The organism is Frankia casuarinae, assembly GCF_000013345.1.
GTDB lineage: Bacteria > Actinomycetota > Actinomycetes > Frankiales > Frankiaceae > Frankia > Frankia casuarinae.
On record NC_007777.1, the window covers coordinates 3266472 to 3381814 of the forward strand.

A 115343-nucleotide genomic window follows, 5' to 3' on the forward strand; every position below is an offset into this window, starting at 1 on the left:
GGCCCTGGCCTCCCCCGCGTCGAGAAAGTACCCGACGAGGTCAACGTAGCTCGCCAACTCCCCGAGGTCCTCCTGGACGTGACGCAGCCCCGAGGCTCCGATCGCGTCGGCGAGCAGCGTGCCGACGGCGAGCAGGGTCCGCAGCCGTTCCTGGTAGCGGATGTGGCCGGCGGCCGCGCTCCAGGCGTTGATCCGTCCGAGTCCGACCCGGGCGAGGTTGCCGTCGCGCAGCAGGAACACCCGGTCCCACGGAACCAGCACGTCGTCGAAGAACAGCATGGCGTCCTGCTCGTCGAACCGGGACGCGAGCGCGTGGGCGTGCCCGTACGGCCGGGCCCCCAGCGGCTCCCGACAGAGGATCTTCACGCCTGGGGTAGCCAGCGGCAGGCCGAACCAGATCACGAACTGCTCGGCCTCGCGCTGCGCGAAGCTCGCCGAGAGGTACACGAGCACCTCGTGGGCCAGTGGGGCCAGCGTCGTGAGCTGCTTGGCGCCCCGGACGACGACGCCGTCGTCCCGCTCGGCGATGATGCGCAGCGCGAGATCGGGATCGTCCACGGGGCTGGTGGTCCGGTCGATCTGCGGGTCGCCCAAAGCGTGGCCGAGGACCAGGTCATTGGCCGCACAGTGCCGGTAGAAGGCCACCGCGTTGGCGCCGAAGCCGGCCTGGTTGCACTCCAGATGCTCCCGGAAGTCGAGCAGACCCACCGCCACGTTCGCCATGAACGACGGCGACCGGCCGTGCTGACCCCAGGACTCGCGCATCCACACGCCCGTGCTGCGCCGCCGGGCCCGCAGATCGTCCAGCGTGCGCGGCAGCTGGTAGGACCAGCCGACGCGGGTTCCCGCCTCGGGTTCGTGGACGGTGAGCACGTCGCGCAGATCCGGGTCGTGCTGCAGGTCGAACAGCCGGGCCAGCTCGTCAACGGCGCCCCGGAAGGCTGGATGCGTCGCCACGTTCGCGACCTTCTCCCCGTCGAGCCACACCTCGCGGCCGTCGTTGAGGCTCGCCCGGTACCGCTCCCCGGTCATCAGCCCCTGCGCGGCAGGCGGCGGGGTTCCCAGCGGCGAGTCGGCCGGGGGATCGGCCGTCGCACCGGCGGGGTGGTCACCGGCGGCTGGTCGGCCCGGATCGTCGATGGCGCCGGGATGACCGCTGTCGGTCACGAGGGTCATGGCCTGATCTCCGCTCTGTGGACAATGTCGGTGGTGCCGGTGGTGCCGGTGGTGCCGGTGGCGCCGGTGGTGCCGGTGGTGCCGGTGGCGCCGGTGGCGGTCCAGACGCAGCCACGGTCGACCTGCCCCGGTCCGGCGACCGACCCGGCCACGACGGCAGGCTGGCCGCCCGGAGCGGGCACGGCCACGCCGGCTGACGGGACCGAGGGGTCGTCATGCAGCAGGCGGAAGGCCGGTTCGTATCCCTTGGCCCGGATGTTCGCCGAGAGGGCAGTGGTGCAGAACGAACAGGGGGAGGCCAGGGTGAGGGGCACGCCCCGGGCGCGGGCCTGCTCGCGGTAGTCCCAGATGCCACAGTGCGAGATGATCAGGGTCGCTTGCATGGGCTCGTCGGTGTCGACCGCGTAACGGGAGGAGTAGAGATCCGCCTGGCGTGCGAGCCGGTGGACGACGTCGGCGGGCCGGCCGGTCGGCTCGGGCTCCACCTTGCCGAAGACCGAGGCATTGGCCCTCGCCCAGTCGACGAGCTCCGCCTCGCCCCAGCGCGACACGATGAACCGTTCGATCAGTGCCTGCGCGCGGAAGAACACCCGCTGCCAGGCCGTCGGATCACGATCGTCGGGCGTCGGGAAGTCGGCGAAGATCTCGGCCTGGGTATGCAGCCAGTCGAGTAGACGCAGATCGGCGTGGTGTTCCAGCAGGAACGTCGTCATCCCCGACTCCGCCTCGAGCAGGCGCTGCTGCCACAGGGCTACGCGGTCGTCTCCGGTCATGTCGAGGGCCGGAGCCGGGGTAGACGACCCGGACGCCGTCGCCCGCGGGGATGCGCCGGGCGGCTCAAGGTGGGCGTGGGGACGGGTGCCGAGGACCGCCATCGGCACCGACGCGGCCGAGGACATGGACATGGGTATGGCCATCGGCGTGGCAACGGCACGGGGCACGTGTGTGGGAGCCTCCACGGATCTCCTGTCCCTGGCGGCCCCGGCTAAGCGGGCCACCGCGACGACCGTTCCGGAGACCGGACGGTCAGGATGAATCACGACGGAAACGACGCTAAGTGCGCAGATGATGTAGAAATACCGACCTTTGGTGCATCTTCGTGCCACTTTCGGCGTCCGTCTCCTCACACGTTGTCGCCGTATGCATCGGCGCCGCACGGTTCGTCCGCCGCCGGCAACTCCGGCGGCCGTCGGCAACTCCGGCGGCCGTCGGCAACTCCGGCGGCCGTCGGCAACTCCGGCGGCCGTCGGCGACTTCGCGGCAAAGGTGTGGGCGGAATGCCGGGTGCGGTACTTGCGGTTCCGGCGAGGGCGCAGCGGATACGCTCGGTGCCTTAGCCCTCCATCGACTTACCCGGGGGTGGCTGCGGCAGCGGTCGCCTTCCCACCCACGTGATCAGTATCCGGGACGCGTGTATCTATCAGGACGCGAGCGCCCCTCCGATTCCCCTGACCCTTCAAGGCACCAGTCCCCCGGAGGTTCCTGATGGCGATGACGGATGATGCCGAGATGCCGTTGCTGCGCCGGCTGGTCGGGCAGGCGCTGCGCCGACGTCGCCTCGCTCAGGGCCGCACCCTGCGGGACGTGGCGGACGCGGCGCGGGTGTCGACGCCCTACCTCTCGGAGATCGAACGCGGCCTGAAGGAGGCGTCTTCGGAGATCCTCGCCGCGGTCTGCCGGGCGCTGCACATCCGGCTGTCCGATCTGCTGGACGAGGTGCGTCTGGAGCTCGCCCGGCTCGAACCCGAGGTCACCCCCGTGACATCGCCTGGGCCGCTGTCCGCCGTCCACGGGCAGGCGACACCACCGATCACGGCCCGCGTCATCTCCGCTGACCTGCACGCCGCCAGCGGCACCGCGGCCACCGCCAGCATCACGGGCTCGGCTGGCATCGAAACAACCGGTGTCGGCGCAACGGTCGGCGCGGCGTCGCCCTTCGGCGTGTCGCCGAACCTGGGACTCTCGCCGAGCTTCCGGGCCGCCGTCCATACCGGCCGGGTGGTGGTGCCCAGCCCGCGGCGAGCCGCCGTCGCTCCCGGTCCGCGGGGATCGGGGAGATCGGAGGGGCCGGGCAGGTGGTCCCGGCCCGCGGCCGCCTTCCGGCCGCAGCATAGTCGGCCGGAAGGCGGCCGCGGGCACGCTCGTCGACAGGTCGGCCTGTGGCCAGTCGACGTGTGGCAGGCCGACCGGAGCGGCCAACCGCCGGATCGCACCCGGTCAGGCGCTGCGTGCCGATAGAAGCCGGGCGGCCTTACGGCTCATGATGACCTCGTCGATGAGGCCGTACTCCTCGGCCTCATCGGCACTGAAGATCTTATCGCGTTCGGTGTCGCGACGGATCTCCGTCTCGGTACGACCGGTGTGGCGGGCGAGCATCGTCTCCTGCAGCGCCCGTACGCGCAGGATCTCCCGCGCCTGGATCTCGATGTCGCTCGACTGGCCCTCGCCCTGCGCCGACGGCTGGTGGATGAGGATCCGGCTGTTCTCCAGCGCGAACCGCTTCCCCGGCGTGCCCGCCGCCAGCAGCACCGCCGCCGCCGACGCCGCCTGACCCATGCAGATCGTCGAGATGTCCGGCCGCACGAACTGCATCGTGTCGTAGATCGCCGTCAACGACGTGAACGACCCACCCGGCGAGTTGATGTAGATCGAGATGTCCCGGTCGGGATCCTCGGACTCCAGGAACAGCAGCTGCGCCATCACGTCGTTCGCCGACACATCATCGATCTGCACACCGAGAAAGACGATCCGCTCCTTGAGCAGCTTCGAATACGGATCCATCGAGTACTCGCCGCGGGAGGTCCGTTCCACGATGTTCGGCAGGACGTGACGGGCCCTCGGCGCACCGCCACCCAGCATGATCCCGCTCGCGGCGGGAGGCCGCCCGGTCATCGCCCGCTCCCGCCGCCGGGGCCGAAACCGGTGCGGCCCGCCCGCCGCAAACCCATGCCCGCTCCACTGACCACACTGGGTACCTGATCCGCCCGGACAACCACATGATCGACGAGGCCGTACTCCTTGGCCTCCTCGGCCGTGAACCACCGGTCCCGGTCGGAGTCGGTCTCGATCTGCTCGACGGTCTGCCCGGTGTGGAAGGCGATTCGCTCCTGCAGCGTGCGCTTGGTGTACAGCATCTGCTCGGCCTGGATGGAGATGTCGGCAGCGGTGCCGCCGATGCCACCGTGCGGCTGGTGCATCATGATCCGGGCATGGGGCAGCGCATAGCGCTTACCCGCCGTGCCGGCGCAGAGCAGGAACTGCCCCATCGAACCGGCGAGGCCCAGCGCGACCGTCGCCACGTCGTTTCCGACGTACTGCATCGTGTCATAAATCGCCATGCCGGCGGACACCGAGCCACCCGGCGAATTGATGTAGAGGTAGATGTCGGCCGCGGGATCCTCGGCGGCGAGCAGCAGCAGCTTGGCGCTGATCGCGTTGGCCACCGCGTCCTCGACCACGGAACCAAGGAACACGATCCGGTTCTCGAGGAGCCGGCTGAACACCTGGTCGTCCGCGGAGCCGAGCCCGGATGCGGCGGCCTGCACGGTAGCCCGGCGCGGACTCCCCGGCCCGGCCTGCGTGAGGCGCGAAAAAGATTCGATCATGGTGCGTCCTCCCGCCGGCCGTCGGGAATGGGTGCGAGCACGATGGGCCGGCGTCACCAGCGTTGCCGAGAAATCCGCGCCCACGACGCTGATCTGCTGGCGGCATATCTGCTCACGGCAGACGCAACGTCCCGTGGAACGACTCCAGCGGCCTTCCGTTGCATAAGAGCGCCTGATAGCGGCGCTCATGCCGCCTCACCTTGCGGTGAAGCACTCCCGGTCCGACCGGCCCGAGCCGTGCCGGGTTCCCGTTTCCCAGCCGCCCGCCCCGCGGACGGGGTCCTACGGTCGGCTCCACGGGCGTTTACCGTCTCCGACCTACTGGCGGCGACGAGGTTGGACAGGTTGACCGCGGCGTTCAGGTCGCGGCCGCCTACCAGCCCGCAGGACTGGCAGGCGAAGATACGGTCCGACAGGGTGAGGCCTGGGTTTCGCCAGCCGCAGTCGGAACAGGTCTTCGAGCTTGGATACCAGCGGTCCGCGACCACGAGCGTCGATCCGTACCAGAGGGTCTTGTAGGCGAGCTGGCGGCGGACCTCGGCCATCCCGGTATCGGACACGGCACGGGCAAGACGGCGGTTACGGACCATCCCGGCCACGTGCAGGTCTTCCACCACGATCGTGTCGTGGGTCTTGGCCAGCCGGGCGGTGAGCTTGTGCAGCCCGTCGCGGCGCTGGTAGGCGACGCGGGCATGGAGGCGACCGAGGGTGGCGGCGTGTCTACGGCGACCGGCGCTGCCGGGCGTGGAGCGGGCGTAGGCCCGCGACGCGCGGCGCAGTTCGCGCAGCGACCGGGCCAGCGGCCTGGGGTTCTCGACGGTCTCGCCGGTCGACAGGACGGCGAGGTGCCTCACACCCAGGTCGACCCCGACCGGGCCGCCCCGGCGCTGCCGGGTAGACGGCTTGCCGGGGACATCACGGTCGGCCTCCACGGTGAACGCCACGAACCAGCGCCCCGCGGTCCGGGACACGGTCGCGCCCAGCAGGCGTGCGGACCCGTCGACGAGCCGGCCGGTCAGCGCACCCATCGGCTCATGCACCTTGACCCGGCCGACCCGGGGCAGCTTCACCTGCCGATCCCCAGCCGGACCGTAGGCGCCGGTGGTGTACCGGAACGAGTCACGGGCCCTCCCGCGCTTCTTGAACCGGGGAAACCGACCCGCCGGCCCTTCCGCTTCCCTTACCGGGAGTCGGTGAAGTTCTTCAACCCCCGGGCAAGCTGATCCAGGCCAGCGCGGAACGCCTCCTTCGAGCACCGCGCCCACCACGGGGCCAGCTTGTGTTTCGCAGCGTTCCAGGCCAGCCGCAACGCGGGCAGCGTCCACGACACCGGGGTGAGCAGATCACCGGTCAGCCCGTAGGACTGTTCGGCCTCGCGCTGCGCGAACGCGGCTTTCACCCGGACCAGACCCCAGTTGTAGGCGAACCGCTCTGCCCCGGCATGCCGGCGCAGAGCGGCAAGCCGGACGGTGTTTGGATCGAGAGCGAACCGGTACGCCTGGAAAGTCTTCATCCGTCCGTCTCCATGGCGGCGGCGACCGCGCGGGCGGCCCGGCTGGCTGCGGCGCGACGACCATACAGTCGGGCGCACAGCGACGTCAGGATCTCGGTGACGTCCCGGACAAGGTCGTCGTCCACCTCCGCGGAGTCGACAACGAGCAGGCGTCGGCCCTGCGCGGACAGTGCCGCCTCGACATACTCGGCGCCGACCCGGGCAAACCGGTCCCGGTGCTCCACGACGATCGTCGACACGTCCGGGTCCCGCAGCAGGCCGAGGAACTTCCGCCGGTGACCGTTGAGTACGGAACCGACCTCGGTAACGACCCGACCGACCGTGACACCGTTTTCGCCACACCACATCGCGACGCGGGCAACCTACCGGACAGGTCGAAGCGCTGGTCCGCTGACGACACCCGCGCGTACACCACCGCGGCAACCTGCCGGACAGGGGCGGCAGGCTCGTCGACGATCACCAGCCCGCCGACCTTACGGGCAGGGACCGGGAGGAAGCCGTCGCGGTACCAGCGGCGTGCCGTGGTGTACCCGACGCCGTTCGCAGCGGCCCACTCCTTAAGGTTCACACGGCCACTATACGGCGCCATCAGACGCCATCAGACGCCGATTCGACAACAGCTAACAACCCCAAGGGGATACGGACGACGACGCCTGCCCGACCGGTCCCGGATCCCGTGGCGCCCCCGCCGGATCGTCCGGTCCACCCAGGCGGCACCCGCCGACCCTCGACCCGTGTCGAGCCGACCGCCGGAGGGTGTCCCTGCCCGGGAAGGCCGCAGTTCGGTGACGAACCCCAGTCCCGGACCGTCACCGATCTCCAGCAGCGCGGCTCGACCACCGCCACGGGACATGAGGTCACGCCACCGCGGCCAGGCCGGTGGGGGCGCTGTGCCTCGTGATGCCGGGCCGGGTCAGTTCTCCTCGGGCCCGAAGGGATCATCGAGAAAATCGAGGAACGAGCTGTCCAGGCGACCGGGACCAAGATCGTCTTTATCGGCAACGTCCCGGTGATCCGGACTTTCCCGCAGCGACCGGGCGGTATCGTCCCGCAGTCCAATCATGAAGTCCTCGGCGAGACGCACCTGTTCCTGCAGGGATGCGAGCTTCTCCTCGGCCAGGGTAACCCAGGTTCTCAACCGTTCCCGCAGTTCCCTGCGATGATCCGGGGCAAGATCGGGCTGGCTGATCCGCTCACGCAATGTGATGAGAGAGCGCATCTCCTCGAGCGTGAACCCCAGCGGTTTCATCTTCTTGATGAGGAAAAACCGGTCGAGTGCGTCGTCGTCGTACAGCGGGAAACCACCCGAGGTGTGGCCTACCGGCGCGAGCAGGCCGGCATCCTCGTAGAAGCGGGCGGTACGCAGGGACAAGGTCACCAGGGTGGCAACGTCACCGATCCGGTAGCGGCCGTCACGGGCATCGGCGGAAGACCCGGCGCTGCTGGTTATGGACAATTCAACCCTTATCACGTGAGCATGGCGACTGGTATTCGAGTGTCAAGCGTCTCTAGTATCGGCCACTCGCAGCTACACAGGACCGGTAAAGATCTAGTAATCCACGGCCGACGCCGACCGTGACGTCGGTCACCAACGGACTCCGGTTGCTCCACAGGAGCCCGAGCGCCGGCCGCCACCCCGGATCGGTGACCATGGATTCACGAGTCCGTCATACCGTCCGATCCGCATCACCGTGCAGGCCGATGACGAAGTCCTCCGCGACTCCCGCCTGCTGCCGCAGGGTGGCCAGCTTCTCCTCAGCCAGCACGACCCAGGTATGCAGCCGCTCGCGCAGTTCGGTCCGCCGACTCTCGGAGATCGTCGAATCCGACAGCTCGTCGCGCACCGACAACAGCGACCGCATCTCCTCCAACGTGAACCCCAGCGACTTCATCTTCTTGATGACCAGCAGCCGATCGACGGCCTCGTCGTCGTACAGACGGAAGCCACCCGGCGTACGTCCGGCGGGAGTAAGCAGTCCGGCTTCCTCGTAGTACCGGACCGCGCGCAGCGAAAGCCCGACCCGCTCGGCAACCTCACCTATCTGACGGGTGTTTCCGCGGGCCGCGCGGAACGCGGAACGATCGCGACGCGTCGTGGACACCGTAACCCTTACGTTCGTGCCTCGAAGACTCGGGCTAAAATGGTTGACACTCGACTCTACGGCCTGTCCTGCGGAGACTCGAACAGAGTCCGCAACTAGGCCCCGAACCCCACACCGCCACACCGTGAGCACACTGGAAGAACAACGCCCACCCATGGCAACATCCACAACCACGCCGGCGGCGTGGACCCCTGGCGAGGCAGCGGGCAGGGTGGGGCCCAGCCCGGGTCGCCCACGTCACCCCACGTCCGCGGACTCCACTCACGTCACGGGGGCCGATCGGTCGACGCCGGGATCGTGAACCGGCAGGCTCAGTGCGGACCCCATCGCTTCGCGCCAGGGGCGGTGGGACATCGGCGGACAGGCCCCGATCGCGGGCCGGCAGAACGAGGAGACGGCTGTGCTGACCAGGATCGACCACGTCGGGATCGCGGTGGCTTCCCTCACCGAGGCCATCCCCCGCTATGAGGAGGCATTCGGTCTGGAGGTCGTGCACCAGGAGGAGAACGAGCGCCAAGGGGTGCGCGAAGCGATGCTGCTGGTCCACAGCGGCAAGACCGGGAACTCCTACGTCCAGCTGCTGGAACCGCTGCGCGAGGACAGCCCGATCGGGAAGTTCCTGGCCAAGCGGGGGCCGGGCATCCACCACATCGCCTACGGCGTCGCCGACATCGACAGCGCCCTGGCGACCCTGACCATGACCGGATTCGATCTGGTCAACAAGACTCCGGTGCACGGCACCGCCGGCAGCCGGATCGCGTTCATCCATCCCAAGGGCCTCGGAGGCGTGCTCACCGAACTCGTCGAGGCCGCCGAGGGGCACTGAGCCGGGCCGGACGACCCCGCGTCGCAGCCATCCCCTGACCGGCCCCTGTCCGGGCGGGGCAGCGAAGGCGCGGGGCGATGAATCCCCGGCGGCGCGCCCGGCGGCACCCGGCGACGGCCCCGGCCCATGGCGGATCATGGACCGGGGATCACCGGTCGCGGATCACCGGCGGCTTCTCGCGGCGGACACGTTCGCGGTCGGGACCGGATCGAGCGGGACCACCGATGAACCGTTCCACTGGTAACGCACGGTCGCACCACCCGCTGTCGGGCAGCACATCGGGTCGCTTGGCCGGTAGAGATCGTACTGGAGGGCGACGACCCGGTCGGTGGACCAGATCCAGCGGATCGTGGCGCTCGGCTGCGGCGAGTCGTAGCCGATGAACCGGCCACGATGGAAGAAGAACGCCCGCTGCGGATGCCCGTCCCCGGATGTCGACAGCAGTCCGACGATCACGCTGAGATCGTTGCTCCGGTCATAACCGCCGAGGACGATCGGCGTGTACCCCGCCGATCGGACCACCGCCGCGGCGTTGGCGATGCCCAGCGCCGGCGCGCCGGAGGTGGACGAGGCAGCGGAGGCTGTTCCGGCGATCCCGCCCATCAGGGTGAACGTACCGATCATCACTGAAACGGCAAGTCCGCGACGTAGCGCCATGAGACCTCCCAGGTTCCGTGCTGACCCGACTTCCGTGCCGACCCGGCCCAACCTAGATGCCCTCTTCGGTGGGCGCCGACCAGCTAGGGGGTATGGCCGGTATGTCGCCCGATTCGAACCGGTCAGTCCCCCGGCCGGCGGATCTGGCGGGCTCCACACCGGAACGGGCGGGAAGCCGTGCTGTCGGGGGCACTGTCGGGGGCACTAGTGTCGGTGGGTGGCGTACCCGCCCGAACCCTGGGAGCTGCGCGGTAGGATGGTCGTCTCCGTCTGGTTCGTGCCCCGCGCGGCGCTGGCCGGCGCCTTCCCCCGGGCGGTGACCGTTCTCGGCCGGGTCCCGGTGGCCACCGTCTGGGTTCGCTACGATCCGCGTGGCGTCCTCGCCTACCGTGAGGTCATGGCCGCCTTGCTGGTATGGCACAGGCGGCACCTGCGCGTGACGGTCCCGCATATCTGGGTGGACAGCCCGGCATCCCAGGTCGGCGGTCGCGCCCTGTGGGGGATTCCCAAGGAACTGGCCGTCTTCACCGAACGACCGGGCACGTCCACACGACCGGAAACGGCCGGGGACGCCGACGGCACCCACCTGCACGCCCGGGACGCCACCGGGACGATCGTCGCCGCGGCGGTAAGCCGGGGACGGCGGCTGCCGGGCAGGTGGCCGGTCCGCTTCCGCGTGGTGCAGGATCTCGACGGTCAGCCCCGGGTGAGCCCGGTGCGGCTGGCCGGGCGGCTCGCCCTGCACCGGTCACGATGGGACCCGGCGGCGGAGGGTCCGCTGGGTTTCCTCACCGGGCACCGGCCTCGGCTCACCGTCCGTCTGGACGACTTCCGGATGATTTTCGGAGCCGGAGCCGGCCGGGACGGAATCCCTCGTCCGACCCGACGTGCCCGCCGAGGGGCCTGTCGAGAGGCCCGGCCGCCCCGCCGACCGGCCTGACCCGCCCGGCCACCCGGCTGGCCCAGCCGGCCCAGCCGCCGCCGTGCCGGAGCCGCGCCGTCACCGCGGTGACGGCGAGCGCACCCGGCGTCCGGCGGAAGGTGGTCAGGGTCGCTCCCGGCACGTGCATCCGCAGGGTGGCGACCGAGCGGGGGCGGACGAACTCGCGCAGCCCCTCCGCGCCGTGCACCCGGCCGAACCCGCTTTCGCCGCTGCCCCCGAAGGGCAGGGCGGGCATCCCGGCAAACGCCAGCACCGCGTTGACGGACACCATCCCAGCGTCGAGCCGGCTGGCGATCTCGTCTCCCCGGGACCGGGAGAAAACCGTCGCACCGAGCGCGTACGGGGTGCCGTTGGCCAGCGTGACGGCCTCGTCAACGTCGGCGACGGTCCGGACGGTGGCGACCGGCCCGAACGTCTCCTCCTGCACGGCGGGGCTGCCCTCCGGCACGTCGACCAGCACGACCGGTTCGATGAAGGTGTCCCCCACCGACTCCGTCCCGCCGATCAGGGCGGTCGCGCCGCGGGCCAGCGCGTCAGCCACGTGGCGGCGCACGATCGCCGCCTGGCCGGGCATCGTCATCGGACCGTAGGATGCGTCCCGGTCGGCACCGGGACGAACCCCGTCGAGCTCGCGGCGCAGTGCGGCGAGGAAGGGCGCGGCGACCGCCTCGGTCACGTAGATCCGCTCAACCCCGGCACAGGTCTGGCCGCCATTGGACATCGCTCCCCAGGCCGCTGCCCGCGCGGCGGCGGCCACGTCAGCGTCGTCGGCGACGATCAGCGGGTCCTTGCCGCCGCATTCGATCACCACCGGGACGAGGGACGACGCGCAGGCCGCCATGACCAGGCGGCCGGTCGCGGGCGAACCGGTAAAGGCAATCTTGTCGACCCCGGCTGTACACAGGGCGGCACCGGTCGGACCGAAGCCGGTGACCATGGTCAGGACCCCGGCCGGCGCGTCCGGATTCGCCGCGGCGAACGCCGCGACCAGGTACGCGCCCACCGCCGGGGTGTACTCGCTGGGCTTGAAGACCACCGTGTTACCGGCTGCCAGGGCATACGCGATCGAACCGCTCGGGGTGAACAGCGGATAGTTCCACGGCCCGATCACCCCGACGACCCCGAACGGGCGGTACTCGATCCGTCCGGTGTGGTTCGCCAGGAACGGGCCGGGCGACACCCGGCGGGTCCGCAGCACGCGGGCGGCGTTGCGGGCCGCCCAGCGGATGTGTTCCAACGTCAGCAGCAGCTCGATGCGGGCATCGGCGGCGGTCTTGCCGTTCTCGGCGTGCAGGAGGTCGATCAGCTCGGTCTCGTGACGGACGAGGTGCGCCGCCCAGCGCAGCAGATGGTCGCGCCGCCGTGCCGCCGCGAGCCCCGCCCACCAGCCCGCCGCCGACCGGGCGGACGCCACGGCCGCCCGCACCTGGGTCGGCTCCATCACCGGGAAGCTCGCGACCACCGCGCCGGTGGCCGGATCCGTCGACAGGAGCGTCCCGATGCCGGCCGCCGGGTAGACCGCCGGACCGACCCCCTCAGTCACCCCGGTCTCCCGGTTCGCTACGGTCTGCGGGTTCTGCGGGTTCTGCGGGTTCTGCGGGGTCGGCCGCATGGGGAGCTCCTCGCCGCGGGTGGCGGAACGTCCTTCCCTTACCCGGCGAGGATATGACCGCCACCCACAGAGAAACGAGTCCCGTCATCCTCAGATCATCCTCAGAGGAACGAGTCGCGGTACGCGGCGAACCACTCCCGTTGCCGGCGCTGATCGGCCGTCTCCTCCGCGGCGACATGGTCGAGCATCGAGGAGGGGTCCGGCGGGTCGAGGGCGAGGGTGTCCCGACGCAGATCGGCCGCGGCGACGTCGGCCCGCCGGCGGACCTCGTCGAACCAGCCGGCCTCGACCTCGGCGGCGAGCAGCCGACGGAGGCGCTCGATGGGATCCCGGGCCTGCCAGGCGGTGATCTCGTCCGGCGGCTGGTACCGAGTCGCGTCGTCGGAGGTGGTGTGCGGGGCCATCCGGTAGGTGTTGGCCTCGATGAGCACCGGGCCGCGACCGCTGCGCGCACGGTCGAGCGCCCAAGTGGTCACCGCGTGCACCGCGAGCACGTCGTTACCATCGACGCGCAGGCCGGGGAAGCCGAACCCGTCGGCCCGGCGGGCCAACCGCACCGGGGACTGCCGTCGGCTCGGCGTGGAAATCGCCCACTGATTATTCTGGCAGAAGAAGACGACGGGCGCACCGAAACTCGCCGCCCACACGAATGCCTCGTTGGCATCACCCTGACTCATCGCACCGTCACCGAGATACACCATCACCGCCATGTCGGTATCGGTATCGGTGCCGCCGGTGCCGGTGCCGCCGGTACCGCCGGTGCCGGTGCCGGTGCCGGCTGCGCCGTCAAGGAGCACCCCCATCCCGAAACCGACGGCGTGCAGCGTCTGGGCCGCCAGAACAATCGTGTAATTAGCCATATTGTGACGGTGCGTGTCCCAGCCATCGTGACTCACTCCCCGCAGCAGCCGAATCACCTCGACCGCCGGGACACCGCGGTGCCAGGCGACCGCGTGTTCCCGGTAACTGGGGAACAGGTAATCCCGGGGACGCGCGGCCGCGGCGGATCCGACCTGCGCAGCCTCCTGCCCCCGCAGCGGGATCCACAGGACCAGCTCACCCTGACGTTGCAGGGCCGTGGCCTCCTCGTCCAGCCGGCGGGCCAGGACCATGGAGGTGTAGAATTCCATGCGCAGCTCGTGGTCGGCGAGCACCGAGAACCGAGAATCGGCGACCAGCGAACCATCGGGGGCGAGCAGTCGGATGCCGCCGTCGTTGAGTTCACCCGCCGCGGGTGAGGTGTTCTCCCCGAACGCGCCAGGAAAACGATGCGGAGCGAGACCGTCCACCGAATCCGGTTCGAGCCGCCGCATCGGCCCGCCGGTAATCAGTTCCGGATCCCGTACGACATTCATACCGAGCACCCCTCCCCACCCGAAGATCGCAGGACGTCCTACCATCGGAAACCATCGAAAAAGAGCGGTGTACCCATGCGACACTACGCGGTGCGGACGGGGTGAAAACACGGACGCGGTAACGACGAGATTCCGGCCACAGGATTCCGAGGCCGCAGAGCGATGCCGGAAGGATGACGATGCCGGGAGGATACTGACTATCGTGACGCACGTGGGCGTCGTCCGGTCCCTGCTGCTGTTCGTGGTGGCCGCGGTCACGGAGATCGGTGGTGCCTGGCTCGTGTGGCAGGGCGTGCGCGAGCACCGCGGGCCGGTCTGGGTGGGGCTCGGGATCGGGTTCCTGGCCGCCTACGGCTTCGTCGCGACCCTCCAACCGGACGCGCACTTCGGCCGGATCCTCGCCGCCTACGGCGGGGTCTTCGTCGCCGGTTCCCTGCTCTGGGGCGTGGCCGTCGACGGCTTCCGACCCGACCGCTACGACCTCGCCGGAGCCGCGATCTGCCTGCTCGGCGTCGCCGTCATCATGTACGCCCGGCGCGTGTGACGGCTGACGGCTGACGGCTGACGGCTGACGGCTGACGGCGCACAATATGGCTCATGGCGCGCACCGCGGAACGTGTACGGGTCGTGCTGGAGCGTTCCGGTGGGCTTCTCGGGCGCAGCGTGCGCCGCGGTCTGGACACGGTCGATCTCAGTGAGCAGGAGGCCGAGAACCTGCGCCGCCTGGCCCGCGAGGCGGTGCACCGCGGCGGTCTCGTGGCCACAACGGACGCCGCGGATGCCGGTCAGGTAGATTCCATCGAGGCTCGGGGTTCCACCGAGGCCCGGGAGCAGCGCGACGTCGGCGCGGACCGGTTCGTCTACACCCTGGAGATCGACCGGGCCGGGGAGCACGCGGTGCGGACGTTCTCCGAGCCGGTGCCCGACGAGGTCCGCCCGCTGCTGGCGCTGCTGCGCACCGCGCCGCTGCTGCCCGCGAGCCGTCCCTAGCGGTGTCGCTGACAGCGAGGTTGACCACCTCGCGCACCGCGGACCCAGTCGTCGACGACTGGCACCGCTTCGCCGGCCTGGACCGACCCGGCAACCACTGGGACCGTCCCAGCTGGACGCTCGGACGCCGCTGCTACCCCTGGATGCTGACGTTCGAGAACGCCACCGAACTGCACACCCTGGCCGCGCAATGCCAGGATCGACCACGCCTGCCCGTTCTCGACCCGGTACCGTCGGAAAGAACCGGACGTTCTCCCGCTTCGGCGTGATGGCTGGACAACTCGGGCGGCAGTAGATGCCGGTGGTGGTGACGGCGGAGAAGAACGCGCCATCGAAGCGCGCGTCCCGGCTACGCAGCGCCTCGTAGCGGCTCTGGTCCGTCATCACTCCACCCACTCTCGACGAGTCCCGCCTCGCATGCTGGCGGAAATCGGACGTCGTGCCCGCAGGCGCCTGGCAAGCGCGGCCATCCCCGGAGACCACACCTATCCGTCGTTGAGTCGTCACCTCTGGTTGCGAACGCCCTCGGATCCGACCTACGGTCACATGGGTAATCGGACCACTACCCGGAGATGATCTGGCTCGACCGTACCCGCGCCCAGGCCAGGTCTCCGCCGCACGGGCGGTGCGCTCCTCCGGACCGGCCCTCCACATCTCCCATGCGGACGGGGACCACCGGATCGGCCCATCAGCAAGAGGTATCCATCAGCAGGAGGTAATCGTGGGATGGGCAGTCGGAAGCGATCCCGGCCCGACCGTCCCGGTCACCCGGATCACCCACCCGGGCGGCGTCGAACCCGGTCTGGATCTTCTCGGACTGGACTCCTTCTGCCTGCTCACCCGGCTGGGTCCGGACATCGTCCGCCGGTTGGTCGCCCTCGGCCTGCTCGACGTGCGCGTCGACCGGGCAGGGCAGTGGTGGCTGCCGATCCGCGCGGTCGGGCGGGCGGTGCGTATCGAACGGCTGCGCCGCGACCTCGGCATTACCTATGCGGCCACCGGCGTCGTGCTGGACCTGCGCGACCGCATCGACGAGCTCGAACAGCGCGGCCGGGGCCATCGCGACGGCCCCGGCCGCGATGGCCCCGGCCGTGACGGCCCCGGCGAGGAGTACCGATGAAGTTGACCAAGCTGACCGAGGGCGCCCAGGACGCGCTGAAGGCGGCCCAGACCAGGGCGATGCGATTCGGCCACACCGAGGTCGACGGGGAACATCTGCTCGCCGCGCTTGTCGAGCAGCCGGACGGGCTGGTCCCGCGCCTCATGGTCGCATCGGGTGGTACCCCACCCGCCCTCACCGGTGCGGTGGAGACGGAGCTGGAGCGCAGACCGCGGGTGTCCGGACCGGGGGTCCGACCGGGGGTCCGACCGGGCGAGGTGTACATGACGCAGCGGCTGTCCAGGGCCCTCGACGCCGCCGAACGGGAGACACACCGCCTCGGCGACGAGTACATCTCGGTCGAACACCTGCTGCTGGCCCTGCTCGAGGAGGGACCCACGACACCGGCCGGCCGGATCCTGCACGAGCAGGGTCTGACCCGGGAACGGCTGCTCATCGCGCTGACCCGGGTGCGCGGAGACCGGCGCATCATCTCCGCCTCGCCGACGGCCACGGACGACGCGCTGGAGAAGTACGGACGCGACCTCGTCGTCGACGCCCGCAACGGCCGCCTCGACCCCCTGATCGGGCGGGACGCCGAGATCCGCCGAGTGATCCAGATCCTGTCCCGCCGGACGAAGAACAATCCCGTGCTGCTCGGCGACCCCGGAGTCGGCAAGACCGCGATCGTCGAGGGCCTCGCCGACCGGATCTTCCGCGGGGACGTTCCGGACAGCCTGCGGAACAGGAGGGTGTTCCAGCTCGACCTGGGCGCGCTGGCGGCCGGGACGGCGCACCGCGGTGCGTTCGAGGAACGACTCAAGGCGGTCATGGCCCAGGTCACGGCATCCGAAGGGCGGATCCTGCTGTTCGTCGACGAACTGCACGCCGTCCTGGGGGCGGGTGCCGCCGAAGGGAAGACGGATGCCGGCAACGTGCTCAAGCCGCTGCTGATCCGCGGCGACCTGCACCTGATCGGGACGACGACACTCGAGGAGTACCGCCGGCAGATCGAGTCCGACCCCGCGTTCGCACGCCGGTTCCAGACCGTCATAATCAACGAGCCATCGGTGGCGGACACCATCTCCATCCTGCGCGGGCTGCGAGGACGGTTGGAGATCTTCCACGGGGTTCGGATCGCCGACGCGGCCCTGGTCTCGGCGGCGGTGCTGTCCCATCGGTACATCAGCGACCGTTTCCTGCCGGACAAGGCGATCGACCTCGTCGACGAGGCGGGCGCCATGCTGCGCACCGACATCGACTCGATGCCGACCGGCCTCGACGAGATCACCCGTAGGGTGGTCCGGCTGGAGATCGAGGAGGCCGCACTCGCGCAGGAATCCGATCCGGCGAGCATCGCCCGACTGGACCAGCTCCGTGGGGAACTCGCCGACGTGCGGGCCGCGGCGAACACGATGCGCGCGCGGTGGGAGGCCGAACGCCAGGCCATTCGGCGGGTCCGGGGGCTGCGGGAGGAGATCGAACAGGCCCGGCGGCGGGCCGAGGATGCCGAACGGGCACACGACCTGGGGACCGCGGCGGAGCTGCGCCACACCCGCCTGCCCGAACTGGACCGGCGGCTCGCCGACGAGTCCGAACGGCTCACCCCCCAGCGGGGCGGCCACCGGTTGCTGCGCGAGATGGTGACCGCCGATGAGATCGCCGATCTGGTCTCCCGCTGGACGGGGATCCCGGTGGCCCGGCTCCTCGAGAGGGAACGGGAGAAGCTGCGACGCCTCGACCAGGTCCTGCGCGCCCGGGTCGTCGGACAGGACGAGGCGGTGCGGCTCGTCGCCGACACGGTGCTCCGGGCCCGCGCGGGCATCGGGAACCCGCGCCGCCCGATCGGGTCATTCCTCTTCCTCGGGCCGATGGGGATCGGGAAGACCGAGTTGGCCCGGGCCCTGGCGACGGCCCTGTTCGACTCCGAGGACAGTCTGATCCGCATCGACCTGGGCGAGTACCAGGAGCGGCACAGCGTCGGCCGGCTGCTGGGCGCCCCACCCGGCCAGACCGGGCTCGTCGAGGGCGGGCAGCTCACCGAGGCGGTACGACGCAAGCCCTACGCGGTGGTGCTGTTCGACGAGATCGAGAAGGCACACGCCGACGTCCTCAACATCCTGCTGCAGGTCCTGAGCGACGGTCGGCTCACCGACGCCCGGGGACGCACCGTCGACTTCCGTGGCACCGTCGTCATCCTGACCTCCGGTGTGGGGTCCGAACGGCTCACCGGCGGTCCGGACGCCGAGGGGACAGCCGGGCCCGAGGTCCGCGTTCGGATCACGGCCGACCTGCGCCGGGCGTTCCGGCCCGAGTTCCTCCACCAGCTCGACGAGGTCGTGCTGTTCTCCCCGCTGACCCTGCCCGAGATCGAGCGGATCGTCGACCTGCTGGTGGACGACCTGCGGGCCCGATTGGCGGATCGGCGCATCACCCTGGACATCACCGAGCCGGCCCGGATGTTCATCGCCCGTCAGGGCTACGACCCGGTCCATGGCGCCCGCCCGCTGCGCCGCTACCTGCAACGCGAGGTGGAGACCCGGATCGGGCGGGAAATGATCGCCGGTGAGGTCGACGACGGTTCCGCGGTGGTCGTCGACCTCGCCGGAGACACGCTGACGGTCCGGCACGGACGGTCCGGCACGCTCAGCGGTCGCTGAACCCCGGGCGGTCGCCGAACCTCTTGCGGAGGACGACGAAGTAGAGATCTGGTCGCAGCGGCCGGCCGAACCGTTCGTCGTCGTAGGGGAACGGGCTCGTTCTGGTGGTCAGGACGTATCCGCGCCGCTGATACCAGGCGATCAGCTCGGCCCGTTGGGCGATGACCAGCAGGTCCGTCCAGGCCGCGGAGCAGGCCGTCACGGCGTGCCGTTCGGCGAGCCGCAGCAGAGTGTCGCCGAGCCCGTTGCCCTGGCGGGTCGGGCTTACCGCGAACATGCCGAAGTAGGACCCGATCAACGGTGATACATCCGGGCCACACCGCTCCGCGTCAGCCTGCCCGTGGGTGGCATACCCCGACCGGGTCACCTCGGTCGCATCGGTCACCTCGGTCGCCGCGTGCTCCGACCGGGCCGGTGGCTCGACCCGTCGTTCCACGTGGCAGCAGCCGAGGAGGGCTCCGTCCGGGTCCTGCGCGAGCAGCACCACGCTGTCCAGCGCCGCCAGTGCCGCGCCGACCGCGGCGGCGTCGGTGCGCCGCCCGGCGAGCAGGTCGGCCTCGGTGGTCCACCCCGCGCGACTGGACTCCCCCCGGTACGCGGACTCGACGAGCTCAACGATCGCCGCGACGTCGGCCTCGGTCGCACGGCGGAACGTGAGGTCGCCCGGGTAGGCATGGGAAACCGATCGCATCCTCCCCATCCTCACAGCTCCCGGGGGTAGTCCCCCGGGAATGCGAGCGAGCGCATAGCGGGTAACGGGACGGGAGAACGGGCGGACGGGGGCGTCACGGCGGCGGCGAGACGGGGAAGCAGCAGGCCCAGAGGCGCGTCGACTCGGACGGCCGCGCGGCTGTCCCCCCGAGTCGGACCCTGGTTGACGATCGCGACCGGGATGTCGAGCTCCGCCGCACGGAGCACGAACCGGTAGCCGGACATCACCGTCAGCGACGACCCGAGGATCAGCAGCGCCCTGGCCCCCTCGACCAGCCGGAGCGCCTCCGCGACACGCGGCCGCGGCACGGTCGCACCGAAGAACACCACGTCCGGTTCCAGCTCGTCACCGCCACACCGGCGGCAGCCCACCATGACGAAGGCGGCGACCATGTCGTCGGGGAGCGTGACATCGCCGTCCGGGTTGGTCTGCGCGGCGCCGACATGGAATCCGGGATTGACCGCCCGCAGACGCTGGTCGAGCTCGAGGCGAGGGCTCACGTCGCCGCAGCCGCGACACAGCACGCGCGACAGCCTACCGTGCAAATCGATGACGCGCCGTGAGCCGGCGCGCTGGTGCAGGCCGTCAACGTTCTGCGTCACGACGCCGGTCACCAGGCCGTCCTGCTCCAACCGGGCCAGTGCCCGGTGGCCCGGGTTCGGCTCCGCCCGGGCCACCCGCCGCCACCCTGCATGGCTGCGGGCCCAGTAGCGGTGCCGGGCCGCGGGATCATCGGTGAACTCCTGGTACGTCATCGGGGTGTGACGGCGCAGTGCCCCGTTCGGACCCCGATAGTCCGGAATACCGGAGTCGGTGGAGATCCCCGCACCGGTCACCACCGCGACCCCGCCGGCCGCGACCAGCGAGCAGAGCCGGTCGAACGCCTCGCCCCCGCCACCCGCCGCCTGCTGTCGCGCACCGTCCCTCACACCGTCCATGCTGCCCGATCTACCCGTGCCCCGGATGCCCGTTCGGCGCCACCACTCCCTGCCCGTCCGGGGATGAAGCCTGCCCGTCCGGGGATGAAGCCTGCCCGTCCGGGGATGAAGCCGGGGGAAGACGTCCCGGCAGGTTGATGTTTCGGACACCGGCATCGATACGTCGTGTAGTCGTCGTAGCCGGGTGGTGTGATCAGGCTCTGAGTCGTACGGTTGCGGCGAAGCCAGCCTTCCCGAGGATGGTTACGACGATGGACGGCGAGAACGCACAGGTCGGCACCAGGCACGCCGAGTCGGGGGACGCCCGGCGCCACCCCTCCGGCTCAGTCGCTCATGGCAGGTCAACCGCGTCGACCACGACCAGGACCACCGTCAAAACCGTCGGCATGGCCGCCGGCACGAGCGCGGGCCGACCGGCCGCGATGGAGGCTGAGCTGGCCTCGGTCCATCCCGGTCCGGCCGCGCCGGTATGTGAGGCGGCCGGGCGCATCGCCCGGTCGGAGGAGACCATCGAGGCGGAGGTCATCCGCCTCTTGCCCGGAGCCCTCGCCGTCGTCCGCACTCCCGCCGGAACGGAGGAGGTGGGCATCGCCCTGGTTGACGCCCATCCCGGTGATGCCGTGCTGGTTCACGCCGGGGAGGCGATCGCCGTTCTCTAGCTCATCCGTTCGTCCGTCCGGGCCAGACCCATCCAGGGCAGGGGGATGCAATGACGGTTCGTTCGCCGTTCAACCAGACCGCGGCGATCGCGGACGCCGAGATCTACCGCGAGGAGCCCATCCGTCCCGACCGCGCCATCACACGCGGCTCGGACCGGCGGATCGGGGTGCTGACCCCACCGTGCTATGCCCTCGCCCACCCGGAGGAGCGTTCGCACGCCCACGCGGAGTGTCTCCTGGAGTGCGGCCCCGCCGCCATCCCCGACGTCACGCTGCGAGTCCGGGTGCGCTACCTGCAGATGACGGTCCGTTTCGTGGATCGTGGCCCCGGGGACGGGGGCCGCTTTCCACCAGGCGGCCGGCCTGCGGGAGATGCCGAGCCCCGCGGCTGGGACGAGTTCGTCCCGCGCCAGGTCGACGATGTGGTGACGGTCACGGACCTGTTGGCGGCGCCTCCCGGCAGCGCGGTACCGACCGCCGCGGGGCCGCGGCGGAACTGGCTGCCCCGCCTGAGCGCGCCACGGCCAAATCCATGGGAGCTGGCCGGTCCGGCGAGCGGTGGCGTCTCGGCGGGACTCGGACCACCCCACACCGTCCGGTTCAGCGCCCCCTCCGGTCGGCGGGTGGAGACCGTGAGCGGCCACGGCGAGGCGGAACCGACCCGCATCACCTGGGACAGCTGGGCCGTGCAGGGAGAGCTGCGGTTGAACGCCGGACTGCAGACCTGGGCACATCAGACCGGGGAGACCGGAGCACATCGCCTGGTCCGGCTCCGGGCGGAACTGGTGAACACCTCGGGCTGGCATCTTCCGGCCGAGGAAGCGATGGATCACGTCTCCCTTGAGGCGCGCCGCCGGCGGCACCGGGAACAGGCAATGCGGCACTCCCTGATCGGCGCGCACCTGCTCCTCGCGACGACCGAGGGCCGATTCGTGTCCCTGGCCTCTCCCCCGGCCCGGGCCAGCGAATTCGCGAAGAACTGCGTCAACGACGGCCTCTGGCCCGCGCTCGTGACCACCGCGGACGGCCATGACACCGTGCTCGTCGCGCCGATCGTCCTTCCCGATCATCCACGGCCGGCTCCGGTGGACCACGACAGCGGCAGCTGACCGCCGGCCCGCCACCGGCCTCGGCCGATGAGCCGAGGCCGGTCGTCAGCAGCAACGGCAGCGAAAACAGTGAGCGGAACATACGCGTCGCGGGAGGACGTCAACATTGTTGATTATCTTGGATCGGACGCGGTGGCCACGTTTCTACGGCGCGTAGAATCTGCTGGGTGCGACCAGAGGCGAGGCCGACTGAGAGACGGCGCACGGCAGTCCCGGGGAGGGGCGGCACCCGGTTCGCCGACCTCACCGGTGCCGCCCACGCCACCGGTGGTACGGGCGGCACGGGGCCCACCAGCCTTGCCGCTGCGATCAGCCTGGTTGTGACGCTTGGCCTCGCAGCGGCGCTCGTCCCGGCGCTCCTGCTCGGACTGGCCACCCCCGCATCGGCGCATTCACGTCTGGTCACCACCACCCCGGTGGCGGACAGCACTCTCACCGCCCCGCCACATGAGATCATCCTGACATTCAACGAGCCGGTGTCCCCGCGCTACACGAACGTCGCCGTCACGGCGGCCGACGGCGCCGGCGTGACCGCCGGTGCCACCCGCGTCGAGGGCGGCACCGTCCACCAGGGCCTCACCGCTCTCCGCGACGGTCGCTACACGGTGGCCTATCGGGTCGTGTCCGAGGACGGTCATCCGGTCGGCGGCGAGTTCGCCTTCACCGTTGCCGGCAGCACGGCGTCCGCGGGCCAGGAGGGATCCCCGCCCCCGTCTCCGGTCACCACGACGCCGACCCCGGCAGCCACCGCGAGTCCGACCACGGGTGCCGCGCCGGCCCCGTCCGCGGCCGTCACGGCCGTCACGGCCGTCACGGCCGATACGGGACCCGCGGACGGCGGGGGCGGGAGCAGTGGCGGTGGCGGTGGCGGTGGCTGGATACTCCCTGTCGTGATCGCCGGTATCCTCACGCTCGGTGGCGGTACCTTGTTCGCCCTGCGGCGACGTCACTCCGGAGCGCGCTGACCCCATGGACACCCCCGCCGCCAGGAAAAACCCCGCCATAACGAACAACCCCACCACGCCCGCAGACCCCACCACGCCCACGGCTCCGGCCGCTCCTCCGCATGCCGCCGCTCTCACCAGGACCATCCCCGCCAGCCGCTCCCCCTCGGCTGGCGGACGGACGGCGGCGGTCGGACGGATGGCGCCCGTCGCCGTCGCGGCCGGATGCGTGGCACTGGCCCTGGTCGTCGGTTTCGGGCCAGGCCCCCTGCGGCTGCCCGGTCTGCCTTCGTCCGGCACGCTCACCTACTGGGCACTGCCGTTCGCCCATCTGGTCGGCAGGATCGCCGCCGTGGGGACGATCGGGTGGCTTCTCACGGCCGCCGTCCTTCTTCCGGCGAAACACGGTGCGGCCGGCAACGGGTCCCGGGTGGGCATCCTGTCGCCCACGGCCCGGCGGTGCGGCCGGTACGCGGCGAACGCCGCGGCTCTGTGGATGCTGGCCACCCTCGTGGAGCTGCTGTTCACCCTGTCCGAGATCTCCGCGCGCCCGGCCGGCGACGTCCTGGATGTCTCCTCGCTGCGCTCCTTCGTCTCCACCACCTCCCAGGGCCGGGCGCTACTCGTCGTGGCGGCCCTGGCTGCCGTCATCGCGGTGATCGGCCGTACAGTCACGACGACGACCGCGACCGGGGCCCTGCTCGCTGTCGCGGTCGCCGGCATCGTGCCGCCGATCCTGGTTGGCCACGCCGCTACGTCCGGCGATCATGCGATCGCCGTGGTGGCCCTCGGCGTGCACGTATTGGCGGCCACGGCATGGGTGGGTGGTCTACTCGGCCTGCTCACCGCGGTGCGGCTGCCGGCGAGCTTGTTCGGCCCGGCGCTGCGCCGGTACAGCCGGTTCGCGGCCGGGGCGGCGGCCGTCACGGCAATCAGCGGGATCGCCGGTGCGGCCCTGCGGCTCGGCGGCTTCACCCCGTTGTGGGACACCCGCTACGGCCTGCTGGTCCTGCTCAAGGCCGCGGGCCTGCTGGCCGCCGTCACGCTCGGTGGTCTGGTGCGCCGCCGGGTCGTCGCCGGGCTCACGGTGACGACGCCCACCGACCAGACCGGCACCACCGACCAGACCGGCACCACCGACCAGACCGGCACCACCGACCAGACCGGCACCGACAGGACTACCGCGGTCGCTCGTTTCCTGCGCATCGCCGGCGTGGAGCTCACCGTTCTCACGGCCACGGTCGGGTTGGCCGTCGGACTGTCACGCACGGCGCCGCCGGTGAACGACGCACTCGTTCCCGACGATCCGACCCAGACGCTGCTCGGATACCCGATGCCCCCACCGGTCACCGCCGCGCGGCTCGCCACCGACTGGCACATCGACTGGGTCTTCCTCGCCGGCGCGGTCACCGCCGCCCTGCTCTACCTCGCCGGCCTACGCCGGCTACGGGCACGCGGCGCCCACTGGCCGCTTGGGCGCACCATTGCCTGGCTCGCCGGCTTGCTCGTCGTCGTGGTCGCCACGTCAAGCGGACTCGGGCTGTACGGGCCGGTCCTGCTCAGCGTGCACATGAGCCAGCACATGCTGCTCAGCATGCTGGCCCCGCTCCCGCTGGTGCTCGGCGCGCCGGTGACTCTGGCGCTGCGGGCGATGCGGCCCGCGACGGCTCCGCACCGCACCGGACCACGCGAATGGCTGCTGAGGACGCTGCGGTCCTGGCCGGTACGCATCCTGACCCATCCGCTGCTCGTGACGGCGAACTTTGCCGGCAGCCTCTACGTGCTCTACCTCAGCTCGCTGCTGTCGACTCTCATGCACAACCATCTCGGCCACCTGTACATGAACGTGCACTTCCTGGCGGTCGGCGTGCTGTTCTTCGAGCTGCTGATCGGGACCGACCCGCTCCCCCGCCGGCTGCCGCATCCCGGCCGCGTCCTGATGCTGCTGGCGGTCGTCCCGTTCCACGCCTTCCTCGGCCTGACCATCATGAGCACGTCGGCCCTGCTCGGCTCGGGCTGGTACGACCGCCTGGTCCGGCCCTGGGGCGTCTCACCGCTCAGCGACCAGCGGACCGCCGGGGGCATCGCCTGGTCGTTCGGCGAGATTCCCACCTTCGTCGTGCTGATCGTGCTGGCCATCCAGTGGTCCCGGCTGGACGAGCGGCAGGCGCGGACCCGGGAGCGGCGCATCGCCGCCGCTGGTGACGTCGACGCCGAACTCGACGCGTACAACGCCTACCTCGCCCAGCTCGCCGCCGGCCCAGCCCGGCGCACGCCGTCCGCGGCCACCACCACCTCGACAGCCACCACCACCTCGACAGCCACCACCACCTCGACAGCCACCACCTCACGCACGACCTCGCCCACCCCCGGAGACGAGACCAACGCTGAGGCCGAAACCTCCGGATAAGCAGGCCGGGGAGAAACCCCGGCTACGGCGTCGGCCGCGGGCCGTCGGGACCGGATGCCGCGGCCCTCCCGCCCGGACGGACGACCGCCCCCGGACGGACGACCGCCGCGGACCGCGGGCCGTCGGCAGGCGCACCCTCGGCACGCACCGCGGGCAGGGTCCGCACGTTGCTCTGCGGAACCGACGGGCGGCGCGCCGTTTCCAGGTCCACCCGCGCGGCCACCGCCGTCAGTTGACGGCGGGTGATCACCCACACGAGTTCGAGCAGGACCGCCGCCGCCACGGCGATGCCGACCGCCGTCCACGGCCCGGTCGTCCCCACCAGGGAGAGCTGGAAGAACTCCTGGCCGGAGGGGATAGCCAGGACCAGCGCGAACGCGACCGCCATGGTCAGCACGAGCGCGATGCGCCACCAGGTGTACGGACGGGCGACGATCGCCAGTGCCCACAGCGCGACTCCGAACAGCGTCAGCGTCGCCATCGAGGTTTCGGCCTCCAGGTCATGACCATAGAAATGCGACCGGGCCAGCAGGTAGGACGTCATCGTCGCCGCGGCGGCGAGCAACCCGGTGGGAAGGGCGAAGCGCAGCACCCGACCGACGAAGTCCGGCTGCGCCCGCTCGGTGTTCGGTGCCAGCGCCAGGAAGAACGACGGGATGCCGATCGTCAGCGACCCGACAAGCGTGAGATGCCGAGGGAGGAACGGGTACGGCACCTGCGTGATCACAACCACGATCGCGAGCAGGACCGAGTAGACGGTCTTGGTCAGAAACAGGTTCGCGACCCGTTCGATGTTGCCGATGACCCTCCGTCCCTCGGAGACCACAGACGGCAACGTCGCGAAGCTGTTATTCAGCAGCACGATCTGGGCGACCGCGCGGGTCGCCTGACTGCCGGATCCCATCGACACGCCGATGTCGGCGTCCTTGAGCGCCAGGACGTCGTTGACGCCGTCGCCGGTCATCGCGACGATGTGCCCCCGCGACTGCAACGCCGCGACCATCTCCCGCTTCTGCTGCGGGCTGACCCGCCCGAAGATCGAGTGGCTCTCCAGGGCGTCGGCGAGCGCGGCCCGGTCGGTCGGCAGCGTGCGGGCGTCAACGGGATCGTCGGCGCCGGGCAGCCCCAGCGTGCGGGCGACCGCGCCGACCGACAGCGCGTTGTCCCCCGAGAGAATCTTGGCGGCGACGTTCTGCTCGGCGAAGTACCGCAGGGTATCCGGGGCATCCGCCCGCAGCCGCTGGGCGATGACCACGAGCGCCACCGGGACGACGCCGGCCGGCACCGTCGCCGGGTCCGCCAGCGCGTCCGCCAGCGACGCGCCGAACCGGGCGAGCAGCAGCACCCGCAGGCCCTGCGCCCCGTACTCGTCCACGGTGGCGAGCACCCGGTCACCGGCCGCCAGCAGCACGTCGGGCGCGCCGAGCAGCCAGGTGCCCTCGGTCCCGCCCACGGCGGCGAGGGTCGCGCCGCTCCACTTGCGCGCCGAGGAGAACGGCGCGTCCGCCCGCACCTGCCAGCCCGGCGGGGCGGGATAGGCATCGATGATCGCCTGCATGCTCGGATTCGGCCGGCTGTCGGCCGCGCCGAGGGCGCCGAGCACGCTCGGCACGAGGGTGCCCGGCGCTGCGGCCACGCCTGCCCCAACGGCGGCGCCGGTGCCCGGCTCGACGATCCGCAGCTCCACGACGTCCATCGCAGCCTCGGTGAGGGTGCCGGTCTTGTCCAGACAGACGACGTCGACGCGGGCCAGCCCCTCGATCGCGGGCAGTTCCTGCACCAGGCACTGCCGCCGGCCCAGCCGTACCACGCCGACCGCGAAGGCGACCGACGTAAGCAACACCAAGCCCTCCGGCACCATCGGCACGAGTCCGGCGACCATCCGGCGGATGGCCTCGGGCAGGTCGTCGTCGTTAACGACCACCTGGCTGACGATCAGCGCGATGCCGGCCGGAATAATCATCCAGGTGACGACCCTCAGAATGGTGCTGATGCCGCCCCGCAGCTCGGAGCGCACCAGGGTGAACCGGCTCGCCTCCTCGGCGAGCCGGGCCGCGTAGGCTTCGCGGCCAACCCGGGTCGCCCGGAACGCCCCCGACCCCGCGACGACGAAGCTGCCCGACATGACGATGTCACCGGGCTGCTTGTGCACCGGATCCGCCTCGCCGGTGAGCAGCGACTCGTCGACCTCCAGGTGATCGGCCGTCAGGACCAGACCATCGACGGGAATCTTGTCGCCGGCGCCGAGCTCAATCACGTCGTCCAGCACGATCTCGGCGGCGGGGAGCTCGCGGGTGACACCGTCACGCCGCACGACGGGCCGGGACTCCCCCACCACGGCGAGCCGGTCCAGGGTGCGCTTCGCCCGCAGCTCCTGGAACAGGCCGACCAGGGTGTTCACGATGATCACGCCGCCGAACAGGGCGTCCTGGAATGGACCGACGATGGCGACGAAGACCAGTAGAACACCGATGATCGCGTTGATCCGGGTGAGGACGTTCGCACGGATGATGTCGCGCAGCGAGCGACTGGAGCGGACCGGCACGTCGTTGACGCGGCCGTCCGCGAGGCGTTCGGCGACCTCGGCGGCGGTCAACCCAGCGGCGGATCGACCGATCGCGATGGGTCCGGACCCGGCCCCGGCGGCGGACGCGGAATCGCTGGGAGGCGCCGGGTTCCGGTCGTCGAGCCGTCCCGGAGACAGCCGCGCTCCCGCGGCCCCTCGCCGAACCATGGTGTCCCTCCACGCTCCGTCGCGGCCGCTGCCGGAGGCTTGGCAGCGGAATCGTTATCGGTTTCCCGACCGACCTCGGGCGGGTCTCGGACTCGTTTGGATATGTCCCGTAGATGCCTCCACCGTCTGCACACGCGGACCGCCGACCCTCACCGTAGTTGACGGCCGTAGGCGCGTGGGTCGCGCCTGGGGGCTCCCCGCCCGTTCAGCCCGGGGGGGCACCGGCGTCGGGGCTGAGGGCACCCCCGACCAGCAGGGAGAACAGCAGCAGCCCCAGCCCCACGCGATACAGCACGAAGGGCGCGAAACTGCGCGTCGAGATGTACCGCAGGAACCATGCGATCGCGGCGTAGCCGGTGACGAACGCCACGAATGTGGCGAGGATCGTCGGGCCCCAGGCGACGTCGGCATCCTTCCCACCGATGGAACGCAGCTCGAAGACCCCGGACGCCAGCACCGCCGGCATCGCCAGCAGGAAGGAGTACCGGGCCGCAGCCTCGCGAGTATAGCCGAGAAGCAGGCCCCCGCTGATCGTCGCACCGGACCGGGAGACGCCGGGGATCAGCGCGGCAGACTGAGCGAGACCATAGAGGAGCCCGTCACGCACCGACAAGTCCTCAAGCACCTTGCGCGGGCGGAGCGGCGAATGACGACCCTGCGGCCGCCCCTTCGAGGCGTACCAGTCCGCGCCGCCCAGGATCAGGCCGAGCACGATCAGCGTCGTGGCAATCAGCCGCAGGTCGCGGAACGGACCCTCGATGGCGTCCTGCAGCGTCACCCCGAGCAGGCCGATCGGAAGGGTGCCGAGGATGACCAGCCAGCCCGTCCGGGCGTCGGGGTCCTTACGCATCTCCCGGCGGGTGAGCGAGCGCGCCCACGCCGCCACGATGCGGGCGATGTCCCTGCGGAAGTAGATCAGCACGGCGGTCTCGGTGCCGATCTGGGTCACGGCGGTGAACGCGGCGCCCGGGTCCTCCCAGCCGGCGAGCGCGGCAGCGATGCGCAGGTGGGCGCTGGACGAGACCGGGAGAAACTCGGTGAGCCCCTGAACGAGACCGAGGACCGTTCCCTCGAAGAAGTTCATCGACGCGCCGACCTGGCCCACGAGCCAGACGAGTCCGGTTCATCCGGTCCATCCGGTCCGTTCAGCCCGTCCGGCGAGGCCGCCGGGTCCGGAGGCCACGCCGAACGACGATTGGTCTGCCGGCTCCGCGCCCGGCCTGTTCGCGTCATCCACGCATACCCGACCACGGCTTCACCGTAGCGAAGGGTGAAATGCGGGCGGATGCTGGGTGACGGCGTCCCCGCCTTCTCCGATCCTCCGACCTGGTCCGATCGACCTGGTCCGATCGACCTGGTCCGATCGGGGTTCGGCCGGATCGGGCCGAGTCCACCCCGCAGCAGGCCCCCACATGGGCTGACCTGGCGGTTCGTCGGACAGTCACGGACCGCGACAAACGAGCGGGTTCACGCTCTGGCCATACAACCGAACGGAATCGCTCACTTTCTGTTCATCTGCGACCCGCACCGTGTCACCCGGAAGTACAGACCGCCCGCCTCGTGGCGGTCTGGCGCGCCCCGACCAGGGTCGGGGCGCGACACGGTACGCCTGGGAGGTTACACGATGAGTCACCTGCTCGCGAATGTGATCATTGAAGTGGTCGGAACGGCCGTGATCCTGCTTCTGACCGGTCTGGTGCGACGCTGGCTGGGCCAACCGGCCGCTCGCCCCGCCTGATCCGACCCAACCCGACCTGATCCAAACCGACCCAACCCGACCTGATCCGACCCGACCTGCCCCGCCGCCGGTCCGGCCCGTCCTGGACATCCGGGACCAGTGCCGGCCGGACGGACGACACGATCAGTCATGCGGCCTGGAGGTCCGGGACGCGGTTCTGGAGGGCTGCGTACCACCGTCCGGATTGTCCCGAAAATCGGGATCTCCCACGTGGGCGAACGGTAAGGCGACCGAATCACGGTAACAAGTCGGCGTCGCACCATACAGCCGTTTGAATTCTCGACAGAAGTGACTCGTGTCCGCAAAACCCCAACGGCTGGCGATCGCCTGAATGGAGCATGATCCCTCGATCAGGTCCAGGGTGACCCGCAAAGTCATTGATGCAGGTCAGCGGGGTTGTCGAGAGTGAGGATGGCCAGGAGCAGGGCGTTGTCGTGTCGGATTCTGCGGATGGTCGGGGCGATGCGGTTATGGCCAGCGAGGCGAATCAGCCCGATGATCAGGTTACGGAGTGTGGTCATGATGCGGGGCAGTGGGCCGGTCCGAACCCGCGAGGCATCCTCACGGAACGTCACATCGCGCACCCAGTGGACCTTGTTCTCGATCGTCCAATGCCCTCGGGCGTAGCCCGCGAGATCAGCGGGTGTGACCGCGTCGAGGGTGAGGCTCGTCAGGACGTGGACCGTGACAGTGCTCGGGATCGTCCGGGTGACCCGGGCCCGGCCCGTGCCGGTGGTCACGGTCCGCCGGACATGACGGCGGATCCGCGCCACGGTGCGGGCATGGGGATAGCGGGCACGGATCGCCTCGCTGGCCTGGGCCAGCTGGATGGTGCGTCGTTCGAACCGTCCATGGGCCCTGCCCTCGGCGCTGTGCCCGATCGGGATCTTCGTCCAGTCGGTCGCCTGGTGGCAGTCGACCGACAACGCCGGGGTGTTCGCCTTCACCGTGAACACGAAGTGCGCTCCCAGCTCGGTGACGATCAGGTCGGCGTGGGCGCGGGTCGTGTGCAACGCATCAGCGGTCACCACCACCCCATCCAGCGGATCATGGGAATGCAGTTCGCGGAGCAGCGGTGCGAACGCGGTGACCTCGTTCGTCTTCGCGCCGACCTCATGCTCGGCGAGCACCACACCCGTGCCGTGTTCGGCGACCGCGAGCAGGTGCGGTGCCCGCCCCTCAGGCCCAGCCGCGCCACGCAGGGTCTTCCCGTCGACCGCGACCACCCGCCGCCCACCACCACGGGCCTGGCGGGCGCGGGCCGCGGCGAACATCCCGACCGCCCTCGCCAGCGCCGAGCTGTCCACCGCGGACAGGACCCGGATCATCGTGTCCACCGACGGTGCCTGCGGCTGCCCGGTCACCGGATGGACCCGCGCCCCGAGAGCGGTCAGGACCTGCGTCGGGGCGTGCGCAGCCCAGGCCGCGATCTCCTCCACCGACTTCTCCCCCGCGGCGACCGCTGCGGCGGACAGTCCCAGGATCACCGGGAGCCGGTGACGTATCCCTCGCGGGTCCCGCGGGTCAGGCACCCCGGCGAGTACGTCGGCGAGCCCCTGCACCTCACCGCCGTGCGCCCCCAGGACCCGCAGCGACCGCCGCATCCGGACCAGCTGCCCCGACCCGGCCTGTCCGAGATCGGTGGGAGTGACGGGCATGCGAGACTGGACCGGCAACGGGGCTCCCTACGGCTGGTGATCTAGGCAATCCCCGTCCTACCGGGACCCCGTTGCCTCACCGCAGCCACCCTCACCGTGGTGGCCCGCCGTTGTTCCCCCGGACCCCACGGCCCCACCGCCCCACCCACCCCACCGGCTGTCACAGAACGTCATCGGTGGCGTTTCCGCCGGCGCCGGAACCCACCCTCACACGCGCTACTCACAGCGACGAAACAGCAGCCGGGCCCGGATCCTCACACCACCACCGGCCCCAGCCCCCCGCACCCCGTCTCACACCGTCTACCTGCACAAACAGACTTTGCGGGTCACCCTGCGATCAGGTCCCGGCGGGCTCGTGCGAGTCGCTGGGAGCGGACGACGGCGCTGTAGCTGTTTCCTGTCGCGGCGAAGCTGCGCTGCAGCGTGCGGACAGACACACACTGCGCAGCGGCCGCCGCGGCGGCGCTGACGTCGCGGTGGCCAAGGTTTCGAGCTATCCAGCGTTCCACTGCGAGCCGCAGCGCTTCCCCAGTGATCGCACTCGTGAACGTGGCCTCGGGGCGCACCGCCGCGGCCACCAGCTCCAATGCCGCGTTGCGGGCCGCCGTTATGGTGGGGGCGGGAACCTCGTGCGGGAGGCCGGCAAGTGATGCGACATAGCTGCGCAACAACCTAATCGCGGGAGCGTTCACATCCACCACGAGGTCGGCTTCCAACCACGGGCTCTCCAAGACCTCTTCCAGCGCCACTCTCGGGATTACCAGGGTAATTTTGCGGAAGTGCTCGACAACTTCGAACCGCACCTTTTGCATGCTGTTCCAGATGACGAAGCTTCCTGGAGTGACAACAATCTTCTTGTCCTCGATGGCAAGCCGTTCAGTCCCAGCGGTAGCGAAGAATATCGCGATATTGTCCTCGCTGGTCCGGCTGATCAGATTTCGACTACGTTCACCCCTGCACGGATCACATGCGATATCCAGCAGCGCGATGTCATCGAACCAGCGACGCTCAATCGAGGCACGGTAGGGTAATCGCCCTGGAGGAACATCAGTGTGGAATGGCGTCACCGCGCTGCCCAGGATCTCCTCCCAGCGTCCAGGACGGTCGCGATGGGGTACATCGACGAGGTCGTACGTCTCGTAGATTCGCATGATGGCCTCCTACCGGGAACCTGGGCCGCCGCGCCCGCAAGCATAAGCAGTGGGAAGACGTGGGGGAAGCCCAGGTAAGTCGCGATAGCGGAATCCACGCTCGTGGTGTACGAATAGCGACCGGCTGGCGACTCGTCGAAGGCGAGGGTCGCACAAGGCTCACCAGGGTGGCCAGGGTGGCCGGTGGGACTCGCAAGGCTTACTGGTGGGACCAGCGTGATCACCGGCCCCACCAACCGACTGGCTACGAGAGGGCGAAGCTGGTCAGGTCAACCGGTATGATCCCGTGCTTCCTGCAGTACTCGTTGTATCGTTCGGCGAACGTATGGGCCTGCTCGATGCCTATGATCTCGTCGCTTGGGCCGAGGAAAGCAATAGCTCCTTCAACCGAGATGAACACCTCGATGCCCTCGTCAGGCTCCACAATGAACGTGTGCCTGCTGTTGGCGACCTCGTACACGAAGTCACCCGGCCCCGACACCCAGGCGTGCTCCGCGTACCGCCATTTCCCTCGAACGGTGTAGACAAGCACGCGGCCATAATGGTCGTGCACACCCAGCGAAGCTCCCCCCGGCGCCCGCAGAAGCATTTGCGTCTCGCTCTTGATCAGATCCACATGAAGGATCTTTAATTCCACCTCGTTCGTGTAAGGCGTGAACGGAACCCAGGGAAGATCATCGACTCCCGTGTACGTTGGAGCGAAATGTTGGAGGGGATTGACCAGTGTCGTCATCTGCATCTCCTCGGGTGGCTGTCGTCGATCCCTGCCTTCGGAATCGTCTGGATCCGGCGGGGAACAGCCGGCTAGGCGAGCGGTAGGGTTTGATTCTGGACCCACCAAAAGATCCGAGATAGAACAGCGGTGACAGATCCCTGAACATACGCGACAAGCGCGGGTGCCACGCGCGCCATTGGGGCGCGGACCGGGGTGCCGATGACACCGCCGGGCAGGATAATCCCCTGATGATGCGGATGTCCGACGACCGTGTGCGAGAACTCACCGCTGCGCTGGAACACGACGAGGGACTGGTGGATCCCACGATCAAGCGTGTCCGGCGCGAGATCCCGGCCTATGAGGTGGTCCCGACCGAGGCGCTGGTGACGAGCATCCACCGCAACGTCGTGCTGGCGTGCCGCACCCTGCGGGCGGGCGTCGTGCCGCCGAGCTCGGAGATCTGGCAGGCCGAGCGCACAACGCTGGAACGGCTCCGGCAGGGCGTGCCGATCGAGGACATCATGGGCGGCTTCCGCATCTGCATAGCGAGTATCCAGGACCGGCTGGTGGATCGCGCCCAGGAGTTCGGGGTCGACCACCCCGAGTCGCTCACTCTCACCTCGCTGCTGTGGAAGCTGAGTGACGTGTTCTCCGCTCGTGCGGCGAGCGCCTACCGTGAGTACGGCCTGTCGCATGCGGTGGCGGACCGAAGGCGCAGGGACGAATGGCTCGCCGGGCTGCTCGCCGGCACCCTGTCTCCGACGCAGATTGAGCAGGGGTGCATCCGCTACCACGTGCGGCGCGACACACGCCTGCGGGCGGTGTGCACTGCCACCCTGTCGGAAGCGGAGCTGGACCAGGCCCTCAACCTGATCAACCAGGGGTGCCGGCGCAGCAACATGGTCCTGCTCCTGGTGCCCTCCCAAGGCCGGCTCGTGGGGATCGTGTCGGGGCCGCCACCCGCGGTCCCGGGGCTGCTGGTCGCCGCCGGGCCCGAGGGGCCGCTGGGCCGGGTCGCGGCGTCCTTCTCGGTGGCCAACGACGTATTGGCCGCGGCCCGACTGCGCCACGACGAGGGCGTGCACACCCTCGAGAGCCTCGGCTGGCGGGTGGCCGTGCCGCGTGCGGCGGACGTGACCGCACTGATGCGGGCCCGCTACCTCCAGCCGCTCCGGGACACCGGTGCGTTCGGGGAGGAAGTCGTCGAGTCGCTCCGCTGCTACCTGGCCAATGGCCGTAACATCCCGCGGACCGCCGAGGCGCTGCATGTACACGTCAACACGCTGCGCTACCGACTAGCCCGGTTCGAGGAGCTGACCGGGCGGTCCCTGGACGACACCGACACCCTGGTGGAACTGTCCTGGGCCTTCCATGCGGAGACGGCAGCCCCGCCGGTTTCGTAGCCGCGTACGAAGCGAAGGGCGCCGCGTTGGCATCCCGCCCGTAGCCTTCGATGTGTCGCACGCCACATCCTGTTGGAAATTCGTACCCGTTACCGGGCCCATCAGAGCTCGACGTTCCGAGCTGGTGGTCTCGGCCCCGCCCAACAGGGGAGCAACCCATGACCGCTTCGATGACAGCAACAACCGGCCTCCGGGAGCGGACCAACCACTATCGGCAGCTCCTGGCCGCCTCCGTCGGCAACGCCGTCGAATGGTTCGACTGGTACATCTACTCGATGCTTGCGGTGTACTTCTCCACGCAGTTCTTCCCGGCCAGCCCGGGAGGCAGCCTGGTGCCGCTGATGTCGACCTTAGCGATCTTCGCCGTCGGATTCTTCGCCCGCCCGGTCGGAGCGCTGATCCTCGGGATTCTCGCCGACCGGATCGGCCGCCGCAGGACGCTCAGCACCACGATTATGGGCATGGGCCTGGGCAGTCTCATCATCGGGCTTGCCCCCACCTACAAGCAGGTCGGGGTCGCCGCCCCGGCACTGCTCCTGCTGGCCCGGCTGATCCAGGGTGCCTCCGCGGGGGGCGAGTATGCCGCGGGAAGCGCGTTTCTCATCGAGTCCGCGCCGGCTGGCCGTCGGGGACTGTACTCGAGCTTCTTCTACATCAGTGCGACCTCGGCCAACCTGGCGGCGATCGGGATCAGCGCCTTACTCGCCAGCACGCTGGACTCGCAGAACATGACCAGCTGGGGCTGGAGGATCCCCTTCCTGCTCGGCTCGGTCGCGGCCATGGTCGGCATGTGGATCCGGACGCACGCCAAGGAGACCCTCACCCAGACGGCGGACGAGCCGGCCGGTGCCCGTCGTGCCGACATGTTCGAGTTCCTCCGCCGGCACCCCAGGGAATCCCTCCAGGTGTTCGGGCTGACCGCGGCCCCGGCCCTGGTGTTCTATGTATGGACCGCCTATCTGCCGACGTACGCGAACATCACGGTGGGCTCCAACCTCAAGCACGGCCTGCTCTCCGGTGTCGTCGCGCTGACCATCTTCCTCGCCCTGCAGCCGGTCTTCGGAGCGATCTCGGACCGCGTCGGCAGGCGGCCGATGCTGCTCATCTTCGGCACCTTCTTCGTGGTCGGCACGGTTCCGATGCTGGCCCTACTGGACGGCTCGACCACCAGACTGCTCCTGGTTCAGATCATGGGGCTGGTGTTCCTCGCCTGCTGGTCGTGCATCTCGAGCGCGGTGGTCGCCGAGCTGTTCCCGGCGCGCCTGCGCAGCTCCGGTATCGGGTTCCCCTATGCGCTCTCCGTCGCCCTCTTCGGCGGCACCGGCCCCTACGTCGCCACCTACCTCGTGGACATCGGCCACGCCGCCTCCTTCGGCTGGTACGTCACCGCCGTCGCCCTGGTCAGCACCGTGGTCTTCAGCCGGCTCCCCGAGACCGCGCACCGGCCCCTGCACTGACCGACAGGAGACATCGCCCGCGAGTCCGAGCGTCCGAGCGTCCGAGCGTCCGAGCGTCCGGATCACGCTGGCAGGGAACGGTGGTGGCTTCCACCGCGGTGGCTTCCACCGCGGTGGAGGGGCTGTCGCATCCCTACAGCCGTCGAAGCGGCCAGAACGGTCACCGCCAGAACGGTCACCGTCAGGAGGCCGCCTGGCCGTCGGCCAGACCCGCGATGGCCGCGCTGACGGCGAGAATCCGGCGCGCGTTGTCGACGTGCAGGTTCTCGATCAGCCGGCCGTCGACGGTCGCCACTCCGCGGCCCTCGCGTAGCGCCTCCTCCCAGACCCGCACGATCTCCGCGGCCTGCGCGACCTGGGCCTCAGTGGGTGAGAACGTGCGGTTACACGTCTCGATCTGGTTGGGGTGGATAAGCGTCTTACCGTCGAAGCCCATCTCGCGGCCCTGGCGGCATTCCGCCGCGAAGCCGTCGGCGTCGCGGATGTCGTTGTAGACACCGTCGAGGATCACGGTTCCACTCGCGCGCGCGGCCAGCAGACACAGCCCCAGGCCGGTCAGCAGCGGGGCGCGGCCGGGCACGAATTCGGCACGCAGCTCGTTGGCCAGGTCGTTGGTGCCCATCACGAGGACGGTGAGCCGCGGCGACGCCTGGGCGATCTCCTGGGCGCGCAGGATGGCACCAGGTGTCTCCACCATCGCCCATATCATGGTGCGGTCCGGCGCGCCGGCCGCTTCGAGCCCTTTTTCGATCGCGTGGACGTCCGACGGCGACTCGACCTTCGGCACCACGACGGCGTCCGGGCCCACCCGTCCCGCGGCGCGCAGGTCGTCGGCATGCCAGGAGCTGCCGCGGGCGTTGACGCGAACCGTGACCTCCCGGTGGCCGTAGGCGGCATCGGCCACCGCCGCGCAGACCTGCTCCCGGGCGCGCTCCTTGGCGACGGGCGCCACCGCGTCCTCGAGGTCCAGGATGAGCGCGTCGGCCGGCAGATTCCTGGCCTTCTCCATGGCGCGCTCGTTGGCCCCGGGCATGTAGAGGACGGAACGCCGCGGACGGTACGCGGCGGGTGGGCGGCCCGCGGACGGGGAACCCGGGGAACCCGCGGCCGCGGTGCCGGTCATCGTGCCTCCGGCGCGGGTAGTCCGTAGGCCGCCGCGAGCTGCGCGTCCCGGGCGGCGAGGCGAGTGGCGAGAGTGAGGATGACCCGGCACTGCTTCACCGAGGCGTCGTCCTGCATCGTACCGTCCACCATCACGGCACCCGTTCCGTCGCCCATGGCCGCGACGACGCGCTTTGCCCACTCGACATCCGCGGGCTCGGGGCTGAAGACCTTCTTCGCGATGTCGATCTGAACGGGATGCAGTGACCACGCCCCGACACACCCGAGCAGGAACGCGTTGCGGAACTGGTCCTCGCAGGCGAGGACGTCGGCGATGTCACCGAACGGCCCGTAGTACGGCATGATCCCGTTCGCCGCGCAGGCGTCTACCATCCGGGCGAGCGTGTAGTGCCAGGGATCCTGCTGGAACGTGGCTCGGACAGCCGCCGGGTCGTCCGGCCGCGGATCCTGGCGTACCAGGTAGCCGGGGTGCCCACCGCCGACACGGGTTGTCTTCATCCGCCGGTCCGCCGCCAGGTCCGCCGGGCCGAGGGACAGACCCTGCATGCGGGGACTTGCCGCGCAGATCTCCTCGACGTTCGCGACCCCTCGCGCGGTCTCCAGAATCGCGTGGACAAGCACCGGCCGGGACAGGCCGGCCTTCGCCTCCAACTGGGCGAGGAGGCGGTCCACATAGTGGATGTCCTCCGCCCCCTGGACCTTGGGCACCATCACCACGTCGAGATTCTCGCCGATGGCGGGCACGAGCGTGAGCAGGTCGTCGAGCCCCCAGGGTGAGTCGAGGCTGTTCAGGCGGATCCAGAACTGCGTCTCACCGAAGTCCGCGCCGTCGACGATCTTTATCAGGTTCTCCCTGGCAACGATCTTGTTGTCCGCTCGGACCCCGTCCTCGAGGTTCCCGAGCAGCACGTCGACCCGGGGGATGATCTGCGGCAGCTTCGCCGCCATCTTCTCGTTGCTCGGGTCGAAGAAGTGAATCATCCGGGACGGCCGCCACGGGATCTCGCGAGGCGGGGGTGGCGCCCCCACGGCGAGGGGAGCGAAGAAATCCTTGGCGCTGCGCATGTGAAATCTCCCGGGAAGGAACCCTGGCCGGTGCCGGGTGACCGGCTCCCGGCGACCAGCGCGACACTCAGCGTCGACGACGCCCGACTCCGCCGGACTGTATCAGTTTGATGTCCGACACGCTCCCCTGATCATCTCCCGCCCGATCGCGACCGTCGAGGTCATGGTCCAGTCGGCAGGCATTCTCTGCGATCCGGGCGCTCTATTTCTGTTCCATGAGTTCCGCATAAACCACTGCGACAGGAGAATTCCCCGTCGCCATTCCGTCCAGGTCCGCAGTCTGGCTTTCTCCGTGCGGACGTCTTACCCACACCGTCGGCGTTCGGTGCCTGTTCACGAGCAGCCCCCTCAACCAGCCTCCCCTCAACCAGCCCGATCGGAGACATCGTCTGCGCCCGATACGAAGGGGCATGATGACCTCTGCCATCCCCGGTCCGGCCCGGGCGTCGGCGTTCGCGCTGTTCTCGTCGTCCGCGGGTGCCGGGCTGGCCGGCGGCCCGTCCTCGCCGGTGTCCTGCTCGACCACTTCTGGTGGGACTCGATATTCCTGGTGAACGTGCTGCTCGGCCTGCTCGGAGTCGCGGGCGGCCACGTAAACCGGCGCCGATGGCTATGATCGCCAGAAAGTCCAGGATGCGGGAAGCACAGTCCACAGGCTGGAACGCCGCTGTACGGCCGTCCCGGCGGTTGGCGGCGAGTGGTCGTGTACGTCGGGGAGAACCCGGAGAAGGAGTTCGAGGAGCCGCCATGACCAACGCCGCTCCACCCGCCGCTGCGGTGCCCGGTCTCGCCGCCCGAGCCGGCGCCGTGCGCACCTCGCCAGTGCGGGAGATCCTCGCGCTGACCGCCCACCCGGAGGTGATCTCCTTCGCCGGCGGTCTACCCGCTCCCGAGCTCTTCGACGCCGACGGAATCCGGCGCGCCTACGACCGGGTGCTCACCGAGGAGCCGCGGCGCGTGCTGCAGTACTCCGCCACGGAGGGCGACCCGGACCTGCGCCAGACGGTCGCGGAACGCCTGGCGCGCCGCGGCCTGCCCACCCGAGCGGACGACCTGCTGATCACGACGGGCTCGCAGCAGGCCCTGACGCTGCTGTCGGCGACGCTCGTGGAGCCGGGTGACGCGGTCCTCGTGGAGGATCCGACCTATCTGGCTGCCCTGCAGTGCCTCGGCCTCGCGGGTGCCCGGGTGGTGCCCGTCCCCACCGACGAGCACGGGATCCTCCCCGACCGGTTGGCGGAGACGGTGGCCCGCGAGCGTCCCAGACTGCTCTACCTGGTGCCGACCTTCCAGAACCCCACCGGTCGGACGCTGTCCGCGGCGCGCCGCGCGGCCGTCGCCCGGGTGGCCGCGGAGCAGGGCCTGTGGATCGTCGAGGACGACCCCTACGGTGAGCTGCGCTTCCAGGGCACGCGGGAGCCGTGGATCGCGTCGTTCGCCGACGCCGCCGACCGCACCGTCCTGCTCGGCAGCTTCTCCAAGATCATAGCCCCAGGGATGCGACTGGGCTGGCTGCGGGCCCCGGCCATGCTGCGGCGGGCCTGCGTGATCGCCAAGCAGGCCGCGGACCTGCACACCTCCACGGTCGATCAGGCCGCCGCCGCCCGGTATCTGGCCGACGCCGACCCCGACCTGCACATTGCTCGGATGTGCGCCGCCTACCGCGAACGCCGCGACGCGCTCCTCGACGGGCTCGCCTGGGCGCTGCCGCCCGGGAGCAGCTGGAACCGGCCCGAGGGCGGCATGTTCGTCTGGGCCCGCCTCCCCGATGGTCACGACGCCACCGCCCTGCTGCCCGGCGTGGTGGAGCACGACGTGGCCTACGTTCCCGGTGCTCCTTTTTTCGCGGGGCCGCCGGACCCCGCGACGCTGCGCCTGTCCTTCACCACGCACCCGCCGGTGGAGATCACGAAGGGGTTGACGCGGCTGGCACGGGCGTTCGGAGTATGACCGTCATCCCTGACCGGGTGCCGGTGCCGGCCCGACACGAGTCGGCGGAGATCGACGAAACGGCGGGGACCGACGAAACGATAGAGACCGCCGCAAAGGCGCTTAGGCGAACACGTCCTGTAGCCAGTCGGTCCAGGCCTGGGTGGTCTTCGCCTGGTCGGCGCCGGGGGCGAACAGGTGCAGGGCGATGCCGATCGGGGCGCCGAAGGCGTTGCGGCCGAAGAAGCGGTACAGCCCGTCGCCGGTCCGCAGGCCGAGGAAGTGGGGATGCAGGTAGTCGACCACGGCGTCCAGCGGGTCGATGCCCGGGAGGGTGACGCGCACCGCGTCGCCCTGGCCGACCTCGTCGGCGACGCCGAGCTCGCGGCGCAGCCGGACGAACGCGTCCGGCGCGGTCGAGGACGCCGGCGCGTCGGCCGCGACGTAGGTCACCGGCCGGCGACTGAAGTACCGCAGGTACTGGCCGAGCGTGTGCAGGTAGAAGTCGGTGTGCTGGCTGGCGCCGTCGTACTGGTTCTCCCAGTCGTCGACGAAGATCCCGCTGTGGACGTAGCGGAAGGAGGTCGTGCCGCCGTCCCGGCCCTCGATCACATGTTCCAGCTGGTTGAACCAGCCATCCGCACCCTCCACCCGGGTGACGAGGTGGTGCGGCGGATCCCAGACGGTGACCGTGCCCCCGAAGGGCGCGGCGCCACCCTGGCGGGGCTCGAACTCCATCGGCCACAGCCATCCGCCGTTACCGGTGGTCACGGCGTCCCAGTACTCCTCCGGGGAGGTGGGCAGCACGCCCTCGCGGCGGATCTCGAACCCACGGGACATCTCTAGTTCTCCTTGGTTGCGGTGGGGCCATCGGTTCCGGTGGGACCGGCTGCGCTGGTAAGGCCGGCTGCGCTGGTGGGACCGTCGATGCCAGTGGGACCGGCGGTGCCGAGGCCGAGGATGCCCTCTCCCGCCTCGGATCCCGCATTGGACCCGACAGCCACCCGCTCGGGCCGCGTGACGCTCGGGTGCAGGGCGACGACGAAACGGTGGGAGCGCCCGCCCGCAGCGGTGGTGTCGTGGTACCTGCCGACGAGGGCGGCAACCGTCTCCCCGAGCTCCGCGGCGAACGCGGCGCGGTCCGCGGCGGAGGCGAACCGGATCTCGCTGTCGATCGCGAACGTCGCCAGCCGCTGCCGGGCGGCGGTGGCACCGGTGAGGAGGTCGCCGATCTCCCGCACCAGCCGGGCACCGAGCGCGAGCAGCCATCGGGCAGAGCGCTGATCCGGCGACCGGCCGGGATCCGGGGCGACCGCCGGCAACGCGGTCGGCGAGATCACATAGGAGGCCGCCGTCGCCCGTAATACGCGCTCGGTGCAGTTGCCCCTTCTGCGTTCCTCGACGAGTTCGACCAGCCCGTGACGCTCCAGGGCCCGCAGGTGGTAATTGACCCGCTGACGTGACAGCCCCACGGGAGTGGCCAGGGTGCTGGCCGAACCCGGCTCCGCGAGCGCGGCCAGCAACCTCGCCCGGACCGGGTCGAGCGCGGCCCCCGCGGCGGCCGGGTCATCGATCACTGCGACCTCCAACATGCGCCTCATCGTCCTGCCGAAAATTTTCCTTGTCAAGGAGGACAATCATGTCGGAGCAGATCCGGAGCAGATCCGGAGCAGATCCGGAGCAGGCCCGAAGCAGGCCCGAAGCAGGTACGGAACGACCGTCGCGCCCCTCCGCGAGTCATCGCCCGAATGGCGGGGCGTAGGTTCGTCCTGAAATGCCACCCGGGCTCGCGGAGGTCGGGACAGCCCCGTCTCGGGCCTGAAGCCCGTCCGTGCGGGCCAGGACCAGTCCAGCCCGCGGTCACGAGAGACAGGACGCAAGAACCGATGTCGACCTTCGGGCCGGACTCCTCCGTACCATCCACGCCACCATCCACGCCCCACCCGACCGGACTACCGGACGGGCGCGACGGCCGCCCGTCGACGTCGGCGGAAAACCGGCCCGCGCCGCGGCGCGCCCGGCCGGCCCCGCGCCGGCTGCGGGTCGTCCGCGTCACCCCGCTCACCGGGGACATGGTGACGGTGACGCTCGGTGGGCCGGCGCTGGCCGGATTCGCGCTGCCCCGGGCCGCGCAGCACGTGAAGATCTTCCTGCCGGCCGACGGGCAGACCGAACCGACCGTTCCGAGCTGGGGGCCGGACGGACGACCCGTCTTCCCGGCGGGTACGCCCCGCCCGATCGTGCGGACCTACACCCCGCGCCGGTTCGACGCTGAGGCCCTCGAACTGGACATCGAGATGCTCCTGCACGGCGAGGGTCCGGCCGGGCGGTGGGCGGGTACCGCTCGGCCCGGTGACCATCTCGCCATCGCCGGACCGGGGGGTGGATACGAGGTGCGGACGTCGGCCGCGCATCACCTGCTCGCCGCCGACGAGACCGGCCTGCCCGCGCTGGCGACGGTGCTGGAACGGCTGCCCGCTCGGGTACCGGTGACCGTGGTGGCGGAGGTTCGCGACGCCGGCCGCCGACGGGCTCTCCCGGTCACCCCCGCGACGACCGTCACCTGGCTGCACCGTGACGGCGGGGTTCCCGGCACGCTGCTGGCCGAGGCCGTCGAGGCCGTACCCCTGCCCGCCGGCACCGCGGCCTGGGTGGCCTGCGAGGCCACGGCGGTACGCCGGATCCGCCGTCACCTGCTCGCCGCGGGGCTGGACCGCGCCGACCTGTCGACCCGCGGCTACTGGCGGCTGGGTGCGGCGGACCATCCCGATCATGACTACGGGGAGGGCGAGGCGGCGGATGTCACCCGTGGCGGCGAGGGACGGATCGATCGGCTGCGCCGCACCCTCGGGCCGCTGAAGCAGCGTGCCGAAACCACCGCGCGCGGCCTCGGGGCGACCGTGAAGGCCCGCGCCGTCGAGCGCCGGCGGTGACCGGGTCGGCACCGGCTTCGACCACCCGATCCTCGACCACCCGATCGTGGGCGCGGCATTTCGGTGGGACGCGTCCCAGGGCCCTCGCCCGCCAAACTCGCTCTCCAAACAACCCGTAGCCGATGCAACCGGGCTCCGTCACGGCGGACAACCCGACCGCATGGCAGGCTGGTCGCGTACCAGCGCACACCGCCCGACCACGGGGATCCACCGCGCCACGGCATTCCGACAAGCCGTCGCACGGACAAGGCGACGAACGGACCGGACGACGGCGGCTCGGGGACGACCCGTCGGGGAATGACGGCACGGTGGCGGGTGGACCCGGTACGCGAATGGTGCCCGTTGGCGAAGAGGGGCCATGACGGAGGACAGCGCGAGACCCGTTGCCGGGCCTCCCATCGTCGGGGAATCCGGGTCGGTGAATCTGCCGGCTCCCCGGGTGACCGCGCTACCCCGGCGGTTCCCGGCGCCCGGCGCCCACCGTGATCCGCTCCGGCTCCCACACCTGGTCGGCCCGCCCCCCGGTTCGACCCCGCCCCTCCTGGACGCGCCCAGCGTTCCCACGGGCCTTCGGGAGTGCGCCGGGTGCGGCGCGCCCGTGGCCCGGCCGGGCCACGACGAGCAGGACGAGCAGGACGAGAGCGTCGCCCTGGAAGGCAGCTGCGCGGGATGCGGCCACCGCTACTCGTTCACCGTCAAGCTGCGACCGGGCGAACGGGTCGGCCGCTACACCGTGCACGGCGTCATCGCGCACGGTGGGCTCGGCTGGGTGTATGCCGCGACCGACGACAACCTCGGCGGCGACGGCGTGCGGGCCTGGGTGGTGCTCAAGGGCCTGCTCGACGCGGCGAACCCGGAGGCGCGTCGGATCGCCGAGGGAGAGCGGCGCATTCTGACCACGGTGTCCCATCCGGGCATCGTCAAGATCCTCGACTATGTCACCCACCATGGCGAGGACTACATCGTCATGGAGTACGTGCCGGGGGTGTCCCTGGCCGGCCTGGCCGAGGTCGGGGTGGCGGGACCGGACGGGCGGTCGGCTCCGCCGTCGGCCGCCGACGTGATCCGCTACCTGCTGCGGGTGCTTCCGGCCCTCGGGCATCTGCATCGCCTCGGGCTGGTCTACTGCGACCTGAAACCGGAAAACGTGATGGTCACCGCCGAGGACGTCAAACTGATCGACCTCGGCGGGGCGCGCCGGCTCGACGACCGCGTGTCGGGATACCTGTCCACGCCCGGCTACCGGGCCCCCGAACTCGACGACGACGGGGAACGCCCGGCGGGCATCGCGCGCACCGCGCCCACGGTCACCACCGACATCTTCGCCGTCGCCCGGACCCTGGCCCGTCTCGTCCTCGGCCGGTTCCCGGGCTTCCTCGGCGCCTACCGGCACGCCCTGCCGCCGCGCCGGGCCCATGCCCCGTTGCGGGACTTCGAATCCCTGGACCGGCTCCTGCGCCGAGCCACCGCGACCGATCCCGACCAGCGCTTCCAGAGCACCACGGAGCTCGCCGACGAACTGGTGGGGGTGCTCTACGAGATCGTGGCCAGAACGGAGGGGCCGGTCCCCCCGTTGGCCAGCCGGTGGTTCGACGCCGTCGGGCACCCCACCGGGGAGGCGGGGCCCGCCGGGACCCCCGCATGGTGGGAGGTCCTCCCCGATCTGCGGATCGACCAGGACGATCCATGGGCGCCCGGACTGACCGCCGGTTCGGACGAGGAACCGGCCTCCCTGGCCACCCGGCTGGCGGCGATCGTCCCGAGGACCACCGAGGTGCGGCTGTCCCTGGCCCGCGCCCAGATCCGGGCCGGGCAGCTCCATGAGGCGGCGGGCACCCTGGACGACGCGGCCGTGGAGCAGCCGCGGGAATGGCGGGTCGACTGGTACCGGGGCCTACATGCCCTCGTCGGAGGACGACCGGCCGTGGCCGCCGCGGCGTTCGACCGGGTCTACTCCCGGGTCCCCGGGGAGCTCGCTCCGCGCCTCGCCCTCGCGACCGCACTCGCGGACGTGGCGACCACCGCGGACACCGCGGACACCGCGGACACCGCGGACACCGCGCCTGAACGTGACGCGGCCCGGCACCGGGCCGCGGCCCTGTTCGACGTCGTCTCCACCATCGATCCGAGCACGACCAGCGCGGCGTTCGGGCTGGCCCGATGCCGGACCGATCCGACTGACAAGATCGACGCTTATCTACGGGTCCCTCCGTCGTCCGCCGCCTACACCGCGTCGCGGATCCGCATGATCGGGGTGCTCGTCGGCCTGGCCGCCCGACCAGACCGCGCGGCCTCGGGATCGGCGGCCCTGCATCGGGCGGCGACGATACTGGCCGATCCAAGGCTCGACCTGGGCGAACGACGCCGGGCCGAACTGCACCGTGACCTGTTCACCGCCGCCTTGGCCCTCGTCATGACCTACCCGGCCGCCTACCCGGCCGCGGATGCGCCCCGGCCACCGACCCTGCTCAGTCGGGTCATGGTGGAACGGGACCTCCGCTTCGGGCTGGCCGAGACCTACCGGGAGATGGCCCGGTTGGCCGGTGACCGGGCGAGCCGGGTCCGCCTCGTCGACCAGGCGAACCGCATCCGGCCCCGCACGCTGCTCTGACGGTGGCTTCCTTGCTCATAGGCACTGAGCTGTGGAGCTCGGCGATATCACCTCCGAAGGTATCCAGCGAACCCTGGCCACCAACCATCTCGCGCCGTACCTGCTGCTGCGCTCGCTGATCGGCCCCATGAGTGACCGGCCAGCGCGCTTCGTCGTGGTCGGCGGCTCACCGGCTCCCGCATCACGGTGAACGGCGCTCATCCGGGCATTATCAGCAAGACGGACTCGGCCGAGATTCCCGCGGCGCACTGCGGGTGTTCAGCGCGATGCTCGATCCGTTCAGGCCTGGCCCCGACGTCGGTGCCGATACGCCGGCATGGCTCGCGACCAGTCCCGAAATCAATGGTGTCAGCGGGCGTTTCTTCGTCCGGCACGAGACGGTCATAACCGCATCGCACACCACCGACGTCGCGCGCTGCAACCAGCTCTGGGACGCCGGCGCACGGCTTGTCGGTCTACCGTCCGAACTGTGACAACCATCGGGGCTCGGGCACCAGGGCTCGGGTGCGCGTCATTCATCATGAATCACCGGTTTCGATCTCGTGGCTCGCCCGGCCCGCCAGCTCACGGCCCGGTCAGGGACGGCCACCGTCGAGCAGCGGGGGGCGGCCGGGTACGCGTAGGCCCGGTCGCAGCCACTCGTCATACAGGCGGGACCAGGTTCCGTCGAGCATGATCTCGCGAAGCACGCCGTTGACGAACGCGACGAACTCGTCGTCTCCCGCCGTGTCCCCGGTGATCGGCATGGCGATACCGTAGGGCTCGTCGAGCCGGCCGCCGGCTTCGAAGTCCGCGCCGAAGGCGCTCGGCCCGAGCACCGTCGTGTAGGGGTCCTGGGCGGCCAGTCCGGCGAGGAGGACATCGTCGCCGGCGATCGCGTCGACGTCACCGTGCTGGAGCGCGACCAGGCAGTCCGCGAGGCGGGCCCGGGTCACCGGTCGGGGTCCCGGCGCCGGCAGCCGCGCCAGCTTCTCGCTGGACGTGCTCCCCGCCGACGAGCAGACCGGCCGTCCGACGAGATCGGCGATACCGCGGAACCCGGCGTTCTCCCGAACCAGCAACCGCAGGGTCGACTCGTAGTACACGTCGGAGAACCGGACCTGCCGCTTGCGCTCGCAGGTGATGGTCATGGTAGCCACGAGCATGTCGACCATGCCGGAACGGAGCAGGTCCTCCCGCTCGGAGGTGGTGACGGCACGGAACTGGACATGATCGTCGACCCGCTCGGCGCCGAAGATGGCCGCTGCGACCGCGCGGGCTATGCCGACGTCGAAACCCTCCAGTCGCAGGGTGCGCCAGTTCATCAACCCGGCCGGGGGCGCGTCGGTAGCGATGCCCACGCGCAGGTAGCCGCGGTCCCGCGCGATCGCGCGCATGCGGCTGCCCACCGGCATCCGGCCGGGGGGAGGCATCGGGGTGAGGGGTGGTTCGCTCGACCGGAGCGGTCTGCCATCCCGGCGACAGGTTCCATCCGGGTTGGCCGATTCCGCCGACGCCCGCGTGGGCTCGGCGTCCGGCACCGGTGATGGCGGCATCGGGGCGGCCTCCAGCGGAAGGGGGCTACGGGCGGTACTGCAGCCCGTACCGCCCACGAGGACCATGCAGCCAACGAGGATCCCCCCAAGCAGCGGGCCCACTGCCCCCGTCGGGATGGAAGGGTGCCGGCGGGTGGTCCGCCCGGTCCGGCGCCCGGTCCGACCGGGCGGGCTCACAGGTACTCCCGGAGCCGGGGCCACATCCCCGCCGCGGCCGCGACGATCGCGGTGAGGACAAGCGCCGGGCCGGCCAGCTCGAGATCGCGCAACGCCGCGGCGGCCCGGCGGACATCTCCTTCGAACCTGCCCCGGGCGGCGTCGATCGCGACGTCGAGCTTGCCGAGGAAGCTGGTGAACGCCGTCGTGCCCGGCCCGAGGGTCCGGGTCACCGCCTGTCCGAACGTGTCGGAGGAACGCGGGTCCCCGACGGAGGAGCCGGCGTCTCCCGGTCCTCGCGCGGCCGCGACGACCGAGTCCGGTGACGAGGCCAGCAGAGCCACCACCGAGGCCCGGCTACGCAGCCAGGAGCGCAGATCGCTCTCGAGTCCCGCCGGTATCCCGGCCCCCCCGCGCGCGTCGAGGGCGACGACGAGTGAACCACGACGGGTGACCGGTTCGGGCGGTAGGCGGTCACCGGTCACGTCGAAGCCGAGGCCTCGGGTCACCCAGGCGAAGTGCTCGTCGAAACGGGTGCCGTTGCCGAGCGCCGTCAGCGAGAGGTTCTCATCGACCCGTGCCTCCAGAGCCAGGGTCTTCGATCGGGCGAGCAGGCTCATCGGTCGATACCCGGAGTCCTGCGCGGTGTCAAGACGGGTCTGCTGGGTCCCGAAGGCGACCGCGGTCCAGGTGACCGTGGCCAGGATGCACCCGGTGCCGAGCAGCAGGCCCGGGTTGACCAGTCGGTTCGTGCGTCGGACCAGAAGCAGCTGGACGCCGACGAGCGCGATGATCGCGAGGGCGGCCGTGATCACGATCGCCCATTCCCCCCGTGAGCCGGTGGCCTGCTGGTAGGCGGTGTCCACCGCGTCGGCGTACCGGGCGACGAGCACCTCGGTCGCCGGAAGGATCTCCGTGCGCATCATCGTCGAGGCGGCCCGCAGGTTGGCCTCGCCGACGGACAGCCCCGCCCGGTTGTTCGCCCGGGCCCGTTCGACCATCCCGTTGTAGACGGGAATGCCGCCGGCAAGCACGTCCAGGGGGCACGACGAGGCGATCCGCCCGGACGACGGCCGGGTCCCTGCGCCGTCGGGTCCGGGTGGCGGCGCCGCGGGGTCGGACCAGGGCGGGTCCGCGGCGCACAGGGCCGGGTCTAGTCGGCGCAGGTCCAGGACGTCACGGGCGGCATCGGCGACACTCGCCTCGAACAGCCCACCGTTCTTGATCCGATCATAGCGCTGCCGCAGCTCGGCGGCGGACTCTCCCCTGCCGACGAGAAGCTCGACGGGCGCGAAGACCTCCGCCGCCGCGGCGGCATCCGCCTGGGAGAGGGCGGCCCGCAGCTCCTGAGCCGTGGCGAGCGCTCGGCCGTGCCGACTCACCAGGCCGTCGGTCGCGTCCAGCCGATGAGTGACCACTCCGTGCAGCGTCAACCCGAACAACGCGAGCGCGACCACGAGAAACGCCAGCAGCCCGACGAGCCGGACACCCGCGTCGCATCGCGCCGCGATGCCCAGCACGGCCCGCGCGAGCCGCGTGCCCCACCGCGCTCGCGGGCCGCCCGGGCCACCGGGCTCCCCACCGCCACGGCGACGACGCGCGGTCGCTCGGCGACCGGCCGGGGAGGCTCCCCCACTCTGCGTGGGCGGCAGCGACGTTACAGCCGTCACAGCAACTAAGCGTACGCGCTTCACCCCGATCCGATTACTCTAAGCAACGACGAGGGGCTCGTATCGCCGGAACCGGCGGGAACGTTCCTCGGCGCGCAGCAGGTCCAGCCAGCGAGCCTGCATAGCCGCCAGGCTGCCCGCCGCACCGATCCGCACCGATCCGCACCGGGGTCTCGCAGCTGTGGATCAACCCACCCGCCCCGCTCGACCAGCGTCGTCAGTCGGCGCGCGACGGGCAGCCGACGCATGACGACCATGTGATCACGCAGGAGGCCGGCCTCGTCGCGGACGTCCGCGACGGCGAGGTACACGTCCGGCGCCAGCCGCCGGTTGAGGGCCACCTCGGTCTGGCAGGCGTCTTCCCGTGCCTGTCGCCGTCGCAGGTCCACGGATCCGACCACGACGGGTTTGGGCATCTTCAGGACCCGCGGGGGTCCGGCGGCGGTGTCGTCAGCAGTGCCCTGCCGGGACGGACCAGCCGATCCGCCGGATGTCACGCCCGGCTGGCCGTTCGGCCCTTACCGAGTGGGCCGAACGGCCATGCCGAGTATGCGGGCGGCGACGATCACGACCCGCTGCCCTCCCCGGGCCGGCAGACCCGCCGGGGTCAGGCCTCGCGGAGGGACTCCAGGAAGAGCAGGGTCCGCGCGGCGACGCTGCGACGCCCCGGACCCGTCAGCACGTCGTGGCCGCCCGGGACGACCACGAGCTCCGCCCGGGACGCGGTGCGCGTCGTCATCCGGATCAGGGGTAGCGGGCTGACCTCGTCCTGCGCACCGTGGATGAGCAGGATCGGGAGGTCGGGCAGGGCACGCGGCAACGGTTCCTCGATGGCCACCCCCGCGACGGGAACCTGCAGGAGCGGCAGGCCGACCATGATCACACCGTCGGGACGTACCGCGGGGGAGGCGGCCATCGCCAGCGCCGCGAGGGCCCCCGTGTCGGAACCGAGGAGGACGAACGGGACACCCGGCACCCGGTTCTCGGCCACCGCGGGCACCCGGCGGCCACCGTCGGGAACGACGGTCACCAGGTAGCCGTCCAGCGCGAGCCGATCGGCGAGAAGGTGGAACGGGCCGGCCTGCTCACCGCGCCCGAGCAGCACCGCGACCACGGCACGCACGTATTCCCCGGGTGCCCCTCCGGAGGCGGGAGAGGCCGCCGGGAGCCGACGCGTCGACGGAACCGGGGTCGCGGCCGGGACGGCGGTGGACGCCGGAGAGACGATCGACGCCGGAGAGACGATCGACGCCGGAGAGACGATGGGTGCGATGGGTGTCGCGGCCGGCCTGCCTGCGGTCGGCACGACGGAGTTGCCCCGCTGCGGACCGACGATGGTGCGGGCGCGGGACTGCCTGCCCGCCGCGGACGAGGTGGGCGAGGTGGGCGAGGCCATCCGTGGATCATCGACGGACAACTGAGTGGTCGGCGACGGCATCGGCGCCAGATCTCCTTCGGACGAAACGGATCGTCGCGGCAGACGGGCCGGACGTGCCGCGTGCGCGGCGTCGAGGTGACATCAATCGTTGATCTCGCCTCGGAGACTCGGTGAGGGTTTGAGGACGCGGAGAAGGCTTGAGGACGCGGAGAAGGCTTGAGGACGCGGTGAAAGCTCGCGGACGCGGAGAAGGCTTGAAGAGTGGGAGAGGGAAGGTGTCCGGCCCGCCGATGATCGGTCCGACGGCCCGGCGACCGGAGGGACACGCGGCTGCCGCACGTCGCCTGCCGGCGAACGTCAGGAGCTCATCGGGCTGCGGAGGATGCCGAACCGCTGGCCGCCCGCGGCCGGGACGGATCGCTCGGCTCGGGACCGCCGGCAGGCTCGGGACCGCCGGCAGATCAGCGACAACGTCGCCAGGACGACGGCGACGGGAGGATCTCGGACTGGCGTCGATCGGGCCGGAGCACGTCCACGAACATGTCTACTACCCTGCGTAGCGGGAAGGGAAGCCGTCAAGCCGTTCACGGTGTGTCGTACATCACTCCACGACACGCCGACCAGACGCTGACGTGACGTCGACCGAAAGGTGTCCGGTCGGCCGGACCGGCGGCAAGGTCAGCTGGGAAGCCAGCCGCGAAGCCGGTGACCGGACCTCGTGGCCCCCGCCCCGAAACACCGGAAAACGACGACAAGGGCACCGCCGGAGGCGCTGCCCTTGTCATGATCCGTACACATTTTTCGCGCACGTTTGATGATCAACTATCTCGGCTCTCCGGGCACGGTCCTGTGCCTCGGGGAACCAGCCCGCACGGTCAGGCCGCCGCCGCGCCCTTGGCCTTCACGAAACGGGCGGCCACGTCGGCCCAGTTGACGACGTTCCACAGGGCCGCCACGTAGTCGACCTTGACGTTCTTGTACTGCAGGTACCAGGCATGCTCCCAGGCGTCGAACACGAGCAGCGGGGTGTTGCCCACGCCGACGTTGCCCTGGTGGTCGTACACCTGCTCGATGAGCAGACGTTGCGCGGTGGCGTCGTAGGCCAGGACGCCCCACCCGGAACCCTGCACCGTGGTGGTCACCGCGTTCAGTTGCGCCTTGAAGGCGTCGAAGGAACCGAAGTCGGCGGCGATGGCCTCACCGAGCGCACCGTCCGGCTTGTCCCCGCCGTCCGGCGAGAGGTTCTCCCAGTAGATCGAGTGGAGAATATGCCCGGAAAGGTTGAAGGCGAGCGTCTTCTCCAGGCCCACGATGGCACCGAAGTCGCCCTTGTCGCGCGCCTCGGCGATCTTCTCAAGGGTGTCATTGGCACCCTTGACGTAGGTCGCGTGGTGCTTGTCGTGGTGCAGTTCGACTATCTGCCCGATAATGGACGGTTCCAGAGCACCGTAGTCGTAGTTCAGGTCCGGCAGCGTGTACGTCGCCACTAGCGCACGATCCTTTCCATTCATAAGGAATTCATCCGAGGAGTCCCCGCGTGGAGCTCTCGGAGGTCAGATGGGCGGTGCGGTGGAGCCGGCGGCCACCCGGGGCGGAGGAGGCGGACAGAACCTGGCGATGCTCATCGGCTCGCCCCTCCCCTCTCCCGCGGCACCGCCTCAACGGCACCCTGTGGACGGTCGGCTTCGCTGCTGCGATCCTCCGCGCGATCCCCCCGACTGGACACTATCGCCAGTCGGATGGGTCCTGCATGGCGAGACCCGACACCATGACACTCAAAGGATCGGCCCGTTCACATCGCCAACAACGGTGCGTAACGACGAGGAAACGAAAACGGGATTACTCCGCCATTCATCGCCACCATCCACTACCTTCCGCTACTCCTCATGGATCTGTTGGGCGAGGTAATGGGCCGCACCAAGCTGGGAGATCAGCTCCAGCTGGGCGTCGAGCCAGTCGATGTGCTCCTCCTCGGAGACGAGGATCCGCTCGAGGAGCACGGCCGATCCGACGTCGCCCCGCTCCCGGCAGAGTGCGACCCCCCGGCGCAGCAGGTCAACCGCCTCAAACTCCCCGGACCGGTCCACCTCGAGCTGCTCGGGCACCGTCTCCCCGATACGCAGCGTGTGCAGACGCTGCAAGTTCGGCAGACCGCCGAGATACAGCACCCGCTCGATGAGCTGATCCGCGTGCTTCATCTCGTCGATCGACTCGTGATAATAGTGCTCGGCGATCCGTCGATATCCCCAGTTACGTTGCATACGACTGTGCAGAAAATACTGGTTGACGGTCGTGAGCTCGTTCGTCAGCACGCTGTTCAGAAGTTCGATGATTTCCGCGTCACCACGCGTCACCATATAACCTCCACCTCCCGTCGGGCATCGCCGGCCGGACGTCGTTCGTCATCACACCGAGGGAGTGCCCCGTCCCACGCCGCTTGATCGACCCGTCGTGGCGCCTCAACCAGCGGCGATGACCTCCGACGGTCCGCGCGAGCCGACGGGCGGAACCTCCAGCGGACAGCACATCACACGGATACGGATTTCGCAGCGAACCTGAACCCGGACCCCTCACATCCGCATGAACGTAAGTGCAGGTAAGTTTTACTGTAGGATAGAAATCCCGCACAGAGGAAGCGTGCGGGCAGCGTGCGACGAACCGTCATAATCATGGCGTTATTCCCCCGCAGCGACTTCGCCCGACCAGACGAGCCCCTGCCGGCACGCTGCCGGCAGTCGGTTCAGTGCCGGTCGGTGCCGGTCCCGGCGGCCGGCGTCTCACCACATTGGACGACGACGAATCCCCCCCGACCGGAGTACTCGATCTGCGCGAGCTCCCCCGAACTACGCCCCACGAGGTTGCCTATCTTGAACGAGGAGACCACCCGGGTACGCACGCCCGCCGTCCAGGCGACCGCGGCATCCCGGTCGACGCAGACCGGCTCGTCCGTCGACAACACCAGGGGAGCGCCCAGGCACAGCACGGCGACGCCGCCGCTGCCGGAAACCTCGGTGTTGAAGATCCCACCGGCGATCATGGCGCCGATGCCGCCGGACGTCGTGGTGACCTTGTAGCGGATGCCGGACTCCAGCGCGAGCAGACTGCGGCCGTTGACCGTCAGGCTGTCGTTGTCGAGCGTGAAGACCGAGATGTGGCTTCCGGACTCGGCGAACCAGACGGTTCCGTGGCCGGCCACCCTCATCAGGTCCTGGCCCTCACCAGTCACCGCCCGCCGCAGGAATCCACCGACTCCCTGGCCCTTGTAGGCGAAGTCGACGCGGCCGCGATAGGCCACCATGGATCCCTGCTTGGCGTACATCTCGCCGCCGTCGAGGCGTACCCGCAGCATGCGATCGCCCTCTTCCAGGGCGAACGGGGGGCCCGCGGCGGGGCCCCCCGCGAAGGTGGCGAGTGGCTGGCTCATGGCCTCCATTCAACGCCCATCCATACCCGTTCGGGCCACACCGGTAGGAATACCGACGGGAATAAGGCGGGTAGACCGGCAGCCGCCCGTCAGGACCGGCACCCGTCCGTCAGAGCAGCATCAGCAGCATCGCGCCGGCCATGACCAGCCGGGACGCGGCCGATGTCGCCGGCGGCGGGTGGGTCACCCAGCCCGGCCTGACCCTGCGGACCAGCGGGCCACCGACAGCAGCCACCACCGCCGCAGCGAAGATCACCGCGAACCAGTCGGTCAGATTCGTCAGACCGGTCGAATCATCGACCGGCCACCTGCCCGCCCGGGCCATGCACGCCATCGCCAAGCCCTCGATGACGAGCATCGAGCAACAGGACCACCGCGACGGCTCGCAGGTCGGGTCCGTCAGGACAAGGAGGAAGAAGACGCCGGCCAGCGCCAGATAGGCGACGGCGAACACCACCGACGACGTCATCCAGCGTGGGCCGACGAACATGACGGCCATTCCCGCGGCCACCACCGTGTGCCCGATCTCGACCGGTGGGTACACGGCCCTCCGCCGGGCTCGCGCAAGCGCGCCGGCAAGACGTCCGGCGTGGAACATCGCCAGCAACGCGCAGACGGCCGCGGCAACGACGGCCACCGCCTGCGGTGGGGCCAGTGCGTGCGCCGCTGCCGGGTGGTGGTGTGTCACCGATCCGACGGCCCCCGCCGACCCCACCCGGTGACACCCCGATCCGCGGGCTCCCGTCCAGTTACGGCACGTCGCACGTCAGCTCACGCCCAGGGCAAGTTCGGCATCGACCAGTGCGGTGATGCTGCCGGCACGGGCCTCGTCGATGATGGCCTGGAGCTGTTCGACGCTCATCTGGATCCGCTGGCCGAAGTCGTCGGTCAGCACGATGCGCCGCTCCGCCGGAGCTTCGTGGTCGACGAAGAGCTCCGGGCAACCACAGTTGCATTTTCCGCAGAAGGTCAAAATGTGACGCCCATGAGTAGATCCGGACATGTCGCCTCCCGGGGTAGCGGACCAATCAGGAATATCAGTCTAAGATCCTCTCAGGGAAACGTCTGCGCGTTTACCGGATTCCGGGGGCACGGACACGGGGCGCAGTCAGGGGGCACGGTCAGGGGCCGGGGGACCCCCGGCGGAGTCGTCCGGCAGCCCACCCACGCCACCGCCGCCGGACGCGCCACCGCCGGACGCGCCAAAGGCCCCGGGCCCCATGTGGGGATACACGTGGTCGGCAGGCGGAGCGAGATTCTCCTTGATCACCCGTGGGCTGACCCAGCGCAGCAGGTTCTGCGCGGAACCGGCCTTGTCGTTGGTACCGGAACGGCGAGCGCCGCCGAACGGCTGCCTGCCGACCACGGCCCCGGTCGGCTTGTCATTGACGTAGAAGTTGCCGGCCGCGAAGCGCAGCACGTGTTCGGCGCGAGCGATCGCCGAGCGGTCGGTCGCGACGACGGCACCGGTGAGCGCGTAGGACGAGGTCCGATCGATCAGTGTCAGCACGTCGTCCCAGGCACCTGGCCGGTTGTCGTCGTAGACGTGAACCGACAGGATCGGGCCGAACAGCTCGCGGGTGAACCACTCCCGCCCGGGATCGGTGCCGAGCAGCACCGTCGGCCGGACGAACCAGCCGACAGCGTCATCGCACTGTGCCCCGGCGAGAACGGTGACGGTCGAATCGCTGGCAGCGCGGGTGCACGCGGCGGCCAGGCGATCGTAGGCGCGCGCGTCGATGACCGCACCGGTGAAATGGTCGAAGTCGCTGACGTCCCCCACCGACAGTGCCTCGGTCGCGGCGGCGAGTTCGGCGTCCAGGCGCCGCCACAGGCTTGCGGGCAGGTACGCCCGGGAGGCCGCCGAGCATTTCTGGCCGCTGTACTCGAAGGACCCCCGCAGCAGCGCGGTACGCAGCACGTCGACGTCGGCCGAGGGATGCGCCACCACGAAGTCCTTGCCACCGGTCTCCCCGACGATCCGCGGATAGGAACGGTAGCCGTCCAGATTCTCGCCGACCGCCCGCCACAGCCGGGCGAAGACGGCGGGAGAACCGGTGAAATGAACGCCGGCCAGATCCGGGTCGGAGAACACCACGTCGCTGACCGGTTCACCCGAACCGCCGACGAGGTTGATGACGCCGGGCGGCAACCCCGCCGATTCCAGCAGCCGCATCAGGAAATGTGCGGCGAACGCCTGCGTGGGAGCCGGCTTCCAGACGACAGTGTTCCCCATCAACGCCGGCGCGGTCGCCAGGTTCCCGGCGATGGCGGTGAAGTTGAACGGACTGACCGCGTAGACGAATCCCTCCAGTGGACGCAGATCCAGCCGGTTCCATTCCCCGATCCCGCTGGCCGGCACGTCGGCCAGCAACTCGGCGGCGAACATCACGTTGAACCGCCAGAAGTCGATCAGCTCGCAGGCGGCGTCGATCTCCGCCTGTTGGCAGGTCTTCGACTGGCCCAGCATGGTGGCCGCGTTCAGCGTGTCCCGCCACGGGCCGGCGAGCGCCTCCGCGGCGCGCAGGAGCACCGCGGCCCGTCCCGCGAAACCCAGATCCCGCCAGCCGGGGGCGGCCTTCTTCGCCGCGGCGACCGCCGCGGCCGCGTCCGCGTGGGTGCTCTCTCGCAGCGTTCCGAGCACCCGCCGGTATGCATGAGGCTGCACGACGTCGCGGGCCGGGCCGCCGCCGAGATGCTGGTGTCCCCCGATCGTGTTAGTCAGCTCGATGTGCTCACCGCCCAGCCGGAGCAGGGCCCGCCGCAGACTGGCACGTTCCGGGCTACCCGGGGCGTAGGAACGGGTCGGTTCGTTACGCGCGACCGGAACCGTCACCGGTCCGGTCGCCACGCGCTCTGCTTCGTCCCGTCGCACGCTCCGTCCCCCGTCCAACCAGCCCGCGTCCCAGGCCCGCCCATAATCCCAGGCCCGCCGCGTCCCAGGCCCGCCGCGTCCCAGGCCCGCCCATAATCCCAGGCCCGCCGCGTCTCAGGCCCGACTCCGGAGCGCGCGGGCGGCAAGCAGCAGGTTCGTGGGTCTCTCCACCAGCCGCCGGGTCAGGTACGGCACGCAGTCCGCCCCGTAGGGCACATACACCCGCACCGTGGCCCCGGTCGACGCCAACCGCCGCTGCTCGCCCGGGCGTACCCCGTACAGCAACTGGTATTCGAAGGTCGCGGGCAGGCGTCCCACGTGCTCGGCGAACCGGCCGGCGAGGTTCAGGAGGGCGGGATCGTGAGTGGCAATCATGGGATAGCCCGATCCGGTGAGCAGGATTCCCAGACAGCGGGCGTACGCGGCGGCGACGGCCGGACGTCCCTGGTAGGCCACGGCGGACGGTTCGCGGTAGGCGCCCTTGCACAGCCGCACCCGTGACCCGGCGGTGGCGAGGTCACGGCAGTCCGTCTCGGTGCGCAGAAGCTGCGCCTGCAGGACGGCGCCGACGAAGGGGAAGTCGCGACGCAGCTCCACCAGGGTGTCCAACGTCGAGTCCGTGGTGGTGTGATCCTCCATGTCCAGGGTGACCGTCGCGTTCGCCGCCGCTGCCCGCGCGCAGAGCTCGGCGGCGTTCTCGTATGACAGCTTGCGGCCGTCGCGGGGCACGGCCTGACCGAGCGCGGACAGCTTCACCGAGACGTCGAGACCGGCGGCGATCCCCGCGCGGTCGGCGAGGTCGAGCAGCCCGAGGTAGGCCAGCAGAGTGTCGGCCGCGTCCTGCGCACGGGTGATGTCCTCACCGAGCAGATCCACTGTCGCCAGGAGGCCGAGGTCGGCAAGTCCGGCTACCGCGGCGATCGCGTCCGTATCGGACGGGCCGGCGACGAAGCGATCGATGATCCCCCGGGCGAGGGGGGTACGTGTGACGAGCGCGCGGGTGAGCGGATGGCGGGACACGGGAGGCATCAGCTTTTGGATCATATCGATCGTCCCTCTGAGGCGACGTGACAGAATGAGCGCGATCCGAAGCTTCACGTAAGCTCAATGCTCTGTCCAGCCCAGCGGCGCGGAATGCCGCGCCGTCTCAGAGCGCGCCGTCTCAGAGCGCGCCGTCTCAGATGCGACGCAGGCCGGCGAGTACCCGGTCGAGCAACTCGAGCTGCGGGGCTCCCGTCGGCATGGTGAGCTGGGAGATCTCTACCAGGCGGTCCGCCGCCGCGTCGGCGACGAGCACGCGGACGACGCCCACGGGCAAACGCAGCTCGGCCGCGATCTCGATCACCGACTGAGGCTGCACGCACATCGCGACGATCGACTTCTGTTCGAGAAGCAGGACGGACAGCCGCCCGCGGCCGAGCGGTGTCGTGGTCACCATGGCCTCGAGCGCCAGCAGACGGGACGGGCGCGCCCGGCCGCGGGTCGCCGTGTACGGCCGCACAAGCTCGCCCGACGGCTCCACCGCGTCCCCGTTCACGTGATCACCTGATCACCTGGTCATAGGGGTATGGGGTCATGGGGGATGTCACCTGGTGGACACCTGGTCACACACTTTCGCGGCGGGCCGGGGTGAGCGCCTCCCGGGTCCGGGCGACGAGCACCGTCATCTCGTACCCTACGAGCCCGATATCGCAGGTGTTGGTGGCGAGCACGGCCAGATAGGACCCCTCCCCGACTGCCATGAGCAGCAGCGAGCCCTGGGCCATCTCGACGATGGTCTGGGTGACGTGGCCGCCGTCCACGAAGTCGGCGGCGGCCAGGGTCAGGCTGAACAGACCGGACGCGAGAGAACCCAGCCGTTCCGCCCGCTCCCGCGGGAGACCAGTGCAGACGGCGAGGAGATGCCCGTCCGAGGACGCGACGATCGCATTGGCCACGCCGGGCACGAAGTCGACGAAGTTGTTGACGAGCCAGTCGAGCGAGGGATGCTCGGGATCCGCGCGGGTCACGCGTCCTCCAGACTATGCGAATCAGACGGTGCGAATCAGACGGTGTGGTGTCCGCGCGCAGGCAGGAAGGGTGCGGATGGTCATCCGTCCCCGCCAGGCTCGTCAGGGGTCTCCCTTGACACCACGGGCATGGTGAACGCCTTCGTACAGTCGGCTCAGGCGGCCGCGGATCCGTTCGGGCGCCACCGTCTGCCGTTCCGGGGCCGGCGTGAGCGCCGCTGCCGGGCCGAAAAGGTCGGGACCGGCATCGGGGGGGCGAGCGGTCGCGGACCTGGACGGGGGTGTGCCCAACGGGTCCGGGCCGAGGAGCCCGTGGGTCTGCGGGGCGCGGATCGGCAGCCCGGAGGGGGTCCTGGGACCGTCTGGCCCGATGGGGGGATGGTCACTCACCGCCGCTTCGCCTGAGCCCGGTACCCCACCGACGGTTATCGCCCCGCCTGACCGTGCCGCCCCACCGGCCGCTGAGGGCTCAAGGGACGCGGGTGGCTCAAGGGACGCGGGTGGCTCAAGGGACGCGGGTGGGATGCGCTCCGCGGAACGCGACGGTGCCGGATCTCGCGTGAACCAGTTGAACTTCTCCTCGGGGACCTCGGGGACCTCGGGGACCTCGGGGACCTCGGAGGGCTCGGAGGGCTCGGAGGGCTCGGGCGACCGCACCGCGGCGGCGCGCATCCTTCTGTCCGCCCCACGCTCGCGCCGACGACGGAGCGCGGCCACCGCCTCCTCTATCGGAGGCAGGGCGGCCCCGCCATCCGATCCCGTGGCGGCGCCCGGACGCGACCCGCCACCCGCCTCGGCCGCGGTGGGCAGGTCGGCGTCGTCGGCGAGCTCGTCAACGACGTCGAGATCGACACCGCGCGGCCGGAACCACTCCTCGGTCGGTGTGTAGGAGGTGTAGGAGCCGAGAGCGGCCGGCGGCGTATCGGGACCGCCGAGCGACCCCGCAGGCCCAGCAGGCCCCGCAGGCCCGTAACCGTTCAGGCCCGTCGCACCGGGCCCCGCCAGGCCGGGAGCCGCCAGGCCGTTGCCATGAGACGCGCTGCCATGAGACGCGCTGCCACGAGACGCGCTGCCACGAGACGCGCTGCCCGCGACGAGCAGCACGGCGGGCAGATGGACGAGCGCGCGAACCCCGCCGGTATCCGAGCGTGCCAGCCGCACCTCGATGTCGTGCCGCGCGGCCAGGCGGGCCACGACGAACAGGCCGAGGCGTTGGGCGATCGAGAAGTCGAACACCGGAGGCTCGGCCAGCCGCTGGTTGGCTGCGGTCAGCTCCTTCTCCGACATCCCGAGGCCGGCGTCGTCGATGATGATGAGCAATCCGCCGTCGTCAAGGCGGGACGCCGCGAGGTCGACCGCGAGGTATGGCGGGGAGAACTGGGCGGCGTTCTCCAACAGCTCGGCGACGAGGTGGACGACGTGGTTGACGGAGTCGGCCGCAACCTGCACCTCCGGCACCTCGATGATCTGGATCCGTTCGTACTGCTCGATCTCGCCGATCGCGGCCTGCAGCACGTCACCCAGCGGTACCGGACCCGCCCGGCGCCGGCCCGGGCCGGCCCCCGCGAGCACGAGCAGGTTCTCGCTGTTGCGGCGCATCCGGGTCGCCAGGTGGTCGAGCTTGAACAGGTTCTCCAGCTGGAGGGGGTTCTCCTCGCTGGCCTCCAGCCGGTCGATGAGCGCGATCTGCCGTTCGATGAGGCTCTGGCTGCGCCGGGACAGGCTCAGGAACAGGGTGTTGACGTTGCGCCGCAGGCCGGCCTGTTCGGTGGCCAGCCGCACCGCCTCGTGCTGCAGCTCGTCGAAGGTGCGCGCGACCTCGCCGATCTCGTCGCGGGAGTCGACGGCGATGGACCGGATCGTCGTGTCGACCTGGTCCGGGTACGCGGTTTGCAGCTGCTCGATCAGGCGGGGAAGGCGCTCGTGGGCGACGTCGAGGGCGCCCGTCCGCAGCCTGCGCAGGGGGCCGGTCATCGTGCGCGCGATCGCCAGCGTCCACACGATCGCACCGGCCATGATAATGATGATCAGCGCGCCGAGGATGGCGGTTCGCTCCCAGGCGGTGGAGCGCAGGTCGCTCGCGGACCCGATGACGTCGTCGAGCAGTCCGGTCTCGACGGTGCGCAGCAGCTCGATGTGGGTGGTGCTGGCCGCGAACCACTGGTCGGGATCGATGCCGAGGTCGGGCAGCCGCTGACGCTGGATGGCACGGTCGGAGGTGCGCTTGACCGTCAGCACCGCCTGACCGTTGACGATCTGATCATAGCGGGTCCGGTCGCTGGGTCGGGCTGCGGCGCGGAACGCGTCCTGGGCCGTCTGCTCCTCGGCGAGGAGACCGGACATCCGTTCGGCGGCGCCGAACTCGAACCGGCCGGTGAGGGCCGCGGCGTAGAGCTGACCGCGGATCTGGGAGTTGATCTCCTTGATGGTCGACAGGTCATTGAGGACCGTGGTGGCGTAGCGGAGCTCGTCGTCGTCCCGGTCCTGCCCGATCCGGCGGTCGAAGGCGAGCAGGCGGCTGATCGTGGTCGAGTACTCGCTCAGGATCGCGCCGATGGGCAGCTTCCCGCCCCGGACGGCCTGACGCAGCGCGGGCAGTGCGGCGATGCTCTGCCGCACCCGCACGGACAGCGGGGAGGCCCCTCGGCCGAGACGGCCGGAGGAGGACCCCAGCGAGGCCTGGAAACGGGTTAGCACCTTGTCCACGACACGCTGCTCGGTGTTCAGCCGGTCGGCCAGCGCCCTGCTGGTCGGGGCGGCGCCACGCCCGCTCATGATGAAGCCCGCGGCGAGGTCCCGCTCGAGCTGCATCTCGTGCACCGCCGCGGTCACATCCCGGCCGAGCCTCGCCGAGGTCACCCCGTGACCGTAGCTGGCCGCGTCGGACAGCCAGGTCACGCCGGCGAGAATCGCTACCGCCAAGAAGGCCGCCATGGGCACCGCCAAGGCCGCGAAGAGCTTCCCGCGCACGGGGAGGTCGTGCAGGCGCAGCCGCCGCCACGGACGCGATCGGAACTCCCCCGCCCCGGTCGTAGCCACGGCGGGGGCCGCGGCCCCGGTCACGGCCCCGGTCACGGTCACGGTCACGGCCCCCGCCGAGTGCCGCCGACGCCGCACCGGGGATGGCTGCTCCCGGTCCCCGGGTGTGCCCGCGCCACAATGCCGGCTCTCGGCAGAGGAGCCCGGCGGGTCATCCGCCGCGACCCGCCTTCTTCCCGGCTGGACCACGAGATCCGTACCTCTCGCCCTCTCGGATCGCCCTCTGGAACTGTCCCGCCAGGCCAGTCCCGGCCCTGGCCGGCAAAGACTATGCCTTGGCCGGCAAAGACTATGTGGGCGCCCGATGTCGCCGCCGGTGGGGTCGCCAGTAGGCTCGCCTGACGATTGGCCCCGTCAATCACCCGCGCTGCTGGACAGCCCGGCTGCGGTTGTTGTCCGACAAACAACTAGTGTCGCCGCTGGCCACTGCCAGCTTTCACTCCTCACCGAGCCGGGCATGCGGGAGCACGATGATCCACGGGTTTCGAAGCACGGTCGCGGGCCTTGCGCTTCTCTCCGCGGTCGTGCTGGCCGCCTGTGGTAGCGGTGGCAAAGCCGAGCCGGCCCGAGTTTCCGGCGAGGTCAAGATCGGACTGCTCGCCCCCATGACCCATGGCGATACCGAGACGGGGCGTGACGCACAACGCGGAGCAGAGCTCGCCAGCCGTCTCATCAACGCCGGCGAAAGCTGGGCGAGCGACGGGACCAGAGACCTCTGGGGGCCAGCCGGCCGGGCCCACCTTTCTGTTGTGACATTGGATACAAGTAGCGATCCGCGCCAGACCGCGGACGCCACGTCACGCTTGGCGACCGACCACGGCGTCGTGGGCATCGTCGGCGCGTTCACCCCCGACGCCACCCTGGAAGCCAGCCAGCGGGCCGAACGCCTGCGGATCCCGTTCGTCAGCGGGGGCCCGTCGCTGACGGCGCTGACCGAACGTGGGCTGAGCTGGTTCTTCCGGATCGGACCCGACGCGGCCGACTACGGCGGCGCCTTCCTGTCCCTGCTGCGTGACGCCGAGCAGCCGGGCCAGGAACGCCGACGCGTCGCCCTGCTCTACACCAACGACGCCACCGGCCTCGATATGCAGGCGACCGTGGCGGAGTTCGCCGAGGAGACCGGTTACCCGATCGTGGCGAGCGTGGCCTACCAGCCGGGTACGGGCCAGCCGGGTACGGGCGATCTGGCCGCCGCTGTCGGCGCCCTGCAAGCCACTGCACCCGACATTGTACTGACGAATATTTCTCCCGGTCAGGGCGCAATTCTGGGAAACACTTTCCGGGATGGTGGATACATACCGCCCGCGGTTGTCGTGTACGGCGACCCGGCGGAGGCCGCCCGACTCGCCGCGGTTCCCGAGTTCGCCGATCGGGTCAGCCGCCAGGTCGCCTGGTCGATGCCCATCGCCCGGGCCAATCCGCTGGCCGCGAGAGTAATCGACCGCTATCTGCACGATTTCGGGGCGCCGATGACCGAGAATGCGGCCGAGGCCTTCACCGCCATGACCACGATCGCGCAGGCAATCGATGACGCGGGCAGTACGGATCGTGAACTGGTCCGCTCCGCGTTGACCGCCCTGAATCTACCCGCGAGTTCGACCATCATGCCGTGGAACGGCGTCCATTTCGACGGAACCCACCAGAACACACTTTCCGCAACAGCGATCGAACAGACCACCGGTACGACATTCAGAACCGTCTACCCCCGCGACCTGGCCACGACGACGGTCAAGTGGCCCGCGCCGGGGACGGCCGTGACGACTGTCGGACACCCATCATCGAGGGCGACGTCGGCGTCACAGTCGACGCCGGGGACCAGGACCAGGACACGGACACGGAACGAGTAGGTACCCGGATCGTTCTCCCCCTGACCCGTCCACGGATCACCTCGCCGGCGCGAGATCCGCCACCAGCACCGGATCGAGGCCGCCGGGGGTGCCGTCCGGCTCGGTCTTCTCCAGCCGGAACCGGGCCGCGCGTCCGTCGAGTTCGAGGACGGCGAGCACACCGCCTGCCACACCGGGCTCGGCGCCGTGGCCGCGGCGCCGTGGCCGCTGGGCGAAGCCGTCACCGGACTGCTGACCATGGTGGCGGTCTGGGCGACCCTCTCCCGGAGACTCCTGTACGCGAGCCCTGGAGCCGCCGGCGGCGCATACCTGGCGGCGCGCACCTGGCGGCCAGGTGGTGCTGGCGACGGCGCCACGCGAGCCACTCCGGGAAGTCGGACGACAGGCTCGTCGTGTAGCGCCGTTCACGGCAGCGCGAGCGAGGATATTCTGGAGGTTTTTGAGCTGGTCCTTCAAATTCGGACCTTCCTTCAGCTATGAGCCGGTCTATGCAACTGTTGCCGCACGGAGGAGATCGGAGGTATGTCGGCTGTAGGGGTTGCGTCGGGGTATCTGGTCGGAGTCGACCCAGGGCGGAGGGATGAATTCGGGCCGGCGATCGTGGCCGATTCGGACGATCCAGCCGTGATGGTGGATGAGCCTGTGATGATATCCACACAGTAGTACCAGATTGTCAAGTGAGGTTCTTCCACCGTCTATCCAATGACGAACGTGGTGAACTTCGCACCATGACGGCGGCCGATCACACCCCGGGAATGAACAGCAGACGTCTCGGGCGATGACGGCGCGGCGTAGGTCCGCGGGTGCGGTGCGGTGGGCCCGTCCGACGTCGAGGGGGACGCTCGCCGCATCGAAGACGACGCGGGTGACCGTGGCGTCACAGGCCAGCCGGCGCAGGACACTGGCCGGCAGGGGTTGACCCCAACTGGTGGTGGCGGGCGTACCTCCCTGGCCGAGTAGTGCCGTCCAGGAGACGGTGACGGTGAGGTGGGGGCGCACGCCGCCGGTGACGGGCAGGGCTGCGGTGGCGAGGGTGCGGTGAAGGAGGTCGACGAGGGCGTCGGCGCGGCGCTGTGCAGGTGTGCGGGGGTCGAGGGTGCCGTCGTCGGCGGGGCGGGGTTTGGCCAGCGGGTCAAGTGCGCTGCGTAGGAGCGCGGCGGCTTCGGCGTCGAGTTCGCCGGTGATACGGGTGCTACCCCCGGGCAGATCGGTGATCCACAGGCCGCGCCGATCCGCGGGGGCGTCGCCCGAATCCTGGTTGCCGTTGCCCGAATCCTGGTTGTCGTTGCCGGGGTTCTGGTTGTCATCGCCGGCCGGGCCCCCTGCGGGGCCGGGAGACGTGCCGGAGTCGGCGCCCTCACGGTCGCCGTTCTGGCTGCCGGTGTTGGCGGGGCCGTCGCCGCCGGGGCTGGTGTCGATGCGGGTGAGTTGTTCCCGCAGGTGCCGGCCAAGACGGGCCAGTTCGCGGGGGTCGAACATCCGGGCCAGCTCCAGCAGGGATGCCTCCGCCGCGGTGTACACCTGCGCGTCCAGGCCGCGGGGGAGAGAACGGATCGTCGTGCGGACCTCGACCGCCTGCTCGACCGTGATCGCGCCGGCGGCCAGGGCCGCACCGGTGGCACTCAGCGGTCCGTCCACGGCCAGGGCCAGGGCCAGATCGACCAGGCGATGGGCGTCCCCCGGCCGGATCCGCAGCCGTTCCCGCAGCAGCGCCGCGGTGCTGGTAGCCCCCTCCCGCACGGCCAGGTTCCGGCCGTGGGCCTCTCGCACCAGCGCGAGCCGTACCGCGGCCAGGCGGGCCAGCTCCACCGAACAGTCGTCCAGGGCGCCGTACAACTCGGCATCCGACAACGACCACACCGGCGCGTCCAACAGGCCGCCGACCTGCTCGGCCACTACCGCCAAACCCGACGGCACCAAATGCTGCCCGAGGGCCGGGCCGGCAGTGATGGTCATGGATCAAGCGTAGATCACACAACCCCCGATGTCGAACTCATGTTCGATTGCCGTAACTAGGTGCTGTGGTCGTAGCGGAAATGAGGACCGGCGTGCTGGTGCGCGCCCTGCGCGAAGATCCCGGTCGCCCTCGGCTTCACGTGTATGGCCGGCGGCCTGCCGGCCGGGACCGTCCCCGCACCCCGCCCGGGCCGCCCTCGACTCCCCCGGCAGCCCGGGGCACGGCCTCGAGCACGGTCCAGAGCCCATCCCGCGCCTGCGATTGTTCACTTCTCCGGTGGAAAATCTGCACCCGCCGCGGACAACGACCCGACACGCTGCTAGCGTCGAAGCCGTGAGGTCGTATGCCGGATATCCGGGACGGTTGCGCGCCGCTCTGCGATGTTCGGGGGGATGCCCGAACATCGGTACACCGAATGGTCACCCATCCCGCACGGCCGCCTTCGACGGGCTGTGTCCAGGCTCCTGACCTTTTCCGTACCACACGATCTTAGGCATTCCGACCGGGCCCCGGGGAAGCGGCCCGGTTCGGCAGCCGGACCGTCCACCGCCGCACCGCGCGAGCAACCGTGAGGAACCGCGGACGAGGACAGCCATCGCGGATTAGTCGCAGAGGCATCGGTGCCCGGCCAGCGCCCCACGGCCGGCGCCCAGTACACCGCCGACACGCCGGCGCCCAGTACACCGCCGACACGCCGGCACCCCACCGCCGACACCGCCAACACCGCCAACACCGCCAACACCACTGACACCGAACACCGACTTCGACCCGGGGAGAATCACCCTATGAGCACCGAGAGCTGGTCGTTCGAGACCCAGCAGATCCACGCGGGAGCCCAGCCGGACCCGGCGACCGGCGCCCGAGCCGTGCCGATCTACCAGACCACCAGCTACGTCTTCCGCGACACCGACCACGCCGCCGCTCTGTTCGCCCTCGGTGAGCCCGGAAACATCTACACCCGGATCATGAACCCCACTCAGGACGTCTTCGAGCAGCGCATCGCCGCCCTCGAAGGTGGGATCGGGGCGCTCGCGGCGGCGTCGGGGCAGGCCGCGGAGACGCTGGCGATCCTGAACCTGGCCGAGGCCGGCGACCACGTGGTCTCCTCGGCCAGCCTGTACGGCGGGACGTACAACCTGTTCCACTACACCCTGCCGAAGCTGGGCATCGAGGTCTCCTTCGTCGGCGATCCCGATGATCTCGAGGAGTGGCGGGCGGCGGTACGGCCCACCACGAAGGCGTTCTACGGGGAAACGATCGGCAACCCCCGCGGCGACGTCCTCGACACCGTCGGGATCTCCGAGGTCGCCCACGCGCACGGGATCCCGCTCATCGTTGACAACACCCTCGCGACGCCCTATCTGTACCGGCCGCTGGAGCACGGCGCGGACATCGTCGTCCACTCGGCGACGAAGTTCATCGGCGGCCACGGCACCGCGATCGGCGGCGTCATCGTCGACGGCGGCCGGTTCGACTTCGGCGCCTCCGGCCGGTTCGCGAACTTCACCACTCCCGACCCGAGCTACCACGGTCTAGTCTACTGGGACGCGCTCGGTCACGGCTCGTACATCGCCAAGGCACGAGTGCAGCTACTGCGCGACCTCGGCCCGGCGATCTCCCCGTTCAACTCGTTCCTGCTGCTCCAGGGTCTGGAGACGCTGTCGCTGCGGATCGAGCGGCACACCGCGAACGCCCGGCGGGTCGCCGAGTGGCTCGATGCGCGCGACGAGGTGAGCTGGGTGGCCTACCCGGGCCTGCCATCGTCGCGGTGGTACTCCCGGGCGCAGAAGGTGCTCCCCCGCGGCGCCGGCGCGATCCTGTCCTTCGGCATCGTCGGTGGCGCCGAGGCCGGGAAGAAGTTCGTCGAGGGGGTCGAGCTGTTCAGCCATCTGGCGAACGTCGGCGACGTCCGCTCACTGATTATCCATCCCGCGACGACGACGCACTCCCAGCTCACCGAGGCCGAGCAGACCGCGACCGGGGTCACCCCGGATCTCGTCCGCCTGTCGGTCGGCATCGAGGGGATCGACGACATCCTGGCCGACCTCGATGCCGGGTTCCGTGCGGCCAAGAGCTGAGTCGCGTGGCACCGGTGCGGCCCTTTCGGTCGAACCGGTACCGCCGACGGTCCAACCGATACCGCCGACGGTCCAACCGATACCGCCGACGCCACCGCCCGCCTCCGGGGCATGGCGCGCCGGGATCGACCCGGTGGGACGGCGCCGGTTCGTCGACCTGCCGGGACCGCTGCAGCTGGAACGCGGCGGCATCCTGCCCGGCGTGACGGTGGCCTACGAGACGTGGGGCCGCCTCGACGCCGCGGCCACCAACGCGGTGCTGGTCCTGCACGCGCTCACCGGGGACAGTCACGCCGTCGGCCCGCCCGGGCCGGGCCATCCCACCCCAGGCTGGTGGGATGGCCTGATCGGGCCTGGGCGGGCCCTCGATACCGATCGCCTCTTCGTGGTCTGTCCGAATGTGCTGGGCGGCTGTCAGGGCACGACCGGGCCAGCCAGTCCCGCGCCGGACGGCCGACCCTGGGGCGGCCGATGGCCCGAGATCACGATCTCCGATCAGGTCACGGTGGAGGTCGCCGTCGCCGACGCGCTCGGCATCCGGCGCTGGGCCGCGGTGGTCGGCGGCTCGATGGGGGGCATGCGGGCCCTGGAGTGGGCTGTCGGCCATCCCGACCGGGTCGACCACGCCGTGGTCCTGGCCTGCGGCGCGGCTGCGACGGCGGAGCAGATCGGGTTGTCCGCGGTGCAGCTTCGTGCGATCATCGACGACCCGGCCTGGAACGGCGGCGACTACCACGGCCGGCCCGGCGGACGCGGCCCGGACGCCGGCATGGGTCTGGCCCGGCGGGTGGCCCAGATCAGCTATCGCAGCGAGGCCGAACTGGAGGAGCGGTTCGCGGATCGGACCCGGCCCGACGGGTTGTTCGAGGTCGCCTCCTACCTCGACCACCATGCCGGCAAGCTGGCCGCTCGGTTCGACGCCGGCACTTACGTCGCACTGACCCGGGCGATGATGACCCAGGACGTCGGCCGGGGGCGCGGGGGGCGCGCGTCGGCGCTACGGTCCTGCCCGGTGCCGTTCACCGTCGCGGGGGTCGACTCCGACCGGCTCTATCCCCTCCATCTGCAGGAGTACATCGCCGAGCGCGTCGGCGCGCCGTTGCGCGTCGTCCACTCGCGGCGCGGGCACGACGGGTTTCTGATCGAGACCGAGCAGGTCGCCGCAATCGTCCACGACGCCCTCCGGACGGCCTGACCCGGAACTGATTATCCGCACAGTTTATCCGCACGTTGACGGCACCGCGCGGCACTCTGACGGCACGGCGCGGCACGTTGACGGCACGGCACCCCGGCCCGTCACCTTGAGCGTGTATGAACCGCTGCATGGTGACCCCCTCCGCCGGTCCGCCGGGTGCCCGCCCGGGCGGGCTGTTCGCCACCATCCGCGCGGCCCTGCCAGGCCTGCTCCCGAGCGAGCAGCGGGTGGCCGAAGTGTGTCTGGCCCGTCCGGGGGACGTGGTCGAATGGTCCGCTGCGCAGCTCGCGGAGGCCGCGGGAACATCGACGGCCACGGTGGTGCGCGCCTGCCAACATCTCGGCTTCCGCGGATTCCAGCATTTCCGCGTCGAGCTCGCCCGGGAGAGCGGGGCCGCGGCGCTGCGCGGTGAGATCGGCCGAACGGACGCCGCCGACCCGGTCGAGCGCCTGGTGGACACCGTCTTCGGCGCGGCGACCGCGGTGCTCGCCGACGCGCTCGGCCCGCTGGACCGGTCCCGTCTCGCGCCCGCCGTGGACCTGCTGGACCGGGCCGACCGGCTGCTCGTCATCGGCAACGGCGGATCGGCTCCGGTCGCCCAGGACGCGGCGTTGCGCTTCCTGGGTATGGGCCGGCCGGCCGAGGCGCCGGGCGACTCGATCGCCCAGGAACTCACCGCCCGCCTGCTCGCGCCCTCGGACGTCTGCCTGGTTATCACGAGCAGCGGAGCGAACGAGCCGAGTCTGCGGGCCGCGGAGGCGGCCCGGACCGCGGGCGCCGCCGTCATCGGCATCACCAGCTACACGGCCGGTCCCCTGGCCGAGATCGCCGACATCAGCCTCGTGGTGGGGGCGCCCGACTGGCCCATCAGCTCGGACATGATCGCAAGCCGGCTGGCCTCCCTGCTGCTGCTCAACGCCCTGCAACTCGCGGTCGGCCTGCGCCGCACGGACAACCCGCTGCTGGCCGGAACCATCATGCGGGACGTCCAGGGCCACTCCGTGCGGGCGGAGGACGGCCCGCGGCGGCCCGCGGCGGATCCCGGCCTCGGGGCCGCCGATCCCTACGAGTTCTGACCGATGACCGGTCGGGTCAGGGGACGCGCGGACAGCTACGAAAGCGTCCCACCGGCAAGGCGCTTGGCCGGAGATTCGTTGCGGTAAGTGACTGTCCCCCGTTTCCCGACCGTCATGGACCATTCATCTCGGTACCCGAGACTGCCTCTGTAACGAGGAACCGGGAGGCAGGCGCGCTCCTGGAGCAGACGTACACGGGGTGCTGGGTGGCAGAAATCCGGATCGAGGGCCTCACGAGGCGCTTCGGAAACGTCCGTGCGGTGGACGACGTCTCCCTCGACGTGGCGGACGGCGACTTCCTCGTTCTGCTGGGACCGAGCGGCTGCGGGAAGACCACGCTGCTGCGCATGATCGCCGGCCTGCTGGAGCCGAGCGAGGGACGCATCATGCTCGGCGATCGCGACATCACCCATGTCCCCGCCCGACGGCGCGACCTCGCCATGGTCTTCCAGAGCTACGCGCTGTACCCGCACCTGACGGTCGAACGCAACATCGGGTTTCCGCTGCGGGCCGCGCGCCGCCCCAAGGCGGAGATCGCCCGGCGCGTCCGCGAGGTCGCCGACCAGCTCGAACTCGGCGGGCTGCTCCACCGGCGCCCCCGTGAGCTGTCCGGCGGGCAGCGCCAACGGGTGGCGCTCGGCCGTGCGCTGGTCCGTGACCCCCAGGCGTTCCTCATGGACGAACCCCTCTCGAACCTCGACGCGAAACTGCGCACCGCGACCCGCACCGAGCTCGCCGGACTGCACCGCCGGCTGGGCCGGACCTTCATCTACGTCACCCACGACCAGGTGGAGGCCATGTCGATGGCAACCCGCGTGGTCCTGCTCAACGGCGGCCGCGTGGAACAGGTGGGCAGCCCGACCGAGGTCTACGACACGCCGGCCTCGGTGTTCGTCGCCGGCTTCCTCGGCGCACCGCCGATGAACCTGATCGAGGCCCGGGTGGAGGCCGACGGCGACCTGCTGGCGGTCCGCGCGGACGGGCTGCGCATCCCGCTGTGGCCGGGCTTCGACGAACCCCGCGACGTCATCGTCGGTCTGCGACCCGAGAACCTGACGCTGTTGCCCGGCTCGGCCGAGTCGCCCCGCCCGGCCGAGCCGCCCCACCCGGCCGAGGCATCGACGGCATCACCCGGCTTGACGGCATCACCCGGGTCGACCGCGCAGATCGAAGGTGTCGTGACCACGGTCGAGAACCTCGGCAGCGAGGAGGTGGCCTGGTGCGACGTCCACGGTCAGGCCGTCGCGCTGCGTGGCCCCCGCCCGATCGGACTGGCCGCCGGTGACCGGGCCCGACTCACTGTCGACGTCTCACGGGTGCACCTGTTCGCTCGGGCGAGCGGACGTCGTCTCGCCTGGCGGCCACCGGATCCCCGGGAATCCCTGACCATCCCCGTGCCCGGCGCGCTCGCCGCGTCCCCATCCCCCGCTTCGCCCGCGCCCGCCGCGGTCTGAGCTGCGACCAGACCAACCGGACCAGATCATCGCGATCCGGTCCGTCCGCCATCCCGTTGATCCCGTTGATCCCAACGTCCCGTTGATCCCAAGGAGCATCCCCGTGGCTCGACCACGCCTGCTGCGTGCCGCGGCTGGCCTCGCGTTGCTTGCGGCGCTCGCCTCCGCGTGTGCGACGTCCTCGTCCACACCCACGAGTACGGCCGCGAACGCCAGCACGATCCCCGAACTCTCCCCGGACCAGAAGGTCTCGATCGTCTTCGAAAGTTACAACCTCGCGAACGTCGGGACGTGGAAGCCGGTGATCGAGGGGCTGCTGCGCGACTTCCAGGCCGCGCATCCCAACATCACCGTCAAGGGCCAGCCGCCGCAGAACCTGGCCGGTAGCGCGAACAGCGGCGACTACGTCACCAGCATCAAGAACCAGGTGCTGGCAGGCAGCCCCCCGGACGTCGCCCAGATCACCTTCAACGCGCTGCGCTTCGCCGCCGGCAGCCTCGGCGCCCAGCCGCTCGACACGTTGGTCGGGCGGGAGGCCGTTCAGGCGAACTTCGGCGGCGAACACCCGTTCGCCCCGAAAGCCCGCACCCTCGGCGACGTTGACGGCAAGACCTACGCCGTCCCGTACGTCTTCTCCACCCCGGTTCTCTGGCTGAACAAGACCCTGTTCACCCAGGCCGGCCTCGACCCGGCCAAGCCGCCGAAGACCTGGGCGGAGGTAAAGACCGCGGCGCTTGCCATCAAGGCGAAGACCGGCAAGGACGGGGTCCTCATCGACTGTCTGACGAAGGTCGGGGACTGGTGTTTCCAGAGCCTGGTACGTTCGGCCGGCGGCCGAGTGATCTCCACCGACGGTACCAAGCTGTCCTTCGCCGATCCGCCGGGCGTCGAGGCGGTATCGATGGCCGCCGACCTGGTACACAGCGGCGTGATGCCGAACCTTGACCAGAAGCAGCAGGTCAAGGCGTTCAGCAGCGGTCAGGCCGGGATGCTGCTCGAAAGCAGCTCCCTGCAAGGGATGTTCATGGCCGGCGCCAAGGCGAACAACTGGCAGCTCGACGCCACCCAGGAACCCTCGTTCGGCTCGAAGCCGGTCATCCCCACCAACTCGGGAGCGGCACTGGCGATCTTCAGTAAGGACCCGGCCAAGCAGCGCGCCGCCTGGGAACTGATCAAGTTTCTCACCGGCGACCACGCCTACACCGAGATCTCCTCGAAGATCGGCTACCTGCCGCTGCGGACCGGCCTGATCGACGACCCGAAGAGCCTGCAGGCCTGGGCGAAGGCGAACCCGCTCATCAAGCCGAACCTCGACCAGCTCGCCCGGATCGAGCCGTGGGAGTCCTTCCCGGGTGACAACTACCTCCAGATCTCGGACACGATGATGACCGCGGTCGAAAGCGCCGTCTTCACCGGCAAGGATCCCGCATCCACCCTGGCCGCCGCACAGAAGCAGGCCACCAGCTTCCTGCCCCGGAAGTGACCGCCGTGCCCGTCGTAAGCACCGGGAGCACGGCCACCGCAGCGAGCACCGGGAGCGCCCCGGGCGACGGCGGGGCGCCGCAGGCGCGGCGCGTCCTGTCGCTGCCGGGCACGATCAACCTGCGCGACGTCGGCGGCTACCCGACTGTGCACGGACGCTCCCTGCGCTGGCGCACGCTGCTGCGCTCGGGCACGCTACGCGGGCTCGACGGCCGTGGGCAGGCCATCCTCGCGCAGATCGGGCTGCGCACGGTCATCGACCTGCGCGAGGACACCGAGGTGGCGCACGATCCGGACCAGCTCGGCCGGCTCGCCGCGACGCATCGGCGGGTGCCCGTCTACACCCTGCCGGTCGACCGGCACCAGACGGCCGGCGATCTGCGCAGCCTCTACGACCACGTCGTCGATCATCGAGGGGACCGCCTCACCGCGGCCATGCTCGCGCTCGCCACACCGGGGGCACTGCCCGCGATCGTGCACTGCAGCGCAGGCAAGGACCGCACCGGTCTGGTCATCGCTCTGGCGCTGGACCTCGCCGGGGTGCCAGCCGAGGTGATCGCGCAGGACTTCGCGCTGACCTCGTACTTCCTGCGGGACGAGGCCGCGGCGGCCGTCCAGCGCATCTCCGCTCTGATGTCCACCGACGGCGAGGAGCTGCCGGCCTCGCTGATGGCGAGCCCGCCCGACCTCATCCTGCACGCACTGGACCGTATCCACGCCCGGCACGGGGACACCCGCACCTACCTGCTCGCGCACGGGGCGACGGCGCACGCGCTGGACCGCCTCGTCGAGGCCCTGCTCGTGCCGGCGGAGGCCTCCGACGCCGGGCCGGACTGCGGTCCGCCGACCGCGGGCTGAACCCCAGCCGGTGAGCCGCAGGCCCGAAGTCCCCACCCCTCGGGCCTGCGGCTCACCCCATGCGCCACCCCGCCCGCCCTGAACCCCGCTCCGGAAGGATGTCCATGCCAATACTCCTGGACCCGACCGCGCACACGCCCACCCACATCCTGATCCAGATCAGTGACACCCACATCGTCCGCGAGGGTGAGCTGATGCACGGCAAGGTCGACACGTACGCCGCGCTGCGCACCGTGCTCGACCAGATCGAGGCGTCCACGCTGAAGATCGGCGCCCTGCTGCTCACCGGCGACCTCGCCGACCGCGGTGATCTGCTGGCCTACCAGCGGTTGCGTGACCTGGTCGAACCGGCGGCGGCGCGCCTGGGCACGCCCGTGCTCTACGGCGTCGGCAACCACGACTCGCGTGGCCCGTTCCGGGAGGGACTGCTCGGCGCGGAACCCACGGCGGAGGCTCACGACTACGTGCACTGGGTCGGTGACCTGCGGATCATCATGCTCGACACCACCGAACCGGGCGAGCACAGCGGCTTTCTGAGCACCGCCCAGCTGCGCTGGCTCGCCGACGAGCTGGCCACCGCGGCCCCTGACGGGACCATCCTCGCCCTGCATCACCCACCCGTGCCGTCCCCGCTCGCGATGGTGAACTCGCTCCTGCTCGCCGAGCCGCAGAACCTCGCCGACGTGCTCGCCGGCAGCGACGTGAAGATCGTGCTGGCCGGTCACGCCCACCACGCGTCCGCGGGCGTGCTCAGCGGCGTTCCGGTCTGGGTGGCGGGTGCCACCGCCTACCGGATACGCACCCTCGGCCCGGCCGACCGGATAACCGGCCTGGTGGGGGGCGAGTACACCCGGATCGACGTCTACCCCGAGGGGGCCGTCGCCACCGCGGTACCGATCGCCACCTCCGAAGTGGTCTACGACATGACCCTCGACGAGGTCGTCCAGCTCGCGGCGGATTATCACTGACCCCGTCCGGCACTGACCCCGTCCGGCACCGACCCCGTCCGGTGCGTCGGCCCTTCCCACGCCTCCGGACTTCCCGCGCCTCCGGAAAGGATGCTTCCGAACCGTGTTCGTCGAAATCGCCATCCCGGGGGCAGCCGGCGCCACAGTCCCCGCCGGTGCCGCAGTTTCCGCCGGTGCCGCGTCGCGCGTGCCGGTGCGGGCCGCCCGGCCGTCGCTGGCCCGGCGGATGCTCGCCGCCACCCCGCCCTACCTGTACCTGCTGCCCGGAGTGGCCAGCCTGGTGCTATGGACCTACAAACCGATCATCGAGGCCGTCCAGCTGTCCTTCTACCACTGGAACCTGCTGCCGAACTCGCCACGGACCTACGTCGGTCTGGACAACTACCGGCAGATCTTCACCCTTCCGCAGCTCCGGGGCGCCGCGAAGAACACGCTGTGGTACATCCTCGGCCTGGTTCCGTTCGCCATCGTTCTGCCCACCGCCATCGCGCTGGCCATCCGGGACCTGGGCGGTCGGTCGCGCACCGTCTACCGGGCGCTGGTCTTTCTGCCGATGCTGGTCGCGCCGGTCCCCGCCGCCGCGGTCTGGCGCTGGTTGCTGGATTCCAAAGGGGTGGTGAACCACGCCCTCGGGCTTGGTGACTACAGCTGGCTGCGGGAGGAGCGGACGGCGCTGATCGCCATCCTGGCGATCTGCGCGTGGCAGATCCTCGGCTTCGCCACCCTCGTCATCTCCGCCGGACTCACCGGCATCAGCAGTGATTACGCCGAGGCCGCCGAGATGGACGGGGCGTCGCGCTGGCAGGTCACCCGGTGGGTGACTCTGCCGATGCTGCGCTCGACCCTGCTGTTCATGCTGCTGATAACCGTGCTGCTGTCGGGGCAGTGGACATTCCCACTGCTCGACGTGCTCACCCAGGGCGGCCCCGCCGACTCCTCGACCAACATCTATTACCTGCTCTGGGAGTTCGGTTTCCGCAGCCTGGACTCCGGTCTGGCCTCCGCGGCGGGCATCGCGTTCTTCCTCGTCTTCGCGGTGGTGGCGGCAGTGCTGGTCAAACTGGCCGACCGGTACAGCTTCGCTGACAACTGACCCGGACCCTCGGCGACCGGATTTCTCGACACACCCCGGTCCCCCGATCCAAGGATGCGCACACGATGAGCAGCATGCGGATACCGCGGATACCCCACTGGCGGGCCGCGGCCAGCCATCTGATGCTGGCCCTACTGAGCCTGATCAGCCTGTTTCCGGTGTACTGGATGTTCGCCACCTCCTTCCGCCGGCCGGACGACATCTTCGACCAGTCGCTCCTGCCCTGGCCGCTGAGCCTCGCGAACTACCGCTACGTCTTCGACAGTCTCGACATCGGCGTGCTGCTCGCCAACACCTTCACGATCGCCGCCGTCACCGCCGCCGGCCAGCTCATGATGTCCCTGCTCGCCGCCTACGCCTTCGCCGCCTGGGAGTTCCGCGGCAGGACCCTGTTCTACCTGGCGTTCGTGGCCACCTGGCTCATCCCGTTCCAGGTGACGATGATCTCGAACTACCTGGTGCTGTCGAACCTGGGCCTGCTGAACACGCTGGCCGGCGTCATCGTGCCGAACCTGTGCTCGGCGCTCGCGGTGCTCATGCTCCGCCAGCACATGCAGGCCTTCCCCCGGGAGCTGCTCGACGCGGCCCGCATCGACGGGCGGGGTTCATGGTCCACATTGTGGACGGTCGTCGTGCCGAACCTGCGCCCGGCGCTGGCGTCGCTGTCGATCCTGCTGTTCATCACCGCCTGGAACGAATATTTTTGGCCGGCGCTGGCGCTGCAGCGGGCGAACTCCGTCATCCAGCTGGGCATCCGCGGTTTCCTGACCCTCGAGGGCGACAACTGGGGCGCCGTGATGGCCGGGTCCGGCCTTGCCTGCCTGCCCGTCTTCGCCCTCTACCTGGTCCTGCAGCGCCAGGTCGTCGACGCGTTCGTGCGCTCCGGCCTGCGCTGACCGCGCTGACCGCTCCGGCCTACGCTGACCGCGCGGCCCCGTTTCCCGGCGGCAGCTCCTCGCCTCTTGCCTCTTGCCTATCCAAAGGAAGCCGGCCGGCCGGGTGACGGCGATCCAAGGTGGGCCGCGAAAGTGGGCCGCGAGATCGGAGAGCTCCGTCAGACGGACGGGGTGACCATATCGTCGGCGATCCGCTCGATCCTGGCCCGCAACTCGGCCAGGGGGAGCCTCAGGTCGAGCACGTACGTCACGAGCCCGATGGGCGTGGGACCCCCGATCCGGCTCCGGATGACGTCGCCACGACCGCCGGGCTGGCCGTCGGCCCGCTCCGAGCCGGCGTAGACGAGCCATCCCTGCCGGGCGCCGAGCCGGGCACAGTAGGCGATCATCTGGTGGTACACGTGTGCGCGCGCGCCCTGTCGGATCGCGAGCCGGTACTTCGCGTCGAGGACAACCGCCGGGATCATCCGCCCGCCCGGGCCCTCCGGCCGGTACAGCACGAGATCGGGGCACATCTCCAGCGTCCGGTCCTCGTCGAGGTGGTGGGTGCGGTCCTGCAGGCGGACCTCACCGCCGCGGTGGGTGAGGACCTCGTCGACGGCGTGGGTCACGAAGTCCTCGAAGACCTCCCACATCTTCACCACGAAGCCGTCCACCCGGAGCGTCTCCCCGTCTTCCCGTTCGAAGGAAGACGAGCGCAAGACCGTCTCGGCGAGCCGGAGCGCCGCATGGTAAGGCGCGTTCACCCGGGTTGGCACCCAGTCCGGCGGCTTGACGGGGCCGTGCGCCGGCTCGGCCACACCGTCCAGGGCGGCGGCGATACGGCGCAGCTCCTGGGCGGTGGCCGGTGCCACCCCGGCCAGGGCGAGCAGCGAGCGGGTGGCGGCGAGCAGCAACCGGTTCTCGGCGGTGTCGACGGTGCGCTCGTCATAGCGCACCTCGAGGGGGAACATCACCCCGGACCGTTGCCGGAGCTGCGCGGACTCGCGCAGCCGGCCGCGAAGGACGGGAAGCGCCGCATCCACCTGCCGATAGCCTCGCGGCACCCCGTGCGCGAGCGCCCGCGAGGCGGTTCGGGCGAACGCCGCGGCGACCGCGGGCAGAAGATCCGGTTCCTCCGCCGCCTGGACCTCGTCCTCGAACCACCTGCCGCGATCCTGCGCGTAGCCAAGCAGAAACAGCAGACGGCGGATGGTGACCTTGGGTCGGATGCGAACCTCGAACGTATCCTCGCCCGACCCGAGGCGCACGGTGCCGACCAGGGCGTTGTCCTTGACCTCGCAGGTACCGTCGGCACGCCGTTGCCGCACCTGCGCCACCTCGCTGGCATCGAGCGCATCGGCCTGGCCCGGGCTCAGCTTCCGCCGCTGCCACCCGGCGCCCTCGGTCAGCTCCACCGGCGCAAGCATGGCATCAGCCTGCCGCGGGGCCGGGGATGGTGTTCGCGGGGACTCCGGCGGCCGGAACCACCGCGGCCGGAACCACCGCGGCCAGGCCGAGGGACTGCCGCAGCGCCGGTAGGCCGTACCGGGCCGCGAGATCGATGGTCTCGCCGACGTGGTGTTCGGCCAGCAGCGGCAGGATCTGATGTTCCCACACCCGGTCGAGGCCGTCGGCACTCTGGTGGACGCGGTCGCGCATCAGATAGGACGGGCCGATGCGGGCGTCCGGGTCGTCGATGCGGCGGTTCAGCTCGCCGAGCAGGCGGGCCGCCTCGTCGGGCAGGTCGCCTGCCGCAAGCCAGCGGCGCAGCACGGACGCGGTCGGTTCGACGTCCGGATGGAGCCCGACGAAGGTGAACCGCCGGCGCAGCGCCTGGTCGAAGGCGGCGATCGAACGGTCCGCGCTGTTCATCGTGCCGATGATGAACAGGTTCTTCGGTAGTTGGAAGTCGCGCGTGTCCGCGGAGGCGTACTGGGTGGTGACGGCCTCCCCGCGGTATTCCAGCAGAAAGTACAGCTCACCGAAAATCCTGGCCAGGTCACCCCGGTTGATCTCATCGATGATCAGGAAGAACGCCTGGCGGGGATTGAGCTCGGCGGCGGTGGCGAGCCGGCGCAGCGGACCGTCCACGAGCTCGAAGGACATCCGGTTGGTGGTGGCCGCGTCACCGTCGCCGCCCTTCACCTGCACCGGACGGAAACCCTGGAAGAAGTCCTCGTACATATAGGACGGATGGAACTGGACGAGGGTGACGTTCTCGCGCCGATCGTCGGCGAGATGCCAGGCCAAGCGCCGGGCGAGGTACGTCTTGCCGGTGCCGGGCGGGCCGTAGAAGATGAGCTGCGGCCGGTCCCGCAGAAGCTCGACGCACCTGCGCAACCAGTCCCGGCTGTAAAAGAGGCCGTCCGCGAACTCGTCCGTGACCTCGCGCAGATCGTCCCCGCCGAGGGCCTGGCCGGCGAGGGCCTGGCCGGCCAGGTCGGCGTCGGCGCTCTGGGGGGCGGCCCCCGTCGTCGCGATCGATGCCACCGGCGCGGGCGCGGGCACCAGGGCGTCGAGGTCGGCGACGAAATCGGAAAGATCGACGATGCGCGCTTCCGCGTTGCCGAGCAGGGCCGCCACCCGATCGGGTAGATCGAGGTAGTTCACCGGCTCGTCGGCGTTGCGCCAGTGGACCGGCCGTTGCAGGTCCGCGACGCCCCCGACGCTCGCGACGAACACCGGCGGTCCGAGGATCTCCCCGACGTAGTACTCGTCACGGTCGTTCACGACGACGAGGTCGTTCTCCCGCATCCGGCTCAGGAAGGCGTGGTACTCGCTGGTGAGCCGGCCGCGCCGGGCCGAGGTGAGCGAGGCGTGTTCGCGGTCGACCGCCCGGCGCACCTGCTCCCGGTCGACCCCGGGCCGCACCTCCAGCCGGTCACCGGGCAGGGAACAGACCTCGTCGGCCAGCCAGAGATCCCGCGCCAGCGAACGGCCACGCCGGTCCGCGCCGCGCACCAGCCAGGCCCGGCGAGGGATCCGCTCCGGCGCGATGGACTCGACGAGCATGCGGAGGTCGTCGAGCGGCAGCCGCAGCTCGCCGGCAGCCCGCCCCGCCGTCAGGTCGCCGACCTCGACCTCGAACCAGTCCAGCCAGTCGCGATACTCGTCCTCGGTGAAGAGGGCCTCGCGCGGCGGCCGGCCCGCCGGGTCGAGTACGCGCGACCAGCCCTCGGGGCGGAAGCCGCACAGATGGCGGACGAGGCCATCGACCGTCAGATCGGCCACCGTCGAGAGATCCGTGACGCTGACCCAGGTCTGTTCGGGCAGCACCGCGAGGACGTCGTCCACCAGGCCAAGGCTGCTCCGGTGTTCCCGCCAGTAAGTGTTGTGCTCCGTGACATCACGCCACCACGCGGCCTCGTCCGGGGACGCCCGCAACGCATCCCGGCCGATTCCGGTAGCCTGCCACCGGCGGTTGCTCTCACTCAGATGACCGGCCCTGGCCAGGTAGACAGCGCCCCGCAGGACGAGTTTCCTTGCGACGGCGCTCCGCGGGTCGTCACCTGATCCGCGCCGCCATCCGGGATCGGCGCCAGCATCGGACGCACGCATCCGCATCCACAGCTCGTCCGGAGACGCCTCGCCGACCTCCGCCAAGATCCGCATAACCCGGTACAGCAGCCCGCCGATGATCTCTAGCTGATCCGCCATGCACCCGCCCCCGAGACGATCCACCCGCAGGATCTGATCGGGAGCAATTATTCATCAGGTCATCAGACAACGACGAAGCACTCATAGCGAACGAAACTTCCACTACCCAGAGTGATCATTCTGGTGAGCCAGCCAGGCCGTCCGGAGAGGTATCGAGCCGTCCGTTTCCCGCTGTCGCCGTCCACACGCCTCACGCACCGAACGCCCGTCGCCCCCGGCAGGCCTGCCGGCAACCGAAGATCGATGCTGCCGTGAGCAGGCACACAGGCCGGCAGGAGCGTCCTCACCGCGAGCATGAAGGCGCGCGAACCGATCTGTTTCGCGCGGCGCCGGCTCACGTGGACCGCGGAGAAATACGCCCCCCGATCGCCGGAGGTGATTACAGGCGGCAATCCCGCCCGGCTCGCTTCTCCGCGCCGGGATGCCGTACAAGTGCCAGGCGCTTCTGAATACGATACCGTTGGCCCGGTCACGAGAATGGCTCTCTTCTGCCCCGGGAGCGTCCATGGCTGTTCGCCGGTCTCCGGCCAGGTTACCGCGGTGACTCCGGCCGAGTTCCGTGGCCTCGAAACCGCCCCGGAACGACCCGACGCAGGCGGTGGGCCGGTCCCGGAGCAGTCTCGGGTCACCGAGATCGACAGAAAGCTCGACCTGCTGGACCGCGCCGCCTCCCCGGGCGACTCACCCGAGCCCCGCCATCAGGAGCGACCGGCCGGCCGGGATGCTCCCAGCCGGAACACCTCCAGCATCGACGCCAAGCTGGACCTTCTCGACAGGGCGGCGCTCGCCCGTTCCGGCGGCGGCGCGGCTACGCCGGCGGACACCACCGGCGACCGGCCGTCCGAGGTCCGCCCGCCCACCGAGCCCGGGAACAGCGACCGGGCTCGGACCGAGGCCAAGCTGGCGCTGTTGGAGGACGCGGCCCGCCGCTACCGCCCCGAGCCCCCGGACGCGCCCGCCCCCGGTCGGGAGCGCTGGGCCGTCCGCGAGGCACCGCGGACTCTGCCGGACGACCATCCGCTCCTCACCCCGACGGACACCATCAACACCCCCGAACGCGCCGCCCTCCGGGAGAATCTGGTGAAGGAGGTGATCGGCGATGCCAAGCCGCCGGAGCAGGGCAGCCCCACCCTCGACCTCATGGGCGGCGGCGGAGCCTCCGGCAAGGGCTTCGTGCTGGAGTACCTCAAGGACGAAGGCCAAGTACCCACCGAGAACGTAGTCCATCTTGATCCCGACGAGATCAAGAAAATGATCCCCGAGTTCGACGAGATCATGGGTGCAGGAGACTCGCGCGCGGCTGAGGTGGTCCATGAAGAGAGCAGCTCACTCGCGAAGGGAGTCCTTCAACAGGCCATGGACCGCCGCCTCAATATCATCTACGATAGCACCCTCGGCAACCCGGAGAAGACCGCCAAGCTGATCGATGACGCGCATGCGAAGGGATACGAGGTTCGCCTATTCGGGGTGAGTGCCGATCCGGAGCTCGCGGTCACGCGCGCCGCGGACCGCGCCGCAAAGTCCGGCCGCTATGTTCCCGTTGACCACCAGCTTGCGGCACACCGTGGATTCTCCCAGGGCTTCGAAGGTTATGCCGAGAAGGCCGATAAAGTACGTCTTTATGACACCAACTCTGAACCCCGACAGATCGCCCGCAAGAGGGCGGGCGAAATTTTGACAATTCTCGACCAAGGATCGTACGATAAATTTCAAAATAAAATAAACATTAATCCAGAAGCCATGGGGCCGACATCACTGTACACCGATCGAGGCGAAAACCAATAATTTTCACTTCGACGACCAGCTACCCGCACAATCCGAATATCAGACAGATGGTTTCACGAGAAAAAGGAGCATAGCATGGAAGGCAAGGAAACCGACGAGGAGTTCGACGCTCGTCGTTCACAGAAGTTCGATGAGGGGATGGACCGACTCCAAACCTTCGACCCAGATAAATGGGAGGCCGTCAAGAAGCGGATGCGCGAGAAGGAAGAAGAGGAGACCAAGCGCATCTTCGGCGACAAGAAGCCCACTCTGTATGTCGATCGCTATACCGACCTGTGAGGCTTCGCGGCTGATCCCGGCGGCCCACAGAACCCGTCGGTATCGGGTGAAGTCAGATCGGCGCTGAGATCGTACGCAGAGATCCGGGGACGCGGCTACCAGAGGGCGTGCTGGTCGCCGGGAGGTGGCTCCGTGCCTTGTGCGCGCCGAAGGCTGCGAGGGTGGCCGGGTGAGGATATACTCGAGCATCACGTAGTTCGTCAGCAGGATGTCGGGACGCCGATCCAGGATCCGCTGCCGGGACTCGGCCAAGTCCTGCCCGGTGTACCGGTCGAAGGTGACCGACCGGCCATCCACGGGTATTCCCCATTCGAGATACTTCTTCAACTCGTGGAGCTGGCTGTTCGCCAGCGCGTTCATGGGGTAGACCACGATCGCCGAGATGCGGTTCGGGCGGGGGTCACGGAGGACGGAATCCACGACCGGCACGATGTAGGAAAGGCTTTTACCGGATCCCGTGCCGGTGGTGAGCACATAGCTGCTGCCGTCCCGGGCCGCCTCGATGGCTTCCCGTTGGTGCCGATACAGCGTCAGCGACCGCCCGCCGGGATCGCCGGAATCCCTCTTGACCCGGAAGAATCTGCCGCAGTCGGGGTGCAGCAGACCTGTGCCGACCAGTTCGTCGACCGTGCCGCCGGAGGCGAACGCAGGGTTGAGCGAGATCCACGGGTCAGGCCAGCGGACCTTCGCCGCCCGCTCCCGCTCGAGATAATCTTTGATCTTCTCGTCGCGAACCTCGACGAGGGAGTCGGTGAAGGCCGCATAGTCCTCGATCAGGCTCCGATGAGTCTCGAAGACCTCCACGTACTCCCTGCCCTCCTACCCACCAGGTCCGAACAGTGTCCGGCCAGCACATCCAGGTCGGGCGCGGCGGGCCGGGTGCGTCTGTCGTCGTACCCTACGGTGATCGGCGCCCGTCGTCCGGCATGACGGACCGGCTTCTGCTTCTGGTGGATCCGCCGCCTGACCCGGCCCGACCCGGCCTGACCCGGCCCGACCTGATCGCGGCACACCGTGGGCTGTTCCGGTGGGTGTCTGTCCAGAGGCCCCGAGCCCGATTCGTCCTTGTGGACACGCACGGCCACACCGGGAATCTTGCCTATCCAGAGGCTTCGACGTCCCTTTTATCCCTCTGGAAAGGCAAGAGAGGGGGCTGGCTACTCGGCTATTCGAAGCGGGGGGGCTGGCCGGTCGCTTCGAGGACGGACATCCACAGATCGCCGGCCGGGTCGACCTGGTTGCGCTGGCTGATCGCGAGCGGGATCGGGATGTGGATGAACCGCCGCCGCCAGCGGCCGACGACCATCTCCGTGCGGCCGGACATCGCGGCGTGCACGGCCGCGTGGGCGAGCCGGATCGTGTAGACGCTGTCGTACGGGTTCGCCGGCACGCTGCGGATCACGTAGCTGGGATCGATGTACTTCAGGTTGAGCTCGATGCCCTCGGCGTCGAAGTACTCCTTGATCCGGCGGGAGAGCTCCGGGCCGATGTCGTGCAGCTTGCGGTTCCCGGACGCGTCGGTGCTCTCCGGCTGGCCGACGACAAGCTCCTGGCCGGCACCCTCGGCGACGACGACGACGGCGTGGCCGCGCTCGGCCACCCGGCGACGCACGTAGTTCAGCAGACCGCCGTCGCCCTCCAGCTTGAACGGCAACTCCGGGATGAGCACCACGTCCGCGTTACTCTTCGCCAGCGTCGCGTAGCAGGCGATGAATCCCGAGTGGCGGCCCATGAGCCGGACCACGCCGAGCCCGCCGGGCGCGGACGTCGCCTCGGCGTGCGCGACCCGGATGGACTCCGCGGCCTTGCCGAAGGCCGTCTGGAAGCCGAAGCTCTGGTCGATGTAGGGGATGTCATTGTCGATCGTCTTCGGGATGCCGACCACGGCGATCTTCTCCCCGCGCGTCTCGGCCTCCCGGGCGATCTGCCCGGCCCCGCGCAGGGTGCCGTCACCGCCGATGACGAACAGGATGTTGATGTTCATCCGGGAGAGGCAGTCGACGATCTCGGCGGGATCCTGCTGGCCGCGGGAACTGCCGAGGATCGTCCCGCCGTCCTCGTCGATGTTGGCGACGCTCTCCGGGGTGAGATCGACGACGTCGTGGCCGTAGCGGGCGATGAAGCCCTGGTACCCGTTGCGGAATCCGAAGATCCGCCGAACCCGGTAGTGCGAGGTCAGCTCCAGCACCAGACCGCGGATCACGTTGTTCAACCCGGGACAGAGCCCACCGCAGGTGACGATGCCCACCCGGGTCTTCGACGGGTCGAAGTAGATCTTCCGGCGCGGCCCGGCCGGCTCGAATCCGGGCAGGTCATCGAGCGCGACACCACGCGAGGAGATCATCAGGGCGGTGTCGTCGTAGAGGACCTTGTCCGACTCATCGATGTAATGCTGCGTCGTCGGCCGCTCCCCCAGCAGCGGCAGGAGCGGGGAGTCAATCCGGCAGACCCCCAGGGTCTTGACCGCCAGATCGGCATTATCCACCAGTATTGGTGCACCCACCGTTACCCGGCCCTCACGTCTCGATCGGCGCTACATCAGTCTCGGTGACTTCGCTTCATACTTACCTGGACCAGAGGAGCACGGACACCCCCGATCATCCTAGGTTTCTCCACCCCGAGAGTACCGACCCAAACCACCCACCACGACCCCGTCGACGGGATAACCCGCAACCTGCGGACGGAAACAATGGCTTCATAGGCGCGAAACCGGCGTAACAACCTGCCAACCCCGTCCCGACCTGTCCCGGGCGGACACCTCCGGGCGATGCGGGCAGGCGATGCGGGCAGACCGTCCGAGCCGGATAACCCAGGCCAGACCAGGCCAGGCCAGACCAGATCCGGATCCGGAAGCCCCGCGACGTCGGCGGCCGCGAAGTCCGGTAGACGGTCAGCTCATGCAGTGACCACCATCGCGCGGCGGCCGAATTTGGGGGAGCCCGTCACGGTCCAGGGACCGCAAACTGTGCTCAGGTCCCCCAGATTCGCCGGCCGGCAGCCGGCAGGTCACCGCGCTCAGGACAACCCGGCCCGGTGCGCGCGCCGCCAGAAGGCTCCCCCACCGAGCAACAGCACCGCCAGTACGGCAAGGACGCTGATCTGCCCACCGGTATAGGAAAGCGAGTTCCCGCGGCCCCCCGTCCCGGTCCTGTCCGGGGCGGGGGGCCGAGGCGCACCCGTGCCGGCGGACGCTCCGGGGTCTCCATCACCACCACGGCCGTGGTCCCCATCACCAGCACGGAGCGAGACCTGGTCCGGCGCCTCGTCGATGGAACGCGAGCTTTCCGCCACGGAACGCGACGGGCCGTCCGCGGGGCGCGAAGCCGCGACCGGAACCGCGGCCAGCACAAGCAGCATGCTCGTGAGCACGGCGGCACCGCCGGAACGCAATCCCATGGTGGTTCTCCCCCAGCAGCCCGACTTGGCGCAGCCCGACCGGACGACGTCGGACCAGACGACGTCGGACGGTACCGATGGTCACTATGCGTGTCCAGGAGACGACAGGATCGACACGCCGACAGTTCACCACCCCACGTGCGTCCCCGGTAGTGGATCAGGCGTCGGCCGCCTCGTCCGGCGTAGGTGCGGCCACGGACGGAACCGCGCCGCGCGTCCCCGGGCGGCGGTCCGGGCGGCGGTCCGGGCGGCGGTCCGAGCGGCGGTCCGAGCGGGACAGGCCGGAAGCCGGCGATTGTGTCGGAGACAGGTCGTAAGGTCGATCAGGCGAAGGCGCGGGCGGCAGGTGGCGTCGCGCCGCCGCGCCCTGACCCAGCCCGCCAGCCGAGGAGCCCGATGTCCGCTCGTGATCAGGTCCGTGGCCGGTCGCTTCGGCTCCTGGACTACCTGGCCGCGCTCGCCGCCGAACGGCGCGGTGCCCCCCGTCGCCAGCTCGCCGAGTACGTCCCCGCTCCGCTCCTTCCGGCTGACGTCCCGTCCCATCCGGGGGTCCGGCTCGGCCCGACAACGCAGCGGGAGAGCTGGCTGGAGGTCGCCCGGGTACCCCAGCCGGCCGCGCCGAGCTGGCCACCCCCGCTCGACCGCTACCTGGCCGGGACGGTGGTGAGCCCGGACGCCCCACCCACCATCCCCGCCCATCTCCTGGACGCGGAGGCCGTCGAGCAGACCGGGGAGCGCGAGCCTCCCGGTGTCCCGGGCGAGGAGCGGGACGCTCCGCCGGGCGCCGTCGCACTGCTCGACGCCTGGGTGCGTCAGGTGTGGCGGCCGTGGGCGCCCGAGGCACGCGCCGCCCGCGACGCGCGCGCCCTCTACCAGCGCCTGTTCGACCTGCGCCTGCGGCTGCAGCGCGAGGCCGCGACCGTGGAGCTGGCCTGGGGGCACTCGGTGCTGTGCTGGCGGGTCGGCGACGCGACGATCATCCATCCGCTGCTCGTCACCCGCATGGTGCTGACGGTCGATCCGGACTCCGGGGTCATCCGGCTGCATCCCGACGGTCCGGTGAGCCTGGAGACCGAGCCCCTGCACGGCCTCGGCCTCCCCGGTCTGGACGAGATGTCGGCCCTGCGCGACCGGCTGCGGACGGCGCCGGCCGATCCGTGGGACGCCCCGGCCCAGGCCGAGCTGCACCGCCAGATCCTCGCGCCGCTCGGGCTGGACGCCCGCGCGACCACCGGTCCGGTGCCCCCGCCGGGGCCGAGCCCCGTCCTGGTCGACACCTGGGCGGTGTACGTGCGGCCGCGGCCGGCCCTGCAGGCGCAGTTCTACGCGGAGCTGCGGACCGCCCTCGCCGAACGGGACCTGCTCCCCGAGGCCATCGCCGCCGTGGTCGCCGACGACAGGCTCGTCGCCGCCGCGCTCGGCGGGGACGATCGGGCCGACGGCACCCTCCCCGAGGGTGCCCACGCCGATCGAGGCCGTGGCCGGCGCGGTCACGACGGCTCCCCCGCGGGGCTCGGTGAACGCCTGCTGATGCCGCTGCCGACGAACGCCGACCAGGAGCGGATCGCCCGGCAGCTCGCGGGCGCCCGCGGAGTCACCGTGCAAGGGCCGCCCGGCACCGGTAAGAGCCACACCATCGCGAACATGATCTGCCACCTCGTGGCGCATGGGCAGCGGGTGCTCGTCACCGCGCAGGACGAACAGGCCCTCGCGGTGCTGCGCGACAAGATCCCGCGGGAGCTGCGCGACCTGACCGTCGCCGTGCTCGGGTCGAGCCGGGCCGACCTCGACGAACTGCGCGCCGCCATCGTGGAGATCTCCGGGGCGGTCAGCGAGGTCGACCCGGCGCGGGAGACCGCGGCCGTGAAGGCCCTCGCCGAGGAGCTGGACGCCGCCCGCGCCACCGCCCGCGCCCTCGAACTGCGGATGATCGACCTGCTGGCCGGCGAGGCGCGGGAGTTCGAGCTGCCGCACGGGCGGGAACGCGCGCCGGAGGTGGCGAGCTGGCTGGCCGAGCGCGCGGAGGAGCTCGGGTTCGTTCCCGACCGGCTCGACCCCACCCGCGCGCTTCCGCTCGGCCCGGCCGAGCTCGCCGAGCTCTACCGGACCGCGCGCGAGATCACCCCCGCCGACGCCCGGGCCGCCGCGGGCAATCTGCCGGGCGACCTGCCGGACGGCGCGTCGCTGCCGGGCGCGGTCGCCCTCGGCCGGCTGCACGACGAACTCGACGAGATCCGCGCCGGGCTCGCCGACCTCGAACAGGCCGGCCTGTCCGTCGACGCGCTCGACGCGCTCGACGTCGACGGTGCCGACGGTGCCGACGGCGTCCGTGCCCTGGTCGAGGACACCCGGGCCGCCGCCGACCGGCTGCGCCGGCTGTCGGTCGGCTGGCTCACCACCGCCCGGGCGCAGTGCGCGGCGTCGGGTGAGCAGGCCAGGTTCTGGGCCGACCAGGCCACGGCCCTCGCCGCCGAGGTCGCCGAGCTGCGCCGTCTGACCACCCTCACCTTCGGCCGTTCCATCGAGCTGCCCGCCGGTGACCCGCGGGTCCAGCTGAGGCTGCTCGCCGACCTGCGGGGCCGCTTCGCCGCCGGCCGGGGGATCCCCCGCCTCGGCGGACGGGAGCTGCGGGACCTGCACGACGCGGTGCGCGTCGATGGGCTGGCCGCGCGCACGGGGGAGGACGTGGCAATCGTCGAGGCAGAGGTGCGCCGCCGTCAGACGCTGGCAGCCGCCGCCGCCCGTCAGGCCGCGATCGCCGCCGCCCTCGGCGGTGAGGCCATCGAGCCCGCGGCACCCGACGTCCTCACCCGGCTCGACGCGGTCGCCGGCGGCCTCGCCGACGCCGTCGACTGGGAACGCCGGGCGGCACCGGAGCTGTCCGCCCGGCTGCGCGCTGTCTTCCCCGCCGGCCATCCCGCCGGCCATCCCACCGGCCATCCCGTCACGACGACGCCTTCCGACCCGGACACGCTTTCCCACCTCGCCGGCCTGCTTGCCACGGCGACCGGCCGACGGCGCGAGAAGGAGATCGCCGGCGCGCTCGCCGAGGTAGAACGGGCGCTCGCCGAGGGAGGCCGTAGCCCGCGGGCCGGCCGGGTGTGGGCCGACCTGCACGAGGCGCTGACCAGGCGGGACCTGGCGACATGGACGGCGCTGCTCGACGAGAGCGCCCGGCTGGCGGCGCTGCGCCCCGGCGTGGAACGCCGGGACCGGCTGGCGGCCCGGCTGCGCGCGGTCGCGCCGCTGTGGACCGACGCCATCCTCACCGGACAGGGTGACCCGTCGAGCTGCGGCGAGGCGGTGCGGGCCAGCGAGGCGTGGCGCTGGCGCCAGGCCCAGACCTGGCTCGACGACCTGCACTCCGACGGCGACCTCACCACGCTCGGCCGTCAGCTCGCCGACGCCTCGCGGCACGTGCGCGCCCTGGTGCTGGAGACTGCGCGTCGCTCCGCCCGGCTGGGCCTGGCGATCCGGCTCGGCGACTCCCAGCGCCGGGCGCTGACCGGCTGGGTACAGGCACTCGACCGGATCGGGAAGGGCACCGGGAAGTACGCCCCGCGGTGGCGCGCCGAGGCCCGGGCCCACATGCGGGCGGCGATGGGCGCCGTGCCGGTGTGGATCATGCCGACGCACCGGGTGATGGAGAGCTTCGACCCGGGCGCCGACGACCTGTTCGACGTGGTCATCGTGGACGAGTCCAGCCAGTGCGACCTGCTGGCCCTCGGCGTGCTGAGCCTGGCCCGCAAGGCTGTCGTCGTCGGCGACGACGCCCAGACGAGTCCGGAGGCCGTCGGCATCGAACGGGCCAAGGTTCATGCCCTGATCGACGCGCACCTGCCCGACGTCGCCCAGCGTTCGCTGCTCGACGTGGAGGCGAGTCTCTACGACACCGCGGCCCGGGTCTTCCCGCGCACCATCGTGCTCAAGGAGCACTTCCGCTGCCTGCCCGACATCATCGGCTTCTCCAACCGCTTCTACGACCAGCAGATCCTGCCGTTGCGGGAGGATCCGGAGCTCGCCCTCGGCGCGCCGCTGCGACCCGTCCGGGTCCCCCGGGGCGCCCGGTCGCAGACCCGCTTCGGCGACGCGAACCCAGCGGAGGCGCAGGCCCTCGTCGAGCGGGTCCTCGCCTGCTGCGCCGACCCGGCCTACGACGGGATGAGCATGGGCGTGGTCACCCTGCTCGGCGCCGGCCAGCCCCGCCTCATCGAACACACCCTAGTCGAACGGCTCGGGGAGCGCGAGTTCTCCCGCCGCGACCTGCGGGTCGGCGACCCGTACCAGTTCCAGGGCGACGAACGGGACGTCATCTTCATCTCCGTCGTCGCGGACGACAACCGCTCGGCCGCCACCCGCCGCCGCGACCAGCAACGAGTCAACGTGGCCGCGAGCCGCGCCCGCAACCAGATGTGGGTGTTCCACAGCGTCGACCCGGCCACGCTGCGCGACGACGATGTGCGGCGCCAGCTGATCGAGTACATGTACGCCGGGCAGACCGGACGGCTCGACGCGGATCTGGCCGATCGCTGCGAGAGCGAGTTCGAACGGGCCGTCCTGCGCGAGCTCCTCGCCCGCGGCTACCGGGTGCGCCCCCAGCATCCGGTCGGGCGCTACCGGATCGACCTGGTCGTCGAAGGGGTCGCCACCACGCGAGCCACCGCCGAGCAAGCCGTCACCGAAGGAGCCACCGCCGGGGGTGTGGGGCGCCGCGGCCCCCGCCTCGCGGTCGAATGCGACGGTGACCGTTTCCACGGGCCCGACCAGTGGGAGGCGGATCTGCGCCGCCAGCGGATCCTGGAACGGCTCGGCTGGACGTTCTTCCGGATCCGCGGCTCGGAGTTCTACCGGCATCCTCGGCCGACCCTGGAGGCGCTGGTGCGACGTCTCGACCAGCTCGGCATCCACCCGGTGCCGGTGCCAGCACCAGCACCAGCACCAGCCGGCTCGCCGACGGAAGGGCCCTGATCTATCCGTTGGCGGCCCGGGGTTTGGGGCCGGTGGCGCGCATGTTCACCAGTCTGCCGAGCAGGTCGAACCAGAAGGGGGCGCCGGCGGTGAGCGCGAAGCAGGCGATCGCGATGCCGGCGATTTTCAGGAGCCACCCCTCGACGGAGTCGGGAACCTCCCGTGGGTCGTCGCGGCCCGCGGAGTTGTGGACCCAGCCGATCGGGAAGGCGAGCCCCGAGGCCTCGCGCACCGTCTTGATCACCTGTTCCGTGGCGTCCCCCACCATGGGCTGGTCGGAGGTGAGGCGGGTGCCGGAGGCGGGATCCCCGGCGAAACTCCCGGCGGAGCTCCCGGCCGCCTCGCCGGATGAGCCCACCTCGGCCTGGGCCGCGGTCACGGCCGCCTGCCGCACGGTGCCGTCCTGCCAGAACGCCCGTGCGAGCCCGATCGCGTCGAGGTTGAACAGGACGGACAGCAGGACCGCGTAGCCGAGCAGGAAGACGGCGATGCGCCGCTTGTACCACCCGGACAGGCGATCCATCGCGTCGTCGTACCACCGGGCCAGCTCGATGACGACCTTCTCGCGGTCCCCGCCGGCCTGGACTATCGCTGTGGTCATCGCGGTCTTCGCCGGGGAGGGGGGCATCGCGGCGAGCCCGTCCTCCATCGTTCCCACGGCTCCGGCCCTGGTGGCGGCGACGAGCGCGGCGGCCACGACCCGCCCGGTGGGGTGATCCACAGGCATCGCGTCGTACAGGGCCTGGGCGGACCTCTCCCCGAGGGCATGCCGGGCACCGTCGTAGGCCCGCCGGTACGCGGCCCTGGCCTCGTCGGGGACGTGGTCAGGCAGGGTGTCCGGGCGGAGCTGGGACAGCAGGGCCCGGGCGGGCGGGTCGACCCGGTCCAGCAGCGCCCGAGCGAAGGCGGTGGACGGCAGGTAGGACGGCAACCGCAGTGTGTGCGCGCGGCGCACCGAGGCCCAGGTACCGGAAACCGGCGGATGGTCGTCCATGGCCGGCAGGGAGGTGTCGCGGCCAGTGGCACGCATGGCCCGAAGCGGCCCGTCTAACAGTTCGGCGACGAGGTCCGTCCGATCCGCGGGCGGGTCCGCCCCCGGATCGGACGGTTCGGCGGGCCGGTCACCGCCGAGCAGCCGTCGCAGCTCGGCCTCCAGCTGGCGCCCCCGGTAGCGGAACAGAGCGAGCACGGCCTCGTTGATCCGGGAGACTGCGAGGCTGAACGCGGCAAAGAGCAACGCGAGCCCGATCAGGACATCAAGAGCGGATGAGTCCGGCATAACCCCCCCGATTCCGAGCCCGGGGCACCCGCGCCACCGCCTTCACGGCCGAGGAGTACGCCCCGGGACTGTCCTGGGCAGACCGCGCATTTCTACACCTCGGCGCAGAACCGGCACTCAGCGGCATCATCGGACACCTGGTCGAAGCGGGCGAAGAGGACACCAGACGACCGGGCCGCCCCGCTTCGAACAGCGGGCCATGCTGGCAGGCCTGACCGGCCGGAGAGACCTGAGCCCGTCGGAGGAGCCGGTGGGGGCGATCCAGGAGATCTTGGCAGCCGGCGCCGCCGAACTAGAGGGTGTCGTCGCGAAACGACCCCGCCCTGTCAAAGAGGGCGGGGTCAAACGATCGTAGCGACGCTCCGATAGGATGATCGTCTTGGCGTCGAGAGACTGGATGGTGGATGGGCCGGCGGGATGACTCGTCCACGCCCACCATGATATCCGTAGATCATCCGAAAGACGTTCTTCGTGCTCCACGTGCGTCAGCCCCACCGCCCGTTCGGGCGGTGGGGCTGCCCCCGGCACAGCCGCGGCGGCGATCGGTCCCCGGCCACTGGAGCCCGGCTACCTGTCCCCGGGTAGCGGAGCCGGAGGACCCGCTGATCAGTCCGGGGGATCGTCGCCGAAGGGCCCGTCCGGGCCGTACGCGGCGATCTCGATGTCGATCATTGGAGGGCGCTGCGGATCCTGCAGGGGACGCAGCGGTGAGGTCGTCCCGCGGTGGTCCGCCCCCTGTTCCCACACGTTGAACTCGGCCATACTCGCCCAGACGCTGACCACCGCGAACCGGGACGGGTCCGCCGCCGACCGGTGCAGCGTGTTACCGAGCAGGCCAGGCGTGCCGACCAGCTTGGAGCTGATCTCGTGGTAAGCCCGCTCCACCGCGCCGGGATCGTCGGGCGGGTCGACCGCCCACAGCATGACCCGAACCTTCGCCGGACCGGCCACGGTCAGCTTCCCGCCGGAACGGTCAGGGAGGCCGCGCCGGCCAACTGGGCGACGACGGTACCGGTGACCATCGAGGCACTGGCGCGCAGCGGGTGCAGCGCCTTGCGGTGCACCAGGTGACGCTCGCTGTGCTCGAACTCGCGAAACTGCTCCTCGTCAACCCAGTCACTGACGATGTAGTACGTGCTCGGCTCCTCCTCCGAGCGGATCAGCCACTGCCCGAGGTTCGCCGGGTGCGAGGTGACCGCGTCGCCGATCCGCAGCCAGGTCTGCTCGAACTCGGCCTCCCGACCGGGGTGGATCCGCATTGTCAGCATGATCCGAAAAGGCGGGGTCGAGGTCATCAGATGCCTCCGTCCACGGCAAAGGTGGCGCCGTTGACGTAGGACGACACGTCGCTGGCCAGGAACAGGACGACCGCGGCGACCTCCTCGGCCGTCCCGATGCGTCCCAGCGGGATGCGGTTGGTGTAGGCCGCCTTGACGGCCGGGTCGATGCCCTCGGCATGGTGGGTCTCGATGACTCCCGGGGAGACCAGGTTCACCCGGATGCCGCGGACACCGAGCTCCTTGGACAGCGAGCGGGTCAGTCCGATCAGGCCGGTCTTCGCCGCGGTGTAGTGGGCCCGCAGCGGCAGACCGACCACCCCGGAGCCGGATCCGATATTGATCACCGAACCGGAGTCCCCCAGCAACGACAACGCGCCCTGCGTGACGAGGTGAGTGGCGGTGAGGTTGGTGGTCAGCACCTGCGTCCACTCGTCCAGGGGCAGCTGCGCGTAGGGGATGTGGCTGATCGTGCCGACGTTGTTCACGACGATGTCGAGGCCGCCCAGGTGGGTGCCGGTGGCCTCGACGAGCTCGGTGATCTGGCCCGGATCGGCGACGTCGGCCTGGACGAGCAGATGGTCGCCGCCGGTGTCCTTGAGCTCGCGGCGCAGGCTCTCGGCCTCCTCGGTCTGGCGCTGGTGGCCGGCAACGACCGTCGCTCCGGCTCGGGCGAGGCCGAGCACCACGGCCCGTCCGATGCCGCGGGTACCGCCGGTAACCAGGGCGCGTCGCCCGGCCAGGTCTGGGAACATCGCTGACTGTCTCCTGTGTCAAGGTGTCGGCTGGTGAGGTTCGGCTGGTGAGGTTCGGCTGGTGAGGTTCGGCTGGTGAGGTTCGGCTGGTGAGGTTCGGCTGGTGAGGTTCGGCTGGTGAGGTTCGGCTGGTGAGGTTCGGCTGGTGAGGTTCGGCTGGTGAGCGGGGGCAGGCGATACGGGCAGGCGATACGGGTGGGTACGTCCTCCTCAGCAAGGACCGACGGCGCGAACCACGAGGCTGCTGTTGAAACCGCCGTAGCCGCGGGCGTTCACCAGCGCCACCCGCACGGGTACACGCCGGGGCGTGCGCACGAGGTCGAGCCCATGGGCCGGATCGGGGGTGTCGAGGTTGCCCACCGCCGGGATGACCCCGTCCCGGATGGACAGCAACGCCGCGGCTACCGTCAACGCCGAGCCGCCGGCGAGGAGCCGGCCGACGAAGCCCTGCGGCGCCGTCACCGGGACCGTCCGGGCCCCGAAGACCGTGCGGATCGCCGCCGCCTCCTGGGCGTCGAGGTCCGGTGAACCAGCGCCGTCCGCGAAGACGACATCGACGTCGTCCGGGGTGAGGCTGGCGTCGCGCAGGGCCCGGCGCATCGCGGTGGCGAGCCAGCGCGCGTCCGGGGCGGGGCGTTCGTGGTGGGCGGCGTCGTGCGTCGCGGCGTAGCCGGCGATCTCGCCGTAGACGTGCGGGGCTCCCCGGGCGGCGGCGGCGGCCGGATCCTCGAGCACGAGCGTCGCGCCACCCTCACCGGGCAGGTAACCGTTCGCCCGAACGTCGAACGGCTTGTAGCCGTCCGCCGCGACGGTCGCGGTGCTGACCCGGCCACCGGACAGATGGCCGGCAATCGCATAAGGCGTCAGGCTCGCCTCGGCCCCCCCGGCGAGCACCGTCGGCGTGCCGCGGCGGATAATCCGCCGGGCCTGGGCCAGGCTGTCGATTCCGCCGGCACCGTCACTGACCAGGACCCCCGACGGCCCCTTCAGACCATACCGGATCGAGGTCTGCCCGGTCGTCGCCGCGTAGAACCAGGCGATCGACTGATAGACGCTCACCGCGGTGCGGCCCCGGGTCCACAGCCGTCCCAGCTCGCGCTGCCCGATGTCGACACCGCCCGACCCGCTGCCGAACACCACCGAGGTCGCATACGGATCGTGCGCGGCGGGGTCGTAGCGCGCATCGGTCATGGCGAGGCGCGACGCGGCCATCCCGAACCAGGTCCACCGATCGGTCTGGACGATGTACCGCTTGTCGACGTAATCCTCGACCGCGAAACCGGCGACCTCGCCGGCAAGGGTGGCGTCGTACCAGGTGGTGTCGAACCGGCTGATCGGCGCGATCTTCAGCTCGCCGCGCAGAGTTGATGCCCAGTACTCCTCCGTCCCGATGCCGCTGGGCGCGAGGACGCCGAGACCGGTGACGACCGGCCGGACCGGGGCCTGCGGCGAACCGTCCCGGTACGCGGGTCCCGCGGCCGTCGCGACGGAGGCCTCCACGGCGGCGTTCATCGCGTCGGGGCGGCGAGGACGATCGCCGACTGGAAGCCACCGAAACCGCTGCCGACCGACAGGGCCACGTCGACAGTGTGGTCCCGGGCGATGTTCGGGACGTAGTCGAGATCGCACTCGGGGTCGCGGGTGGTCCAGTTGGCGGTGGGGGGGATGACGTCGTTCTCGATCGCCAGGGCGCAGGCGGCGATCTCGATCGACCCGATCGCGCCCAGCGAGTGCCCGATCATCGACTTGATCGAGCTGACCGGGATGTCATACGCCCGCTGTCCCAGCGAACGCTTGAAGGCGGCCGTCTCGTGCCGATCGTTCTGCTTGGTGCCCGATCCGTGCGCGTTGATGTAGTCGATGTCGTCGGCCCCGACCCGCGCCGCGTCCATCGCGACCCGGATCGCCTCGGCCATCTCGACCCCGTCGGGGCGCAGTCCGGTCATGTGGAACGCGTTCGAGCGCGAGGCGTACCCACCCACCTCGCAGTAGATGTGCGCACCGCGCGACCGGGCGGCGGTGAGCTCCTCCAGGATGAGTACGGCGCAGCCCTCCCCCATCACGAAGCCGTCCCGGCTGGCGTCGAAGGGACGGGAGGCGTGTTCGGGGTCGTCGTTGCGGGCTGTCGTCGCGCGGATCGCGTCGAAGGACGCCATCGAGATCGGGGAGATCGGCGCGTCGGAGGCACCGGCGATGACGATGTCGGCCTCGCCGTCGACGATGAGCTGATGGCCGTAGCCGACCGCGTCGATGCCCGAGGTGCAGCCGGTGGAGACCACGAAGGCTGGGCCGTGCGCGCCGAACCGGCAGGCCAGTTCGGTGGCCAGGCAGCTCGGCACCATCGCGTGGTAGAGGAACGAGCTGGCGTACCGGGGATCAACCTCCCAGTCCCGCCCGCTGTCGGAGACCTCGACGTACTCGTTCTCCAGGCGGGTGGTCGCGCCCACCGCGCTGCCGATGCTGACGCCAACGATCGGGCCGTCCCCGCCGTCCCCGCCGTCCCCGGAACCGTCCCCGCCGCCCCGCAGGTCCAGGCCGCTGTCCTCCACCGCCTCCAACGCCGCGGCCAAGGCGAACTGCGCGAACCGGTCGTTACGCGCGATCTCCCGGGCGGTCAGGCCGGCCGCCGCCGGGTCGAAGTCGCACTCGGCGGCCACCTGGGAACGGAACTGGGTCGGGTCGAAGAACGACAGTCGCCGCGTCGCGGTACGGCCGTCGGTTAGCAGGGTCCAGAACTCCTTGCGGTTGACCCCACCGGGGGCGACCACCCCGATCCCGGTGACCGCCGTCCGTCTTGGTCCGCTCACTGTCCGGACCCGTGGGGCAGGGAGTCGACGGTGGGCGCCGACGGGGCGACCGGGACGTGCGGGGCATCCGGGTCGAGCGGTACCTCGGTGTCGACATGACCGAGGTCGGGCCGGGGTGCCAGCGGGCTGAGGTGAAAGACGAGGAAGGCGGTCTCCTCACCGGTGTTGACGACGCGGTGGCGCATCCCGATCGGGATGCACACCCCGTGGTCGGCCGGCAGGTCCTGGTACTGACCGTCCAGTCGGGCGGTCACAATGCCGCGCACGCAGTAGAGGAACTCCTCCGAGTAGGGATGCAGGTGTTCGGTCACCACCTCACCCGGCTGGAGGGTCAAGGTGCCGAAAAAGCCCGAGGTCGAGCCCACGGTCGCCGGTGAAAGCAGCGTGCGGACGTCACCGCCGCGCCGACGGTTTGGGGTCATGTCGTGAATGCAGAGAACCTTCGGAATCGCTGTCACGGAAGTCACCGGTCTCGTTCTCCTCAGACTTGTTCCGGCAGCGCGATGGAGACCGGGGGCAGCTCGGCGGCGGCCCGCTCGACCTTCTCCCGGATCACCGACATCTCGCGGGCGGTGTTGGCGTTGATGCGGTTGGTCATCTGCTCGTCGTTCACCGGCGCCGACGGGCGCATATGGAAGTCCTGCACCCAGCGCATGCGGGTGCCGGTGCCCTCCGGCGTGTAGCTCCAGTGGATGTGCATGTACTCGAACGGACCGGTCTCGACGCGGTACGCGCGCACCTGCCGGGTGGCCGGGTCGAGCGTCCGCTCGGACACCCAACTCCACGCCGTCCCGTTCTCGTCGGGATGCATGGTCAGGCGAAACTTGAAGGTGTTCTCATGGTGCTCAAGAATCTCTACCGAGGCGTATTCGGTAAAGAGGTCAGGCCAGGACTTCAGATCGTTGGTGATGGTCCAGACGGTTTCAATGTCGGCATCGATGAAAATCGAGTTGTCAGTGTGCCCGCTCACGTCGGCTCCGGTCGGCCTGGAAGGTATGGGGCGTGGGAACTAACGGCGGATTCAGACCGTCTCGCGCTGGCCGAGAGCCGTGTTCACCGTGGCCAGGATCTCGGCGAGGGTCCAGCTCTCCGGCAGCTCGGCCGGGAGGTCCACCCCGAAGGTCCCGGCCACCTCCGCCGAGAGCTGGAGGTAGGCGAGCGAGTCGAGGCCGATGTCGATGAAGGTCACATCCAGGTCCGTCGGCCGCTCGTCCGAGGGCAGACCGGCCTGCTCGACCAGGAAGTCGAGCAGGGCATCGGCCGACCATTGCCGGGGCATGTCGTACTCCCTTTTTCATTTTCGGGTTTCGGGGTTCACATGAAAAACTGGGCGTACCGGTGGGCGGGATCTAGGACGCGGTCGCTGATGACCGGTCGCGGCCGCAGCCGGCGGGCCCGGTGCTCTGGCGGTGTACAGGAGCCCGGCCGTGTATCAGGAGCCCGGTGGCGCACCGGGGGCTCAGCCGGCCGTCCACGAGTAGAAACTCTGTGCCATCGCGTCCCCGGGGGTGCGCCAGGTCTCCGGGTCGTAGGCGGAGACGTATTTCCCGAGCTTTTTGCTCACGTCGACGAACAGCGGATGCTCATGGACGTTCTCGACGGTGTTCCTGACGTTAGTCGGAGCCTCGATAAGATGAAAGTAAAGGCCATGGAAGTGAAACAGGTCACGCCTGGTCACACCCACGATTCCGGGTAGTTCTCCGGCATCGGACTCGGCGAAGGTCGCCGCGATGGCGGGAGCGTCGGCAGGGTTCATCCTGGCCACGATGAGAGTCCGGTGTGACTGACCTCCGGACGGCGTGGCGGGGTTCTGCGGACCGGTGACTGAGGGACCGGTGACTGAGGGCACAAGAATCTCCTCGACATGTTCTTGGGAAGCGCGTGTTTGACCCCAGGCAAGCACGGGTACCGTGTGCATGGCAAGCACGGGTACCGTGTGCATGGGCAGTCAGGCGGACCGGCCATGACGGACCGGCCCCGGCACCTTGCGACGCGTTACAGGTGGCAGGGGAATCCGCCGACGAGCATGGAGCCGGCCGGGAGTGACCGGTGCGCGACCACCGCTTCCCACCCGACAGCCCTTCTGAAGCAGCCAGCCTTTCTAAAGCAGTCGGCTTCTTTGACTCATCGAGAGCATGGGGCCACGCGGCGCGGCTGTCCTGGATTTCCCCTGGCAGCAAGTTGCCCTGGCAGTCAAATGCCAACCAGTGCACACGGAGAGCACAACGCGGCTACAACCATCGCGAGCGGGCTTCCCGGTGCCCGGGGGTGGTCGACACGCCACCGGAGGAGAACCGGGATCTCGATCTCGTGGGAACCACGTCGTCCGCGCTCGGCCTCGGCCTGGTCGGGTATGGTGCTACCCAGAGCCGGCTACATCCAGAGCCGGCTACATCCAGAGCCGGCTACTCAGAACCAGCCGCTCAGAACCAGCCGCGTTGCGCGGCGAGGCTACCCGCCTGGAATCGGCTACGGGCGTTCAACCGTGCCATCAGATCGGCGATCATGCGGCGCACGGTGCGGACGGAGACGCCCAGATGGCGCGCGGCCGCCTCGTCCTTCATGCCGAGGCTGAGCAGACGCAGCAGCAGCCGTTCGGTGTCGTTCGGCGCGTCGTCACCGTCCCCGGGAGCGGCCATCGCCTCGCCGCTCAGCGGTTCGGCGGCCTCCCAGACCTGTTCGAACAGGGTGAGCAGCAGGGCGGTCAGCTCCGGGGTGCGCACGAGCAGGGTCTGGCCGGTCGCGAACCCCCGGCCCAGTCGGACCAGGCCGATCCGCCCGTCGACCGCGGTGGCGTCCAGCCGGGGATCGTCGATCATTCGGGCGTCCAGGCCATGCGCCGCCACGGTCCGCACATAACCGGCGCCGAGCTCGTCCAGGCGCACCGACCGGGGCAGGACGCTGCGCATCACCACACCACGCCGCAACGCACGCAGTTCGACCGGCATCACCTCGCGAGTCAGGGTCGAGGACCACTCGCGCCGGGTATGCAGCGCGAGCACCTCCCGCTCGGCTCGCCCGACGATCGCGAGCAGCTCCGCACGGGCCTGGTCGGCACTGTCTATCCGCCTTACCTCGGCGGTGTCCCCGCCGGGACGGCTCTCCAGGTAGTCCGAGACGAAGGAGCTGATCTGTGCCCGGGCCAGGAGCAGCCGCTCATGGCGACGGATCAGCTGCTCGTGCTGCGCCTGGAGCAGGTGGTCGAGCCCGGCTTCGGGATGCACCGCGACGTAGTGACCGGCCCGTTCGCGCGAGGGCAGCAGCAGACCCAGCTCGACCAGACGATCACGCGCCCGCCTCGCGGCGACCAGCGGCTCGCCGAGCATCTCCGCCACCTCGGGCACGCTCAGGACCTCGTGGCACAGCCACAGCCGATAGGCGGCCAGGGTGACCTCATCGATACCGAAAAGATCGAGCACCTTCCCCTTCCTCGGAGCAGGATCGGGACGTGGCCGACGGACGCCGACCGGACCAGCCGTGCCCACCGGACCAGCCGTGCCCACCGGACCAGCCGTGCCCACCGGACCGACGCGGCCGCTCACCCCGACCGCTGGGGCAGGCCCGGCCGGGACTCCGCGGACACCACGTCGAGGGCGTGGCGGACCAGCGACACCAGGGACTGCCGGACCGACTCCCGCTGCCGGGCGTCGCAGAACACCACCGGACGGCGCGGATCGAGGTCCAACGCCGCCCGGACGTCCTCCACCCGGTACTCCCGCGCACCGTCGAACCGGTTCAGCGCGATGAGGAACGGGATGTCGCGCTCCTCGAAGTAGTCGATGGCCGGAAAGGAGTCGGCCAGCCGCCGCGTGTCCACCAGGACCACCGCGCCGATCGCGCCGAGGACGAGCTCATCCCACATGAACCAGAACCGGTCCTGGCCCGGGGTGCCGAAAAGGTAGAGAATAATGCTGTCGAGAAGCGTGATCCGACCGAAGTCCATCGCGACCGTGGTTGTCGTCTTCGAACCGACCGCGCTGGTGTCGTCGATCCCTATGCTTGCGGCCGTCATCGCGGCCTCCGTGGTGAGGGGCTGAATCTCGCTCACCGAACCGACGAACGTCGTCTTTCCGACTCCGAACCCGCCGGCGATGATGATTTTTACCGGATGCGGCGGCGCCGTTTCCGGCGACCCCGTTCTAGAGGGCCTGTAGTCCATCGAGCACCTTTTCGATGAGGGCAATGGAAGGGCGGTCGGAGGGTCGGGCCGGTCGGGTCACGGTCACCAGGCCGGCGTCGAGCATGTCGCCGACGAGGACCCGCGCGACCCCGACCGGAAGATTCAGCCGAGCGGAGATCTCCACGATCGACTGCACGCGTTGGCAGAGCAACGCGATGGCGCGCTGCTCATGCTCCAGCGTCCGCATCATCAGCCGGCCGTTGGGCGTGGTGGTCACCAACGCGACCAGCTCCAACGTCTGGTTCGTCGGCCGTGTCCGGCCCCCGGTGACAGCGTAGGGGCGGACGACCGGACCAGCCTCTTCGTCGAACCATTCATCATCGCGCGACATACCGGTCCTCCTGCCTTGAGAATTCTGCTGTCATCCGGTCGGTGATGGCAGGGGGTGACCGGCTGACCCACCAACCGATCGGACCCCCACCCGATCGCCGGGCCGATGTCAGAGTGGCAGCGCGGACTGCATCTGAGCCCGGAGTTCCGGGGTGAGAAACTCGCCGACCCGGGTCACCAGCAGCGCCATCTCGTAGGCGATGAGACCGATGTCCGCGCCGGGGCTGCTGAGAATGGCCAGGCACGATCCATCCCCGACCGCGGTGACGAACAGGAATCCCTCGTCCATCTCGACAATGGTCTGCCGGACGTTTCCACCCCCGAAGAAACGACCCGCGCCGCGCGCCAGGCTGTTGAATCCGGAGGCCACCGCGGCCAGTTGGTCGGCGGTCGCCCGGTCCATCCCGTACGAGGTGGCGAGCAACAACCCGTCAGAGGAAAGCGCAATCACATAGGTGACTTCGGGCACCTTCTTGACGAGGTTGTTGAGCAACCAGCTCATGTTCTCGGACGGCCCCAGCGGACGCATCAGGTCACCTTTCCTACATCGTCACCGTCGTTCGAAACCTGGCCGTCCGCCAGACCACGACCAAAGTTGTTCTGGAAGGACGACATCATGTTGCGGATCTCTTCCGGGCTCCGTTGCGCGGCGAGTATTCCGGAACGCTCCTCGGGAGTGTCCCGACGAAGCTGTGGCGCGAGACTGGCCCGCCGGGTGCGCTTGGGCAGGCCCACCTCGGTGAAATCGACGGGCAGCTGGCCGTCCGCGCCGGGCCCGGCCGGGTCAGCGGGCTCGTCCGAACGGGCCGAAGGCGCCGGGCGTCCGAGGGGGACGACCGTCTGGCCCATGGCGGGGGTGTCCTCGCGCTGGAATCCCTCGGAGCGTCCCACCGGCCGGCCCAGCGGTGAGGTGAACGGATCGGTTCGGGTGGCCTCCCGCGGGTCGGCGGAGCCGGGCTCACCACCGCGCGACCGCTCCCTGGCCATGGGGCTGTCACCGAACAGCGAGGTGACACGGCTGCCGGGTCCGCCGTCGCCGCCATACTCGGAGCCGGGCGCACCGTCGTGGCCACCCGGACCGGGGACGTCCCGTCCGTCCTGGAAGGGGCCATCCCGGAAGGGCTCCTCCCGGAAGGGTTCATCCCGGAAAGATGTGTCCTGTCCCGGACGGGCCGGCGGACCGCCGGGGTCGTCCGACCCGGGCGTCTGGGGATGGTCCGGGACGGCGGGGTGGGGCTGGTCCCCCACGGCCCTGCGGCCGCCACGCGAACGGCGCGACGGCAGCGGCGGGGGGTCACCGAAGTCGCGGGAGCCGGGCTTCCCGCCCGACCCGCCGTCCGGGTCGGAGCGCGGGGTCGAGGGACGCGGCGGAGCGTCCGAAGGCCTGCCGTTGGAACGGTGCCGCGGGCGGTCGGCGACGAACCAGCTCGATCGCACCGTGGCGAAGACCGGCAGATCGTCGATGAGCGTCTCGTCCTGACCGTGCGCAGCCGCGGCCGCGTCCTCGGAGCGCGCGGGGGGACCGGCGAGGTTGCCGTCCGCGTCCACCAGCGACCCACGGAACCGGTCCTCGTCGATGGCCGGGCCGTCGAGAGCCGGAACCCGCGTCATGGGGAGCGGCGGGGCGATCTGCGCGGGCTCCGGCCGGGCCTCCCCGTCGGTGTCGACCTGCCGCAGCAGCGTGGTCGGCACCAGGACGATCGCCATCGTGCCGCCGTACGGCGAGGACCGCAGCTTCACCGAGATGGAATGCCGCTCGGCGAGCCGACCGACGACGAACAGGCCGAGACGCTCGCTGGTCGACAGGTCGAAGGGAGGCGGGTTGGCCAGCCGCTCGTTCACGGCGTCGAACTCCTCCGGACTCATGCCCAGCCCGCGGTCCTCGATCTCGATCACGAAGCCGTTCGACACCTCGTGCCCGGAGACATGCACCGGCGTGTGGGGCGGAGAGAAGGAGGTGGCGTTCTCGATCAGCTCGGCGAGCATGTGGATGACGTCACCGACGGCGTGACCGCTGATGGCCCCTCCGTCGATCGACATCACCTGCACCCGGGTGTAGTCCTCCACCTCGGCGACGGCGCCACGGACGACGTCCTTGACCGGGACGGGCCGGCGCCAACCACGGGCCGGCTTGGAGCCGGACAGCACGATGAGGTCCTCGGCGTGCCGGCGCATGCGGGTGGCGAGGTGGTCGAGACGGAAGAGCTCCTCCAGCTCGTCCGGGTCGGTCTCCTTGCGCTCCAGGGCGTCGATCACCTTGAGCTGGCGGTGAATGAGTGCCTGGCTGCGGCGGGCGAGGTTGAGGAACGTGTCCCCGATGCTCTTGCGCATCGCGGCCTGCTCCACCGCGGTCCGCACGGCCACCGCGTGCACGGTGCCAAACGCCTCGGCGAGCTGACCGATCTCGTCCTTGCTCCGGACCTCGACCGGGAATTCCTCCTCGGCCACGTCCACCGGCGACCCGCGGTGCAGACGGTCGACGACCCCGGGCAGCCGCTCGTTCGCGACTTCGAGGGCGCCGCGGCGCAGTCGGCGTAGGTCCCGGATCATCGGGCTCGCCACCAGGAGAGAAATCACCACCGACACCACGAGCACCAGCGCCACGCCGATACCGCTGAGGAGCGCGTCGCGGGTGGCCGAACTGGCGATCTTCGCGCTGGTCGTTGCGAGGTCGGCCGCGATCCGGCGTTCGACCTGCCGCATCGCATTGATCTTCGCGTCGGAGGCCTCCAGCCAGATCTGCGGGGTAACGGTCAGCGGCTGGCCGTTCTGCACGGCGTTGACCGTGCCGTCACGCAATGTCGCGGCGGCCGAGATCGTCCGGCCGACCGTCACGTTGTAGAACTCCTGCTCGTCCGCCGTGGCCGTGGTGCGGAACTGGGCCAGCCAGGCGTCCTCCGCCCCGCTCCTGGTCTGGATCTCCCGCAGCGTGGCCGCATCCGTCTGCTGGAGGAGGATCACGCGGACGACGGCGCCGCGCTGGTGGGCGACCTGTTCCTTGGCCTGCGCGATACTCACCAGTGTGGTGGCACCGTTGACCAGCGAGGTGTTGCGGCTTCCGGCCGCCACCTGGGCGTTGAGGGCGAGGAGATCGTCCACGGCACCCGAGTAGAAAGCAATGTTCTGGTCCACCTGCGCCTGGTGCGCGTCGATCGCCTTGCGCTGCGCAGAGAGCTTGCCGAGGCGTTCCGAGATCGACGCGAGCGTGGTCGCCAGGGTGTCACGACCCGCCGCGGGCAGCGCCGCCTCACCGGCCCGATAGACGGCCAGGGCCTTGTCCACCGGGCCGCGGGCGGCGAGCGCCGCCTGCTCCTGAGCGACGGCCATGTAGTTGGAACCGACATAGGAGTTCGTGGCGTACCGCTCGACCTGCAGGGCCTGGACCAGCTCGTTGCTTTTGATCGAGAAGTCGGCGAGTGCCTTGATGCGGTTGGCGACCCGCACGTTGTCGACGTTCCCCCGCACCTGTATCGCGCTCAGTACCGCGAGCGCAGCCAGGGGGACGACGAGAATCACCACTAGCTTCGAGCGGATGGGCCAATTCTGGAGCATCCGGTCCTCTCGTCCGGCACCCGGGAGTCGAGTGCCTCGTGTGCGGGGGTGAGTAGTCGAGTTCCATCGGGACATGTCACCGGAAGACCACAGACGACAACACCGGGCCAGCGCATTGGAGTAGGCGGTCCGGACATCGGGTGAATGTTCCGGGGGCGCGGACAACTGTAGCGGGTGAAGAACTAGCCCGACTGGGGGCACCCGCCTTCAACGCAAAAGGATGGCGAGGTAGCACCGGGTGACGAACATTCGCGGGCGCGCAACGCGCAACCAGAACCCGCCCCGAATTACATGAGCGCAGCCCGGACCAAACAACGACGATGCGCATGAACTAGCACTGACGGGCAGCAGTCGACGCCAACCGGCGCAGATCCTCCGCGGCCACGAAGGCTCCGATCAACCGGTCGCACCGCGCTCGACAACGCAAACACATCACATGTTGGCATGTTGCTGGAAGCACATCGCACGATCCGAGGCCACACAGATCACACCCTCGCAGCCCACCCGACCCCCGCCCGGGCCGCAGCTCCCACCTCTTGCCAGATCATGAAGAGTGGTTCCATTGTGGACATTGCAGACGTTGTAGACATTGCAGACACCTGGCGACGGGAACTGGGTCACTCCGCCCCAGCAGTCACCCCCGTCGACGATTGCCGATCAGGCGTCGACGATTGCCGATCAGGCGTCGACGATTGCCGATCAGGCCCTACCCGGTCCACCGAAGCTTCAATCACTCCACAACAACTCCACGACAGACCTCCCCATCAACTCCCGTCCAATGAGCTGCTGCTGAACTGCTGAACTGCTGCGCTAATCGCCGAGCGAGGCCCCGGCTGGCGGAAGCGGCGGAGGTCACGGAAGCGGCGGAGGTGGCACAACTACTTTCACCCGAGGCCAGCCGGTGGCACTGTGCCCCTGAGCACGGTTGACGCCCCCGGGCACGGTTGACGCCCCCGGGCACGGCCGGGTCGGGAGCACGGCCGGGCCAGGGAACCCGACGGACCGGTGAGGAGACACGGATGAGCAGCCAGATCGAGAGCGAACCCGGCCAGGGCGCGCTGACGGTACGGATCAACCGCCCGGAGAAACGCAACGCCCTCACCCAGGCGATGTACCTCGCCCTCGCGGAGGCGTTCGACAAGGCCGAGACCGACCCGGAGATCCGGGTCATCCGGCTGACCGGCAGCGGCGGATCCTTCACCGCCGGCAACGATCTGGTCGACTTTCTGGCCGCCGACGCCCTCCGGGCGGAGGGTCCGACGCTGACCTTCATCCGGACGCTGGCCCGCAGCACGAAACTTCTCGTCGCCGAGGTCGACGGGCCCGCGATGGGCATCGGGACCACGCTGCTGCTGCACTGCGACCTGGTCTACGCGACCGAGCGCAGCACCCTCGGGATGCCGTTCGTCAATCTGGGGGTGATCCCCGAGTTCGGGTCGACCCTCCTGCTACCCCGCCGGGTCGGACCAGCCATCGCTGCCCGCCTCGTCTACTTCGGCGAGTCCCTCGGAGCGGCCGAGGCCGCCCGACTGGGGGTGGTGACCGAGGTACTTCCCGACGCCGAAGCGCTACGCGCCCGGGTCGACGACCGGGTGGCGGCGCTGCTGGCTCAGCCGCCGCAGGCGCTCGCGGCAGCTCGCGCCCTGCTGCACGACGGCGGGACACCGGAGGTGTTGGCGCGCATCGACGTCGAAAGCTCGATCTTCACCGAGCGCCTCGTCAGCGACGAGGCGAGATCCGCGATGACCGCCAGGCTGCCGGGCCGCCACGGCACGTCGGCAGCCGAGGGTTGACCGACCACCCGAGGGCTGACCGACGTCGGTGTCCGCCCGCTCGATGCCGTCCGTGCGATCCGGGAGGACCATCCCCGCAACGGCGACGAGGGCGACCGGTTCGCCCCGTCCGGGCGGGGCATACCGGTGTCTGTGACCCATTCCCTGCCGCACCAACGCGACCGGGGTAGTGCCCTCGGGCACCGGCCTTGGTGGCGCCGCGCCTTCTCCTGCGGCTCCTCCGGTCCGGGGGGGTTCCCCCCGGCTCACAGCGCATTCGGGCTACGCCGCGTCCTCGCCGCGTTCGGCCTGGTGTTCTGCGGGGTCTTCGCCGGTTTCTTCGCCGTCCGGGGGCAGACAGCCGGCGCCGCCTTCCTCGCCTTTCTCGCCCTCGTCGCCATCGTCGATCTGGTCGTCATCCAGCAACGGATCCGGCGCCAGACCGAATGATCCCCACGCCGGTCCGGATGGGCGGTGCTCCCGCATAAGGTGGCCGAGGATCGCCGCGTCCGGCACCGCCAGGCTCGCCCGCCAGCCTGGTCGGTCCGCGCCGATCCGGCTGGCGGAACGAGCAGGAGGATCTCAGTGGGCGGCGGGACGGGCTGCCGACCGAACGGGCGGCGATGAACGATCCGGAGGGCGTCTCCGGGCCGGTGTCGGCTGGCTTCGCGCGCGGCACCACCGACGAGGTGGGCCTGCGCCGCGGGCTTCGCCGGATGCGGCTCATCGCCGGCAGCCTGCTTGCCGCGGTGGTGACGATCTACCTCCTCGCCGCCCGCTGGCAGGCCAACGGTGGCCCGGGGTGGATCGGGTACGTGGCCGCGGCCACCGAGGCGGGCGCGGTCGGCGCACTGGCCGACTGGTTCGCGGTGACCGCGCTGTTTCGCCACCCACTCGGCCTCCCGATCCCGCACACGGCGATCATTCCTCGACGTAAGGACGCGCTTGGTCGGAGTCTGGAGAACTTCGTCGGCACCCACTTCCTCGCCGAGGACGTGATCCGGGAGAAGATCGACGGCATCGGAGTGTCCGCCCGGGTCGGTGCCTGGCTGCGCCAGCCGTCGCACGCCGAACGGGTCACGACCGAGGCGGCGGAGCGGTTCATCGCGGTGCTCTCCGGGATGAACGACGACCTGGTCCGCGAACTCGTCGAGAAGGCGGTGCTGCCCCGCGTCGTCGAACGGCCCTGGGCCGGGGCTCTCGGAATGGCGCTGGAACGGGTGGTCGAGGACCGGCTGCACCATCGACTGGTCGACGTGATCGTCACCGAGGCCGAGACGTGGTTGAAGCAGAACCCGGAGGTCTTCGCCCGCACCGTGCAGGAGCGGGCACCAAGCTGGTCTCCGAAGTGGCTGGACGAGGCGGTCGCGGCCAAGGCGTACAGCGAGGCGCTGCGCTTCACCGAGGCGCTGCGCACCGACCCCGAGCACCGGGCACGCCGCGCCCTGGACGCGTTCCTGCGCGGCTTCGCCGGCCGGCTGCGCACCGACGAGGCGCTGGGACGGCAGGTCGAGCAGATCAAGTACCGGCTCCTGGCCCATCCCGAGGTCGACCGGGTGATCTCCGCCATGTGGGCCACGGCGAAGAGCATCCTGCTCGATCTTGCCTCCGATCCGGGCAGCACGGCCCGGGTCCGCGCGACCGACGAACTCGCGGCCTTCGGCGCCCAGCTCGCCACCGATCCGGAGCTGGCGCGCACCGTCGACCACACCGTGGCGAACGCGGCCACCCGCGTGGTGTGCCGGCACAAGGACGACATCGCCGCGGTCATCGGAGATACTGTCGGCCGCTGGCAGCCCGACGAGGCCTCCCGGCGCATCGAGCTGCACGTCGGTCGCGACCTGCAGTTCATCCGGATTAACGGCACCGTCGTCGGCGCCCTCGTGGGACTGATCATCCACCTGGTCACCGAACTCGCCTTCTGACGCAACGGGTGGAGCTGAGGGAAGCATGCGGGGCAACGAGGACGATCGCCGTGGCGACGAGCGTGGGAGCCGGCCCGGCCCGGATAACCGACAGCTCGTCCGGGGAGTGTCATGGCCGACGCCACCCGGTCGGCCCACCCTGCCGGTCGTCGGACTGATCATGCTGGTCTGGTTCGGACTGATCACCCGGATCGGCCACTACGACGTCGACGTCTTCCTGCGGGCCGGCGCGGCCGTGCGGCACGGGCTCGATCCCTATCCCGCCCCCGGCACGGGTGCGGTGTACTCCGGCTTCGCGTTCGTCTACCCCTACCTCACGGCGATGCCGTTCGCGCCGCTGTCCTGCCTGGCACATGCGGACGACATCTTCGTCGCGGGATCCGTGCTCGCCCTGCTCGGCGGGACCCACCTCGCCGGCGCCCGGGACTGGCGGGTGTACGCGCTGGTCATCGCCCCGTCGTGCACCATCATCGGGCTGCAGATGGGCACCCTCAACGCGTTGCTGTTCGCGGGGCTGGCACTGGCCTGGCAACGACGCGACCGGCCCTGGACCTGTGGCGGCGTCGTCGCGTTGCTCGTCTACAGCAAGCTGTTTCTCGCGCCGCTGCTGCTCTGGCTGCTGCTCGCCCGCCGGTTGCGGGCCTGGATGGTGGCCCTCGCCGGTCTCGGCGCCCTGTTCCTGGCCGGTGAGCTGCTCAGCCCGGTGGGAACAGCGACCTACGTCGGCATGCTGGACGCGCTCGCCCGGGCGGAGGCCCCGAACGGGCTCAGCCTCACCGGCCTGCTTGTCAACATCGGTGTCGCGATGGAGGCCGCCGCGTCGATCGCCCGGCTCTGCGCCCTGGCCGTCCTCGCGGTCTGCTGGGCGGCCACCCGGCGGGGCCACGACGAACGGCTGCTGTTCGCCGGTGCCGTCGCCGCCGCGATCCTCGCCTCCCCGATCGTGTGGAGCCACTACCTTCTCCTGCTGGTCGCACCGCTGCTCGTACTCAGCGCGCCTCGTCCAAGCCTCGCGGACGCCGGGGTCGGACCGGGCTGCCGGGTCGGATCCGGTGCCCCCATCGGGCCGGACCCCGCCGTGGGATCGGGCACTCCGGTGAGACCGGGCACCGCCGCGGGATCGGGCACTCCGGTGGAACCACCCACGTGCGTGGGGCCGGTCTCCCCCGGTCCGACCGCCGCGTTCGCCGTGAGCTCCTGGTTCCTCGTGACGCCCCACCGCAGCACCACCATGGAGCTGCTGGCTGTCACGGCGATCCTCGGGCCACTCGTGCTGAGCTCGCTGCACGCCGGTCGGACGTCGCGGCCGTCGGCCACCCGGCGACGGACCGTCGCGGCGGCGGGCGGGCGGGCTGCGACGCCCGCCAGGCTCAGGCTCGCGGTCGGGCTCGGGCTCGCGGTCGTGTTCGGGCTCGGTGACGCGGTGGTGAATCTCGCGGCGGGGCACAGCGCGGCCGGGCGGGTGGTGGGTGCTTACGGGACACTCGTCGGCGTCGTCACCCTGGTGGCCTGGGCCGGGCACGTCACCGCCCGCGACCGGGGACTGCGCACCGCGGCCGGCGACCCGCTCGCCCGAAAGAGCAACCCGGGACGAACCAGCGGGTGAGCCCGAGACGTACAGCCGCAGGATCGGCGTCTCTCACACTCCGCGTGGCGGAACGGCGATGTACCTTGAACAGAACGACGGCTTGCAAGGCCGTCCGCGCCCGGCCGAACGGTCGGGTGTGCGAGGTCGGTGCGAGCGCCCTAGCGGGGATGACCCGCCGGTGGGTCCGGTCGCGAAACCCGGCCGTACCCCCGGCCTCCGGACGATACGCGGACTGGTGTGGGACACCTCATCCAGTCCGGGTGGACCCATGGCGGCCCTGACCTGATCGGCGGATCCTCTGTCTCAGTACGGAAACTCCCAGTCCCACCCGGGCCAGCAGTCCCCCGGCTCCCAGCAGTCGCACGCCCCGCAGCGCCAGCCTCGCCCGGCCCGGGGCCGCGGCGGTCCGGGCGGTGGCGGGGCCCGGGGTGGCGGCCGCGGCGCCGGCGGCCGCGGCGCCGGCGGGCGCGGCCCGCGGTACAGCGGCTCCCGTTCCGGTGGCCCGGCGCGCCCGGCCGGACCGACCATCACCACGCGTGAGCCCCGGCCGCCGGCCGAGTCCTTCGAGGCCGCGGGCCTGCCCCGCCGGCTTATCAAGGCGCTGGCCGACCGGGACATCGCCGCCCCGTTCCCAGTCCAGGCATCGACCCTGCCCGACGTCCTCGCCGGGGAGAACGTCCTCGGCCGGGCCCGGACCGGCTCGGGCAAAACGCTCGCCTTCGGGCTGCCGCTGCTCGCCCGCCTGGCCGGCCAGGGGCCGGCCCAGCCCCGCCGGCCCCGTGCGCTCGTCCTCGTGCCGACCCGCGAGCTGGCCCAGCAGGTCAACGACGCGCTTGAGCCCCTGACCAAGGCGCTCAACCTCCGGCTCGCGCCGGTGTACGGCGGGACGTCCATCAGCCGGCAGATCTCCGCGCTGCGCCGCGGTGTGCACCTGGTCGTCGCCACCCCGGGTCGGCTCACCGATCTGGTGGAGCGCGGCGCGTGCGTGCTGGACGGGATCGAGATCACGGTCCTGGACGAGGCCGACTTCATGTGTGACCTCGGCTTCCTGCCCGCGGTGAAGGCACTGCTCGACGCCACTCCGGCGGACGGGCAGCGGCTGCTGTTCAGCGCGACGCTCGACCGGGAGGTCGAGGTGCTCGTGCGCGACTACCTGCCCGACCCGGTCCTGGTCGCGGTGGACTCCGAGGTCTCCCAGGTCACCACGCTCGCCCGGCACGCGCTCGAGGCCGTCGACCGGGCCGCGCAGGTCGCCCTGGTGACCGCGCTCGCCGGCGGCTCGGGGCGCACCCTGGTGTTCGTGCGCACCCAGCGTGACGCCGACTGGGTGGCCGAGTCGCTGAGCCGGGCCGGGGTGCCGGCCGAGCCGCTGCACGGCGGAATGCCACAGGGGGCGCGGACCCGGGCGCTGGCCGGTTTCACCGACGGCTTCTACCGGGTGCTGGTCGCCACCGACGTCGCCGCCCGCGGCATCCACGTTGACGGCATCCGGCTCGTCGTGCACCTCGGTCCGCCGGAGGACGCCAAGACCTACCAGCACCGAGGCGGACGGACCGCCCGAGCCGGCGCCGACGGTGCGGACGTGCTCGTCACCCTGCCCGCCGAACGCGGCAAGGTGCGCGGGCTGCTGCGCGCCGTCGGGATCGAGGCGAGGCCGATCCCGACGACCGCCGACGATCCGATCGTGCTCGAGCTCGCCGGGCCGCCCGCGCCCCGGATCAGCAAGGACGAGATCCCGCTAGCCCGCACGGGCGGCGGGCGGGGACCGCGCGGCGGCGGTACGCCTCGCGGCAACGAGCACCGGCCCGCCCGGCGAGAGGGGCACCGGTTCGGGCGGCCGGCGACCGGGCACGGCCGCCCGCCGCGCCGGGGCGCCGCTCCCGGAACGGCCTCCACCGCACCGGCACCGACAGCCTAACCGCCGGCTCCGGCGCGCCCCTGCGGGCCCGACCGGACGTCCCGCCCCGGCCGCGGGCTCCGGCCGACCGGCCCCGGTTTCGACCGGGCCGGTTGGCCGGTTGAACGCGCCTGACCAACGGCTCGCGCATGCTCTGCGCACGATCCGCGCATGCCAGGGCCATCCGACGGCCAATGAAGGGCGCAACGCATCGCCATCGTTCGGATTTGTGGTGTGACCAGGATCACTTGGAGACTTTGCGCGCCACGTCCACTCGATACCGTTTTAGGGACAGGTGTCGGTAACGATGGAAGGAGCGTTGCGCATGGAACAGGATGAGACGACCCACCTGGTCCCGGGGCTTTCCCTACCAGGTCAGCGGGAGACCGGCTCCGGCGTCCTCGACGGCGCGGAGGTCTTCGAGCCGGCCACGGAGACATTCTCGTTCGGGTCCGTCGCAAACCCGAACCGGCTCCGGCTCGGCGCCTCCCGGTCACTGTGACTTCTGGAGGTCGGCCGCCGTCGGGCGGCCGGCCTTGCTGTTTCACCGTCGGCTTCACCGCTGGCGGGTCTGTCGGCCACGAGGAGCGTCGTCCTACCGTCACAGCATGAGCAGCCGCGACGTGACCGCCCCCTCGGTCACCACACCCCCGGTGACCACACCCCCGGTTTCGGCGGACCCGTTCGGCCGGGAGAACCACCGGTCGTTCTGGGCCCAGCTGGACGGGCCGGTGCACTACGTCGACCTCGGGGGGGCCACCCGACGGCCCGCTGCTGCTGTGCGCGCACGGTCTCGGCGGCTCCCACCTCCCCTGGCTCGCCTTCGCCCCACTGCTCACCCCGGTCTGCCGGTCCCCCGCCTCGCCGCGGCGGTCCTCGCGTACCGCCGCGGCCGCTACACCCCCCACCAGCTCGTCGACGAGAACCTGCGGCGGCTCTGCGCCGACCCCGGCCGCGTCCCGCCGGCGGCGATCGCGGCGATGGTGCGCGCGCAGAGCGAGCGCGGCGGGATCCCCGGCGCGGACCAGGCGTACGTGGGAGCGGCGCGCTCGGTCGTCTGGTCACTGGTGCGCCCGGCCTCGCTCGCGCACATGGTCCGCACCGTCCGGCAACCGACGCTGCTCGTCCACGGCTCCGCCGACCGGCTGATCCCGGTGGGCGTGGCACGCCATGTCGCCGCGGAACGCCCGGACTGGCGGGTGGAGATCCTCGACAGGTTCGGCCACATGCCGATGCTTGAGGCGAAGGCTCACCGCCGAGCTGGTGCTGGACTGGCTGGGCCGGGAGGCGGCGCACGCCCGGCGGCGGCGGTGGCGGCCGACTGACGCCGCCGGGCATCGGACCCGCTGGCGAACGATCATCCATCTCGGACGAGGAGATCCACCGATGCGAGGCATGCCGCCCGTTGACGCGCTCCGCGCGGCACTGCGCGCCGCCGCCGGGCATGCCGACGCCTACCTGGCGGGTCTGGCCGATCGTCGGGTCGGCCCCAGCCTGACCGCCGAGCAGGTCCGCCGCCGGCTCGGCGACACGCTGCCGGCAGGCCCGAGCGACCCGGTGGCGGTCATCGACGCCCTGGTCGACGCGGTGGCCGGCGGCCTCACCGCGACCGGCTCGGGCCGCTTCTTCGGCTACGTCGTCGGCGGGACCCTGCCGGCGGCGCTCGCCGCCGACCTGCTCACCGTCGTGTGGGACCAGAACGCCGCCCTGGCCTCCCTCTCCCCGGCCGCCAGCGCCGTCGAGGCGCTGACCGGCCGCTGGATCGCGCAACTGCTCGGCCTGCCGTCGGGGGTGTCCGTCGGGTTCACCACCGGCACCCAGATGGCGCACGTGACCGCCCTGGCGGCCGCACGGCACCGGGTGCTGGCGCGGGCCGGCTGGGATGTCGAGACGGACGGTCTCGCCGGGGCGCCGCCCGTGCGGGTCCTGGTCGGTGCCGCCCGGCACGCCACCGTCGACGCCGCGTTGCGCCTGCTCGGATTCGGCACCCGCGCGACGATCGCCGTCGAGGCCGACGAACTCGGGCGGATGCGCCCCGAGGCGCTGCGGGCGGCCCTTGCCGACGAGAGCGGCGGGAGCGGGCCGACGATCGTGATCGCCCAGGCGGGGGAGGTCAACACCGGCGGGTTCGACCCCTTCGAGGAGGTGTGCGCGCTGGCCCGCGAACACGGCGCCTGGGTACACGTGGACGGTGCGTTCGGGCTGTGGGCGGCGGTGTCGGCGGCGGCGTCCCGGCGCGCCCTCGTCGCCGGGGTCGAGCGGGCCGACTCGTGGGCGACCGACGGCCACAAGTGGCTCAACGTCCCGTACGACTGCGGGATCGCGCTCATCGCGGACCGCGAGGCGCACCGGCGGTCGATGTCGGTCTCGGCGGATTACTTCGTCCTCGACTCCGCCGGCCGGCTCGACCCGGTCGACTGGACACCGGAGTTCAGCCGCCGGGCACGGGCCTTCGCCGTATACGCGGCGCTGCGCTCGCTCGGCCGGGCGGGGCTGCGCGATCTGGTGGACCGGTGCTGCGAGTATGCCAACCGCTTCGCCGTGCGGCTCGCCGCTCTTCCCGGGGTGACGGTGCTGAACTCGGTGGCCGGCCCAGCCGGGTCAGCCGGGTCAGCCGGCCCGGGCCGCGTCGTGGAGCTCAACCAGGTGCTGATCCGGGTGGTGGCAGACCAGGAGGGCGACCGGACGGCGGCCGGGCGGGCGGAGGGCGACCGGCTGACGGCGGCGGTCACGGCCGCGGTGACGGCGAGCGGCGAGGCGTTCGTGAGCGGCACGGTGTGGCGGGGGCGCACGGCGATGCGCATCTCGGTAAGCAACTGGTCGACCTCGGACGGCGAGGTGGAGCGGACGATCGCGGTGATCGAGGCCGCCGTCGCCGAGGCGCGGGGGACGACCGTGCGGGGGACGACCGTGCGGGGGACGACCGTGGCGGCGCCGAGCGGCGGCGGTACGCACCGCGGCGGTATCGCTTCGTAGTACCCGGCAGACACGACGGCGGAGGTGTCCGGACCGCGCGCGCGGGAAGGTCTGACGGTCCAACTCTTCCGTCCACCTTCACGTTCACACCGAGTACTCGACACTGGACGGGGCGGCTCGGC

The 115343-nt window shown here is 70.5% G+C and carries 97 protein-coding genes and 5 pseudogenes (2 of these 102 cut by a window edge); 42 read left to right on the plus strand and 60 right to left on the minus strand.

Annotated elements, in window-relative coordinates:
- Positions 1–1176, minus strand: partial view of a 4-hydroxyphenylacetate 3-hydroxylase family protein gene (locus tag FRANCCI3_RS13940; protein WP_108913767.1) — the 5' portion only. Its footprint begins 390 nt before the window's first position; 1176 of the gene's 1566 nt are visible here — the first part of the coding sequence; its start codon is at positions 1174–1176; its stop codon lies off the left edge, out of view.
- The gene (locus tag FRANCCI3_RS27025; RefSeq protein WP_051569461.1) at positions 1173–2081 is read right to left on the minus strand and encodes a hypothetical protein; all 909 of its coding nucleotides are present in this window, start codon (positions 2079–2081) and stop codon (positions 1173–1175) included. The genes FRANCCI3_RS13940 and FRANCCI3_RS27025 overlap by 4 nt, the downstream gene beginning before the upstream one ends.
- A gap of 586 nt (positions 2082–2667) precedes the next feature.
- On the opposite strand from FRANCCI3_RS27025, the gene FRANCCI3_RS29110 reads away from it, so the two are divergent.
- A complete protein-coding gene (locus FRANCCI3_RS29110; protein ID WP_277870096.1) occupies positions 2668–3414 on the plus strand; it encodes a helix-turn-helix domain-containing protein in 747 nt (248 codons plus the stop codon).
- Here FRANCCI3_RS29110 and FRANCCI3_RS13955 read toward each other — a convergent pair.
- The 6 genes and pseudogenes from FRANCCI3_RS13955 to FRANCCI3_RS13980 all read right to left on the minus strand — a co-directional run bounded on the left by FRANCCI3_RS13955 (position 3394) and on the right by FRANCCI3_RS13980 (position 8396).
- Positions 3394–4068, minus strand: coding sequence for an ATP-dependent Clp protease proteolytic subunit (locus FRANCCI3_RS13955; RefSeq protein WP_011437163.1), 675 nt, complete (start codon positions 4066–4068; stop codon positions 3394–3396). The two genes, FRANCCI3_RS29110 and FRANCCI3_RS13955, sit on opposite strands and share 21 nt — an antisense overlap.
- The gene (locus FRANCCI3_RS13960) at positions 4065–4781 is read right to left on the minus strand and encodes a ClpP family protease (protein WP_011437164.1); all 717 of its coding nucleotides are present in this window, start codon (positions 4779–4781) and stop codon (positions 4065–4067) included. The genes FRANCCI3_RS13955 and FRANCCI3_RS13960 overlap by 4 nt, the downstream gene beginning before the upstream one ends.
- A gap of 185 nt (positions 4782–4966) precedes the next feature.
- Positions 4967–6294: pseudogene (gene tnpB, locus FRANCCI3_RS13965) on the minus strand (IS607 family element RNA-guided endonuclease TnpB).
- Positions 6291–6862, minus strand: a pseudogene (locus FRANCCI3_RS13970) (IS607 family transposase). Before FRANCCI3_RS13970 ends, tnpB begins: the two co-directional pseudogenes overlap by 4 nt.
- A gap of 345 nt (positions 6863–7207) precedes the next feature.
- Complete coding sequence (locus FRANCCI3_RS13975) at positions 7208–7750, minus strand: MerR family transcriptional regulator (protein ID WP_011437168.1); 543 nt, start codon at positions 7748–7750, stop codon at positions 7208–7210.
- 211 nt (positions 7751–7961) lie between these two features.
- Positions 7962–8396 (minus strand): MerR family transcriptional regulator, encoded by a 435-nt coding sequence (locus tag FRANCCI3_RS13980; protein ID WP_011437169.1) that lies wholly within the window; start codon positions 8394–8396, stop codon positions 7962–7964.
- A gap of 400 nt (positions 8397–8796) precedes the next feature.
- Here FRANCCI3_RS13980 and mce point away from each other — a divergent pair, with 400 nt between their 5' ends.
- On the plus strand, positions 8797–9222 hold the full coding sequence (gene mce / locus FRANCCI3_RS13985; protein ID WP_011437170.1) for a methylmalonyl-CoA epimerase: 426 nt from the start codon (positions 8797–8799) through the stop codon (positions 9220–9222).
- A 162-nt stretch (positions 9223–9384) separates the two neighbouring features.
- On the opposite strand, the gene FRANCCI3_RS13990 is transcribed toward mce, so the two are convergent.
- Complete coding sequence (locus FRANCCI3_RS13990; protein ID WP_232235042.1) at positions 9385–9846, minus strand: LppP/LprE family lipoprotein; 462 nt, start codon at positions 9844–9846, stop codon at positions 9385–9387.
- A 250-nt stretch (positions 9847–10096) separates the two neighbouring features.
- Here FRANCCI3_RS13990 and FRANCCI3_RS28175 point away from each other — a divergent pair.
- Positions 10097–10573 (plus strand): annotated as a pseudogene (locus FRANCCI3_RS28175) (acetoacetate decarboxylase family protein); the annotation flags it as partial.
- Positions 10574–10688: 115 nt separating this feature from the next.
- On the opposite strand, the gene FRANCCI3_RS14000 reads toward FRANCCI3_RS28175, so the two are convergent.
- On the minus strand, positions 10689–12434 hold the full coding sequence (locus FRANCCI3_RS14000; RefSeq protein WP_011437173.1) for an aldehyde dehydrogenase family protein: 1746 nt from the start codon (positions 12432–12434) through the stop codon (positions 10689–10691).
- 101 nt (positions 12435–12535) lie between these two features.
- Entirely contained in the window at positions 12536–13789 is a 1254-nt protein-coding gene (locus tag FRANCCI3_RS14005; RefSeq protein WP_011437174.1) for a thiamine pyrophosphate-dependent enzyme, read from the minus strand.
- Between the two features lie 211 nt (positions 13790–14000).
- On the opposite strand from FRANCCI3_RS14005, the gene FRANCCI3_RS14010 reads away from it, so the two are divergent.
- The 3 genes from FRANCCI3_RS14010 to FRANCCI3_RS14020 are packed head-to-tail and all read left to right on the plus strand — an operon-like array spanning position 14001 to position 15048.
- A complete protein-coding gene (locus FRANCCI3_RS14010; protein ID WP_035910726.1) occupies positions 14001–14333 on the plus strand; it encodes a YnfA family protein in 333 nt (110 codons plus the stop codon).
- 53 nt (positions 14334–14386) lie between these two features.
- Positions 14387–14779: a protealysin inhibitor emfourin gene (locus FRANCCI3_RS14015; RefSeq protein ID WP_023840748.1), complete on the plus strand. Its 393-nt coding sequence runs from the start codon at positions 14387–14389 to the stop codon at positions 14777–14779.
- Between the two features lie 20 nt (positions 14780–14799).
- Entirely contained in the window at positions 14800–15048 is a 249-nt protein-coding gene (locus tag FRANCCI3_RS14020; RefSeq protein WP_232235041.1) for a hypothetical protein, read from the plus strand.
- 13 nt (positions 15049–15061) lie between these two features.
- Here FRANCCI3_RS14020 and FRANCCI3_RS28750 read toward each other — a convergent pair.
- Positions 15062–15433 (minus strand): annotated as a pseudogene (locus FRANCCI3_RS28750) (Ada metal-binding domain-containing protein); the annotation flags it as partial.
- A gap of 67 nt (positions 15434–15500) precedes the next feature.
- Here FRANCCI3_RS28750 and FRANCCI3_RS14025 point away from each other — a divergent pair.
- Together FRANCCI3_RS14025 and FRANCCI3_RS14030 are read left to right on the plus strand one after the other, a co-directional pair.
- Positions 15501–15899 carry a chaperone modulator CbpM gene (locus tag FRANCCI3_RS14025; RefSeq protein WP_011437176.1) on the plus strand — a complete coding sequence of 133 codons (399 nt, stop codon included), beginning with the start codon at positions 15501–15503 and terminating at the stop codon, positions 15897–15899.
- Positions 15896–18538, plus strand: a complete 2643-nt coding sequence (locus tag FRANCCI3_RS14030; RefSeq protein WP_011437177.1) for an AAA family ATPase — start codon at positions 15896–15898, stop codon at positions 18536–18538. The genes FRANCCI3_RS14025 and FRANCCI3_RS14030 overlap by 4 nt, the downstream gene beginning before the upstream one ends.
- On the opposite strand, the gene FRANCCI3_RS14035 is transcribed toward FRANCCI3_RS14030, so the two are convergent.
- Together FRANCCI3_RS14035 and FRANCCI3_RS14040 are read right to left on the minus strand one after the other, a co-directional pair.
- The gene (locus FRANCCI3_RS14035) at positions 18525–19238 is read right to left on the minus strand and encodes a GNAT family N-acetyltransferase (RefSeq protein WP_011437178.1); all 714 of its coding nucleotides are present in this window, start codon (positions 19236–19238) and stop codon (positions 18525–18527) included. The genes FRANCCI3_RS14030 and FRANCCI3_RS14035 overlap by 14 nt on opposite strands.
- A 2-nt stretch (positions 19239–19240) precedes the next feature.
- A complete protein-coding gene (locus FRANCCI3_RS14040; RefSeq protein ID WP_011437179.1) occupies positions 19241–20188 on the minus strand; it encodes an NAD-dependent protein deacetylase in 948 nt (315 codons plus the stop codon).
- Positions 20189–20439: 251 nt separating this feature from the next.
- Here FRANCCI3_RS14040 and FRANCCI3_RS27510 point away from each other — a divergent pair, with 251 nt between their 5' ends.
- The 4 genes from FRANCCI3_RS27510 to FRANCCI3_RS14060 all read left to right on the plus strand — a co-directional run bounded on the left by FRANCCI3_RS27510 (position 20440) and on the right by FRANCCI3_RS14060 (position 25310).
- A complete protein-coding gene (locus tag FRANCCI3_RS27510) occupies positions 20440–20847 on the plus strand; it encodes a transcriptional regulator (RefSeq protein ID WP_011437180.1) in 408 nt (135 codons plus the stop codon).
- A gap of 50 nt (positions 20848–20897) precedes the next feature.
- A complete protein-coding gene (locus tag FRANCCI3_RS14050; RefSeq protein WP_011437181.1) occupies positions 20898–21956 on the plus strand; it encodes a hypothetical protein in 1059 nt (352 codons plus the stop codon).
- A 167-nt stretch (positions 21957–22123) separates the two neighbouring features.
- On the plus strand, positions 22124–22921 hold the full coding sequence (locus FRANCCI3_RS14055) for a copper resistance CopC family protein (RefSeq protein WP_011437182.1): 798 nt from the start codon (positions 22124–22126) through the stop codon (positions 22919–22921).
- 4 nt (positions 22922–22925) lie between these two features.
- A complete protein-coding gene (locus FRANCCI3_RS14060; RefSeq protein ID WP_308726804.1) occupies positions 22926–25310 on the plus strand; it encodes a cytochrome c oxidase assembly protein in 2385 nt (794 codons plus the stop codon).
- A 22-nt stretch (positions 25311–25332) separates the two neighbouring features.
- On the opposite strand, the gene FRANCCI3_RS14065 is transcribed toward FRANCCI3_RS14060, so the two are convergent.
- The 6 genes from FRANCCI3_RS14065 to FRANCCI3_RS14090 form a co-directional block, all read right to left on the minus strand.
- Positions 25333–28044 (minus strand): HAD-IC family P-type ATPase, encoded by a 2712-nt coding sequence (locus FRANCCI3_RS14065; protein WP_011437184.1) that lies wholly within the window; start codon positions 28042–28044, stop codon positions 25333–25335.
- 205 nt (positions 28045–28249) lie between these two features.
- Positions 28250–29128 (minus strand): undecaprenyl-diphosphate phosphatase, encoded by an 879-nt coding sequence (locus FRANCCI3_RS14070; RefSeq protein ID WP_011437185.1) that lies wholly within the window; start codon positions 29126–29128, stop codon positions 28250–28252.
- Positions 29129–29905: 777 nt separating this feature from the next.
- Positions 29906–30160, minus strand: coding sequence for a helix-turn-helix domain-containing protein (locus FRANCCI3_RS29115; RefSeq protein ID WP_083503453.1), 255 nt, complete (start codon positions 30158–30160; stop codon positions 29906–29908).
- Entirely contained in the window at positions 30157–31440 is a 1284-nt protein-coding gene (locus tag FRANCCI3_RS14080) for an ISAs1 family transposase (protein WP_049760812.1), read from the minus strand. The genes FRANCCI3_RS29115 and FRANCCI3_RS14080 overlap by 4 nt, the downstream gene beginning before the upstream one ends.
- Before the next feature lie 326 nt (positions 31441–31766).
- A complete protein-coding gene (locus FRANCCI3_RS24705) occupies positions 31767–32591 on the minus strand; it encodes a hypothetical protein (protein WP_011437187.1) in 825 nt (274 codons plus the stop codon).
- A 244-nt stretch (positions 32592–32835) separates the two neighbouring features.
- Positions 32836–33324 (minus strand): 2,4'-dihydroxyacetophenone dioxygenase family protein, encoded by a 489-nt coding sequence (locus tag FRANCCI3_RS14090; RefSeq protein ID WP_011437188.1) that lies wholly within the window; start codon positions 33322–33324, stop codon positions 32836–32838.
- Between the two features lie 239 nt (positions 33325–33563).
- Between FRANCCI3_RS14090 and FRANCCI3_RS14095 the strand changes: the two genes are divergently transcribed.
- On the plus strand, positions 33564–34709 hold the full coding sequence (locus FRANCCI3_RS14095; RefSeq protein WP_035731897.1) for a PucR family transcriptional regulator: 1146 nt from the start codon (positions 33564–33566) through the stop codon (positions 34707–34709).
- A 170-nt stretch (positions 34710–34879) separates the two neighbouring features.
- Complete coding sequence (locus tag FRANCCI3_RS14100) at positions 34880–36166, plus strand: MFS transporter (RefSeq protein ID WP_035941473.1); 1287 nt, start codon at positions 34880–34882, stop codon at positions 36164–36166.
- 181 nt (positions 36167–36347) lie between these two features.
- On the opposite strand, the gene FRANCCI3_RS14105 is transcribed toward FRANCCI3_RS14100, so the two are convergent.
- Positions 36348–37289, minus strand: a complete 942-nt coding sequence (locus FRANCCI3_RS14105) for an HpcH/HpaI aldolase/citrate lyase family protein (RefSeq protein WP_011437191.1) — start codon at positions 37287–37289, stop codon at positions 36348–36350.
- Positions 37286–38353, minus strand: a complete 1068-nt coding sequence (locus tag FRANCCI3_RS14110) for an HpcH/HpaI aldolase/citrate lyase family protein (RefSeq protein ID WP_011437192.1) — start codon at positions 38351–38353, stop codon at positions 37286–37288. The genes FRANCCI3_RS14105 and FRANCCI3_RS14110 overlap by 4 nt, the downstream gene beginning before the upstream one ends.
- A gap of 410 nt (positions 38354–38763) precedes the next feature.
- On the opposite strand from FRANCCI3_RS14110, the gene FRANCCI3_RS28180 reads away from it, so the two are divergent.
- Positions 38764–38907 carry a hypothetical protein gene (locus FRANCCI3_RS28180; protein ID WP_160172385.1) on the plus strand — a complete coding sequence of 48 codons (144 nt, stop codon included), beginning with the start codon at positions 38764–38766 and terminating at the stop codon, positions 38905–38907.
- 193 nt (positions 38908–39100) lie between these two features.
- Positions 39101–40303 carry a PLP-dependent aminotransferase family protein gene (locus FRANCCI3_RS14115; RefSeq protein ID WP_011437194.1) on the plus strand — a complete coding sequence of 401 codons (1203 nt, stop codon included), beginning with the start codon at positions 39101–39103 and terminating at the stop codon, positions 40301–40303.
- A 102-nt stretch (positions 40304–40405) separates the two neighbouring features.
- Here the strand turns inward: FRANCCI3_RS14115 and FRANCCI3_RS14120 are convergent, their stop codons facing one another.
- Together FRANCCI3_RS14120 and FRANCCI3_RS14125 are read right to left on the minus strand one after the other, a co-directional pair.
- Positions 40406–41122: an SRPBCC family protein gene (locus tag FRANCCI3_RS14120; protein ID WP_011437195.1), complete on the minus strand. Its 717-nt coding sequence runs from the start codon at positions 41120–41122 to the stop codon at positions 40406–40408.
- A 2-nt stretch (positions 41123–41124) separates the two neighbouring features.
- Positions 41125–41874: an ArsR/SmtB family transcription factor gene (locus tag FRANCCI3_RS14125; RefSeq protein ID WP_011437196.1), complete on the minus strand. Its 750-nt coding sequence runs from the start codon at positions 41872–41874 to the stop codon at positions 41125–41127.
- Between the two features lie 294 nt (positions 41875–42168).
- On the opposite strand from FRANCCI3_RS14125, the gene FRANCCI3_RS14130 reads away from it, so the two are divergent.
- From FRANCCI3_RS14130 to FRANCCI3_RS14140, 4 genes are all read left to right on the plus strand, one after another.
- Positions 42169–43215, plus strand: coding sequence for a siderophore-interacting protein (locus FRANCCI3_RS14130; RefSeq protein ID WP_011437197.1), 1047 nt, complete (start codon positions 42169–42171; stop codon positions 43213–43215).
- 358 nt (positions 43216–43573) lie between these two features.
- Positions 43574–45826: a serine/threonine-protein kinase gene (locus tag FRANCCI3_RS14135; RefSeq protein ID WP_023840755.1), complete on the plus strand. Its 2253-nt coding sequence runs from the start codon at positions 43574–43576 to the stop codon at positions 45824–45826.
- A gap of 31 nt (positions 45827–45857) precedes the next feature.
- Positions 45858–46016, plus strand: coding sequence for a hypothetical protein (locus FRANCCI3_RS27035; RefSeq protein ID WP_023840756.1), 159 nt, complete (start codon positions 45858–45860; stop codon positions 46014–46016).
- A gap of 76 nt (positions 46017–46092) precedes the next feature.
- The gene (locus tag FRANCCI3_RS14140) at positions 46093–46299 is read left to right on the plus strand and encodes a hypothetical protein (protein ID WP_023840757.1); all 207 of its coding nucleotides are present in this window, start codon (positions 46093–46095) and stop codon (positions 46297–46299) included.
- A 102-nt stretch (positions 46300–46401) separates the two neighbouring features.
- Here the strand turns inward: FRANCCI3_RS14140 and FRANCCI3_RS14145 are convergent, their stop codons facing one another.
- The 4 genes from FRANCCI3_RS14145 to FRANCCI3_RS14160 all read right to left on the minus strand — a co-directional run bounded on the left by FRANCCI3_RS14145 (position 46402) and on the right by FRANCCI3_RS14160 (position 50310).
- Complete coding sequence (locus FRANCCI3_RS14145; protein ID WP_232235038.1) at positions 46402–47202, minus strand: glutamate ABC transporter substrate-binding protein; 801 nt, start codon at positions 47200–47202, stop codon at positions 46402–46404.
- Between the two features lie 332 nt (positions 47203–47534).
- Positions 47535–49187 (minus strand): hypothetical protein, encoded by a 1653-nt coding sequence (locus FRANCCI3_RS14150; protein ID WP_232235037.1) that lies wholly within the window; start codon positions 49185–49187, stop codon positions 47535–47537.
- Between the two features lie 20 nt (positions 49188–49207).
- The gene (locus FRANCCI3_RS28755; RefSeq protein WP_011437202.1) at positions 49208–49603 is read right to left on the minus strand and encodes a hypothetical protein; all 396 of its coding nucleotides are present in this window, start codon (positions 49601–49603) and stop codon (positions 49208–49210) included.
- A gap of 191 nt (positions 49604–49794) precedes the next feature.
- A complete protein-coding gene (locus FRANCCI3_RS14160) occupies positions 49795–50310 on the minus strand; it encodes an alpha/beta hydrolase (RefSeq protein ID WP_049760943.1) in 516 nt (171 codons plus the stop codon).
- 85 nt (positions 50311–50395) lie between these two features.
- Between FRANCCI3_RS14160 and FRANCCI3_RS27040 the strand changes: the two genes are divergently transcribed.
- Positions 50396–50608 (plus strand): hypothetical protein, encoded by a 213-nt coding sequence (locus FRANCCI3_RS27040; RefSeq protein WP_049760944.1) that lies wholly within the window; start codon positions 50396–50398, stop codon positions 50606–50608.
- Between the two features lie 832 nt (positions 50609–51440).
- Here the strand turns inward: FRANCCI3_RS27040 and FRANCCI3_RS14165 are convergent.
- From FRANCCI3_RS14165 to FRANCCI3_RS14210, 10 genes are all read right to left on the minus strand, one after another.
- Positions 51441–52052, minus strand: coding sequence for a superoxide dismutase (locus tag FRANCCI3_RS14165; RefSeq protein WP_011437204.1), 612 nt, complete (start codon positions 52050–52052; stop codon positions 51441–51443).
- 390 nt (positions 52053–52442) lie between these two features.
- The gene (bfr, locus tag FRANCCI3_RS14170) at positions 52443–52922 is read right to left on the minus strand and encodes a bacterioferritin (RefSeq protein WP_011437205.1); all 480 of its coding nucleotides are present in this window, start codon (positions 52920–52922) and stop codon (positions 52443–52445) included.
- A gap of 383 nt (positions 52923–53305) precedes the next feature.
- Positions 53306–53998 (minus strand): AIM24 family protein, encoded by a 693-nt coding sequence (locus FRANCCI3_RS14175; RefSeq protein WP_011437206.1) that lies wholly within the window; start codon positions 53996–53998, stop codon positions 53306–53308.
- A 100-nt stretch (positions 53999–54098) separates the two neighbouring features.
- Positions 54099–54677, minus strand: coding sequence for a DUF5134 domain-containing protein (locus FRANCCI3_RS14180; RefSeq protein ID WP_108913494.1), 579 nt, complete (start codon positions 54675–54677; stop codon positions 54099–54101).
- A 78-nt stretch (positions 54678–54755) separates the two neighbouring features.
- Complete coding sequence (locus FRANCCI3_RS29120; protein ID WP_011437208.1) at positions 54756–54992, minus strand: hypothetical protein; 237 nt, start codon at positions 54990–54992, stop codon at positions 54756–54758.
- Positions 54993–55097: 105 nt separating this feature from the next.
- Positions 55098–56840 carry an L-glutamate gamma-semialdehyde dehydrogenase gene (gene pruA, locus FRANCCI3_RS14190; RefSeq protein ID WP_200923100.1) on the minus strand — a complete coding sequence of 581 codons (1743 nt, stop codon included), beginning with the start codon at positions 56838–56840 and terminating at the stop codon, positions 55098–55100.
- Positions 56841–56978: 138 nt separating this feature from the next.
- Positions 56979–57908, minus strand: coding sequence for a proline dehydrogenase family protein (locus FRANCCI3_RS14195; protein ID WP_011437210.1), 930 nt, complete (start codon positions 57906–57908; stop codon positions 56979–56981).
- A 133-nt stretch (positions 57909–58041) separates the two neighbouring features.
- Entirely contained in the window at positions 58042–58401 is a 360-nt protein-coding gene (locus tag FRANCCI3_RS14200; protein WP_011437211.1) for a DUF742 domain-containing protein, read from the minus strand.
- Positions 58402–58468: 67 nt separating this feature from the next.
- Positions 58469–58873, minus strand: a complete 405-nt coding sequence (locus FRANCCI3_RS14205) for a roadblock/LC7 domain-containing protein (RefSeq protein WP_011437212.1) — start codon at positions 58871–58873, stop codon at positions 58469–58471.
- 102 nt (positions 58874–58975) lie between these two features.
- Positions 58976–61960, minus strand: a complete 2985-nt coding sequence (locus FRANCCI3_RS14210; protein ID WP_236701466.1) for a sensor histidine kinase — start codon at positions 61958–61960, stop codon at positions 58976–58978.
- Positions 61961–62382: 422 nt separating this feature from the next.
- Here FRANCCI3_RS14210 and FRANCCI3_RS14215 point away from each other — a divergent pair, with 422 nt between their 5' ends.
- The gene (locus FRANCCI3_RS14215) at positions 62383–63759 is read left to right on the plus strand and encodes an ABC transporter substrate-binding protein (RefSeq protein ID WP_011437214.1); all 1377 of its coding nucleotides are present in this window, start codon (positions 62383–62385) and stop codon (positions 63757–63759) included.
- 36 nt (positions 63760–63795) lie between these two features.
- On the opposite strand, the gene FRANCCI3_RS28575 is transcribed toward FRANCCI3_RS14215, so the two are convergent.
- Together FRANCCI3_RS28575 and FRANCCI3_RS14220 are read right to left on the minus strand one after the other, a co-directional pair.
- Positions 63796–63930, minus strand: coding sequence for a hypothetical protein (locus tag FRANCCI3_RS28575; RefSeq protein ID WP_023840763.1), 135 nt, complete (start codon positions 63928–63930; stop codon positions 63796–63798).
- Positions 63931–64245: 315 nt separating this feature from the next.
- Positions 64246–65715, minus strand: coding sequence for an HNH endonuclease signature motif containing protein (locus tag FRANCCI3_RS14220; RefSeq protein ID WP_023840764.1), 1470 nt, complete (start codon positions 65713–65715; stop codon positions 64246–64248).
- A 786-nt stretch (positions 65716–66501) separates the two neighbouring features.
- Between FRANCCI3_RS14220 and FRANCCI3_RS14225 the strand changes: the two genes are divergently transcribed.
- The 9 genes from FRANCCI3_RS14225 to FRANCCI3_RS14265 all read left to right on the plus strand — a co-directional run bounded on the left by FRANCCI3_RS14225 (position 66502) and on the right by FRANCCI3_RS14265 (position 76816).
- Entirely contained in the window at positions 66502–67794 is a 1293-nt protein-coding gene (locus FRANCCI3_RS14225) for a bifunctional o-acetylhomoserine/o-acetylserine sulfhydrylase (protein WP_011437217.1), read from the plus strand.
- Positions 67766–68989: a homoserine O-acetyltransferase MetX gene (locus FRANCCI3_RS14230; protein ID WP_011437218.1), complete on the plus strand. Its 1224-nt coding sequence runs from the start codon at positions 67766–67768 to the stop codon at positions 68987–68989. The genes FRANCCI3_RS14225 and FRANCCI3_RS14230 overlap by 29 nt, the downstream gene beginning before the upstream one ends.
- A gap of 128 nt (positions 68990–69117) precedes the next feature.
- A complete protein-coding gene (locus tag FRANCCI3_RS14235) occupies positions 69118–70065 on the plus strand; it encodes a MurR/RpiR family transcriptional regulator (RefSeq protein ID WP_108913751.1) in 948 nt (315 codons plus the stop codon).
- 206 nt (positions 70066–70271) lie between these two features.
- Complete coding sequence (locus FRANCCI3_RS14240) at positions 70272–71519, plus strand: ABC transporter ATP-binding protein (RefSeq protein WP_011437220.1); 1248 nt, start codon at positions 70272–70274, stop codon at positions 71517–71519.
- 103 nt (positions 71520–71622) lie between these two features.
- Complete coding sequence (locus FRANCCI3_RS14245) at positions 71623–73002, plus strand: ABC transporter substrate-binding protein (RefSeq protein ID WP_011437221.1); 1380 nt, start codon at positions 71623–71625, stop codon at positions 73000–73002.
- Between the two features lie 5 nt (positions 73003–73007).
- A complete protein-coding gene (locus tag FRANCCI3_RS14250) occupies positions 73008–73859 on the plus strand; it encodes a tyrosine-protein phosphatase (RefSeq protein ID WP_011437222.1) in 852 nt (283 codons plus the stop codon).
- A 104-nt stretch (positions 73860–73963) separates the two neighbouring features.
- Complete coding sequence (locus FRANCCI3_RS14255) at positions 73964–74827, plus strand: metallophosphoesterase (protein WP_011437223.1); 864 nt, start codon at positions 73964–73966, stop codon at positions 74825–74827.
- A 103-nt stretch (positions 74828–74930) separates the two neighbouring features.
- Positions 74931–75920: a carbohydrate ABC transporter permease gene (locus FRANCCI3_RS14260; protein ID WP_011437224.1), complete on the plus strand. Its 990-nt coding sequence runs from the start codon at positions 74931–74933 to the stop codon at positions 75918–75920.
- Positions 75921–75985: 65 nt separating this feature from the next.
- Positions 75986–76816 (plus strand): carbohydrate ABC transporter permease, encoded by an 831-nt coding sequence (locus FRANCCI3_RS14265; protein ID WP_011437225.1) that lies wholly within the window; start codon positions 75986–75988, stop codon positions 76814–76816.
- Positions 76817–76974: 158 nt separating this feature from the next.
- On the opposite strand, the gene FRANCCI3_RS14270 is transcribed toward FRANCCI3_RS14265, so the two are convergent.
- On the minus strand, positions 76975–78225 hold the full coding sequence (locus tag FRANCCI3_RS14270; protein ID WP_011437226.1) for an McrC family protein: 1251 nt from the start codon (positions 78223–78225) through the stop codon (positions 76975–76977).
- Between the two features lie 4 nt (positions 78226–78229).
- The gene (locus tag FRANCCI3_RS14275) at positions 78230–80455 is read right to left on the minus strand and encodes an McrB family protein (RefSeq protein WP_011437227.1); all 2226 of its coding nucleotides are present in this window, start codon (positions 80453–80455) and stop codon (positions 78230–78232) included.
- A 540-nt stretch (positions 80456–80995) separates the two neighbouring features.
- Between FRANCCI3_RS14275 and FRANCCI3_RS14280 the strand changes: the two genes are divergently transcribed.
- The gene (locus FRANCCI3_RS14280) at positions 80996–82240 is read left to right on the plus strand and encodes a zeta toxin family protein (protein WP_035958515.1); all 1245 of its coding nucleotides are present in this window, start codon (positions 80996–80998) and stop codon (positions 82238–82240) included.
- Positions 82241–82357: 117 nt separating this feature from the next.
- Here FRANCCI3_RS14280 and FRANCCI3_RS14285 read toward each other — a convergent pair whose 3' ends face one another.
- From FRANCCI3_RS14285 to FRANCCI3_RS14295, 3 genes are all read right to left on the minus strand, one after another.
- Positions 82358–83323, minus strand: a complete 966-nt coding sequence (locus FRANCCI3_RS14285) for a DEAD/DEAH box helicase (protein WP_011437229.1) — start codon at positions 83321–83323, stop codon at positions 82358–82360.
- Between the two features lie 361 nt (positions 83324–83684).
- Positions 83685–85022, minus strand: a complete 1338-nt coding sequence (locus FRANCCI3_RS14290) for an ATP-dependent 6-phosphofructokinase (protein ID WP_011437230.1) — start codon at positions 85020–85022, stop codon at positions 83685–83687.
- Positions 85023–85534: 512 nt separating this feature from the next.
- Positions 85535–85915, minus strand: coding sequence for a hypothetical protein (locus FRANCCI3_RS14295; protein WP_011437231.1), 381 nt, complete (start codon positions 85913–85915; stop codon positions 85535–85537).
- A 396-nt stretch (positions 85916–86311) separates the two neighbouring features.
- Here FRANCCI3_RS14295 and FRANCCI3_RS14300 point away from each other — a divergent pair, with 396 nt between their 5' ends.
- Positions 86312–90883 (plus strand): AAA domain-containing protein, encoded by a 4572-nt coding sequence (locus tag FRANCCI3_RS14300; protein WP_011437232.1) that lies wholly within the window; start codon positions 86312–86314, stop codon positions 90881–90883.
- Between the two features lies 1 nt (position 90884).
- On the opposite strand, the gene FRANCCI3_RS14305 is transcribed toward FRANCCI3_RS14300, so the two are convergent.
- From FRANCCI3_RS14305 to FRANCCI3_RS14375, 15 genes are all read right to left on the minus strand, one after another.
- The gene (locus FRANCCI3_RS14305) at positions 90885–92162 is read right to left on the minus strand and encodes a hypothetical protein (protein ID WP_011437233.1); all 1278 of its coding nucleotides are present in this window, start codon (positions 92160–92162) and stop codon (positions 90885–90887) included.
- Between the two features lie 606 nt (positions 92163–92768).
- Positions 92769–93086, minus strand: coding sequence for an antibiotic biosynthesis monooxygenase family protein (locus tag FRANCCI3_RS14310; RefSeq protein WP_049761094.1), 318 nt, complete (start codon positions 93084–93086; stop codon positions 92769–92771).
- A 29-nt stretch (positions 93087–93115) separates the two neighbouring features.
- On the minus strand, positions 93116–93457 hold the full coding sequence (locus tag FRANCCI3_RS14315) for an antibiotic biosynthesis monooxygenase family protein (protein ID WP_011437235.1): 342 nt from the start codon (positions 93455–93457) through the stop codon (positions 93116–93118).
- The gene (locus FRANCCI3_RS14320) at positions 93457–94194 is read right to left on the minus strand and encodes an SDR family NAD(P)-dependent oxidoreductase (RefSeq protein ID WP_011437236.1); all 738 of its coding nucleotides are present in this window, start codon (positions 94192–94194) and stop codon (positions 93457–93459) included. The genes FRANCCI3_RS14315 and FRANCCI3_RS14320 overlap by 1 nt, the downstream gene beginning before the upstream one ends.
- 210 nt (positions 94195–94404) lie before the next feature.
- Entirely contained in the window at positions 94405–95706 is a 1302-nt protein-coding gene (locus tag FRANCCI3_RS14325) for a beta-ketoacyl synthase N-terminal-like domain-containing protein (protein WP_011437237.1), read from the minus strand.
- The gene (locus tag FRANCCI3_RS14330; protein ID WP_011437238.1) at positions 95703–97001 is read right to left on the minus strand and encodes a beta-ketoacyl-[acyl-carrier-protein] synthase family protein; all 1299 of its coding nucleotides are present in this window, start codon (positions 96999–97001) and stop codon (positions 95703–95705) included. Before FRANCCI3_RS14330 ends, FRANCCI3_RS14325 begins: the two co-directional genes overlap by 4 nt.
- Positions 96998–97423, minus strand: a complete 426-nt coding sequence (locus tag FRANCCI3_RS14335; RefSeq protein ID WP_082456678.1) for a cupin domain-containing protein — start codon at positions 97421–97423, stop codon at positions 96998–97000. The genes FRANCCI3_RS14330 and FRANCCI3_RS14335 overlap by 4 nt, the downstream gene beginning before the upstream one ends.
- A 59-nt stretch (positions 97424–97482) precedes the next feature.
- On the minus strand, positions 97483–97971 hold the full coding sequence (locus FRANCCI3_RS14340) for an SRPBCC family protein (RefSeq protein WP_011437240.1): 489 nt from the start codon (positions 97969–97971) through the stop codon (positions 97483–97485).
- A gap of 51 nt (positions 97972–98022) precedes the next feature.
- Positions 98023–98280: an acyl carrier protein gene (locus FRANCCI3_RS14345; protein ID WP_011437241.1), complete on the minus strand. Its 258-nt coding sequence runs from the start codon at positions 98278–98280 to the stop codon at positions 98023–98025.
- Between the two features lie 180 nt (positions 98281–98460).
- Positions 98461–98769: a TcmI family type II polyketide cyclase gene (locus FRANCCI3_RS28190; protein WP_049761097.1), complete on the minus strand. Its 309-nt coding sequence runs from the start codon at positions 98767–98769 to the stop codon at positions 98461–98463.
- Between the two features lie 655 nt (positions 98770–99424).
- Entirely contained in the window at positions 99425–100420 is a 996-nt protein-coding gene (locus tag FRANCCI3_RS14355; protein WP_011437243.1) for a LuxR C-terminal-related transcriptional regulator, read from the minus strand.
- A gap of 119 nt (positions 100421–100539) precedes the next feature.
- Positions 100540–101160, minus strand: a complete 621-nt coding sequence (locus tag FRANCCI3_RS14360) for a GTP-binding protein (RefSeq protein ID WP_011437244.1) — start codon at positions 101158–101160, stop codon at positions 100540–100542.
- Positions 101141–101512, minus strand: coding sequence for a DUF742 domain-containing protein (locus FRANCCI3_RS14365; protein ID WP_011437245.1), 372 nt, complete (start codon positions 101510–101512; stop codon positions 101141–101143). The genes FRANCCI3_RS14360 and FRANCCI3_RS14365 overlap by 20 nt, the downstream gene beginning before the upstream one ends.
- Before the next feature lie 108 nt (positions 101513–101620).
- Positions 101621–102040: a roadblock/LC7 domain-containing protein gene (locus FRANCCI3_RS14370; protein WP_011437246.1), complete on the minus strand. Its 420-nt coding sequence runs from the start codon at positions 102038–102040 to the stop codon at positions 101621–101623.
- Entirely contained in the window at positions 102040–105063 is a 3024-nt protein-coding gene (locus FRANCCI3_RS14375) for a sensor histidine kinase (protein ID WP_011437247.1), read from the minus strand. The genes FRANCCI3_RS14370 and FRANCCI3_RS14375 overlap by 1 nt, the downstream gene beginning before the upstream one ends.
- 1019 nt (positions 105064–106082) lie before the next feature.
- Between FRANCCI3_RS14375 and FRANCCI3_RS14380 the strand changes: the two genes are divergently transcribed.
- From FRANCCI3_RS14380 to FRANCCI3_RS14415, 9 genes and pseudogenes are all read left to right on the plus strand, one after another.
- Complete coding sequence (locus tag FRANCCI3_RS14380) at positions 106083–106856, plus strand: enoyl-CoA hydratase-related protein (RefSeq protein ID WP_011437248.1); 774 nt, start codon at positions 106083–106085, stop codon at positions 106854–106856.
- Positions 106857–106982: 126 nt separating this feature from the next.
- A complete protein-coding gene (locus tag FRANCCI3_RS14385) occupies positions 106983–107285 on the plus strand; it encodes a DUF6343 family protein (RefSeq protein WP_011437249.1) in 303 nt (100 codons plus the stop codon).
- Between the two features lie 173 nt (positions 107286–107458).
- Positions 107459–108760, plus strand: coding sequence for a DUF445 domain-containing protein (locus FRANCCI3_RS14390; RefSeq protein WP_011437250.1), 1302 nt, complete (start codon positions 107459–107461; stop codon positions 108758–108760).
- A gap of 25 nt (positions 108761–108785) precedes the next feature.
- Positions 108786–110366: a glycosyltransferase 87 family protein gene (locus tag FRANCCI3_RS26285; RefSeq protein WP_011437251.1), complete on the plus strand. Its 1581-nt coding sequence runs from the start codon at positions 108786–108788 to the stop codon at positions 110364–110366.
- 631 nt (positions 110367–110997) lie between these two features.
- A complete protein-coding gene (locus tag FRANCCI3_RS14400; RefSeq protein ID WP_035731820.1) occupies positions 110998–112266 on the plus strand; it encodes a DEAD/DEAH box helicase in 1269 nt (422 codons plus the stop codon).
- Between the two features lie 304 nt (positions 112267–112570).
- Positions 112571–112747, plus strand: a complete 177-nt coding sequence (locus FRANCCI3_RS27045) for a hypothetical protein (RefSeq protein WP_023840775.1) — start codon at positions 112571–112573, stop codon at positions 112745–112747.
- 106 nt (positions 112748–112853) lie between these two features.
- The gene (locus FRANCCI3_RS23540; RefSeq protein ID WP_051569466.1) at positions 112854–113570 is read left to right on the plus strand and encodes a hypothetical protein; all 717 of its coding nucleotides are present in this window, start codon (positions 112854–112856) and stop codon (positions 113568–113570) included.
- Between the two features lie 61 nt (positions 113571–113631).
- A complete protein-coding gene (locus FRANCCI3_RS14410) occupies positions 113632–115221 on the plus strand; it encodes a pyridoxal phosphate-dependent decarboxylase family protein (RefSeq protein ID WP_011437254.1) in 1590 nt (529 codons plus the stop codon).
- 61 nt (positions 115222–115282) lie between these two features.
- A pseudogene (locus tag FRANCCI3_RS14415) lies at positions 115283–115343 on the plus strand (PHP domain-containing protein) (its annotated part continues 182 nt past the right edge of the window); the annotation flags it as partial.

Excerpts from the sequence above, each read along its gene's own strand:
- FRANCCI3_RS14115 (WP_011437194.1), top strand. The coding sequence starts at position 39,101 with ATGACCAACGCCGCTCCACCCGCCGCTGCGGTGCCCGGTCTCGCCGCC.
- FRANCCI3_RS14270 (WP_011437226.1), bottom strand. The coding sequence starts at position 78,225 with ATGCTTGCGCCGGTGGAGCTGACCGAGGGCGCCGGGTGGCAGCGGCGG.
- FRANCCI3_RS23540 (WP_051569466.1), top strand. The coding sequence starts at position 112,854 with ATGAGCAGCCGCGACGTGACCGCCCCCTCGGTCACCACACCCCCGGTG.
- FRANCCI3_RS14315 (WP_011437235.1), bottom strand. The coding sequence starts at position 93,457 with ATGACCTCGACCCCGCCTTTTCGGATCATGCTGACAATGCGGATCCAC.
- FRANCCI3_RS28180 (WP_160172385.1), top strand. The coding sequence starts at position 38,764 with ATGATGACCTCTGCCATCCCCGGTCCGGCCCGGGCGTCGGCGTTCGCG.
- FRANCCI3_RS14365 (WP_011437245.1), bottom strand. The coding sequence starts at position 101,512 with ATGTCGCGCGATGATGAATGGTTCGACGAAGAGGCTGGTCCGGTCGTC.
- FRANCCI3_RS14125 (WP_011437196.1), bottom strand. The coding sequence starts at position 41,874 with ATGTTGGAGGTCGCAGTGATCGATGACCCGGCCGCCGCGGGGGCCGCG.
- FRANCCI3_RS28755 (WP_011437202.1), bottom strand. The coding sequence starts at position 49,603 with ATGCCCAAACCCGTCGTGGTCGGATCCGTGGACCTGCGACGGCGACAG.
- FRANCCI3_RS26285 (WP_011437251.1), top strand. The coding sequence starts at position 108,786 with ATGCGGGGCAACGAGGACGATCGCCGTGGCGACGAGCGTGGGAGCCGG.
- FRANCCI3_RS14005 (WP_011437174.1), bottom strand. The coding sequence starts at position 13,789 with ATGAATGTCGTACGGGATCCGGAACTGATTACCGGCGGGCCGATGCGG.
- FRANCCI3_RS14295 (WP_011437231.1), bottom strand. The coding sequence starts at position 85,915 with ATGGGATTGCGTTCCGGCGGTGCCGCCGTGCTCACGAGCATGCTGCTT.
- FRANCCI3_RS14235 (WP_108913751.1), top strand. The coding sequence starts at position 69,118 with ATGGTGACCCCCTCCGCCGGTCCGCCGGGTGCCCGCCCGGGCGGGCTG.
- FRANCCI3_RS14375 (WP_011437247.1), bottom strand. The coding sequence starts at position 105,063 with ATGCTCCAGAATTGGCCCATCCGCTCGAAGCTAGTGGTGATTCTCGTC.
- bfr (WP_011437205.1), bottom strand. The coding sequence starts at position 52,922 with ATGGTGACGCGTGGTGACGCGGAAATCATCGAACTTCTGAACAGCGTG.
- FRANCCI3_RS27045 (WP_023840775.1), top strand. The coding sequence starts at position 112,571 with ATGGAACAGGATGAGACGACCCACCTGGTCCCGGGGCTTTCCCTACCA.
- FRANCCI3_RS13955 (WP_011437163.1), bottom strand. The coding sequence starts at position 4,068 with ATGACCGGGCGGCCTCCCGCCGCGAGCGGGATCATGCTGGGTGGCGGT.
- FRANCCI3_RS29120 (WP_011437208.1), bottom strand. The coding sequence starts at position 54,992 with ATGTCCGGATCTACTCATGGGCGTCACATTTTGACCTTCTGCGGAAAA.
- FRANCCI3_RS14130 (WP_011437197.1), top strand. The coding sequence starts at position 42,169 with ATGTCGACCTTCGGGCCGGACTCCTCCGTACCATCCACGCCACCATCC.
- FRANCCI3_RS29110 (WP_277870096.1), top strand. The coding sequence starts at position 2,668 with ATGACGGATGATGCCGAGATGCCGTTGCTGCGCCGGCTGGTCGGGCAG.
- FRANCCI3_RS14000 (WP_011437173.1), bottom strand. The coding sequence starts at position 12,434 with ATGCGGCCGACCCCGCAGAACCCGCAGAACCCGCAGAACCCGCAGACC.
- FRANCCI3_RS14120 (WP_011437195.1), bottom strand. The coding sequence starts at position 41,122 with ATGTCCCGTGGGTTCGAGATCCGCCGCGAGGGCGTGCTGCCCACCTCC.
- FRANCCI3_RS14035 (WP_011437178.1), bottom strand. The coding sequence starts at position 19,238 with ATGGGGAGGATGCGATCGGTTTCCCATGCCTACCCGGGCGACCTCACG.
- FRANCCI3_RS14230 (WP_011437218.1), top strand. The coding sequence starts at position 67,766 with ATGCCGGGTTCCGTGCGGCCAAGAGCTGAGTCGCGTGGCACCGGTGCG.
- FRANCCI3_RS14390 (WP_011437250.1), top strand. The coding sequence starts at position 107,459 with ATGAACGATCCGGAGGGCGTCTCCGGGCCGGTGTCGGCTGGCTTCGCG.
- FRANCCI3_RS14310 (WP_049761094.1), bottom strand. The coding sequence starts at position 93,086 with ATGCTGTGGGCGGTCGACCCGCCCGACGATCCCGGCGCGGTGGAGCGG.
- FRANCCI3_RS14065 (WP_011437184.1), bottom strand. The coding sequence starts at position 28,044 with ATGGTTCGGCGAGGGGCCGCGGGAGCGCGGCTGTCTCCGGGACGGCTC.
- FRANCCI3_RS14275 (WP_011437227.1), bottom strand. The coding sequence starts at position 80,455 with ATGGCGGATCAGCTAGAGATCATCGGCGGGCTGCTGTACCGGGTTATG.
- FRANCCI3_RS14110 (WP_011437192.1), bottom strand. The coding sequence starts at position 38,353 with ATGCGCAGCGCCAAGGATTTCTTCGCTCCCCTCGCCGTGGGGGCGCCA.
- FRANCCI3_RS13990 (WP_232235042.1), bottom strand. The coding sequence starts at position 9,846 with ATGATCGGTACGTTCACCCTGATGGGCGGGATCGCCGGAACAGCCTCC.
- FRANCCI3_RS14105 (WP_011437191.1), bottom strand. The coding sequence starts at position 37,289 with ATGACCGGCACCGCGGCCGCGGGTTCCCCGGGTTCCCCGTCCGCGGGC.
- FRANCCI3_RS14345 (WP_011437241.1), bottom strand. The coding sequence starts at position 98,280 with ATGCCCCGGCAATGGTCGGCCGATGCCCTGCTCGACTTCCTGGTCGAG.
- FRANCCI3_RS14335 (WP_082456678.1), bottom strand. The coding sequence starts at position 97,423 with ATGACCCCAAACCGTCGGCGCGGCGGTGACGTCCGCACGCTGCTTTCA.
- FRANCCI3_RS14360 (WP_011437244.1), bottom strand. The coding sequence starts at position 101,160 with ATGGACTACAGGCCCTCTAGAACGGGGTCGCCGGAAACGGCGCCGCCG.
- FRANCCI3_RS14215 (WP_011437214.1), top strand. The coding sequence starts at position 62,383 with ATGATCCACGGGTTTCGAAGCACGGTCGCGGGCCTTGCGCTTCTCTCC.
- FRANCCI3_RS29115 (WP_083503453.1), bottom strand. The coding sequence starts at position 30,160 with ATGACTTTGCGGGTCACCCTGGACCTGATCGAGGGATCATGCTCCATT.
- FRANCCI3_RS14410 (WP_011437254.1), top strand. The coding sequence starts at position 113,632 with ATGCGAGGCATGCCGCCCGTTGACGCGCTCCGCGCGGCACTGCGCGCC.
- FRANCCI3_RS14320 (WP_011437236.1), bottom strand. The coding sequence starts at position 94,194 with ATGTTCCCAGACCTGGCCGGGCGACGCGCCCTGGTTACCGGCGGTACC.
- FRANCCI3_RS14300 (WP_011437232.1), top strand. The coding sequence starts at position 86,312 with ATGTCCGCTCGTGATCAGGTCCGTGGCCGGTCGCTTCGGCTCCTGGAC.
- FRANCCI3_RS14140 (WP_023840757.1), top strand. The coding sequence starts at position 46,093 with ATGCTCGATCCGTTCAGGCCTGGCCCCGACGTCGGTGCCGATACGCCG.
- FRANCCI3_RS14265 (WP_011437225.1), top strand. The coding sequence starts at position 75,986 with ATGAGCAGCATGCGGATACCGCGGATACCCCACTGGCGGGCCGCGGCC.
- FRANCCI3_RS14100 (WP_035941473.1), top strand. The coding sequence starts at position 34,880 with ATGACAGCAACAACCGGCCTCCGGGAGCGGACCAACCACTATCGGCAG.
- FRANCCI3_RS14370 (WP_011437246.1), bottom strand. The coding sequence starts at position 102,040 with ATGCGTCCGCTGGGGCCGTCCGAGAACATGAGCTGGTTGCTCAACAAC.
- FRANCCI3_RS14040 (WP_011437179.1), bottom strand. The coding sequence starts at position 20,188 with ATGGACGGTGTGAGGGACGGTGCGCGACAGCAGGCGGCGGGTGGCGGG.
- FRANCCI3_RS14015 (WP_023840748.1), top strand. The coding sequence starts at position 14,387 with ATGGCGCGCACCGCGGAACGTGTACGGGTCGTGCTGGAGCGTTCCGGT.
- FRANCCI3_RS14095 (WP_035731897.1), top strand. The coding sequence starts at position 33,564 with ATGTCCGACGACCGTGTGCGAGAACTCACCGCTGCGCTGGAACACGAC.
- FRANCCI3_RS13960 (WP_011437164.1), bottom strand. The coding sequence starts at position 4,781 with ATGATCGAATCTTTTTCGCGCCTCACGCAGGCCGGGCCGGGGAGTCCG.
- FRANCCI3_RS14380 (WP_011437248.1), top strand. The coding sequence starts at position 106,083 with ATGAGCAGCCAGATCGAGAGCGAACCCGGCCAGGGCGCGCTGACGGTA.
- FRANCCI3_RS14195 (WP_011437210.1), bottom strand. The coding sequence starts at position 57,908 with ATGATCCAAAAGCTGATGCCTCCCGTGTCCCGCCATCCGCTCACCCGC.
- FRANCCI3_RS14325 (WP_011437237.1), bottom strand. The coding sequence starts at position 95,706 with ATGAACGCCGCCGTGGAGGCCTCCGTCGCGACGGCCGCGGGACCCGCG.
- FRANCCI3_RS24705 (WP_011437187.1), bottom strand. The coding sequence starts at position 32,591 with ATGCGAATCTACGAGACGTACGACCTCGTCGATGTACCCCATCGCGAC.
- FRANCCI3_RS14145 (WP_232235038.1), bottom strand. The coding sequence starts at position 47,202 with ATGCGCGCGATCGCGCGGGACCGCGGCTACCTGCGCGTGGGCATCGCT.
- FRANCCI3_RS14135 (WP_023840755.1), top strand. The coding sequence starts at position 43,574 with ATGACGGAGGACAGCGCGAGACCCGTTGCCGGGCCTCCCATCGTCGGG.
- FRANCCI3_RS27510 (WP_011437180.1), top strand. The coding sequence starts at position 20,440 with ATGGACGGCGAGAACGCACAGGTCGGCACCAGGCACGCCGAGTCGGGG.
- FRANCCI3_RS14070 (WP_011437185.1), bottom strand. The coding sequence starts at position 29,128 with ATGAACTTCTTCGAGGGAACGGTCCTCGGTCTCGTTCAGGGGCTCACC.
- FRANCCI3_RS14305 (WP_011437233.1), bottom strand. The coding sequence starts at position 92,162 with ATGCCGGACTCATCCGCTCTTGATGTCCTGATCGGGCTCGCGTTGCTC.
- FRANCCI3_RS27025 (WP_051569461.1), bottom strand. The coding sequence starts at position 2,081 with ATGTCCATGTCCTCGGCCGCGTCGGTGCCGATGGCGGTCCTCGGCACC.
- FRANCCI3_RS14255 (WP_011437223.1), top strand. The coding sequence starts at position 73,964 with ATGCCAATACTCCTGGACCCGACCGCGCACACGCCCACCCACATCCTG.
- FRANCCI3_RS14225 (WP_011437217.1), top strand. The coding sequence starts at position 66,502 with ATGAGCACCGAGAGCTGGTCGTTCGAGACCCAGCAGATCCACGCGGGA.
- FRANCCI3_RS14060 (WP_308726804.1), top strand. The coding sequence starts at position 22,926 with ATGGACACCCCCGCCGCCAGGAAAAACCCCGCCATAACGAACAACCCC.
- FRANCCI3_RS14175 (WP_011437206.1), bottom strand. The coding sequence starts at position 53,998 with ATGGAGGCCATGAGCCAGCCACTCGCCACCTTCGCGGGGGGCCCCGCC.
- FRANCCI3_RS14050 (WP_011437181.1), top strand. The coding sequence starts at position 20,898 with ATGACGGTTCGTTCGCCGTTCAACCAGACCGCGGCGATCGCGGACGCC.
- FRANCCI3_RS14220 (WP_023840764.1), bottom strand. The coding sequence starts at position 65,715 with ATGACCATCACTGCCGGCCCGGCCCTCGGGCAGCATTTGGTGCCGTCG.
- FRANCCI3_RS14030 (WP_011437177.1), top strand. The coding sequence starts at position 15,896 with ATGAAGTTGACCAAGCTGACCGAGGGCGCCCAGGACGCGCTGAAGGCG.
- FRANCCI3_RS14080 (WP_049760812.1), bottom strand. The coding sequence starts at position 31,440 with ATGCCCGTCACTCCCACCGATCTCGGACAGGCCGGGTCGGGGCAGCTG.
- FRANCCI3_RS14090 (WP_011437188.1), bottom strand. The coding sequence starts at position 33,324 with ATGACGACACTGGTCAATCCCCTCCAACATTTCGCTCCAACGTACACG.